The sequence below is a fragment of the Diaphorobacter sp. LI3 genome (assembly GCF_022807955.1).
Taxonomy (GTDB): Bacteria; Pseudomonadota; Gammaproteobacteria; order Burkholderiales; family Burkholderiaceae_C; genus Diaphorobacter; species Diaphorobacter nitroreducens.
This window is the reverse complement of sequence record NZ_CP094346.1, coordinates 614,974-728,648: the sequence shown is the minus strand read 5'-3', so window position 1 is coordinate 728,648 and position 113,675 is coordinate 614,974. Positions and strand designations below refer to the sequence as shown.

Below are 113,675 nucleotides of genomic sequence, written 5' to 3'. Positions count from 1 at the left end.
CCATTGCCTGGTGGCCCTGGCCACCGCCCTGGGCCTGGCCGCGCCCGCGCAGGCCGTGCGCCTGAAGGAAATCGCGGCCGTGCAGGGCGTGCGCAGCAACCAGTTGTCCGGCTACGGCCTGGTGGTGGGCCTGGACGGCACGGGCGACCGGTCCACGCAGATGCCGTTCACCGCGCAGGCCATGTCCAACTACCTGCAGCAGGCGGGCATCAGCCTGCCGCCGGGCACCACGGCGCCGCAGCTCAAGAACGTGGCCACGGTGGTGATCACGGCGCAACTGCCCGCCTTCGCCCAGCCGGGGCAGATGATCGACGTGGCGGTGTCCTCCATCGGCAACGCCAAGTCGCTCAAGGGCGGCACGCTGATCGCCACGCCGCTGCGCGGCGCGGACGGCGAGATCTACGCCCTGGCGCAGGGCAACGTGGTGGTGGGCGGGGCGGGCGCATCGGCCGGCGGCAGCAAGGTGCAGATCAACCACCTGAGCGCTGGACGCATCCCCGATGGCGCCCAGGTCGAGCGCGCCGTGCCCACGCCGCTGCACGACAGCGACACCATCACCCTGGGCCTGAATGCCTCGGACTTCCAGGCCGCGCGCAAGGTGGCGCTGGCCATCAACGCACGCTCGGGCCCGGATACCGCCGTGGCGCTGGACGGGCGCACCGTGCAGGTGCGCGCGCCGCAGGACCCCGGCGCGCGCGTCAACTTCATCGCCGAGCTGGAGGAGCTGCAACTGCCCGACTCCACGCCCGCAGCCAAGGTGGTCATCAACGCGCGCACCGGCTCCATCGTGCTCAACCAGGCGGTGACGCTGGGCCCCTGCGCCATCGCGCACGGCAACCTGTCCATCACCATCAGCACCACACCGGTCATCAGCCAGCCCAGCCCGCTGTCGCGCGGCGTGACCGTGGTGGCGCAAAAGAGCGACATCGCCATCCAGCAGGACGGCGGCAAGGTGATGCAGGTGCCCGCCTCGCCGCAGCTGGCCGACGTGGTGCGCGCGCTCAACACGCTGGGCGCCACACCGCAGGACCTGCTGGCCATCCTGCAGGCCATCAAGGCCGCAGGCGCTCTCAACGCCGAGCTGGAGGTGATCTGATGCCGCTCCTGCGCACCCTTCCCCGCGGCGGCGCCGCTTCCATTCAAGGCCCATGCCGCGTGCGGCGCGACGGGAGGTGGACATGAGCCTTTCGCTCCCCAATGCAGGCGCAACGTCCGCACGCCAGGCGCTGGCCGTGGACGGCCGCGCACTCAACAGCCTCAAGGCGCAAGCCAGCCAGGGCAACGCCCAGGCCACCCAGGACGCCACGCTGGAGGCGGCCAAACAGCTCGAATCCCTGTTCATGCGCGAGCTCATCAAGAGCATGCGCGAGGCCACGATGAAGTCCGGCCTGCTGGAGGGCGCCGAGGGCAACCTGGCCAGCGACCTGTTCGACCAGCAGCTGTCGGTGCAGATGGCAGGCCAGCCCGGTGGGCTGGCCGAGGCCATCCAGCGCCAGCTCTCGCGCCAGTTGGGCGGCGACGGCCAGACCACGCTGGTGCCGGGCTCCACGCTGAGCATGGACGTCGCGCTGCGCAAGGCCGCGCCTGCCGACAATCCGCGTGCCGCGTCGCCCAAGGGGCGTGACGACTTCGTGCAGCACCACCGCGCCGCGGCCGAGCGCGTGGCACGCAGCAGCGGCATCCCCGCCAGCTTCATGCTGGGCCAGGCCGGGCATGAGACGGGCTGGGGCAAGGGCGAGATCCGCCACAAGGACGGCAGCAACTCCTTCAACCTGTTCGGCATCAAGGCCGGCAAGGGCTGGACCGGCAAGGTGGCCGAGGTGACCACCACCGAATACATCAACGGCGCGCCGCGCAAGGTGGTCGCCAAGTTCCGCGCCTACGACTCGTTCGAGGAGTCGTTCCGCGACTACGCACGCCTGATCAACGACAACCCGCGCTACGAGAAGGCGCGCGAGAAGACCCATTCCGCCGTCGCCTACGCCACGGAGCTGCAGAAGGCCGGCTACGCCACCGATCCGCAATACGCCGCCAAGCTCAGCCGCGCCATCCAGAGCACGCTCGGCGTGGCGCGCACCCCCAGCGCGCCCGTGCTGGCCCAGGCATCCGGCACGCAGGCCTGAATCCATAAGAACCAACGCACTGAACCATGAGTCTTCTGAACGTCGGCGCCCGCGCCCTCCTCGCCAATCAGGTCGCCTTGCAGACCACCGGGCACAACATCGCCAACGTCAGCACGGCCGGATATTCGCGCCAGAACGTGGCGATGGAGACCGTGCAGGGCCAGTTCACCGGCTCAGGCTACATCGGCAACGGCGTGCAGGTGGCCACCATCCTGCGCAACCACAGCGAGCTGCTGACGCGCCAGGCCGCGGCCGCCCAGGCGGTACAGGCGGGCGACACGGTGCGCGCCGAGCGCCTGGGGCAACTGCAGGACGTATTCCAGGGGGGCACCAGCGGCCTGGGGGCAGCCATCACCGACATGCTGAACTCGCTGGCCGATGTGGTGGCGTCGCCCACCGACATCACGGCACGCACCGTCACGCTCACCCGCATGGACGAGATGGCCGCTCGCATGCGCAGCAGCGCGGAGCAGCTGCAGGAGATCGCATACTCGGTCAACGAGCAGCTGCAGAACGACGCCACGCGCATCAATTCGCTGGCCAAGAGCATCGCCGACGTGAACGAGCAGATCGCCCGCGTCAAGGGCAACGGCCAGACTCCCAACGACCTGCTGGACAAGCGCGACCAGCTGATTCGCGAACTCAACCAGTTCATCCAGACCACGCAGATCCCAGCCGACGACGGCACGGTGGGCGTGTTCATCGGCGGCAGCCAGGCGCTGGTGCTGGGCGACAAGGCCAGCGAGGTGCTGGTGGCGGAATCCCAGCAGTTCCCGGGGAGCCAGCTCACGCAGCTGTTCTTCAAGCCCGCGGGCGGCGCGCCCGTGGAGTTGAACGAGGGCATGCTGGGCGGCGGCGAAGTGGCCGGCCTGCTGCGCTTTGCCAACCAGGACCTGGCCGAGGGCCGCAACCTGCTGGGGCGCATGGCGCTGGCCATCGGCACCACCTTGAACCACCAGCAGACGCTGGGCCTGACGTTGGAGGGCCAGCCCGGCAAGCCGCTGTTCTCCACGCCCGCATCGGTCGTGGGCCACACCAGCGGCACCGCGGTGGGCAGCATCGACCTGAGCGACAGCACGCAGTTCTCGCCCACCGAGTTCGCCGCGTCGGACTACGAAGTGCGCTTCACGGGCCCGGCCCCCGCAGGCCAGATCATTCGCCTGTCCGACGGCAAGACCACGGCCGTCGCCGACCTGACCGACCCGGCGGGCACGATGGTGGACGGATTGACCTTCAAGTTCACCACCGCGGGCGCCGTGAACGAACGCGTGCTGTTCAAGCCCTTCGCCAGCGCGGCGGCCAACATCCAGTCGCTGGTGTATTCCCCGCGCGACCTGGCCGCCGCCAACCCCATCAATGCGGCCATGGGAACCTCCAACGCGGGGACGCTGCAACTGGCGGAACTCAAGGCCACGGGCCAGCCCAATCCCCCGGGCCTGGTGCTGCCTCCCAACGGCGACACAGCCACGCCGCCCACCTATCCCGGTGGCATCCAGCTGGCCTTCACCGCCGGCCCGCCCGCGACATACGACGTGTACAACCGGGGAACCACGCCCCCCACGGCGGTTGCCACGGGCCAGACGTTCACACCGGGCGTCCCCATCCAGATCAATGGCTGGTCCATCACCCTGCAGGGCACGCCCAAGGATGGCGACACGGTCAACGTGGGCAATGCCCTGGACCCGCAGTACGGCGACATCTACACCCGCAACGCGGGCAACGCCAGCGCCCTCATGGCGCTGCGCGACGTGAAAATGTTCGACGAGTCCTCGCTGGCCGACGGCTATGCGGGCCTCATGGCCCAGGTGGGCACGCGCACGCAAAGCGCGCAGTACGCGGCCAAGCTTTCGGGCTCCATCGCCAGCAACCTGGAAGCCAGCCGCACGGCCGTCTCCGGTGTGAACCTGGACGAGGAGGCCGCGCGGCTCATCCAATACCAACAGGCCTACCAGGCATCCGCCAAGATGCTGCAGATTGCGCAGAACATTTTCGACAACCTGATCCAGACCATGGGCCGCTGAAAGGAACCGCCATGAGCAGCTCTTTCTATCGCGTCAGCACCGCCAACATGTACGACGCCACGCTGCGCAACCTCAGCGCGCGGCAGAAAACCCTGGTGGACCTGCAGGAGAACCTCACCGCGGGCAAGCGCGTGGTGCGTCCCAGCGACGACCCCGTGGCCGCCGCCCAGGCCGAGCGCGCGCTCACGCGCATCAGCCGCATCCAGACCGAGCAACGCGCGCTGGACGTGCAGCGCAACGCCATCGCGCAGGCCGAGTCCACCCTGGGCGACGCCGTGGGACTGGTGCAAGAGATTCGCCAGCTGGTCGTGGCCGCTGGCGGCGGCGCGCTCAAGCCCGAGGACCGCAAGACCTACGCCAACCAGATCCAGAGCCTGCGCGAGCAGCTCACGCAGGTGATCAACCGCAAGGACACCAACGGCGTTCCCCTGCTGGGCGCGCTGGGCAGTGCGCTGGAGCCCTTCACCGGCCCGCTGCTGAGCAACCCCGACTACCTGTTCGCCGGACTGCCGGGGCAGGCAGCCAGCAGTGGCGCGGCGATACCCACCACCGTGGACGGGCATGCCGCGCTGATGTTCGACCCGGTGCGCGACGGCGTGTACACCGCCACCGTCACGCGCGGCGCGGGCAGTTCCCTGGTAACGAGCGCCATCACGACCTCCAACCGCGAGGCACTGGACGGGGCGCAGTATGCGCTGGCCGTGAACACCGTCACGGTGGACCCGGTAGCGGGCACCACCGTCGTCGACTACACGCTGACCAAGACCGCCAAGGACGGCACGGTGACCACCTCGAACGTGACCACCGCGCCCGTCAAGACCGGCCAGCCCATTCCCATCACCATCAACGAGGGCCCGGACACGGTCATGTCGTTCAGCCTGACGGGCACGCCCGCGGCGGGCGACAGCGTTGCCCTGCAGCCCAGCTCCAGCCTGATGGGCACCATCGACAGCGCGATCCGCGGGATCACCGACGCCACCGACAGCGTGGCCGCGTCCCAGGCCGTCGGCCAGGCCCTGGCCAACATCGACGCCGGCATGGAACGCCTGCACAACATGCGCGGCTATGCGGGCGAGCTGCTCAACCGCGCCGACCGCATCACCGGCGACCAGGACAAGCGCTCGATCCAGCTCGAAGCCGACCGCTCGCGCGCGGAGGACCTCGACATGGTGCAGGGTATCTCGGACTTCCAGAACGCCAGCGTGGGCTACGAGGCCGCGCTCAAGTCCTACGCGCAGGTGCAGCGCCTGTCGCTCTTCAATTTCATCAGCTGACGCCGCGCACGCAGGGTTTCGCCACGTGCGCGCCCGCGCGACTGGCGTGACAATGGCCGGCATCCCGCTCTGACCACACTTCTACCCCATGGTCCAATCCGTTCTTGGCAGCCTGGTGCTGGGCTACCGGCCCCTCTGGAATGCCGCGCGCCGGCTGGCCGGCATCCAGCTGTACGTTCACAGCGAGGGCGCCACCCTGGTGGATGCGCCGCACCTGCTGCGCACCATCCAGGAACTGTGGACCTCCAGCTCGCCGCCGCTGCTGCTGTCCGCTCGCTCGCAGCAGCTGCTGGTGGACCTGCTGGAGCACGCCCCTCGCGGCGCGCCCTGGATCGAAGTGCCCCAGGCCTGGCTGGACGTGCCCGCGATCCGCGAGCGCGCGCGCCAGGCCCACGCCCGCGGCCTGCGCCTGGTGTGGCGCGGCGAGCTGGACCACCTGCCCGACGCCGACACCGCGCGGCTGTTCGACAACAGCCTGCTGCACCTGTCCAGCAGCGATGCCGTGCAGGCCCTGCAGGCCGCCGCTGCGGGGCGCAGCGATGCCAGCCCCCGTGCCGCCGGCCAGCGCAGTCCGCTGATCGCCGGACAGGTGTATGACAACGTGGCCAGCCGCGCGCTGCTCACGCACTGCCTGGACGAAGGCGGCGCGCTGGCCGTGGCCGGCTGGCCCGTGGAGGACGTGCTCTACAGCCTGCGCCATCGCCAGCCCCAGCCCGCGCACGAGGTGGTGCTCAAGCTCATGAAGGCCATCGACGACGAGCAGTCCATCGACCGCTTCGAGCAGATCCTGGGCGAGGATCCGCTGCTGGCCTACCGCTTCATGGTCTACACCAACTCCGCTGCGCTCGGCCTGTCCACCGGCGTGGATTCGCTGCGCCGCGGTCTGGTGATGATGGGCTACGGCTCGCTGGGGCGCTGGCTGGCCGACCAGTTGCCGCACGCTGCCACCGAACCCGACCTGCGCCCCATCCGCGCCAGCATGGTGCTGCGCGCGCGCCTGACCGAGCACCTGCTGGACGCTGGCGTGGGCAAAGACCTGCGCCGCGAGGTGTACCTGAGCGGACTGTTCTCGCAGCTGGACGAGGTGCTGCGCGAGCCTCTGGGCACCATCCTGCGCCGCGTGCCGCTGTCCGAGCGGGTGTACGACGCCGCAGTGCTGCGCACCGGCCCCTACGCCCCCAGCCTGGAGATGGCCTGCGCGCTGGAGAGCGACGACGCGGGCGCCATCCGGCAGCTGTGCGAGACGCATGAGCTGGAGCTGGAATACGTCAACCGCGCGCTGCTGCGCGTGCTGTCCGAGCTGGTGGTGGAGCGCCCGCACGCGCACTGATGGCGACTCACGGCCAGTGGTGGTTTTGGGCCGTAGCGCACAATCCAGGCGCGCAGACCACTATCAAATCATGAGCAAATCCGGCCCTTCAAGCACCGACGCCTCCCGCGCCCACGCAGCCACCAGCCGCGGCGCCTTCTCCTCCAGCCTGGGCGTGCTCGCCGCCACGCTGGGTTCCGCCGTCGGGCTGGGCAACATCTGGAAGTTCCCCTCGCTTACCGGGGCCAACGGTGGCGCGGGCTTTCTGCTGATCTACCTGCTCTCGACGCTGTTCATCGGCCTGCCGCTCATGGTGGCCGAGATCGCCATCGGCCGCCAGGCGCGCGCCAATCCCATCTCTGCGCTGCGCCAGTTGCAGCCCCGCGGCGCGCCGTGGTGGCTGATCGGCGTGGCAGGCATGGCGGCGGCGTTCCTGATCATGGCGTTCTATTCCGAGGTCGTCGCCTGGGTGTTTGCCTACGTGGCCAAGGCCCTGTCGGGCAGCCTGCTGTCCAGCGACCCGGTGCAGACGCAGGCCAGCTTCGACGCCCTGGTGCGGGACCCGGTGCAGGCGCTGCTGTGGCAGTGGGTGGTGCTGGCCTTCATCGGCGGCATCCTGCTGCTGGGCGTCACCCGCGGCATCGAGGCGGCCACCAAACGGCTGATGCCGCTGCTGTTCCTGCTGCTGGTGCTGCTGGGCGGCTACAGCCTGACGCTGCCCGGCGCGGGCCAGGCGCTGTCGTTCCTGTTCGCGCCCGAGTGGCACAAGATCACGCCCGCGGTGGTGCTGACCGCCATGGGCCTGGCGTTCTTCAAGCTGTCCATCGGCATGGGCACGATGATGACCTACGGCAGCTACTTCACCGCCGAGCAGAACATCCCGGCCACCGCCACGCGCGTGATGCTGGCCGACCTGTCGGTGTCGCTGCTGGCGGGCATGGCGATCTTCCCCGCGGTGTTCAGCTTCGGCTTCCAGCCGTCGGCGGGGCCATCCCTGGTGTTCATCACGATCCCCGCGGTGTTCGCACAGATGCCGGGTGGCTCGGTGCTGCTGGCGGCGTTCTTCCTCCTCACCGCCATCGCCGCGACCGGCGCCATGCTCTCCCTGATGGAGGTGCCGGTCGTCATCCTGCACGAGCGCTGGGGCCTGAGCCGGCCCCGGGCCACGCTGCTCACGCTGCTGATCCTGGGGCTGCTGGGCGCGGGCTGCGCCCTGAGCCAGAGCACGCTGGCCGCCTTCCAGCCGGGCGGGCGCACCCTGTTCGACTGGGCGGACTACCTCTCGTCCAACCTGCTGCTGCCCGCGGGGGGCATCGCCATCGCGCTCTTCGTCGGCTGGGCCTGGGGCGAGCGCGCATTCGCGGCGCAACTCTCCAACCACGGGCAGTTGGGCAACCAGGGGCTGGCCCGCGTCGTGAGCCTGCTGCTGCGCTGGGTCACGCCGGTGCTGATCCTGCTGGTCATGCTCGCGGGGCTGGGGGTGTTCTCCGGCGCGTGACGGCGCGGCACCTCGGCGTTTTGAGCAAAAACACCGCGCAACCCTTTCCTGGCGAGCGCAAGCAGCTAGTTTTTTCATAGCGCACGCCATCCATGGCGCCGGCATGGCCTTTGCGCCGTGCGTGGCGCAGGACGCATGATGGCCGGCTCTTCCATAGCCGCCAGCCCACAGGAGAACTCCATGCACGACGCCCCGCCCGCCACCCCTCTGTGCCGCCTGCTGGGCTGCCGCCTGCCGCTGATGCTCGCGGGCATGGGCGGCGTGTCGCGCAGCGAACTGGTGGCTGCGGTGACCGAGGCCGGCGGGTTCGGCTTCCTGGGCATGGTGCGCGAGCCGCTGGCGCTGATCGAGCGCGAGGTGGCGCAGGTGCGCCAGCGCACGGCCTTGCCCTTCGGCGTGAACCTGATCCCCGCGGCCACGCCCGCGCCCCTGCTGCGCGCGCAGGTGGACCTGCTGATCGCGCTGCAGGTGCCCGTGGTCAGCCTGTTCTGGGACGTGGATGCCGGCGTGATCGCGCGGCTGCGCGCAGCGGGCATCACCGTGGTGCACCAGATCGGCTCCGCCGCCGAGGCGCTGCAGGCGCAGGAGGCCGGCGCGCAGGCGCTCATCGCGCAGGGCGTGGAGGCCGGCGGCCATGTGCGCGGGCGCCAGCCGCTGGCCGAGCTGTTGTCCGAGGTACTGGCGATGGCCAGCGTCCCCGTGGCCGCCGCGGGCGGCCTGGCCGATGGGCAGGGCGTGGCGCGTGTACTGGCCCAGGGCGCGCAGGCCGCGGTGCTGGGGACCGCCTTGATGGCCACGCACGAGTCCTTCGCCCACGACGCGCACAAGCAGCGGCTGGTGGCCGCGCAGGCCGGCGACACCGTGCTGACCGAGGACTTCCACATCAACTGGCCGCCCCACGCCGCGGTGCGTGTGCTGGCCAACAGCGTCACGCGGCGCGAGCGCGGCGACCCGTTCGCCGCCACAGGCGACATCCCACGCACGGTGATCGGCGACGAGGAAGGCCGGCCCATCTACCTGTTCAGCACCGACTCGCCGCTGCGCTCCATGACCGGCGACTTCGAGGCCATGGCGCTGTACGCCGGCCAGGGTGTGGGGCGCATCACGGCCATCGAACCCGCGGGCGAGCGGCTGCGCCGCATCGCCGCCGAGGCCGCCGCACACCTGCGGCTGCTGAACGACACGCCCGTGGCCGTGGCGTCCCCCGTGTGCTACGCGGGAGATGCGGAGCGCGAGCGCCACGCCCCACTCATCGCGCGGCTGGACGAGCTGCTGGAGGCCGAGCGCGCCGGCGCGCGCGTGGCGCTGCGCAGCCGCACCGAAACCGAGGACGAAGCGCTGCGCGCGCTGATCGACGCCATCCACCGCGACGAAGTGAAGTGGTGCGGCATGCTGATGCGCGCCATCCGCACGCTGGAGGGCACGCCCGGCAGCCGCACGGGCGACTTCTACGACAAGGCCATGGCCGTGCCCGACCTGCGCGAGCGCCTGGCCTTCCTCAACCGCGGCCAGGGCTGGGTGGCCAAGAAGCTGCGCGAGCTGCTGCCGCTGGTGGACGATACGGGCATCCGCGCCGGGCTGCAGGAGATGCTGCAGGCACACGTGGACAACCTGGACAAGGTGAACACCGCCTTGGGGCTCACGCCGCCGCGGCGTTGACGCCAACGCTACGTAAAAGAGAGCTGCTTGCGCTTGCCCATCAAGCGCTTCAGCCCGATTGGACCACTCTCTTCCACGTACGCCAGAACGCCGGGTCCTGCGTGGTGCAGAAGTTGATGCGCATCAGCGTGCAGGGGCGGCGCGTGGCGTGGAACAGCGCGCCCGGCGCGATGAGGTAGCCCTCGTCCAGCATGCGCTGGGCCAGCATGTCGGTGTCCACGCCGGTTTCCACCCAGCCAAACATGCCCGCGGGCTCGGCGGCAAAGCTGCAGCCCGCCTCCAGCGCCAGTTGCACGCTGCGCGCGCGGGCCTGCGCCAGGCGCAGCCGCATGCGGTCGGCATGGCGGCGCAGCTGGCCCTGCTCGATGCACAGCGCGAGGGCCTTTTCCAGCAGCGAGGGCGTGGTCAGCGTGGACAGCAGCTTGGTGTCCAGCAGCCGCTCCACCAGGTCGGGCGGCGCGGCCAGGTAGCCCACGCGCCAGTTGGGCGCCAGGATCTTGGCGAAGCCGCTCACGTAGATGGTGCGGCGCAGCCCGTCCAGCGCCGTGAGGCGCGTGGCGTGGTCGGCGGCGATGTGGCCATAGGTGTCGTCCTCGACCACGTGGAAGTTGTGCTGCTGCGCCAGCTGCAGCACCTGGTGCGCGCTGCCCGGCGACAGGCTGTAGCCCGTGGGGTTGTGCAGCACGCTCACGCTCACGAACAGCTTGGGCGCATGCAGCTCGCAGTAGCGCGCCATGACGGCGAGGTCCGGCCCCTCGGGGCCGCGCGGCACGGGCAGCACGCGCATGCCCAGCGCGTCCAGGCGCGCGAACTCCACCGACCAGCCGGGCTCCTCCACCATCACCGGGTCGCCCGCCTTGAGCAGCGTGCGGCTCACGATGTCCAGCGCCTGCGTGGCGCCCACGGTGGTCATGATCTGATCGGGCTGGGCGTGGATGTTGATGTCGGCCATGCGCCGCGCCAGCGCCTCGCGCAGCGCGGGCTCGCCCATGGGCTCGCCGTAGCTCAGGGAGCCGTCGCGCAGCGCGCTGCTGCCGGTGATCTTGCGCACCGCGGCGCCCATGAAGCGCGCCTCGTCCAGCCAGCCGATGGGCAGCACGCCCGCACCGGGCTGGGGCTTGCTCGACGCCTGGTGGAACATGCCGCGGATCAGCGCCGTGGCGTTGATGTGCGAGCCCGACAGGCGCATGCCGACACCGGTCAGCGGCGACACATTTTTTGCTCCTTTTGTAGGAGCTTCCAGCGCTTGCCCCTCGGGCGTCGGAGCCTGTTTTTGCACAAAATCGCGCACGAAGAAGCCACGCTGGCGCCGGGCCTCCACCAGCCCCTGGGCCAGTAGCTTGTCGTAGGCTGCCACCACGGTGTAGGGGCTCACGCCCTGCTGGCGCGCGCATTCGCGCACCGACGGCAGGCGGGCACCCGCGGGCAGCAGCCGCGCGCGGATGCGCTCGGCAAAGCGCTCGGCGAGCTGTTCGGTCAGGGTGCGGTCGGGGGTGCGGGTCAGCATGGAGGCGTTTCCTGAGCCGGCACTGTGCCAATGCAATTGCCGATACAGTGCATGAAATTGTGGGGTTTGACTGTATTGGTACTGTAATGGACTTTGCCCCTACAGTGCATCGCATAACTTCATTCCCAACGATGGACCCCACCCATGCCCCTGGTTGAATTCACCGCCCTGCTGGTGCTGGCCACTGCCATGAGCTTTACGCCCGGGCCCAACACCACCCTCTCCACCGCGCTGGCCGCCAACCGCGGCCTGCCCGCCGCCATGCGCTTCGTGGTGGCGGTGCCCGTGGGCTGGAGCCTGCTGCTGGTGCTGTGCGCCGCCGGGCTGGGTGCGGTGGTGGTGGCGGTGCCGGCGCTGCGCTGGGCCATCAAGGCCCTGGGCATCGGCTACCTGCTGTGGCTCGCGTTCAAGCTGTCGAACACGGGCCGCCTGTCCGAGGCCGATGCGGCACGCCTGTCGGTGGGCTTCTGGCAGGGCGTGGCGCTGCAGTTCGTGAACATCAAGGCCTGGCTGCTGGCGCTGACCATCGTGGCCGGCTGGGTGATCGGGCGCGACGACAGCCTGCAGCGCATGGCCGTGGTGCTGCCGGCAATGGCCTTCTTCGCACTGACCAGCAACTTCACCTACGCCGCCACGGGTGCGCTGCTGCGCCACTGGCTGGCCCACGGGCAGCGCCTGCTGTGGTTCAACCGCGCCATGGCGGTGGTGCTGCTGGCCACGGCGCTGTGGATGGTGGCCGCATGAGACCGGCGCATCCTCATTGGTCGAAAGGCCGCGGAGCAGGCCAAGCCAGCGGACGCCGTGGAGCTGGCTTGGCCAGGCCACCGGCGGCGTCCCCCTGGAGGGGGAAGGCGCGAAGCGACTCAGGGGGTGATTCGGAATCACGCGGCCTGCTGCTGGGCTTGCTGGGCGTGGCGATCTTCGCGCTCACCCTGCCCATGACGCGCCTGGCCGTCGGCACGCCCGAGGCACCGCTGATGTCCGGCCTGTTCCTGGCCATGGGCCGCGCGGCGGTGGCCGGGCTGCTGTCGGCCGCGCTGCTGCTGTGGCAGCGCGCCCCATTGCCGCAGCGCGGCGACTGGTGGCCGCTGGCCGTGACGGCGCTGGGCGTGGTGTTCGGCTTTCCGCTGCTCACCTCCATCGCCATGCGCTACGTGGGCGCCGTGCACGCGGCCGTGATCATCGGCCTGCTGCCGCTGGCGACCGCCACCGTGGGCGCGCTGCTGCACCGCCAGCGACCGTCTGCCGCGTTCTGGGCCTGCGCGCTGCTGGGCTCGGCGCTGGTGGTGGTGTTCGCGGTGCTGCGCTCGGGCCGGCAGGGCCTGTCGCTGCATCCAGCCGATCTGCTGCTGATGGCCGCCGTGGCCTGCGCCGCCGTGGGCTACGCCTGGGGCGGGCGGCTGGCGCAGCACATGCGCGCCGATGCGGTGATCTGCTGGGCCCTGGTGCTGTCGCTGCCCGTATCGCTGCCGCTGGCCTGGCTGGCATGGCCGCAGGCGGCGGTGCCTGCCGCGGCCTGGGCTGGCTTTGCCTACGTGGCGGTGTTTTCGATGTGGCTGGGCTTCTTCGCCTGGTACCGCGGCCTGGCCCTGGGCGGCACGGTGCGGGTGAGCCAGGTGCAACTGGCCCAGCCGTTCATGAGCATGCTGTTTGCCGTGCCGCTGCTGGGCGAGTCGCTGGACGCGGTGAGCGTGGCGTTTGGCCTGGCGGTGCTGGCCACCGTGGCCCTGGGGCGGCGCATGCCGGTGCGCCGGTGAACCGCCGCCCCGTGAAAACCCTGGACCCGGCGCCGCGCCCCTCGGGCGGTGCGCCGTTGCCGTATGCTGCGCGCGCTGCCCCACCCGCAGGGCCGCACACCGCCGCACAACGGCATTTCTGAGTGGATAGACGGCGCGCAGCAGCGCGCCATTGGAGATAAACGAATGACGAACTGGACCCTGGCCGCACGCGCCGAAAAGATGAACCCCTCGGTGATCCGGGAAATCCTGAAGGTGACCGAGAAGCCCGGCATCATCAGCCTGGCCGGCGGGCTGCCCTCGCCCAAGACCTTCCCGATCGAGTCCTTCGCCGCCGCGGCCGCGTCCGTGCTGGCCACCGACGGCGCATCGGCGCTGCAGTACGCGGCCAGTGAGGGCTATACCCCGCTGCGCGAGGCCATTGCCGCATTCCTGCCCTGGGACGTGCACCCCGACCAAGTGCTGATCACCACCGGATCGCAGCAGGCGCTGGACCTGATCGGCAAGGTGCTCATCGACGCGGGCAGCCGCGTGCTGGTGGAAACGCCCACCTACCTGGGCGCGCTGCAGGCCTTCGCGCCCATGGAACCCCAGGTGGTGTCGGTGGCCAGCGACAGCGAGGGCGTGCTGATCGACGACCTGGCGGCCAAGGCGGGCAGCGGCGCGGACAAGGCGCGCTTCCTGTACGTGCTGCCCAACTTCCAGAACCCCACGGGCCGCACCATGAGCGAAGCCCGCCGCGAGGCCCTGGTGGCCCAGGCCGCCGCGCTGAACCTGCCGCTGGTGGAAGACAACCCCTATGGCGACCTGTGGTTCGACCAGGCGCCCCCCCAACCCCTGACGGCGCGCAACCCCGAGGGCTGCATCTACATGGGTTCGTTCTCCAAGGTGCTGGCCCCCGGCCTGCGCCTGGGCTACGTCGTCGCGCCGCGCCAGATGTACCCCAAGCTGCTGCAGGCCAAGCAGGCGGCCGACCTGCACACGCCCAGCTTCAACCAGCGCCTGGTGTCCGAGGTCATCAAGAACGGCTTCCTGGACCGCCACGTGCCCACCATCCGCCAGCTCTACAAGGAGCAGTGTCAGGCCATGGTGGCCGCGCTGGAGCAGGAGATGCAGGGCCTGGGCGTGACCTGGAACCGCCCCGACGGCGGCATGTTCCTGTGGCTGCGCCTGCCCGAAGGCATGAGCGCGCTGCAACTGCTGCCGCGCGCGGTGGAGCGCAACGTGGCCTTCGTGCCCGGCGCGGCCTTCTACGCCGACCAGCCGGACGACCGCGCGCTTCGCCTGTCCTTCGTCACGGCGTCGCAGGGCCAGATCCGCACCGCGATTGCCGCGCTGGCCGCCGCCATCCGCGAAGCGGCCTGACGCCCTGCACCCTCTGACCTTCCCGCGCGGGAAGGTGGCTGCAGCCCTGCGCACGCGCAGGTGCCGCCGCCGCATGCCCGCCCCATCCTCTATCACCACCACCGGAGCCGTTCCATGCGCCTGCGCCCGTTCCAGCAAGTCGATGTCTTCACCGCCACGCCCTACCTCGGCAACCCGCTGGCCGTGGTGCTGGACGGCGAGGGCCTGTCCACCGAGGAGATGCAGCGGTTCACCAACTGGACCAACCTGTCCGAGGCCACCTTCGTGCTGCCGCCCACGCCTGAAGGGCATGCGGCCGGCGCGGACTACCGCGTGCGCATCTTCTGCCCTGGGCGCGAGCTGCCCTTTGCCGGCCACCCCACGCTGGGCACCTGCCACGCCTGGCTGCAGGCCGGCGGCCAGCCGCGCGCCACGGGGCGCATCGTGCAGGAATGCGGCGTGGGGCTGGTCACACTGCGGCGCGACGGCGAGCAGCTTGCCTTTGCCGCGCCCCCGCTCGTCAAGAGCGGCCCACTGGCCGAGGACGACGTGCAGCTCATCGCACGCGGCCTGGGCGTGGCGCGGGACGACATCGTGGCGCATGCCTGGTGCGACAACGGCCCCAACTGGCGCGGCGTGATGCTGCGCTCGGCCGAGCAGGTACTCGGACTGCGGCCCGACGGCGCGGTACTGGCCGGGTTGGACGTGGGCGTGGTGGGGCCGCGCGGCAAGGTCGGCGTGGTGGGTGCCAGCGATGCCGAGGGCATTGCGTTCGAGGTGCGCGCCTTCTTCCCGGGCAACAACGGTCTGGCGGAAGACCCCGTCACCGGCAGCCTGAACGCGGCGCTGGCGCAATGGCTCATCGGCGCGGGCCTGGCGCCCAGCCGCTATGTGGCCAGCCAGGGCACGGCGCTGGGCCGCGCCGGGCGCGTGCATGTGCAGCAGGACGGCCCGCAGATCTGGGTGGGCGGCCACTCCGTCACCTGCGTGCGCGGCGAGGTGCGGCTGTGACGCGCGCCGCAGCACCGCTGCCCACGCTGGCCGACATCGAAGCCGCGGCACGCACCGTCTACCAGGAGTTCCAGCCCACGCCGCAGTACCGCTGGGGCCTGCTGGGCGAGCGCCTCGGCACGGAGTGCTGGCTCAAGCACGAGAACCACAACCCGGTGGGCGCGTTCAAGATCCGCGGCGGCCTGACGTACTTCGACCAGCTGGCGCAGCGGGGTGAGCTGCCGCACGAGGTCATCAGCGCCACGCGCGGCAACCACGGCCAGAGCATCGGCTGGGCCGCGCGACGCCATGGCGTGGCCTGCACCATCGTCGTGCCGCACGGCAATTCGGTGGAGAAGAACGCGGCCATGCGCGCACTGGGCGTGAACCTGGTGGAACACGGCGACGACTTTCAGGCCGCCCGCGAGCACGCCCTGCGGCTGGCCGCCGAACGCGGCGCCCACATGGTGCCCAGCTACCACCCCGACCTGGTGCGCGGCGTGGCCACCTACTGGTGGGAATTCCTGCGCGCCGTGCCGCACATGGATGTGGCCTATGTGCCCATCGGCCTGGGTTCCGGCGCCTGCGCTGCCGTGGCGGCCAAGCGGGCATTGGGACATGGGGTGCGCCTGGTGGGCGTGGTGAGCTGCCACGCCACCACCTATGCCGACTCGTTCGCCGCGGGCCATGTGGTGGCGTCGCCCGTCAGCACGCAGATCGCCGACGGCCTGGCGGTGCGCATGGCCGACCCGGACGCATTGGCCGTGCTGCTGCCTGAACTGGACGGGGTGGTGCAGGTCAACGATGACGCAGTGGCTGCCGCCATGCGCGCGCTGTTCACGGACACCCACAACGTGGCCGAGGGCGCGGGCGCGGCGGCACTGGCTGCCGCGCTGCAGGAGCGGGAAGCCCTGCGCGGCCAGTGCGTGGGCCTGCCGCTCACGGGCGGGAATGTGGATGCGGCGTTGTTCGCCCGGGTACTGATGGGGCAGTGACTGCGGGTTTCGTCCTGCAAAACACGCCGCACGAGGCCGGCCGGAGAACGCCAGGGTTTTCCCGGCGGGTGATTTCAACCAACAAAACTTTCATCGCGGTGTTTGACGCAGCCCTGCCTGCGCCAACACCATTGCTTCCAAGCCGCACCCATCCGCGGCGCTGGAGACACCAATATGCGATGGAGACAACGCCCCGCCGGCTCCAACTGGGGTGACTTCGGGCCCGACGACCAGTTGGGCCGCACCAACCTGATCGGCCCGGAGCAGGTGCGCAAGGGCGTGCAGGAAGTGCGCGAGGGCATCAGCCTGTGCCTGTCGCTGCCGCTGGACTACCCTGGCGGCAACGTGCTGAACGCGCGCCGCCTGCCGCCCCAACTGCGCCCCACGCGGCGCGAAGGCATTCCGTACGTCAACTTTCCGCTGGGCCATGTGTACCCCGGCGCCACCGACGTGGTCAGCGACGACCAGGTGCTGCTGTCGTTGCAGTACTCCACGCAATGGGACTCGCTGGCGCATGTGGGCGCGCTGTTCGACCCCGACGGCGATGGCCAGCCGCGCACGGTGTACTACAACGGCTACCGCGGCCACGAGCACATCCTGGGTCCGCAGGACCATGGCATCCCCGCGCGCGACGGCGACGGCGCGGCGGCGCGTTACCAGCCCGTGTGCTGCGCCGGCCGCGCGCCGGACGAGAGCGTGGCCCGCGCGCTGGGCGTGGAGCACCTGGCCGTGAAGGGCATGCAGGGGCGCGGCGTGCTGGTGGACCTGGAGCGCGCCTACGGCACCGACTTTCGGGACATCGGCTACGACGAACTCATGCGTGCCATGGAGCGCAGCGGCGCCAGCGTGGAGCCCGGCGACATGCTGCTGCTGCGCACCGGCTTTGCCGAGCTGGTGCTGTCCATGCAGCGCCAGCCCGACGCGCACCGCCTGCACCACAGCTGCGCCGCGCTGGACGGCGGCGACGAAAAGCTGCTGCAGTGGATCACCGACAGCGGCATCGCCGCGCTGATCGCCGACAACTACGCCGTGGAGCGCCACCCGCCACGCCGCGTTCCCGAGGACGGTGCGCCCTACCCCGTGCTGCCGCTGCACGAGCACTGTCTGTTCAAGCTGGGCCTGCCGCTGGGCGAGCTGTGGTACCTGAAAGAACTGGCCGACCACCTGCACGCCCTCGGGCGCACCCGTTTCCTGCTCACCGCGCCACCGCTGCGCCTGCCGGGCGCCGTGGGCTCGCCCGTGACCCCCATTGCCACCCTGTGATTCCCCAAACACACACCAACGAAGGAGACAACCATGAACCGCCCCGTCCACCTCACTCCGCGTCCCCTGACCCGCGCCTGCCGCGCGCTGTGCACGGGCCTTGCCCTGCTGGCCGCCACGGCCACCGTCACCGCCCAGGACACGGCAATTTCTGACGACGTGGTGCGCCTGGGCATCCTCACCGACCTGAACGGCCCGTTCGCCGACATCACCGGCCCAGGCAGCGCCGCCGCCATCCAGATGGCCATCGACGACTTCGGCGGCAAGGTAGCGGGCAAGAAGATCGAACTGGTGGTGGCCGATCACCAGAACAAGGCCGACATCGCCTCCAGCAAGGCGCGCGAGTGGTTCGATACCGGCAAGGTGGACGCCATCATGGACGTGGCCGTCTCCGCGCCCGCACTGGCGGTGCTGGAGGTGGCCAAGCAAAAGCAGAAGGTCGTCATCTTCAACGGCCCCGGCCTGGACCGCCTCACGGGCGACCTGTGCATGCCCAGCACCGTGCACTACGTGTACGACACCTACGCCCTGGCCAACGTAACGGCCAGCGCCATCACCGCACGCGGCGGAAAGGACTGGTTCTTCATCACCGCCGACTACGCCTTCGGCCACAGCCTGCAGGAGCAGGCCAGCGCCGTGGTCACGGCCCAGGGCGGCAAGGTGCTGGGCGCGGCCCGCCACCCGATCGCGGCGACCGACTTCGCCTCGTTCCTGATCAGCGCGCAGAACAGCAAGGCCCAGGTCGTCGGCCTGGCCAACGCGGGGGGCGATACGGTGAACACCATCAAGGCCGCGCGCGAGTTCGGCCTGACCACGGGCAAGAACAAACAGACCCTGGCCGGCCTGCTCATGTACATCAACGACATCCACGCCATCGGCCTGCGCACCGCCGGCGGCCTGATGCTGACCGAGGGCTTCTACTGGGACATGAACGACGAGACGCGCGCCTGGTCCAAGCGCTACTTCGAGAAGATGAAGAAGATGCCCAACATGAGCCAGGCGGGCGCCTATTCCTCGACCATGCATTACCTGAAGGCCGTGCAGGCCGCCAAGACCGACGACACGGCCCAGGTCATGGCCAAGATGAAGGCCACGCCCATCAACGACTTCTTCGCCAAGAACGGCCGCATCCGCGAGGACGGCCGCATGGTGCATGACATGTACCTGTTCGAGGTCAAGTCGCAGGCCGAGTCCAAGTACCCGTGGGACTACTACAAGCTCGTTGCCACCGTGCCCGGCGACAAGGCCTTCCTGCCACTGTCGCAGTCCAAGTGCCCCATGGTGAAGAAATGACGAACACCGTACTCGTCGTGGGCGCCACCGGCGTCGTGGGCCAGGCCTGCCTGCGCCACTTCGCCGCCCTGCCCGGCTGGCGCGCCGTGGGCGTGGCGCGCCGCGCCATCGCCCTGCCCGCGGGCGCCACCGCGCTGCAGCTGGACCTGCAGGACGCAGCGGCCTGCCAGGCTGCGCTGGGCGCGCGGGACGACATCACCCATGTGGTCTATGCCGCCGTGTACGAGCAGCCCGGGGGCCTCGTGGGCGGCTGGCGCGACCAGGAGCAGATGCGCATCAACCTGCAAATGCTGCGCAACGTGGTCGAGCCGCTGGACCGCCCGGACGGTGCGCTGCGCCATGTGACCATCATGCAGGGCGGCAAGGCCTACGGCGTGCACATCCACCCGCAAATCGCCGTGCCCGCACGCGAACGCTGGCCGCGCGACCCCCACGAGAACTTCTACTGGCTGCAGGAGGACTTCCTGCGCGAGCGCCAGGCCAAGGGCCAGTGGCACTTCACCATCATGCGCCCGCGCATCGTGTTCGGCGACGCGGCGGGCAGCAACATGAACCCCATCCCGGCCATCGGCGTCTATGCCTGGCTGCGCCATGAACAGGGCCTGCCCCTGGCCTACCCCGGCGGCCCGGCGCGCGTGAACCAAGCCATCGACGCCGACCTGATCGCCCAGGCCTGCGCCTGGGCTGCCGAGTCGCCCAACGCACGCAACGAAACCTTCAACCTGGAAAACGGCGACGTGTTCGTCTGGCAGAACGTCTGGCCCACCATCGCCGACGCGCTGGGCATGCCCGTGGGCGAGCCCGAGCCCCAGTCGCTGGCCACCGCGCTGGCCGACCAGCAGCCCGCGTGGGAGCGCCTGGTGGACAAGTACCAACTGGCGGCGCCGCGCGATCTGACCGCCTTCATCGGCCAGGGCGCAGCGTATGCCGACTTCCAGATGAACCACGGCAGGGCCGCCCCGCTGCCGCCGGTGATCATGAGCTCGGTGAAGATCCGCCAGGCGGGCTTTCATGCGTGCATGGACACCGAGGACATGTTCCGCAAATGGTTCGGCCAGTTGCAGCAGCGCCGCCTGCTGCCCACGGCGGCGCAGGCGCGGGCGGCGCTTGCCGCCTAGCGCGCCGCCGGTCGCAGCCGCGACAAGCGCGCGGCAGCGGCCTCGCCACAATTCCAGACCATGGGAACCCTCTACCTCGTGCGCCACGGCCAGGCCTCGTTTGGCGCGGACGACTATGACCAGCTCAGCCCGCGCGGCCATGAGCAGGCGGTGCGCCTGGGCGCGTACTGGCGCGAGCGCGGGCTGCAGTTCGATGCGGTGCTGTGCGGCACGCTACGCCGCCATGCGCAGACGCTGCAAGGCATCCAGCAAGGGCTGGAGGGCACGCCCGAGCCCCTGCTGATGCCGGGACTCAACGAATACGACAGCCATGCGCTGATCCACTGCGTGCACCCCATGCCGTTGCCGCGTCCCGACACGCCCGAGTTGTACAAGCAGCACTTTCGCCTGCTGTGCGATGCCATGGCGCAGTGGATGGCGGGCACCATCAGCCCGGCAGGCATGCCCTGCTGGGACGATTTCTCTGGCGGGGTGCGCGCGGCGCTGGACCATGTACGGCGCCAGCACACGGGACACAACGTGCTGCTGGTCTCCAGCGGCGGGCCCATCGCCGCCGCCGTGGGCGAGGTGCTCTGCACCCCGCCCGAGGTCACGATCGCGCTGAACATGCGCATCCGCAACAGCGCGGTCACGGAGTTCAGCATCAGCCCCAAACGCCTGATGCTGCAGACCTTCAACACGCTGCCGCACCTGGACACGCCCGAACACCGCGGCTGGGCAACGCACGCCTGAGAACGTTTGCTATTGAAAAGTGAGCTATTAGCGCTTGATGGAAAAGCGCTAGAGCCGATTTTTGCTTAAATTTTTGCCACCGTCTCGGGCGGCAGCGCATGCAGCTCGCCCAGCAGTTGGGCTAGCCCCCTTGCGGCAGCCTGCACCATGGCCTGTCCCTGGGCGGCAGTGGCGGCCGCGGCATTGCCAACGGCGCCCGCGGGGTTGTAGTCCTCGATGGCCCAGCCCATCTTGGCGCTCTTGCCGTTGCCCAGCAGCCCAAAGCGCGCCGCGCGGTCCTGCGAGGTCGAGGGGAAGTGCTGCGCATGCTCCATGCACACGGTGGCGGGCGCCATGTGCAGCATCATCGACGTCTCGATCTCGCCGCCGTGGATGCCGAAGCGGTGCTCCTGCGCAGTAAAACGTGCGTTGGTGGCCTCGTCCACCAGGTTGAACCAGCTGCTGCCGTACACCAGCAGCCCGTGGCGCTGGCGCAGCTCGCGCGCCACGATGTCCATGGCCGCCACGTTGCCCCCGTGGCCGTTGAGCAGCAGGAGCTTCTTCACCCCCGCGCGCGCGATGCAGGCGCCCAGCTCGGTCCACAGCGCGATCAGCGTGGCGGGCGACAGCGTGAGCGTGCCGGGGTAGGACAGGTGCTCGGTGGACAGGCCCACGTTCTGCGGCGGCAGCAGCAGCACGGGCAGATCGGCGGGCAGCAAGGGCAGCGCAGCGTCGATCACGCCGGCCAGCAGCGTGGCGTCGACCGACAGCGGCAGGTGCGGGCCATGCTGCTCGACGGCGGCCACGGGCAGCACCGCCACGGCCTGCGCGGCCAGGCCCGTGGCCTGCGCCTGGGCAAAGTCGCGGGCGGACAGTTCGGCCCAAAAGCGGGAGGGATATCGCATGCGGGCCATCTTAGAGCGTAACCACGCTCCTGCCCGAGCGAACGCTCTACCATTGCCCACCATGACCCACGACCTTTTCCGCGCCGACAGCTACCTGCGCGAATGCAGCGCCACCGTCACCGCCCTCACGCCCGAAGGTGGCGTGGTGCTGGACCGCACCGTGTTCTACCCGCTGGGCGGCGGCCAGGCGGGCGATGCCGGCGTGTTGCTGCGCCCCGATGGCACGGCACTGGCCATCGCCGACACGCGCAAGGGCAAGGACGCCGAGGGGCGGCCCACCGCGGACATCGTGCATGTGCCCGCGCCGGGCCAGGCGCTCGGCCTGGCGGTGGGCGATGCGGTCACGGCGCGCATCGACTGGGAGCGCCGCCACCGGCTGATGCGCTTTCACACCACCACGCACCTGCTGTGCCACATCGTCGCGCAGCCGGTGAACGGCTGCTCGATCACGCCCGACTACGCGCGCCTGGACTTCCACATGGACGGCGCGCTGGACAAGGACGCGCTCACCGCCGCCATCGCGCGCCTGGTGGCGCAGGACCATGCGGTGACCATCGGCGCGATCAGCGACGCGGCGCTGGACGCCAACCCGCAGCTCGTCAAGAGCATGAGCGTGCAGCCCCCGCGCGGCACCGGCACGGTGCGCACGGTGCGCGTGGGCGGCGCCTGCGACGGCGACGCCGCGCAGATCGACCTGCAGCCCTGCGGCGGCACGCATGTGGCGCGCACCGGCGAGATCGGCGCCGTGGTGGTCACCAAGATCGAGAAAAAGGGCACCATGTCGCGCCGCGTGGTGCTGGGCTTGGGCGCCTGAACGCCAGCCCCCAAGGAACCAAACCCCGTCCCCGCCGCTCCCACCCTGCGCCATGTCCTGCCTTCGCCCCTTGCAGCGCCCCCTGCACACTCTTTTTTTCATAGCTGCTTGCGCTTTATCCACGGGCGCCATCGGCCAAATTCAGCTCAAGACAACCGCCGCCGCGGGCAGCAGCAGCGTCGTCACGCCGCATGTGCGCGCCGAGCTGGTGGCCCAGGCACCCGACGGCGTGGGCCCGGGCAAGCCGCTGTGGCTGGGCCTGTCGATCACGCACCAGCCCGAGTGGCACACCTACTGGAAGAACCCGGGCGACTCCGGCCTGCCCACGCAACTGGAGTGGCAGCTGCCGGCGGGCATCGACGCGGGCGAGGTCGCCTGGCCCGTGCCCAAGAAGATTCCGCTGGGCAACCTGGCCAACTACGGCTACGAGGGCACGGTGCTGTTGCCCGTGCCCATGACTGTCTCCCCAGCATTCAACCCCGGCCCGCTGGCCAAGGAAGCGACCTTCCAGCTCAAGGCCTCGTGGCTGGTGTGCCGCCAGGAGTGCATCCCCGAGGAGGGCAGCTTCACGCTGCAATTGCCCTTGCGCGGCACGACGGCGCTGCATGCCGCCGCGTTCGATGCCGCCGCCGCGGCCCACCCGCGCGATCTGCCGGCTCTAGGCGGCAGCAGCGCGCAGGTCGAGGGCGACGCCGTGCTGCTGCGCGTGGCCGGCCTGCCCCCGGCGCTGCAGGGCCAGACGCTGGAGGTGTTCCCCGAGACCACGGGCGTGGTGGAGACCGCCGCCACGCCCACGCAGCAGTGGGACGGCGCGGTGTGGACCGCGCGCCTGCCGCTGTCGCCCCAGCGCAGCGACGGGCCCGTACCGATGCCGGTGGTGCTGGCCCATGGCGGCCAGGGCTGGCGTGCCGAGCTGCCCGTGCCGGGCGGCTGGCCCGCCGTGGCGGCACTGAAGGGCATGTCGCCCGCGCTGGAGGCCGCGCTGAAAGCCAACGCCGCCAATGCCGCCGCGCCCACGGCCCCCGCCGCTGCGACACCCGCGCCGCTGGGCACCTGGCTGGCCGCTCTGGCCGGCGCGCTGCTGGGCGGGCTGATCCTGAACCTCATGCCCTGCGTGTTCCCGGTGCTGGCGATCAAGGTGGTGGGCTTTGCGCGCCATGCGCAGAACCAGCGCGCCCACCGCATCGGCGGGCTGGCCTACACCGCGGGCGTGGTGCTGTCGTTCCTGCTGCTGGGCGCGCTGATGCTGGGCCTGCGCTCCGCGGGTGAGGCCGTGGGCTGGGGCTTTCAGCTGCAGTCGCCAGCGGTGGTGGCGTCGCTGGCCGCGCTGTTCACGCTGATCGGATTGAACCTGGCGGGCGTCTTCGAGTTCGGGCGCATGCTGCCCTCGTCGCTGGCGGGCCTGCAGGCGCGCCACCCGGTGCTGGATGCCTTCCTCACCGGGGTGCTCGCCGTGGCCGTGGCCTCGCCGTGCACGGCGCCGTTCATGGGCGCGTCGCTGGGCCTCACGGCCACGCTGCCCGCGGGGCAGGCACTGTCCATCTTCGCGGCGCTGGGCCTGGGCCTGGCCCTGCCCTACCTGCTGGCAAGCTGGCTGCCCGCGTTTGCGCGCGCCCTGCCGCGGCCGGGCGCGTGGATGGACACGCTGCGTCGCCTGCTAGCCTTCCCGATGTTCGCCACCGTGGTGTGGCTGGTGTGGGTGCTGGGCCAGCAAAGCGGCATCAACGGCGCGGCGGCGCTGCTGGCGCTGCTGGTGGCGCTCAGCATGGCCGTGTGGGCGCTCACGCTGCGCGGGGCCACGCGGGCTGTTCTCGCTCCTCTTTCAATAGCTGCTTGCGCTTGGCTGGCATGGCTTTGGGGCCCAAAGATCATTGAACTGGAAAGCGCACCCCATGCCGCAGCCTCGGCCACCAGCGGCGTGGCCGGCGTGACCTCCTGGCAGCCCTGGCGCCCTGGTCTGGCCGACGAGCTGGTGGCCCAGGGCCGCCCGGTGTTCGTGGACTACACGGCCGCCTGGTGTGTGACCTGCCAGTACAACAAGAACACCACGCTGGCCAGCGCTGCGGTGCTGCAGGACTTTGCAACGAAGAACGTGGCCCTGCTGCGCGCCGACTGGACACGGCGCGACCCCGCCATCACCGCCGCGCTGGCGCAGCTCGGCCGCAGCGGCGTGCCGGTCTATGTGCTGCATGCGCCGGGCAAGGCGCCAGTGGTGTTCTCCGAGATCCTGGGCGAGTCGGAACTGCGCGCCGCCGTGTCCGCGCTCTGATCACCGCCGCGCGCCGCGTGGCCGTGGCGATTGCGGCGGGTCGATCTCGCGCACCAGACGCACGCCCACCAGGGTGTAGCGCGTCTGGGGCGTGTTCCAGTTGCGGAACCCACAGCGCGCGTACAGCGGCCAGGTGTGCCAGGAGCCGCCGCGGCGCACGCGCACCTGGCCGGTGGCCGGTCCCCGCGGATCGTCCCGCGGGGAGTGCGCATAGCCCTCCTCGGCATACCAGTCCGACACCCATTCCCACACGTTGCCTAGCATGTCGTGCACGCCGAAGGCGTTGGGCGCGTAGCGGCCCACGGGCGCGGTGAACGCATGCCCGTCGTGCCCCGGCGCGGCCTGGGGCCGCCAGCGCGGCCAGTAGGGCGCGGCATCTTCGTCGAACACGTTCGCGTGGCGCGCCAGCGCGGCCGGGTCGTCGCCATGCGGGTAGCGCGTGCGCGTGCCGGCGCGGCAGGCGTATTCCCACTCCGCCTCGGTGGGCAGGCGGTAGCGGTGGCCCTCGGTGGCGCTGAGCCAGGCGGCCAGCGCATGCGCGTCGTGCCAGGTGATGTTGACCACCGGGTGGTCGTCGCCCTGGGCGAAGCCGGGGTTGCGCCAGGAATAGCGCGGGTCGCGCCCCTCGAATGCGTCGCCGCGCGCGCTGGCGGCGGGGTCGTAGGCCAGGTTGTAGCCGTAGCCGCCCGTGCCGTCGGCCTCGGACTCGGGCACGTAGCCGGAGGTCTGCACGAAGCGGCGGAATTGCCCCACCGTCACTTCCGTCTGCCCCAGGTAGAAGGCGCGCGTGATGCGCACGGTATGGGCGGGCGCCTCGTCGGCCAACTGCTCAAACCGCCAGCGCTCCAGCGTCGGATAGGCACGGGCCAACGCGTCGACGGGCTCGCTGCTGCCCATGCGGAAGCTGCCCGGCGCGATGCGCACGAAGGGCATGCCCAGCGCATTCACCCAGAGGGCCGGCGCGGCCGGCTGCGCCTGCGCCGCGCTGGCGGCCAGGGCAAGCGCCAAACAGACGCCTTGCAAAGCGGCAGAGGTGGCTCGGACCATCGCAAACTCCTGGGCATGCGAAAAAAGCCAGTGTAGGGCCGGGGCATTGCGCGGGCACGCTGGGCGCGGCTTCCTATACTGCCCGCGGGTGTCCACCGCATGGGGCGGCAGGGCAGGATTGTTGCAGCGCAGGTCGGGCCGCCTGCGCACCACGGGCCGCAGCATGCGGCCCCGCCTGTCCATGACCGACCGCCTTACCCCGCGGCGCGCTGCGCCGCGCCAGCCCGCCCTGCTTCCCCTGGCCGACCGCTGCACCGCTCTGCTCTCGCGCCTGTCGCATGCCGATGCCGCGGGCGGCATCGTGCTGCTGATCGCGGCCGCCGCCGCGCTGGCCTGGGCCAACTCACCCTGGGCCGCCAGCTACCACGCGCTGTGGCACGTGCCGCTGTCGGTCGCCGTGGGCGGCTGGCAGCTCACGCAGTCGCTGCATTTCTGGGTGAACGATGCGCTGATGACGGTGTTCTTCCTCGTGGTGGGGCTGGAGATCCGGCGCGAACTGCACGAAGGCGCCCTGGCCCGCCCGCGCGATGCGCTGCTGCCCGTGCTGGCCGCGCTGGGCGGCGTGGCCGTGCCGGCGCTGCTGTACCTGGCGCTGGTGCCGCCCGCGTTGCGCAGCGGCTGGGCCGTGCCGACCGCCACCGACATCGCCTTCGCGGTGGGCGTGCTGGCCCTGCTGGGGCGCGGCCTGCCGCCGGTGCTGCGGGTGTTCCTGCTCACGCTGGCCATCATCGACGACCTGGTGGCCGTGCTCATCATCGCGCTGTTCTACTCGGGCGGGCTGCAGTGGCCGATGTTCGGCATCGCCGCGCTGGGCCTGGCGGGCGTGCTGCTGCTGCAGCAGCTGGGTGTGCGCCGCGCCTGGGCCTATGTGCCGGCCGGCGCGGTGCTGTGGTGGGGCATCTGGCAGACGGGCGCCCACCCCACGCTGGCCGGCGTGGTGCTGGGCCTGGTGACGCCGGTGCACGCCCTGGCCGGGCGCGAGCCCGCGCCCCCGGTGCAGCGCGTGCAGGCCAGCCTGCACCCGTGGGTGACCTTTGGCGTGATGCCGCTGTTTGCGCTGGCCAATGCCGGCGTGGCGCTGGGCAGTGCAGGCGGCGCGCAACCGGCGGCGCCGGGCGCCGGCCTGCTCATGGCCGCGGTGGCCGTGGCGCTGGTGGCCGGCAAGCCGCTGGGCGTGCTGCTGGCCTGCTGGCTGGCCGTGCGCCTGCGCCTGTGCGCCCTGCCCGCGGGCATGGGCTGGGGCGGGCTGCTGCTGACCGGGCTGCTGGCGGGCATCGGCTTCACCATGGCGATCTTCATCGCCACCCTGGCGTTCGACAGCGCCGCGCTGCTGGACGCCGCCAAGCGCGGCGTGCTGCTGGCCTCGGGCCTGGCGGCGCTGCTGGGGCTGGCGTGGGGGTGGTGGCTCCAGCGCCGCGCCACGACCGCCTGAGGGGTGGCGCGGATACCCGTGGGCCCACGGCTGTGCATACACTGCCGCCATGCTCCGCACACCCGACACCATCAGCACTTTGCGTGACGTGCTCACACAGTGCCACACCATCGCCGTGGTGGGCCTGTCGCCGCAATGGCACCGGCCCAGCCACTTTGCCGCCAAGTACATGCAGGCGCACGGCTACCGCGTGATTCCCGTGAACCCGCTGGTCGCGCGCGAAGGCGGTCAGATCCTGGGCGAGACCGCCTACGCCAGCGTGCTTGATGCCTCCGCCGCGCTGGCCGCGCAGGGCGCACGCATCGATATGGTGGATTGCTTTCGCAAGAGCGAGGACATCCCGCCGCTGGCGGCTGAAGCCATCGCGGTGGGCGCGCAATGCCTGTGGCTGCAGCTGGGCGTGTTCAACGAGGCCGCCGGCGCGCAGGCCGAGGCCGCGGGCCTGCGCGTGATCCAGAACCGCTGCGTGAAGATCGAGCACGCACGCCTGTTCGGCGGCCTGGGCTGGATGGGCGTGAACACCCAGGTGATCTCGTCCAAGCGCCTGCGCAAGCTCCCATATTGATAGCTGCTAGCGCTTTATGGATAAGCGCTAGAGGCCTATTTGACCCATAACACCATGACCGCATCCACCCCACCCGGCTCTGGAGCCGACCGTGCCTTCGGCTTCGGCACGCGCGCCATCCACGCCGGCGCCCAGCCCGACCCCGTGACCGGCGCGCGCGCCACGCCCATCCACCAGACCACGAGCTTCGTCTTCGACGACGCCGAACACGCCAGCAGCCTGTTCAACCTGCAGACCTTCGGCAACGTCTACAGCCGCATCAGCAACCCCACGGTCGCCGTGTTCGAGGAGCGCATGGCCAGCCTGGAGGGCGGCCGCGCGGCCCTCGCCTGCGCCAGCGGCATGGCTGCGCAGATGGCGGCGCTGCTGGCCATCCGGAAGGCCGGCGACCACATCGTGGCCGCCAGCACGCTCTATGGCGGCACGGTGGGGCAGCTGGGCGTGGGTTTCAGCCGCCTGGGCATCGAGACGACCTTCGTCGACCCGTCCGACCCCGAGAACTTCACCCGCGCCATGCGCCCGAACACGCGCGCCGTGTACGGCGAGACCATCGGCAACCCGCTGGTCAACGTGCTGGACATCGCGGCGATTGCGGAGGTGGCCCACGCCCACGGCGTGCCCTTGGTCATCGACAACACCGTGGCCAGCCCCTACCTGTGCAACCCGCTGCAGTTAGGCGCCGACATCGTGGTGCACAGCGCCACCAAGTACATCGGCGGCCACGGCACGACCATGGGCGGCGTGATCGTGGAAGGGGGCAAATTCCCCTGGGACAACGGCCACTTCCCCGAGATGGTGGAGCCCAGCCGCGCGTACCACGGCGTGAAGTTCTACGAGACCTTTGGCGACTTCGGCTACACCATGAAGGCGCGCATGGAGGTCAACCGCACCTTCGGCGGCGTGCTCTCGCCCCTGAACGCCTGGCTGCTGCTGCAGGGCGCCGAGACGCTGCACCTGCGCATGCGCGAGCACTGCCGCAACGCGCTGGCCGTGGCGCGGTTCCTGCAGCAGCACCCGCAGGTGGCCTGGGTTAACTACCCGGGCCTGCCGGAATCGCCGTACTACGCGCTGGCGCAAAAGCAGTTCCGCGCGGTGGACGGTCAGCCCGGCGCCTCAGGCATCCTGACCTTCGGCGTGAAGGGCGGCGCCGCCGCGGGCGAGCGGTTCATCGACGCCTGCGAGTTCCTGAGCCACCTGGCCAACATCGGCGACGCGAAGACGCTGGTGATCCATCCCGCCTCCACCACGCACCGCCAGCTCAACGAGGAGGAGCTGGCCCGCGCCGGCGTGCGCGCGGACATGGTGCGCCTGAGCGTGGGCATCGAGGAGTTGGACGACATCCTCTGGGACATCGACCAGGCCCTGGCACGCACGCGCTGAACCGGGCCACCCACGGCCGGGGTCACGCCCGACCGGGGGCGCGCGGGGCAGGTCAGCGCTTGCCCGGCAGTGGGGGCACGGGGCGCGCCGCGCTCCCCCCCGAGCCGCGCAGCGACAGCACGATGGAGCCGGCAATCAGCGTCGCCGTGACCAGCAGCGCGTAACCGATGGGAATCTTCACCAGGTCGATCAGCAGCATCTTGGTGCCGATGAACACCAGCACCAGCGCCAGACCGTAGGCCAGCAGGTGGAACCGGTTGGCCAGGTCGGCCAGCAGGAAGTACAGCGCGCGCAGGCCCAGGATGGCGAACACGTTGGCCGTGAGCACGATGAACGGGTCGCTGGTGATGGCGAAGATGGCGGGGATGCTGTCCACCGCGAAGATGATGTCGGTGGTGCCGATCAGCACCAGCACCACGAACAGCGGGGTGTAGTGCTTGACGCCGTCGATCATGGTGGAGAGTTTCTCTCCGTCGAACCGGTCGGTGATGCGCATGCGCTGGCGCAGCAGCTTGAGCACCGGGTTGGTCGCGATGTCGGGCTCCTGCCCCGCGGCCAGCCACATCTTGATGCCGGTGACCACGAGGAACGCGCCAAACACGTACAACAGCCAGTGGAACGTGGCCAGCAGCCACGCACCCGCCAGGATCAGCAGCGTGCGCAGCACGATGGCGCCGATGATGCCGATGATGAGAGCGCGCTTTTGGTACTGCGGCGGCACGGCGAAGTAGCTGAACAGCATCAGGAACACGAAGATGTTGTCCACCGACAGGCTCTTTTCGACGAGGTAGCCGGTGATGAACTGCATCGACACCGTGTTGGCCACGTCGCGGCCCTGGCTGCCGTCCAGGTACCACCACAGCAGTCCCACGAACACGAACGCCAGCGCAAACCACAGCAGGCTCCAGCGCGCGGCCTCGCCCATCGTCACCCGGTGCGCGCCCTGGCGCTCCATCACCAGCAGGTCCACGGCGATCGCCACGACCACAAAGGCGGCGAAGCCTGCCCACATCCACCAGGTTCCTATCGTTTCCATGCGTCCTTCTCCAATGGGGTTGTACTGACGGGCCCACCGCCCGAGGGGTGCAATGTAGGAGTCGCATGGATTCCAAAAAACCTGCCTTATCGGTACTATTACTTCGGTTTTTACGAAGTAACTCCATGAGCCAGAGCTTCAACTACCGCCACCTGTACTACTTCTGGGTCGTCGCCAAGGAGGGCGGCATGGCACGGGCCGCCGAGCGGCTGGACATGGCCGTGCAGACCATCAGCGCACAGGTGCGCGAGCTGGAGAAGTCCCTGGGGGTGAGCCTGCTGCGCGCCGAGGGCCGCAACCTCATGCTGACCGAGGCCGGCGTGGCCGCGCTGCACGAGGCCGACCACATCTTCGCGCTGGGCGAGCAGCTGCCCCAGCGCGTGCGCGAGGCCGCCTCAGGACCCACATTGCGCCTGAACCTGGGTATCTCCGACGGCATTGCCAAACTGGCGGTCCACCGGCTGCTCACTCCCGTGCTGGACGAGCCCCACCTGCGCCTGCTGTGCCACGAGGGGGAATTCCAGCCCCTGCTGGGCGAGCTGGCGCTGCACAAGCTGCACGCGGTACTGGCCGACCGCCCCGCCCCGCCGAACCCGGCGCTGCGCACCACCAGCCAGTTGCTGGGCACCAGCGCCATTGGCTGGTATGCCCCGCCGCTGTGGGCGCAGGCCGCGCGCCACGCATTCCCGCGCAGCCTGGCGGTCGTGCCGGTGCTGCTACCCACCGAGCACGCCGCGCTGCGCGCGCGCATCGACCACTGGCTGGAACGCGAGCGCATCCGCCCGCGCATTGCAGGGGAATTCGAGGACAGCGCCCTGCTCAGCACCTTCGCTGCCACCGGCATGGGCGTGATGCCCGCGCCCGAGACCCTGGGCCCGCACCTGGAGCAGACCCATGGCCTCGTGCCCGTGGGCACCACCCCCGAGGTGCATGAGCAGTTCCACCTGATCTACAGCGCCCGCAAGGTGATGCACCCGCTGCTGACCCGGCTGCTGGAGGCCGGAGCCGATGGGACGCTGTGGAACCCGGACCCCACCCGTTCCCCCGTGTAAGGAGACGGCGCATCGTCCTGCAGCGCCCCTTTCCTTGATCTGAGGCAAGCCCGCGGGGCTTGCCCAAGGCCTGCGGGAGCCGGCCTGCGACAATCGCGCGCATGAGCTTCGCCCCCCTCCAGAACGACACCTTCCTGCGGGCCTGCCGTCGTCAGGCCACCGACTACACGCCCCTGTGGCTGATGCGCCAGGCGGGCCGCTACCTGCCCGAATACAAGGCCACGCGCGCCAAGGCCGGCAGCTTCATGGGCCTGGCCACGAACGTGGAGTACGCCACCGAGGTGACGCTGCAGCCGCTGGAGCGCTTCCCGCTGGACGCGGCCATCCTGTTCAGCGACATCCTCACCGTGCCCGACGCCATGGGCCTGGGCCTGTCGTTCGCCGAGGGCGAAGGCCCGCGCTTTGCCAAGGCGGTGCGCGACGAGGCCGACGTGGCCGCGCTGGCCGTGCCCGACCTGGACAAGCTGCGCTATGTGTTCGACGCCGTCACCAGCATCCGCCGCGCGCTGAACGGCCGCGTGCCGCTGATCGGCTTCTCGGGCAGCCCCTGGACGCTGGCCTGCTACATGGTCGAGGGCAAGGGCAGCGACGACTACCGCCTCGTCAAGACGCTGATGTACAGCCGACCGGACTTGATGCACCGCATCCTGGCGGTGAACGCGGACGCCGTGGCCGCCTACCTGAACGCCCAGATCGACGCCGGCGCCCAGGCCGTGATGGTCTTCGACAGCTGGGGCGGCGTGCTGGCCGACGGGTGCTTTCAGCAGTTCAGCCTGGAATACACCCGGCGCGTGCTGGCGCAGCTCAAGCGCACGGGCGTGGACGGCCAGGACGTGCCGCGCATCGTCTTCACCAAGGGCGGCGGCATCTGGCTCGACGACATGAAGGACATCGACTGCGAGGTGCTCGGCCTGGACTGGACAGCCCACCTGGGCAAGGCGCGCGCCATCGTCGGCGGGCAGGTGGGCGGCCCCGGCAAGGCGCTGCAGGGCAACATCGACCCGAACGTGCTGTTTGCACCTCCCGAGGCCGTGGCAGCCCAGGTGCGCGCCGTGCTCGACAGCTTCGGCACGCCGCACACCGACAAGACCACCACCGGCCCCACGCACATCTTCAACCTGGGCCACGGCATCAGCCAGTTCACCCCGCCCGAACACGTGGCCGCGCTGGTGGAAGCCGTGCATGGCTATTCACGCAGCCTGCGGCAGCGGTGAATGCCTACTTACCAGGGGCCACGGCGCCGGCATGACTTACTCACACTGCGGCAGCCGCATCCGGCTTGCCGCGCGGCCCGCAGCCAGCAGCGCAACAACCGGCAACAAATCACTCAGAACCTCGTAAGTGGTTGATTCATATGAAAGTCCTGCGCCTGCCGATTTTGTGGGCACCCTAAGCAAACCACGGCCAGACAAGGGCTTTCGGGCGGCCCAGCCGGGATATCAACAAAGTTATCCACAGAAAATCTGAACTTCCTGTGTTTCCCTCGCAAAATCAAGCACTTGCCGCACGAAGTGAAGGAAAAGTCCCACAGTGGCTGCAACGCCTACCACATCCGGGGATGCTCTTCCCTATTGACAGCGCCAGTTGTTCACATGCTGGCAACTGCGGCCCCCTGCGCAGAGCGTCGCCCGACAACCGCTGCGGCACTGTTTGCGGCGCAGCAAAGAACGTTGATTCATAAGCTTTTTTTGCACCGCGCCGTCTACAAATCCGCTAGCGCGCAGTCCAGCAGGGGCGCGTCCCGCGGCGTGTTGCGCGCTGCTTTTCAACAAAGTTACCCACAGCATCTCTCATAGCAGTGGGCAAGCTTGTGGAATCATGCGGGGCCGCGCCCCGGTGCCGCCCGCCTTTTCACCCACCGCCCATGCCTGACCGCTCCCTGTCCCCGACCACGCCGCATGACAGCGCCGCCTGCCTGCTCTGCGTGGCCGTGAGCACGCCGGCGCACAGTGGCGTGGGCGAACCGCTGAGCTATGCCAGCCCGCGCCCGCTGCCTCCGGGGACACTGGTGCGCGTGCCGCTGGGCGCGCGCGAGGTGCTGGGCGTGGTCTGGGACGCGCCCGCCGAGCTAGCGGCGCTACCGCCGGGCATGGTGCCGCGCACGGTGGCGGGCGTGCTCGAAGGCGTGGCGCCGCTGGACGCCGCCTGGCGCCGTCTGGTGAGCTTCGCCGCGCGCTACTACCAACGCGCGGTGGGCGAGGTGGCGCTGGCCGCCCTGCCCCCACAGCTGCGCGACCTCACGCCCGAGCAGTTGGCGCGGCGCCTGCGCCGCCCCGCACCGCCGGCGCACCCGTCCGAAGCAGTTGCAAAAACAATAGCACTTACCGCAGAACAGGCAAGCGCTACAGCCCAAATCGATGCAGAGCGCGGCCCCTTCCTGCTGTTCGGCAGCACGGGCAGCGGCAAGACCGAGGTGTACCTGCACTGCGTGCAGCGCGCCCTGGCCTGCCACCCCACCGCACAGGCACTGGTGATGGTGCCCGAGATCAACCTCACCCCGCAGCTGGAGGCGCGCTTTCGCGAGCGCTTCGCGCCCCTGTACGGCGAGGCGGCCGTAGTCAGCATGCACAGCGGGATGACGCCGGCACAGCGCCTGAAGAGCTGGCTCGCCGCGCATACGGGCGCTGCGCGCATCGTGCTCGGCACGCGCATGGCGGTGTTTGCCAGCCTGCCGGGGCTGGCACTGGTCGTGGTGGACGAGGAGCATGACGCCAGCTACAAGCAGCAGGAGGGCGCGCGCTACTCCGCGCGCGACCTGGCGCTGTGGCGCGGACGCGAGCAGGGCGCCAAGGTGATCCTGGGCAGCGCCACCCCGTCGCTGGAGAGCTGGCATGCCAGCACCCCGGCCAGCGAGGGGGGCCCGGGCCGTTACCTGCGCCTGCACATGCCCAGCCGTATCGGCTCCGCAGAAGGCGCCGGCGCAGGCGAGCTGCCGCGCGTGCGCCTGGTGGACATGGGGCAACAGCCGCGCAGTTCGGGGGCGGGTGGCGTGTTCTCGCCCCCGCTGCTGGCCGCCATCACCGAACGGGTGCAGCGCGGGGAGCAATGCCTGGTGCTGCTCAACCGCCGGGGCTTTGCACCCGTGCTGCACTGCCACGACTGCAGCTGGAAGAGCGACTGCCCGCACTGCAGCGCCCACCAGGTGTTCCACAAGAGCGACCGCACGCTGCGCTGCCACCACTGTGGCTTTACGCAACGCGTGCCGCGCGCCTGCCCCAGCTGCGGCAACCCGGACATCCTGCCCCTGGGCCGCGGCACCGAGCAGTTGGAAGAGCAACTGGCCGCCCTGCTGCGCAACGTGATCACCCCGGACCGCCGCGCCGCGCGCGTGGCACGCATCGACGCCGACACCACCCGCGCCAAGGGGGCGCTGGAGGAGCAACTGGCCCAGGTGCACAGCGGCGAGGTGGACGTACTGGTCGGCACGCAGATGGTGGCCAAGGGGCATGACTTTCGGCGCATCACCCTGGTGGCGGCCGTGCAGCCCGACGGAGCGCTCTTCAGCAGCGACTTCCGCGCGCCCGAGCGCATGTTCGCCCTGCTGATGCAGGCCGCGGGCCGCGCGGGGCGCGATGCGCGCTATGTGGCCGCGCAGGGCAGCCCGCCCGAGATGTGGATCCAGACCTGGCACCCCGACCACGCCGTCTATGCCGCGCTGCGCCGCCACGACTACCCGGCCTTCGCCGCGCGCCAGCTGGCCGAGCGCCAGGAAGCCGGCATGCCGCCCTTCGCCTATCAGGCGCTGGTGCGCGCGGACGCCCGCACGCAGGAGGCGGCCCAGGCCTTCCTGCAGGCCGCCAGCGACGCCGCGCGCGCCGCCGGGCTGCCGGGGCTGGACCAGGTCTTCCTGTTCCCGCCGGTGCCGCTCGCCATCCAGCGCGTGGCCAATGTGGAGCGCGCGCAGATGCTGCTGGAAAGTCCCCAGCGCGGTGCGCTGCAGCGCTTTCTGGCCGCATGGCAGCCGCTGCTGCATGCCGAGCGCCAGCGCCACCGCGGCCTGGTGCGCTGGCTGGTGGACGTGGACCCGCAGGCGATCTGAAGGAAATCCCGCGTGGTGCAACCACGGCAAAGGTGCTGCCAGCACTTTTCAACCAGCGCTTACAGCTATCCTCCTAACAGCATTTTTTGCGCCATGCAGGCGCGCATGGCTCGCGGTATCGCCCCGCGCTACCGGGAGTAGCCGCTGGCAGGCTGGGCTGGGAAACCGCTCGCCATACTCGCCCGCGCTGCCCACACTGCGCAGCACCGCCCACCGGCATACTCGGGACAACTCACCGAATGAACCGCTACCAAGACATTCTGCCTCCGCTTTGGAGCACCGTCGCACTGACCGTGGCCACGCTGGTCACCAACTGGGTCTGGGCAGCCTGGTTCGCAGAAACCGACGGCACGGGCCTGATGGCACTGATGATCGCCAGCCTGTTTTTCTGGCCGGTGATGCTGATCCTGATCTACCTTGCGCTGGCGCACACCCTCCGATTTTGCGAAGACTACGGTTTCCTGCGCATGGCGGTCGTTGTGGGCGTTGCCGTAGTGGGTACGGCCATCTTCGGCGTGCCCGGCCCCTGGAACCTGCTGATCTGCGCGGTCACGGCCGTCACGGTGGGGATTCAGATCAGGCGCGCGGCGCAGGACGACGCCGACCTGGAGGACTTGTGAATGGCTTTCAAGGAGAAGCCGCCGCGCGGTCTACTCGAGAGCTTTTCAGACCCGCTCTGGCAACGGCTGGGCCTAGTTGTGGTGGGCCCGCAGTGGATCGTGAAGGGCCGGCATCGAGGATTCGACTGGATGGCCATCGAGCTGCTACATCGCCCCACGGGCTTTCGGCAAACGATCATGACCACCACCGTCTTCTTGGTACGGCTGCCGCGCAAGTCCAAGGACTGGTATTTGCCAGCCGACCGCATCACCCCTGACAAGCAGGTGTGCGTGGACGACGCCTGCGTCTATGCCGCAGCGCTGGGCGAACAGCCCCGCGTGCGCACGTGGCGCCAGTGGCTGGACCTGGCCGTGGACGCTGCCGAAGAGGTGATCCGCACTGAAGGCGCGCGCCGTAAGGAGAACCCACAGCAGAAAGCGGAACGCGCCGATGCCCCGAGTTGGAACGTGGTGGACGGCAACCTGGCCTCTATCTGGTTGGTGGCGATGGCGTTTTTCAGCTTTCTCAACGTGATGGGACTTTGGCAGGCGTACGGCGACTGGCAAGGCCAAGGAGCCATCCTCCTGTGCCACGGGTCGAAGCCCTTCGGCACGTACCTGCAGGGCTGGAAGGCCGCCGTTTACGCCGTATCGCTCGTCGCGCCCCTGCCCATCGTGGCCAAAGCGCTGCATACCGTGACCACGCGGATGTACCGGCAGGCGTTCCGGCTCCAGCTTTGTGTCGAAGGCCTGCTCTGGGCAGGGGCGATGGTCGGGATGCACTACGTGCGGGACGCCCTCGTCCAATCGGTGCGCCAGGCCTGCTGAGAAGATTTTTTGGTTTTTTGCCACTCAGCGCTTATGCCGTAAGCGCATATAGCTATCAAAACAGAAGTAAACAGGTCAAGTCAAAAGCGCCACGGCAGCCGAAAAGCTGACGAATGCCAGCGCCGTACTCACCAGGATGATGCGCGCCACGCGCCCGCCGTGGGCCCCGAAGCGCTCCACCAGCAGCGCCACGTTGCTCGCGCTGGGCAGCGCGGCCAGCAGCACCATCACCGTGAGCGTGAACGGCGACAGATCCACCCCCAGCGCCATCGCCGCACGTCCCACGCACCACACCAGCAGCGGGTGCACGACGAGCTTGGCCAGCGCGATCGGCACGTACTGGCCCGGCGGCACGTATTCTTGCTGGTTCATCTGCGAGCGCGCCAGCACCGCGCCAATGGTGAACAGCGCTACCGGCGATGCCGCGCCCGCCAGCATGGCCAGGGTCTGGTCCACGGGGCCCGGCAGCTGCCACTGCAGGACCGACGCCACGCCGCCCAGCACGATGGACCAGGGCATGGGGTTGGTGGCCATGCCGCGCAGCGCGTTGCGCAGCGCCACGGCCACGCCGTGCGCACCCGCGCCATCCAGGCGCGACAGCGCGATGCACGCCGAGCTGGTGATCACCAGGTCCACCGCCAGCACCACGATCACGGTGCCGGCACTGGCCTCGCCCAGCAACGCCACCAGCAGCGGAACGCCCATGAAGCCGGTGTTGGGAAAGGCAGCCACCAGCGCGCCGAAGGCCGCATCGTTCCACCCCCGGCGCCGCAGCGTGAGGGCCACCGTGCCCCCCACCATGAGCAGCGCACACAGCAGGTACAGCCCGGCGACGGCCGGGTCCAGCAGCTGTGCGATGGGCGTGCTGGCGCCGAAGCGGTACAGCATGCATGGCAGCGCGAAATACAGCACGAAGCTGTTCAGCCCCCCGATGGCGGACACCGGCAGCGCCCCGGCCCGCGTGGCCAGGTAGCCGCACAGCACGAGGGCGAAGAAGGGGAAGGTGATCAGCAGGACGGACAGCACGGGCGCGATTGTCGCAGCGCCGCCGTGCGCTGAAACGCCTTGTCACCGGGCGTGCCACCCCGGGCAATCACCCTGGTGCGCGCACGCCGCTATCATGCACACCCGCTGTTCTCCCTCTCACCCGCCGCCCGCCGCAACCCGCGGCGCAGGCGCGCCCCGTTCCTCCCGCTGCATCCATGTCCGGTCTCAATCTTGCTCAGTTGCAGGCAGTGCACTACACCGAGGGCCCGTGCCTGGTGCTGGCGGGCGCGGGCTCGGGCAAGACGCGGGTGATCACGCACAAGATCGCGCGGCTGATCGAGACGGGCCTGGCGCCCCGGCGCATCGCCGCCATCACCTTCACCAACAAGGCCGCGGCCGAGATGCGCGAGCGCGCCGCCGGCCTGATCGGCCGCCAGGCCAAGGACGTGCTGGTGTGCACCTTCCACGCCCTGGGCGTGCGCATGGTGCGCGAGGACGGCCATGTGCTGGGCCTCAAGCCCTCGTTCAGCATCCTGGACCAGGACGACGTGACGGGCATCCTCAAAGACTGCTCGGGCGGCACCACCGACCTGGCCACCGCGCGCCAGTGGCAATGGACCATCAGCAACTGGAAGAACCAGGGCTGGGATGCGCGCAAGGCGCTGGCCATGGCCCAGGACGACCATGAGCGCAGCATCGCCCTGATCATGCAGCGCTACGAGGAGCGCCTGACGGCCTACCAGAGCGTGGATTTCGACGACCTGATCGGCATGCCCATGCGCCTCTTGCGCCACCACCCCGAGGTGCGCGAAAAGTGGCAGCGCCTCTTAGGCCACGTGCTGGTGGACGAATACCAGGACACCAACGCCACGCAGTACGAGCTGCTGAAATACCTGGTGGGCGAGCGCGCGCGCTTCACCGCCGTGGGCGACGACGACCAGAGCATCTACGGCTGGCGCGGCGCCACGCTGGACAACCTGAAGAAGCTGCCGCAGGACTTCCCGCAGCTCAACGTCATCAAGCTGGAGCAGAACTACCGCTCGACCAGCGCCATCCTGCGCGCGGCCAACCACGTCATCCAGCCCAATCCCAAGCTGTTTCCCAAGACGCTGTTCAGCGAGCTGGGCGAGGGCGAGCCCGTGCGCGTGGTCGATTGCGACAACGAGGAGCACGAGGCCGAGCGCGCCGTGGCCCGCATCCAAAGCCTGCGCGCGGCCAGCAACCCGCCGCCTGCTTGGAAGGACTTCGCCATCCTCTACCGCGCCAACCATCAGGCCAAGCCGTTCGAGAAGGCATTGCGCCGCGCCAACATTCCCTACAAGGTGTCGGGTGGCACCAGCTTCTTCGATCGCGCCGAGATCAAGGACCTGTGCGCATGGTTCCGCCTGTGGATCAACAACGACGACGACCCGGCGTTCCTGCGCGCCGTCACCAGCCCGCGGCGCGGCGTGGGCCACACCACGCTGGCGGCGCTGGGCGAGTTCGCCACGCAGCACAAGCAAAGCATGTTCGGCGCGCTGTTCAACGCCATGCTGCCCGCCGTGATTCCGAAACGCGGCATGGAAGGGCTGCTGGAGTTCGGCCGCACCGTCAACGACCTGGAGCACCGCGCGCGCCACACGCACGGGGCCGAGGCCGCGCGCACCTTCCTCGCCGACTGGCTCAAGGAGATCGGCTACGAGCAGCACCTGTACGACAGCGAGGACAGCGAAAAGGTGGCCGCAGCGCGCTGGAGCAACGTGCTGGAGTTCTGCGACTGGATGGCGCAGCGCGCGGGCGGCCAGATCGACGACACCGCGGGCACGACGGTGCAGGCCGCGACCAAGAGCCTGCTGGAGGTGGCGCAGACCATCGCCCTGCTGTCCACCATCTCCGAGCGCGAACAGGAGCAGGACATGGTGGTGCTGTCCACGCTGCATGCCAGCAAGGGGCTGGAGTGGCCGCACGTGATCCTGGCCGGCGTAACCGAAGGCATGCTGCCCTTCAAGCTGGACGATGACGATGGCCGCCAGCAGAAGGTGAGTGACGACACCCTGCAGCGCCTGCAGGAGGAGCGCCGCCTGATGTACGTGGGCATCACCCGCGCCCAGCGCACGCTGGCCGTGAGCTGGACCAAGAAGCGCAAGAAGGGCCGCGAGATGGTGGCCTGCCAGCCCAGCCGCTTCATTGCCGAGATGAAACTGGACGCCGCCACGGCGCGCGAGAACCCACGCGACAAGTTGCGCCAGTTGCGCGAGGAATTTGCGCGCAAGGCCCAGGCCACCCCCAGCCCCGCCACACCCTGAACCCATGTTGAAAACTATATTTTTGATAGCTGCCAGCGCTTTACTGGTAAGCGCTTGCGCCCAAAAACCCTCTCAACCTCCGCGCCCGGCCTGCCCCACGGCCGCGCAGATGGAGCAGCCCGAACTCGTGGGCCGCTGGCAGGCGCGGCTGGACGGCATGGCCGAGCCCGTGCTGCTGGAACTGGGCCCCCACCCCGAATGGGACGGCACGGTGAAGGGACGCATCCAGTGGCCGGGCTTCACCTCGGTGGTGGTGGGCGACGTGCACCAGGGCCGGCTCACCATGGAAGAGTCGCGCGACGGCACGCGGGTCAGCGGCAACTGGAGCGGCGACGTCGTCGAGGGCAGTTGCGCGCGCGAGATCCGCGGCGAATGGACCGACGAGGCCGACCGGCCCTACACCTTCACCCTGCGCAAGCAGGCCCCTTCCCGGCCCTGACCTGCATGGCAGCCGTCACCGACCACGCGCATCATCCGACCATGACACAGCCTTCACACCCCCTGTCCCGCCTGGGCCTGGCCACCGCGCTGCTGGGCACGGCCCTGCCGCTGGTCAGCCTGGCCGAGACCGCCGCAGCCCCGGCCGTCAACCGCGCGGCCGGCTGGCGCCAGTGCGCCGCACTCACCGGTGACAGCCAGGCACGCCTGGCCTGCTTTGACCAGTGGGCCGGCGAGCAGAGCTGGCAGGCGCCGCCCGCTTCGGCCAGCGCCCAGCCCGCCGCCGCCACGCAGGCGCCGCCCCCGCCGGTGGACGCCACGCTGCCGGCCACGCGCATCATCGACGTGGCGCAGGTGGACGGCTGCCGCGACGGCCAGTACAGCACCCTGTCGCGCTTTTGGGAGCTGGAGACGGGCAGCGACTGCGGGGCGTTCCGCTTTCGCGGCTACCGGCCCATGAGCGTGTCCGTCGTGGGCGCCACCAGCGTCAACCGCCTGCCCACCTCGGGCAGCCCGGACAACAACGCCACCAGCGAGGTGGACTACCGCAAGACCGAGATGCGCGTGCAGCTGTCGGTGCGTACCAAGCTCGCGCAGGGCCTGCTCACGCGCGGCCACCCCACGCTGCGCGACTCGCTGTGGGCGGGCTACACGCAGCAGTCGTACTGGCAGCTGTTCTCGCCGGGCATCTCGCGGCCGTTCCGCAACACGGACCACGAGCCCGAGATCATGTACGTGTACCCCACCGACGCCAAGCTGCCCTTCGGCTGGCGCTGGCGCTACAGCGGCATCGGCCTGGTGCACCAGTCCAACGGCCAGAGCCTGCCTCTGTCGCGCAGCTGGAACCGCGTGTACCTGATGACCGGCATGGAGCTGGACAACCGCTGGACCGTCACCGGCCGCCTGTGGAAGCGCCTGCACGAGAGCGCGGACAGCGACGACAACCCCGGCATCAGCAACTACGTGGGCCGGGCCGAGCTGGGCCTGACCTGGAACGTGGATAAGGACAACACCCTGGCGCTGACCGCACGGCATTCGCTGGGGGCGACCGGGCGCGGCTCGGCACGGCTGGAATGGCTGCAAACCCTCGGAACCAGCCTGGTGGGCAACCGCACCAACCTGCGCCTGCACACCCAGCTGTTCACGGGCTACGGCGACAGCCTGATCGACTACAACCGCAAGCGCACCGTGTTCAGCGTGGGCCTGAGCCTGGTGGATTTCTGAACCCCACAGCGCGAATGGATGGGCGGGCGCGCCACGCGCGCCTGCCGGCCCGATCACAACCGGTTACCCTTTGACCGGGCCGGCGGGTTGAAGGCGCCGCAGTGCGCCGACACAATCGGGCGCACCCCGGCGCCGCCGGGGGCGGGCCCGCGCCCTGCGCAATAAGCGCCTGCTTTCGCGCGGTATTCGCCCCATCACCGGCCAGCGCCGTCCGCACAATGCAGCCCGGAGGACGACGACCATGGACCTGCAATACCAGCTGAAGGCCGGCAGCTACTACCTGTACGACATGCGCGAAACGCCCAGCGCAGTCACGGGCGAGCGTCGCTTCAAGCTCAAGACCGACACCGTGGCCATTGCCTTCGACCTGCACACCGGCGAGGTGCACCAGCACGGCAGCCCGGCACGCATCCAGTCCTGGGCCACGCACACGCGCCGGCGCCTGCGCGCCGCAGGCGCGGCGGACGTGGCCAACGACATCGTCGTCGTCTCCGGCCCGCTGCCCGTGGACGAGCTCAACAAATGCCTTTGGATCAGCGGCTACTGCCGGCGCATGTTCACGCGCCTGGCCAGCCTGCCGCACGGCAAGCTGCAGCGCGCGGCGCAGCAATGGAAAAAAGCGGCCTGAACGCGCTGCCCATCTGCGCCAGCAGCTCTTGATTCAATAGCACAACGGGTCCCGCGGGACCCGTTGTTTCTGGTGTCAGTCCTGCGCACCTACGTCGTCGTCCTGGTCGTCATCCTCGGGCAGTTCCTCCGGCTCCGCATGCTTGACCACGGTGACGGGCACGGGACTTTGCTGCACCAGCGCCTGCGATACCGAGCCCAGCAGCGTGCCGCGCAGCCCGCCCAAGCCGCGCGCGCCGATGATGAGCGCGTCGCAGCCGCAGCGCTCCACCATGTCCACCAGCGTGGCCGCCACGGGGCCCAGACCGATCTCGGTCTCATACGGCACGCCCGCGGCCTCCACCATCGCCACGGCCGACGCCATCAGGTGCTGGCCGGCCTCCACGCTCGCAGCGGCCACGGCGTCCGCTCCCTGCGTGGCCAGCTCGATCAGCGAGGCCTCTTCCTGCACGTGGCCCAGCACCAGCGTGGCCTGCAGGCCGCCGCGGCGCACCAGGGCCACGCCATGGCGCACCGCGTCGAGCGCGAGTTCGGAGCCATCAACGGCGATCAGGATTCGGAACATGGGGGCACCTCCTTGCAATGCTGTGTCGATAGGGTCAGTGTAGGCCGCGCGGGGCGCTGCGGGCACCAATCCCCGCCGGTGCAGTCTGGGACAATCGCGCCCATGCTCAAGTTTGAAATCCTGGCCACCGACACCTCCAGCCACGCGCGCCGCGGCACGCTCACGCTCAACCACGGCGTGGTGCAGACCCCCATCTTCATGCCCGTGGGCACCTACGGCACCGTCAAGGGCGTGATGCCGCGCAGCCTGCGCGAGATGGGCGCGCAAATCATCCTGGGCAACACCTTCCACCTGTGGATGCGGCCCGGCCTGGACGTGATGCAGAGCTTTGGCGGCCTGCACGGCTTCGAGCAGTGGGACAAGCCCATCCTCACGGACTCGGGCGGGTTCCAGGTCTGGAGCCTGGGCAGCATGCGCAAGATCACCGAAGAAGGCGTGCATTTCGCCTCGCCCGTGAACGGCGACAAGCTGTTCATGTCGCCCGAGGTGAGCATGCAGATCCAGACCACGCTCAACAGCGACATCGTGATGCAGCTGGACGAGTGCACGCCCTACGAGACCAACGGCCACAAGACCACCGAGGCCGAGGCGCGCAAGAGCATGGAGATGAGCCGCCGCTGGGCGGTGCGTTCCAAGAATGAATTCGAGCGCCTGGGCAACCCCAACGCGCTGTTCGGCATCGTGCAGGGCGGCATGTACAAGAACCTGCGCCAGGAGTCGCTCGAAGCCCTGGTGGAGATGGACTTCCCCGGTTACGCCGTGGGCGGCGTGAGCGTGGGCGAGCCCAAGGACGAGATGCTGGACATCATGGCGCACACCCCCCACCGCCTGCCCGCGCACAAGCCCCGCTACCTGATGGGTGTGGGCACGCCCGAGGACCTGGTGGAGGGCGTGGCCCAGGGCGTGGACATGTTCGACTGCGTGATGCCCACGCGCAATGCGCGCAACGGCACGCTGTTCACGCGCTATGGCGACCTGAAGATCCGCAACGCCCGCCACAAGACCGACCACCAGCCGCTGGACCCAAGCTGTACCTGCCACGCCTGCGCGGGCACCGAGGGCGTAAGCTGGAACGACGGGGGCCGCGGCGGCTTCTCGCGCGCCTACCTGCACCACCTGGACCGCTGCGGCGAGATGCTGGGGCCCATGCTCACCACCATCCACAACCTGCACTACTACCTGAACCTGATGCGCGAGGTGCGCGAAGCGCTGGATGCCGGCCAGTTCGGCGCATTCCGCGCGCGCTTCAAGGCCGAGCGCGCACGCGGCGTATAGCGCCGCGTAGGCGGCGGCTGACGGCGAGGGCCGGCGCATTCCGCGCGCGGCGCCGCGCCGTCCCTCCTATGCTGGCGCGATGGACACCCGACCGTCGACGGCCGCACCGCTGCACATCGGCACCGCGGGGTGGAACGTGCCGCAGGGCAGCCGGCACCGGTTCCCGGCTGAAGGCTCGCACCTGGAGCGCTACGCCGCCCGGCTGCCCGCCGTGGAGATCAATTCATCGTTCTACCGCCCCCACCAGCGCAGCACTTACGAGCGCTGGGCCGCGTCCACGCCGCCAGCGTTCCGCTTCAGCGTCAAGCTGCCACGCAGCATCACGCACACGGCGCGCCTGGAGGGCACGGACGCGCTGCTGGAGGCTTTCCTGGAACAGGCGCAGGGGCTGGGGGAGCGCCTGGGCTGTCTGCTGGTGCAATTGCCGCCCAGCCTGCGGCTCGACCGGCCCGTCGCCGAGGCGTTCCTGCGCGGCCTGCGCGAACGGCATCCCCACGGCAGCGTTGCCGTGGAGCCGCGCCACGCCAGCTGGTTCACACCGGAGGGCGACGCGCTGCTGCGCGCCTGGCAGGCCGGCCGCGTGCTGGCCGACCCGGTGCTGCACGCGGGCGGCGAGGTGCCCAGCGGCTGGCCCGGCCTGGTCTACTGCCGGCTGCATGGCGCACCGCGCGTGTACTACTCGGCCTATGACGCGGCGCTGGTCGACGCGCTAGCGGTACGGCTGCGCGTCGCCACCCTGGCGGCGCGCAGCGTGTGGTGCATCTTCGACAACACGGCCAGCGGCGCGGCGGCTGCCAACGCGCTGGACCTGCACCAGGCCTGCGCCTAGCGATTCCCTGCCGCGCCGGGCATCGCACCGTGGGGCGGCGTACCGGCGGGGGCCGCGCCGGCGGGCGGCATGCCCGAGGGGACCACACCCGCAGGGGCCACACCGGGCGAGGCCATCCCGGACGGCGCCGCACCGGCCCCGCAGGCATGGCAGAAACGGGCGAAGGCGCTCTTGCGCGTGCCGCAGGCACCGCAGCGGTCGAACAGGCCGATGCCGCAGTGCGGGCAGAAGTCGGTCACCCCGTCCTTCAGGTCCACCAGCCGTTCGCACCCCGGGCACACACCCTTGGCCAGGCGCGCCAGGGCCACGTCGTAGCCCAGCTCCTTGCGGCGCTCCTGCTCGGGCAGGGCCTCGGCCTGTTTCTGGCGCTCCAGGTAGCGGTTGAGCGCAAGGATGGCGTAGCGCCCCACCAGCGCCGTGACCACGATGCCCACCACGTAGCGCACGTAGCCGCCATAGCTGGGCAGGTAGGGCACCAGCTCCACGAAGAACGCGAACACCGCGAAGAAGATGAAGCCCCACACGAACGGCCACCAAGTGCTCTTGCGCTTTTTGGCGAACAGCCAGCCTGCCGCCACCAGCAGCGGCAGCGTGAGCGCCAGGCGGTAGAGGAACACGCGCAGCTCCACCTTGCGCCGCTCGGCGGCCATCTTCTCGTAACCGCCCTGCTCCAGGCGCCCCAGGCGCTGCTGCGCGGCCTGCGCGGTCTGGCGCGCGTCCAGCAGGGCCTGGTCCTGCGCCTGCACGGCCTGCTGGGCCCGGCGCTCCTGGGCCTTGAGGGCGTCCAGCGCCTGGGTGCGCGCGATCACCTCGGGGTCGTGCTCGGCGCGCTGGGTGGCGCGGCGTGCGGCCAGCCAGTTGCTGAAGGTCTCGCGCTCGGCCTGCGTCTCGCTGCGCGCCTTGGCGTGCTGCAGCCGGGCCTGCTCCAGCGCGGTCTGGGCCTCCTGCTCGGCCTGGCGCGCTTCCTTGACCTGGGCGCGCAGCGCCTGGGCGGCGTCGCGGTCCAGCAAGTCGTCCAGCTGCAGGGGCGCCTCCACCTTGGGCAGGTCGCCCACGATGGTGCCGCCCAGCCCGATCAGAAAGCTGGCGAACACCAGCGCCACCAGCCACAGGCCGCGGCGAAACCATTTCTCCGACAGTCGCAATGCCTTGCTCATGTGTGATCCCTCACGAGGTTTGCTATTGGAATAGTAGCTGCTCGCGCTTGATGGATAAGCGCAGGAGCCCATTTTTGCTTAAAACTTCTCCGGGCCCTGCACCAGCACCTGCGGCGCGCCGGCCAGCTGGGCGCGTTGCAGCCAGGCCAGCGCCGAATCCACCGTGACGGTCTCGATGCGGTCGGCGAAGCGCTTGTCGTTGGGATGGTCGTCGAACGCGATGTTGGCCGCCGTCATGCGCCCGCCCAGGCGCGCGAGCGGCCCGATGGCGAGCGCCGTGGGCTCATAGCCCTTGAACCGCAGCCACGCCTGGGCCTGCGCACGGGTGTGCACGCTGGCGGGCTCCATCGCAACGGCCAGCGTCTCCAGCGCCCACTGGTTGGACTGCTGGTAGCGCGTGCCCCAGGCGTAGCTCACCATGCTGTAGGGCCGCTGGTGCAGCACGGTGGTGCGCGCGCGGTCCTGCAGCAGCGGCAGCAGGCGCTGCTGCACCTCGGGCGCAGGCACGGCCCACACGGCTTCGTAGCGCCACAGGTCGTCGAGGAAGAACTCGCCCAGTCCCTGGCGGTAGACCGCGGCCACGGCCGTACCGCATTCGTTGAGCTTGTGCGCCACGCGCCAGGGGCCCTCGGGTGTCCTGTAGGCCCAGCCCAGGTGCGAATAGCGCAGGCCGTACTTCGACAAGTCCTGCCCCGCGCGCGCCAGCAGCACCACGCTGGCACCGCTCGCATCCAGCGCGCGCGCCGTGCGCTCGGCGAGCTGCATGCCGCGCTCGATGGTCTGCACCGTGGGCTTGCGCTGCTCGCACGAGCGGCCCGCGTGCGCCGGAAAGGCCGTGGCCGCCCATACGGCCAACAAGAGAGCGAAGCGGCGCATGGTTCAAAGCCTTTCGTTGTGCAGCAGCGCGCGGCCCAGCGCGTTCGGCACGAAGGCCAGCACCTCGCCCGCCGCCGACAGGATCACCCCCGTGCCGATCACGCTGCAGGCCACCACCGTGCCCACGCCATGCGCGGCGCGGCCGGCCAACCGCACGCTGGCCTGCGCGCCGTCCGACGCGCGCTCCAGCAGGTACACCTTGCCCGTGGCCGAAGCCTCCACGGCCTTCACCGTGAGCACCGCGCCGCCCACCGACAGCGCCACCGGCAGGGCCGCCACGGCCCCCGCCGTGGCCGACGCAGCGCCCGAGGCCCCCGAAGCCACGAAGGCGGACGCCACGGGCATCAGCGACAGCGCGGCCGATGCCTCGCTCTGCGCGCGGGCCGCGCCTACGAGCATGCCCAGCGACAGCAGGGCGCACATCCAAGTCTTGCGGATCATGGCGGTCTCCTTATTCCTGGCCAGCTTTGGCGCGGCCGGCCTCGGCCAGATCGGCTTCATGGCGGTCGCGCAGCATCTTGGCCAGCGTGAAGGCAGTGGTGATGAGGTAGAGCCAGCTCACGCCCAGGAACGCCTTGTACGTGGCGCTGACCGCCATACCCCACAAGCCCCAGCCCGTCAGGCCCATGGCCACGGCGAAACCGCCCCAGACGACGAGCTTCCAGAGGGGTGTGTCACCCGCGCTGCGCCGCGCCTGCTGGCTGTCACGCACAAACTTGGCGAGCACGAACGCGGCCGAGAGGCAGAACACGTAGCCCATGAACATGAAGGCCACCTCCAGCCGCTCGCCCGGTAGCCAGGCCAGCCCCGTGGCACACAGGAAGACGGCGATGCCGAACGAGACCCAGACCTGGAACTGCCAGGCGCGGGTGTCGCGCTGGAGGGGCGTAGAGGAGGCTTGCATGGTGCGTAAGGCCCGGGGGCCGCTGTTGAACATGGCCCGCATGGTGGGGTCGCGCGTTCGCAAAGTCTCGAATGGATCACCCGGGTATCCAACTTCTGGCTCCTGGGTATCCGATTGCGATACCGGCCGGAGAGCATCCAGGCCACCCCAAGATTCTCATTCCTCAACCAAAAAAGAACAACAAAAATACAAACAAACCCTAATTCGGCCCTATTGACGGCAAATTCCAGAAAGACTCCAATCCGTTTCGTACTTTTTTTGTTCTTTTCATGAAAACCATCCTGCTTGGCGGCGGCATGGTGGGACAGTGCTACGCACAAGCCCTCCAGGCCCAGGGCCACCACATCGTGGCGTTCTGCGACCACGCGCCTTCCGATGCCCTGCGCGCGCTGGCCGCGGAGCTTGGCGCATCCATCCATGCGGCGCCCGGCCCCTGGCTGGCGGAGGCCGGGCTCGTCGTGAGCGCGGTCTTCGGCACGGCAGCACTCGACCTGGCGCGCGCCGCCTTCCCGCACCTGCAGGCCGGCACTCTGTACCTGGACATGACCACCGCCGATCCGCAGGCCATGCGCGACGCCGAGGCGCTGGCGCACGAACGCGGCGTGCGCTTCGTGGACGTGGCGATCACCGGCGCCGTCAACCTGAGCGGCGCACGCACACCGCTGCTGTGCGCCGGCGCCGCTGCCGAAGAGGCCGCGCGTCTGTTGGCGGCGTGCGGCGCACCCGTGCAGGTGGTGGGCGAGCGCCCCGGCGACGCCGCCGAGCTGAAGCTGCTGCGCAGCATCTTCACCAAGGGCCTGGAAGCGCTGTCGGTGGAATGCCTGGTGACCGCCGAGCGCAAGGGCCTGCGCGAGACGCTGTTCCGCGTGCTCGCGGACATCGACCAGGGCTCCCTGCGCGAGACGATGGAATCCATGGTCCGCACGCACATCGTCCACGCCGGCCGGCGCCGCAACGAAGTCGTGGAAGCCCAGCGGCAGATGGCGCAGGCGGGCGTGCCCGCCATCGTGCTCGCGGGTGTGCAGCAGCGCTTCGAGCACACGCTGGCGCAGCAGCAGGCCACCCCCTACGCAGGCCAGACGACGGCCGATGCACTCGCCTGGCTCGGCGGCCCCGCGCGGCCCTGACCCGTCCTTTCCTTCCCTTTCCCCTACCGGAGACATCACCCATGCGCATTTCACGCCGCCTCATCCTGGGCGCCAGCCTGCTCGCGGCCTGCACGGCCACCCTGGCGCAGGACTATCCCAACAAGCCGATCCGCTTCATCGTGCCCTTCCCGCCCGGTGGCGGCACCGACAGCCTGACGCGGCTGGTGGCGAACAAGCTCACCGAGACCCTGAAGTGGAATTTCGTCGTCGAGAACAAGCCCGGCGCCGGCGGCAACGTGGCGCTGGACACCACGGCCAAGGCCGCGCCCGACGGCTACACGCTGGTGATGGCACAGACCGACAACGTGGTGCTGAATCCGTTGCTCTACTCCAAGCTCACCTACGACCCGGTCAAGGACCTGGTGCCCGTGGGCCTCGTCGCCAGCGGCCCCGCCGTGCTCGTGGTGCGCGCCGACTCGCCCCACAAGACGCTGGCCGACGTGGTGGCCGCCGCCAAGGCCGAGCCTGGCAAGCTCACCTTCGCCTCGCCCGGCCTGGGCACGGTGTCGCACCTCATCAGCGAGCTGTGGCAGAAAAGCTCGGGCATGAAGCTCACGCACGTACCCTACCGCGGCCTGTCGCAGGCGCTGCCCGACGTGCTGAGCGGCCAGGTGGACATGTACATGGGCTCCATTCCCACGCTGCAGGGCCACATCAAGGGCGGCAAGGTGCGCGCGCTGGCCGTCACCACGGCCAAGCGCTCGCCCGTGCTGCCGCAGGTGCCGACCTATACCGAATCGGGCATCCCCGGCGTGGAGCTGGCGAGCGTGTGGGGCGTGATGGCGCCCGCCGGAACACCGGAGGCCGTGATCCAGCGCATCAACACCGAGCTCAACAAGGCGCTGCAGCAGCCCGACATGCGCGAAAAGATCCTCGCCAGCGGTGCCGGCGTGCTCGGCGGCTCGCCGCAGGAGATGGGCGCCCTCTACGCCAATGACCGCCAGCGCCTGGCGCCCGTGGTGCGCGACTCGGGCACGCGGCTGGATTGAAAAACCGCGGCACCTTCTGAATGGACACAGAACGCAACATGGCCACCTCCATCCACCTTTCCCGCAGGCACATCGCCGCACTCACCCTGTCGATGCTGGCCGGGGCCAGCTGGGCGCAACCCGCGCTACCGCCCGGGCCCATCACCATGATCGTCGGCTGGCCCGCAGGAGGGCCTTCGGACAACGTGGCGCGCCTCATCGCGACGCACATGGCCGAAGCCCTGGGCCAATCCATCGTCATCGACAACAAAGGGGGAGCGGGCGGCAACATCGGAACAGACGCGGCCGCCCGCGCGCGCGCCGACGGCAGCACCATCATGCTCGCCACGGTGGCATCGCACGGCCTGAACTCGGCGCTCTACGGCAAGCTCAACCACGACCCCATCAAGGACTTCGCCCCCATCGGCATGATCACTACCTCCCCGAGCGTGATGCTCGTGCCGACGGATTCGCCCTACCGCTCGGTACGCGATGTGATCGACGCAGCGCGCGCCCAACCAGGCAAGCTGAACTATGGATCGGGCGGCATGGGCTCCAGCCAGCACCTGGCGGGTGCAAACTTCAAGAAGCTCGCGGGCGTGGATGTGGCGCATATCCCCTACAAGGGCACCGCCCCCGCCATGACCGACCTGATGGCGGGACGCGTCGACTTCGTGCTGACCACGGGCGCCATGTCGTTCATCCGCTCGGGCAAGCTGCGCCCGCTGGCCGTCGCGGCACGCGAACGCCTGCCCGCGCTGCCCGACGTGCCGACTTTCGACGAAGCCGGCGTCAAGGGCTTCTACACCGACTCGTGGTACGGCCTGGTCGCCCCGGCCGGTACACCGCGTCCTGCCTTGGAGAAGCTCAACACGGCGCTGGCCACGGCACTGAACAAGCCGGCCGTGCGCCAGCAGTTCATCGACCAGGGTTCACTGCCCGTCACGCCCATGAAGGTGGACGAGTTCTGGGCCTTCGTGCAAAAGCAGATGCCGCTGGCCGCTGAGCAGGTACGCATCTCCGGGGCCAAGGCGGAATAGCGGGCAGCACGCCGCTTCCCGCTTTCCCTGAGTTTTTCTTCATCCATCCCACCAGAACAAAGAGCCCTATCCATGATTGGACTTCGTATCCTCCAGCGCGCCCGTTCCGTAGACCTTGCACTCGCCCGGCAATTCCTCGACGTGCCTGTAGCCAACGTCAGCGACTGCATGTCCCGCATGACCGCCGGCGGCGCGCGCCTGCGGCCCATGCACGGCAGCGGCCGCATGGCCGGCCCCGCCCTCACGGTGAAGACGCGCCCCGGCGACAACCTCATGGTGCACAAGGCGCTGCAGCTCGCGGTGCCCGGCGACGTGATCGTGGTGGACGCGGGCGGCGACCTGACCAACGCCATCATCGGCGAGATCATGGTGGGCGACGCCGTGCTGCGCCGGCTCGGCGGCATCGTCATCAACGGAGCGATCCGCGACGCGGGGGCGCTGCGCGCGGGCGATTTCCCAGTGTTCGCGGCGGGTGTCACGCACCGCGGCCCCTACAAGGATGGGCCGGGCGAGATCAACGTGCCCATAGCCATCGACGGCATGGTGATCGAGCCGGGCGACCTCGTCATCGGCGACGACGACGGCCTGCTCTGCGTGCCCTGTGCGGAAGCCGCGAACCTGCTAGCCGCGGCACAGGCCAAGCAGGAGGTCGAGGCGCGCATGGTGGCCGGCATCGCCGACGGCAGCTACGACCGCGGCTGGGTCGACGCCACGCTCAAGCGCCTGAACTGCCAGATGCCGCAGTAGCCTCGGCCGGGCGCACCCGCTGCATCTCGAAGCGCAGGAACGACGCGCGCAGGTGGAAGGCCGTCGCCTGCTCGGCCATGCGTCGGTCGCGCCGGCGGATGGCCGCCACCACCTGCCGGTGCTGGCTCACGCTGTCGAGCATGTCCTGCTGGCTGTAGAAATAGAACGAGCCGATCATGATCGGCATGTCGAGGAAGTTCTGCAGCAGGCCCGTAAGGCGGCCCGAATGCGCCGCCTCCACCAGCAGGTGGTGGAAGCGGTTGTTCACTGCCTGCACGCGCGCCGCGCGCTCTTCGGCCTCGGCCAGGGCACAGGCTTGCATCTCGTCGTTGAGCGCGTCCATCTCGTCGATCTGCTCGGGCGTGGCGCGCTCGGCGGCGAGCCCGGCCGCGTGCGGCTCCAGCAGGATGCGCAGCTCGAACGCCTCGGCAATATCCCAGTGCGTCCACCCCGCCACCGTGGCGCCGCGCGCGGCGGCGACGAGCAGGCCGTCTTCCACCAGGCGCTGCAGGGCCGCGCGCACCGGCGTACGGCTGACCTGCATTTCGTGCGCGACGGATTCCTCGCGCAGCCGCTCGCCGGGCGCGTAGCGGCCGGACATGATGCGCCGGCGCAGCTCGGCATAGAGGGAATCAGAAATCTTGGCCATGGTGAAGAGGCTGCGATTGTCCCCCAGAAGGACGCACGATCTGCCCAAAGAACACAGCAACTAAAAAGGGCTGCAGCTCCCCGGCTTGCAGCCCTTTTGATTTGGGAATGGTCCTCTCGGCTCAACGTCCGTCACTTGGCTTGGCCGTTGCGGATGCATGCCCGGTGGAGGTGGCCTGTCTCTTGGCTTTCTTTGCTGCGGCTTTGGGTTTGGCTTCCGCTGTGCTGCGCGTACCGGCGCTTCTGCTCTTGGCCCTGCCCTTAGGCGCACCATTGCCTTGCTCACGCGCAGATTCACGGGCATCGCGCGCCTCCAGCTGGGCGACGCGGGCTTCGAAACGCCCCAGCACTTCCTGCAGGATGTCGGCCTTGCGCTGCGTGCGCTCGTTGTCGGAGCCCACAGGAGAGCGGCTTTTGCTATTCGGGGCCGAACGCATGGCCACCGTCTGACGCCGATACAGGTCGCGGTACTTGTCGCGCAGCGTGCGTGCGCGAGTGACCTTGCCGCGCAAGCGGGACAGTGTCAGGGCCTTGATGGGCTCTGTGCGGCTTTGGTCGAACAGCTCCAGTTCTGCAGCGGTGAGAAGGGGGCGGGCCTGGGTGATGGTGTATGCCATGGTCAGTCTCCTTTGCGGTGCGTTGGCAAAGCTGCACCGTAACCCGCCCCAGGGCGCGCGGGTGTGGGACAGAGGGCCGTCCCGCGGTCGGTCCCCTCGTTCCCGCTGCGGTGGACGGCCTCAAGCGGCCAGCAGCGCCTGCACGCGTTCGCGCAGCAACGGGGGCTGCACGTCGTGCGCCGCCACGGGCGAGCCCACGTTCAGCCCCACGCGGTTCCAGATGCCACGCCGGAAGGGCCGCACCATCGCGCCGCCCTGCTCGATGCGGCTGAAGAACGAGCCCCAGAGATTAGTCAGTGCCATCGGCACCACGGGCGCCTCCACGCCGTCGGCGCGGGCGCGCTCGATGATCTTCATGATGCCGCCCTTGAACGGCTGCAGTTGCCCGTCGCGCGTGATGCCGCCCTCGGGGAAGATGGCGAGCAGGTCGCCTTCGCGCAGCACCTGCGCCGCGCGGGCGAACGCAGCCTCGTAGGTGGCGGCGTCGTCCTTCTGCGGCGCGATGGGGATGGCCTTGGCGAGGCGGAACAGCCAGCCCAGCACGGGGATGCGGAAGATGCGGTGGTCCATCACGAAGTAGATGGGACGGGGGCTGGCGGCCATGAGCAGCACGGCATCGACGAAGCTCACATGGTTGCAGGCCAGGATGGCCGCGCCCTCCGTGGGAATGTGCTCGTCGCCGCGCACCTTGAAACGGTAGATGCAGCGCGACAGCACCCAGGCCACGAAGCGCAGCAGGTACTCGGGCACCAGCAGGAAGATGTAGAACGCCACCACCGCATTGGCGATGCCGGTGAACAGGAAGATCTGCGGCACCGTGAAGCCCGCCGACAGCAGCGCCCCCGCGAGCACGGCACTGGCGATCATGAACAGCGCGTTGAGGATGTTGTTGGCGGCGATGATGCGCGCGCGGTGCGTGGGCTGGCTGCGCATCTGGATCAACGCGTACATGGGCACGCTGTACAGGCCCGCGAACAGCGACAGCAGCAGCAGGTCGGCCATCACGCGCCAGTGCGCGGGCTGCGCCGCGAAGGCCGCCAGGGTGAGCACCTCCGACGGCGGCAAGGCCCGCGAGGCGAAGTACAGGTCGATGGCGAAAACGCTCATGCCGATGGCGCCCAGCGGCACCAGGCCGATCTCCACATGCCGGCGCGAGAGCACCTCGCACAGCAGCGAGCCGATGCCGATGCCCACCGAGAACACCACCAGCAGCAGCGACGCCACCTGTTCGTTGCCATGCAGCACGTCCTTGGCGAAGCTGGGGAACTGCGACAGGAACACCGCGCCGAAGAACCACATCCACGAGATGCCCAGCAGCGAGCGGAACACCACGGTGTTGCCGTGCGCCAGCTTCAGGTTGCGCCACGTCTCGCTGACCGGGTTCCAGTTCACCGTCAGGCTGGGGTCGGTGGCCGGGGCCGGCGGAATGAACTGCGCCACCAGGCGGCCCAGCAAAGCCAGCGCCAGACAGGCCAACGCCACCGTGGTGTGGCCGATGCCCGGCAGCGCCACCAGCAGGCCGCCCGCGACGTTGCCCAGCAGGATGGCGACGAAGGTGCCCATCTCCACCATGCCGTTGCCGCCCGTCAGCTCGCGCTCGCTCAAGGCCTGCGGCAGGTAGGCGAACTTCACCGGCCCGAACAGCGTGGAATGCAGCCCCATGAGGAACACGCAGGCCAGCAGCACGGCCGCGCTGCCCGCGATGAAGCCGGCGGCCGCCACCAGCATGATGGCGACCTCCAGGTTCTTCACGAAGCGGATGATGCGCGTCTTCTCGTATTTGTCGGTGAGCTGCCCCGCCGTGGCCGAGAACAGCAGGAACGGCAGGATGAACAGCGCGCCGATCACCAGTCCCGCCAGCGCCGGCGGCATCCACGACACGCTGAGCTGGTAGGTCACCATCACCGTGAAGGCGAACTTGAACAGGTTGTCGTTGGCCGCGCCGGCGAACTGCGTCCAGAAGAACGGCGCGAAGCGGCGCTGACGCAGCAGCGCGAACTGGTTGGGGTGCGCCGCCGCCTCGGCAGGCTGGGCGGTGGGCGACAAGGTCACGGGGTGCTGCGCGCTCATATGCGGTGTGCTGGGGTGTGAAGGTGCCGCGCATTGTGCGCACAAAGCCCGCACAGGCCAGCCGCTTGTGGGCCTTGGTGGCTTGGATCACACTTAGGGTATCGCCATTCGATACTTTTCACCTCCAGCACCCCATGAGCACCACCGCCGACCTCGTCATCGCCCTGAAGAAGGAACTCAAGTCCGCCCAGATGACCTATGCCGGCCTGGCGCAGGCGCTGGGCATGGCCGAGTCCAGCGTCAAGCGCATGCTGGCCAAGGGCGACATGCCGCTGTCGCGCATCGACGCCATCTGCCGCGTGCTGCGGCTGGACTTTGCCGACCTGGCGCGGCGCGTGGCCGACAGCCAGCCGCTGCTGAGCGAGCTGACGCAGGAGCAGGAAAAGGCCGTGGTGGCCGACAAGAAGCTGCTGCTGATGGCGATCTGCGTGCTGAGCCAGTGGACCCTGGAGCAGATCACCACCACCTACCGGCTGAGCGAGGCCGAGGGCATCCAGTACCTGGCGCAGCTCGACCGCATCGGCATCATCGAGTTGCGCCCGCTCAACCGCTACCGCCTGAAGCTTGCCAAGACCTTCCGCTGGCGCCCGCACGGGCCGGTGATGCACTACTTCCGCGACCATGCACTGCTGGACTACTTCAACGGCGGCTTCGACGCGCCGGGCGAGGGCGTGCTGCTGGTGCACGGCTCCATCGCACGCAGCCTGGCGCCCGCTTTCACCGAGCGGCTGCAGCGCGTGGCGCAGGATTTTGCGCAGCAGCACCTGGCCGACCAGCGCCTGCCCGAGCGTGAGCGCGAGGGCTACACCCTGCTGCTGGCCATGCGCAGCTGGGAGTTCGAGGCCTTTGCCCAGATGCGCCGCACCGCAAGGCCGTGATGCTCCTATATTAATAGCTTATGGCGCTTGATGGACGGGTGCCAGCGCCTTAAAACACCCAAAACCCGACGCAGTCCGCCTGCCATTGACTTCCCCCTTCGCGGCGCCCACACTGGACCATCCGTCGCCCCCACACGCCTGCACGCACAGGTTCTCGCGCCCACTGGTGCAGAACCGGCAGTGCCCACAGGTCCACCCCAGCCAAGGAACGCCTACCCGCTGTCCCTGCCGCCAGCCCCGCACGCCCGGCCCCAGGCCGGCGACACGGGCCACGATCTCATGCCCCGGCACGAGGGGCCACACCGCATCCGGCAGCTCGCCGTCACGCAGATGGAGGTCCGTGCGGCACACGCCGCAGGCTTGCACCGCCAGCAGCAACTGGCCTGCCTGCGGGACGGGGCACGGCAACTCCGCCAGCCGCAGCGGCTGGCCGGGTCCGTCCAGCACCATGGCGCGCATGGTCGGTCCTCACACCGGGGCCGTGTCAGCCGCCGCGTTCTGCCTGCAAGTGCCGCGCCAACTCCTGCAAGCTCAGGTGCGTCAGATCCTGTGCATGGCTGGCCACCAGCCGCTGATGGGTGACACCATCCAGCTGTTCCATCAGCTCGCCGAGGAAGGGGTTGGACGCGAACACGGCCACGCGGCTGCGCTCGGCCGTGCCCACGGCCTCGCGCAGCGCGTGGGCCACCTCGCGCGCGAAGGTGCGCCGCTCCTGCGCGGCGGCCTCGCTGCGCGGTGCCAGACCGCTGCGTCCTGCGATCGAATGTCCGGGCGGCTCATGCCCCGCCGCACTGCCATGCAGGCGGGTGGCCGGATGCATCAGGCATTGCCTTTCCGTCCAGTGCGTGGCTGCCGCAGGGTCAAGCTCCAGCAGGCGCGCCATCGAGCCATTGGCCACCAGGGCCCAGTTGGGTGTGTCCATGCAAGCCCCCAGTTCTCCAAGCCGTGTGCGGTGTTTGATCTTGGGGGGCGGCCCCAGAGGGGTCAATCCCACGGTACATGCAAGCAATCGTGGCGTGGCGGGCGGTGCGCCAAGCACCGCGGCGCCTCGCCGCGCACTGGTCGCGCCTCTCTCACTATTGAAAAAGGAGCTTGTGGCGCTTCTCTGACAAGGGCTTCAGCCCTACCAGCACCTGAGTCCTGCCCGCCGAAAGGCCGCCGTCACACCTGCTCACAAACCTTTGCCGGGGATGCAACAACGCGGCCGAAACGTTGACATGCGGCCCGCAGCATGGAGTCTCCCGCAGCGCCCCGCGCCGCATCCCACAACACAGGAGAACGCCATGGTCCGCACCACCACCCTTGCCGCAGCCGGCAGCCTCGTCGCCCTGCTGTCATTGGCAGGCGCCGCGCATGCGGCCACCAACGCCACCGTCGTGATCCAGGCCGGCACGCCCCACTACTCGGCACCGCCCGCCTATGCGGTGCAATACCACGCGCCACCGCCTCCACGCTACGAGCGCGTGCCTGCACCGCGCCGCGGCATGGTCTGGTCGCAGGGCCACTGGGAATGGCGCGGCCACCGCCATGTGTGGGTGCCCGGCCAGTGGATGCAGGTGCGCCACGGCCACCATTACCGCCAGCCGCGTTGGGTGCAGCGCAGTGACCAATGGCGCTTCGTGCGCGGCGGCTGGGACCGCGATGGCGACGGCGTGCCCAACCGCCACGACCGCCGGCCCGACAACCCCTACCGGAGATGAACGGCCGAGCGCCGGTCGTCCGCGCGCAGCATGGCCCGGGACGGCGACGGGCCGTCCATATGCATATAGCGCGTGCGCATGTGAATTTCTCCACAATGGGCGTGTTTCGGCTGTGCCTACACGATAGGGCGCCGCCTTGCACTGACCCATCACAAGGAAATTCGCCATGCCCCTCCTGCGCCACGCCACCGCCGCCCTGGCCACGCTGCTGACCGTCACATCCGCCCTCGCCCAGGCCACGGACTGGCCCAAGCAGCCCGTCACCCTGATCATGGGCTTTCCGGCCGGATCGGGCGTGGACGTGGTGGCGCGCGCGGTGCAGGAGCCGCTGGGCCAGAAACTCGGCCAGCCCGTGGTGATCGACTACAAGTCCGGCGCGGCCGGCAACATCGCCAGTGAGTACGTGGCCCGCGCCAAGGCCGACGGCTACACCCTGGCCTTCGGCACGGCCGCCACGCACGGCAGCAATGCAGCGCTCTACAAGAACCTGCCGTTCGACGTGGAGGCCGACTTCGTGCCCGTCGCCCCGCTGATCGACGTGTCCAACGTGCTCACCATCAACCCCGCGGTGATCGACGCCAAGAACCTCAAGGAGTTCGTCGAGGCCGTGCGCGCCAACCCGGGCAAGTACAACTTCGCATCCACCGGCAACGGCACGGGCACGCACATGGCCTTTGCCGAGCTGAATGCGCGCCTGGGCCTGAACATGGTGCACGTGCCCTACAAGGGCGGGCCCGAGGCCATCACCTCGGTGCTGCGCGGAGAGACCTGCTGCATCATGAACCAGGTGCAGACCGTGCTGCCGCACTACAAGACCGGGAAGGTGCGCCTGCTGGGGGTGACCACGGCCAAGCCCGTGGCGGCCGTGAAGGAGGTGCCGCCCATCGGCGCCAGCGGCCTGCCCGGCACCAAGGGCTTTGACAGCTCGATCTGGTTCGGCATCTTCGCCCCCAAGGGCACCGACCCGGCCGTGGTCCAGAAGCTGAACACCGCCTTGCGCGAGGTGCTGGAGCAGCCCGACGTGCGCCAGCGCTTCGAGTCGCAGGGCAACACGGTGCGCATCGAAACGCCCGAGCAGTTCCGCCAGACGGTCCACAAGGACCGCGCGAAGTGGGCGCAGGTGGTGAAGGACGCCAAAATCAGCATCGACTGATTTCGCCCTCCACGCTTTCTTCGACATCCTCCATGTCTTTTTCGCTTCCCCTGGGGGTGGCCGGCCTGGCCGCCCTCGAAGACCGCCTGCGGCACGACCTGCTCACCCTCAACTGGCGTGCCCGCGCATGGCTGCCTCCACGCACCCATGAAGGGCAGCCCGTCACCGACGTGCTCATCATCGGCGCCGGCCAGGCAGGCCTGGCGGCCAGCATGGCGCTGGCGCAGCAGGGCATTGCCGCCGTGCTGCTGGACCGCGCGCCCGCCGACTACGAGGGCCCCTGGGCCACCACGGCGCGCATGGACACGCTGCGCTCGCCCAAGGAGCTCACCGGCCCCGCGCTCGGCGTGCCCTCGCTCACCTTCCGCGCCTGGTTCGAGGCCCAGTGGGGCCGCGAGGCCTGGGCCGCGCTCGACAAGATCCCGCGCCTGCAGTGGATGGACTACCTGCGCTGGTACCGCCGCGTGACGCAGGCCGACGTGCGCAATGAACACACCGTCACTGCCGTGCACCCACGCGCCGACGGCCTGGTGGCGGTGGACGTGCAGGCCCCCACCGGCCACGCCACCTGGCTGGCGCGCCGCGTGGTGCTGGCCACGGGCCGCGACGGCCTGGGCGGCCCGCAGGTCCCTGCCTTCATGCGGGGCGTGGCCCACGCCGCACAGGGTGGCCTGTGGGCGCATTCGTCCGACGTGCTGGACTACGCCACGCTCAAGGGCAAGCGCGTGGGCGTGATCGGCATGGGCTCGTCCGCGATGGACAGCGCCGGCACGGCGCTGGAATGCGGCGCCGCCAGCGTGGACCTGATCGCGCGCCGCGCGGTGATGCCCACGGTGAACAAGTCCAAGGGCTCGGGCGTGCCCGGCCTCACGCAAGGGCACCACGACCTGCCCGACGCATGGAAGTGGCGCATCCGCCATTACATCAACGTGCAGCAGGTGCCGCCGCCGCACGGCAGCACGCTGCGCGTGTCCGGCCACGCCAACGCCTTCTTCCACTTCGGTTGCGCGGTGCAGGGCGTTACGCAGGTGGGCCACGCGCTGCACGTGGCGACGGCCAAGGGTACGTTCGCATTCGACTTCCTGGTTCTCGCCACGGGCTTCGTGATCGACTGGGCACAAAAGCCCGAATTCGCGCCGTTTGCGCGCCATGTGCGCACCTGGGGCGAGCGCTACCAGCCGCCCGCCGGCGATGAAGACCGCGAACTGTCCGACTCGCCCGACCTCGGCCCGGTGTTCGAATTCCGCGAGAAAGCCGCCGGCGCCTGCCCCGGCCTGGACCGCATCCACTGCTTCTGCTACCCGGCGGCGCTGTCGCACGGCACGGTGTCGGGCGACATTCCCGCCATCAGCGACGGTGCACGGCGCCTGGCCAGCGGCATCGCCGGCCTGCTGTACCGCGAGGACGTGGAGCACCACTTCGCCGCGCTGCAGGCCTATGCCGAGCCGGAACTGCTGGGCGACGAATGGACGCCCGCCGACACCTCCCAACGCATCCTGCCTTCGCCATGACCGACACCATCGACCAACTCGCCCGCCTGGGCCATGCCCCCCATGCCCAGGCCGCGCGCCAACAGCGCGCCAAGGCCATCACCGCCACCCAGGCCTGCGAAGACCTGCTGCTCGCGCCAGCACTGCCCGGGGGCCTGGCGCTGGCCGAGCGCCTGTCCGTGGCCCAGGCCGTGGCGGCCGCCAGCGGCGTGGCAACGCTGGCCGACTATTACGGCGCGCGCCTGGCCGGCCTGCCCGCCCCCGCGGCGGATGCCCGCTGGCAAGCCATCACGCATTTCACGCAGCTGCTGGCCACGCAGCCCGCTGCGGCCGACCGCGCGGCCCTGCTCGCCCTGCCCCAGGCGGGCCTCGCCACGCCGGACGTGGTGCTGCTCGCGCAACTCATCGGCTTCGTGGCCTACCAGGCGCGGTTGGTGGCCGGCGTGGCGGCGCTGGCCGCCCTCGGCCCCGCGGGCACCGCAGCCACGGCGGTCGCTCCCACCACGCCGGACGCGCCCTTCGTGCACCCTGCCAACCTGCCCCCGCCCGGCGAGCCGCTGCGCCTGGCCGGCTACACCAGCGAGACGCTGGACTGGAAGGCCTGGCTGCCCGTGGTGGACCCCGCCACCGCCAGCGCCGAGCAGAACGCCGTGCTGGACGCAAGCCACCCCAAGGCACGCACGTCGGACTTCTACCTCGTGCTGGCGCACCAGCCCCGCGTGCTCGCCGAGCGCTCGGAGGCGTTCAACGCCATCATGTATGCGCCTGGCGGCCTGCCGCGCGCCGAGCGCGAGGTGGCCACCACCGTGGTCTCGCGCATCAACGGCTGCGTGTACTGCGCGTCGGTGCATGCGCAGCGCTTCGAGCAACTGGCCAAGCGCAACGACGTGATCGCGCAGATCTTCACCGACCCCGACAGCGCCGGCACCAACGCCCGCGAACGCGCGCTGGCGCAGGCCAGCGCCGCGCTCACGCGCGCGCCCGGTGCATTCGGGCCGCAGCACCTCGCGCCGCTGCGCGCCGCGGGCCTGAGCGACCTGGAAATCCTGGACACGGTGCACGCCGCCTCGCTGTTCGCCTGGGCCAACCGCCTCATGCTCAACCTGGGCGAAGCGGTCTACCCCTGAGCATGCGCCCAGCGCTGCGTCCTGAGGGTTAGCCCGCTGGGGCCGCCGCGCCCGGGCCGCTACGATGGCTGGCGCAGGAGAGCAAACGGCCATGTGCCGTTTCACCGAAGGCGCAAACTCCCATACACGCTCAGGTTCCGTACTGCACACCCACACAGCCGTCTGGAGAGCCGCCACGCCCGCCGTGGCGCACCGAAGGAGCAAGTGCCGCGCACGGTCCCGCGCGGCATGAATCTCTCAGGTACCAAGGACAGGGGGAGCGGCAGCCAGGCCATGTCGCGCCCGCTGTTCGCTATTCATTCAATAGCTGCTCGCGCGCGCCCTGCCTGCGCAAACCTTGAAAAAGGCTTGTAAACAATGCGCGTGATCGTTCTGGGCGCCGGCGTCGTCGGCACCACCTCTGCGTACTTCCTCCAGCAACTCGGCCACGAGGTCACCGTCATCGACCGGCAGGCTTGGCCCGGCGCGGAAACCAGCTTCGCCAACGGCGGCCAGATCTCGGTCAGCCACGCCGAGCCCTGGGCCAACCCCGGCGCGCCGCTCAAGGTGCTGCAGTGGCTGGGCAAAGAGGATGCGCCGCTCTTGTTTCGCTTGCGCGCGGACATGCGCCAGTGGCTTTGGGGCCTGCAATTCCTGCGCGAATGCACGCCCGCGCGCACGCGCCACAACATCGAGCAGATCGTGAGCCTGGGCAGCTACAGCCGCAGCACGCTGCAGCAGCTGCGCGCCGACACGGGCCTGCAGTACGACCAGCGCACGCAGGGCATCCTGCACTTCTACACCAGCACCCAGGAGTTCGACGCCGCGCTAGCGCCCGCCGAGCAGATGCGTGCGCTGGGCTGCCACCGCCGCGTGGTGGACGCAGACGAGGCCGTGCGCATCGAGCCAGCCCTGGCCCACGTCCGCCCGCAGCTGGCGGGCGCCACCTACACGGCGGAGGACGAGTCCGGCGACGCCCACCTGTTCACGCGCGCGCTGGCCGGCGTGGCCCAGGCCGCGGGCGTGCAATTCCGCCTGGGCTGCCACATCACCGCGCTGCACCCGGCGGGCGGCGCCATCGACCATGTGGAGATCACCAACGAGGCCGGCGGCTACGAGCGCGTGCGCGGCGACGCCTACGTGCTGGCGCTGGGCGCATTCAGCCCGCTGCTGGCCCAGCCCCTGGGCCTGCGCCTGCCGATCTACCCGGCCAAGGGCTATTCGGTGACGCTGCCGGTGCGCGACGCGGCCGCCGCCTACCAGGTGAGCTTGACGGACGATGAGTACAAGCTGGTCTTCTCGCGCTACACCAGCGCGCAGGGCGACCGGCTGCGCATCGCGGGGACGGCCGAGCTCAACGGCTACGAGCGCGCACTGAACGCCGTGCGCTGCGAAGCCATCGTGCGGCGCGTGGAGCAGCTCTTTCCCGGCGCGGGCGATGCGAGCCAGGCGCAGTTCTGGAGCGGCCTGCGCCCCGCCACGCCGAGCAACGTGCCGCTGATCGGCAAGACGCGCTACGGCAACCTGTTCCTGAACACCGGCCACGGAACGCTGGGCTGGACCCACGCCTGCGGCTCGGGCAAGTCCATCGCGCGCATCGTGAGCGGGCTGGAGCCGGAGCTGGACTTCGCGTTCTGCGGCCTGCCGCGCCCTGCTGCGGCGCCCCGCCCCGCCGTCATCGGCGTTTGAGCAAGCGCCACGGCGCTATGCATTGCATAGCTGTTCGCGCTTGATGGACGGGCGCTAGAGGCCAAAAAGGCTTATAAAGCCCCGTCCGGCGCGACGAACACCGTCAGCACGCCCGTGTAGCCATAGAGCCGGTGCGCGGCGATTTCGCCGCCGGCGAAGAAGCCCGCCAGGGGCACGTCGCCCAGCGCATGGCGCACGATCTGCAGCTCGGCGCTGGGCCCACCGAAGTGCGGCCCGCCGCGGCCCGAACAACTCACATACAGCGCACCGCAAATGCGCCGGCCGCCCGCCGGCTCGGCATGCGGCGCGCTGCCTGCGGCGGGCAGCGCCTGCGCCTCTTCGAGTTGGGGCGACAGCTCCTCACGGATCTCGGCGCAGATGCGCATCAGGTCGGCACGGGCCGCGCCGACGTTGCGCTGGCAGAAGGCCAGGCGCATGCCCACCTCGACATGGTCACCCAGCGCCACGCCGCTGCGCGTCGCGTCCAGCCCGACGATGTGGCGCACGCGCGTGTCGGCGCCGAAATGGCCCGTGCGCTGGCGCTGCGGTGCGTCCGCGTCCTCCAGCCCTGCCAGCGTGGCGCGCACGGCGCGCAGGGCGGCCTGGGCGTCGCCCTGCAGCGTCACCCCTAGCGTGTCCAGCAGCACGTCCAGCGCGGGCTCGCCGTCCAGCTCCAGCACCACGTTGTCCTGCGCGGCGGTGATGGCCGCCTGCGCGCCGATGGGCTGGCAGCCCTGCGTGACGCGCGAGACCAGTTCCACCTGCGCATCAAAGGCCACGCCCGACAGGCCGCCGTGCAGCACGCCGTCGCCCTCGCCGCCGGCGGGCAGCGCCAGTTGCACCTGCGCCCCGCGGCTGGCCACCACGCCGCCAAACAGGTAGCCGCTGCTGGTGCGGCCCGCCATCTCGGCCACCAGGTCCGCCAGTTCGGGTGTCTGCCCGTCCGCATGCACCAGCGCCGTGTGGGCCGCAAAGCCCACCCCGGCCGCATCGCCGTGCGCCAGCGGCGCCACGCCCGAGAACACGCGGTAGTGCGCGCGCGGCAGGTCGCACAGCATCAGCGAGAGCGCGGGTTCATCGAAATATTCGACGTTGTTGCCCGCCACGCCCACGCCGACCGCGCCTGCCCAGTCGGTGACCGTCGGCAGTTCGCGCCGCAGCAGGTCCAGCAGGGCCGCGGCATCGTCCGCGTAGTGGTCGGTGATGTAGAGCAGCCCCAGCGTGGGTGCACTGGCGTACTGGGGCAGCGCCATCTGCGCCCGCAGTTGCGCCAGCACCAGCACCGCGGCCATGTGCCACTGCGGATGGGTGGCGTGTGCGTTGGGAAAGAGTCTCATGTGTCAGCCCTGCGGTGGGGTACAGGCGCCGCCGCGCAGCTCAGCCTGCCGGCCGCCGCGTGCGGGACGCGGCAGCCTTTTGGGTGGGTGATGGTGCGGGGGCACGCTTGGCGGCCGGACGTGCCTTGTCGTTGGCCTTGTCGTTGGCCTTGCAGCCCGGTTGGGTCGCCGGCCGGGCGGCCGCCTTTGTGGAAGGCTTGCCGGCGGCAGGGGCGGGCGTTGCCGCAGGCGCCGCACCGGCGGCCTGCGCCGCCGCGCGCATGCCGTGCATGCCCTGCGCGGCCATCTGCGCCGCCATGCTGGAAGCGGTCTTGAGTGCGCCGCCGGCCATCTCGCGCGTGGCGTCGAAGGCCGCCTGGTGCGTGCCCGCATCCCGCAGGGCATGCGCCGCGATCTGCTGGAACTGGCTGGTCAGCGCACCCCACCATTGCATCGGGTCGGCCGCGCGCTTGGTCTGCTCGGGCGCGGCCTCATCGTCCGGTGGTGTTCGCGCGCTGCGCGCCGCCGAAGCGTCATTGGCCGGGGACGGCGCCTCCGGTGCAGGTGCAGGTGCAGGTGCAGGTGTGGGTGGAGAAGTGAACGGGAACGCGGACGGTGGCTCGGCGGCTCGTGCGGCGGGCCGCTCCTTGTCCTGGCCTGCGGCGGCGCCGAAGCTCGCGGCCAGGTCGCCCATCGCCACGTTCATATCCTGCAGCGTGGCCAGCGTCATCTTCTGCACCTCCAGCGCCTGCACGGTGGCGGCCAGGGCGCGCGCGTTCTGCTCCAGCCAGAACTGCACGGCCTTGAGGTCCTGGATGCGCTTGTCCAGCTCGTCCACACTCACCGTGGGCGCCACCCAGCCCGACAGCCCCGGCATGGTTGGCATACCCGCCGCAGCGCCCTTCGCCAGGTTCTGCAGGAAATCAAATCCCGGGACGAAACGCCCGAAGCCGAAAGGGGTGCTATCGCTCATGGCCTGCTCCTGGTGCATCAGGGAATGGTTGCACAGCTTACCCGCATGCGCGCCACCCGTGCGGCATGTGCGTGCCCTGTGCCGTCCACAGGCCCGCGATAGCGTGGTTTTCTCGCGCAAACCCGCATGAATAGGGCACCCCACGCGCACAGACAGCGCCTAGAATCCGATCACCAGCCTGGCTGGCCTGCTTCTATACACCTTACAACGATCCGACATCATGGCAACTGCAAAGAAGACCACCGCTCCGGTGAAAAAGACCGCCGCCAAAAAGGCTGCGGCACCTGCCAAGAAGGCAGCCGCCCCCGCAGCTCCTGCTGCCATCAAGCCCGTGAAGGAAGCCTTCACCAAGACCGCGCTGATCGCCCACCTCGCCACGCAGGCGGGTGTCGAGCCCAAGGCCGCTAAGGCCGTGCTCGCCGCGTTGGAGACGGCCATCCTGGCTTCCGTGCACAAGAAGGGCTCCGGCGAGTTCACGCTGCCCGGCCTGCTCAAGATCGGCCTGCAGCAAGTGCCCGCCAAGAAGAAGCGCTTCGGCAAGGACCCGTTCACCGGCGAAGAGCGCTGGTTCCCCGCCAAGCCCGCATCGGTCAAGATCAAGACCCGCGCACTGAAGAAACTCAAGGACGCCACGCTCTGACACCGTGGCGCGGGTTTCGCAAAAAAAGCAGCCTCCGGGCTCTAGCCGTTCCGTTAAGGTGTTGCTAAGCCCTTGATTCAAGCCCCTCTGCTTCGGCACGAGGGGCTTCGTTTCTTTGGTCGCTATAAGGGACATGCTGAATTTCAAGCCCCTTTCCCTAGGCGTCGCGCTCGTGTGTGCCGCCAGCTTCCTCACTGCCTGCAACGACGAGCCCGCTCCGGACTTCAGGGGCAGCACTCCCGTGGCATACGGCAATCGGACTGTCTCTCTGAGCGTTGAGGCTTGGCGAGACAATGGCAGCCAGCCTTGTCGTGTCCTTATCAGAGGCGCTGAAGTAACAAATTGGGTCAAACCAACCGGTATTCTGCCGCGGATGACCCTAGCCCCGGCAGTAGTGCTGGCCTGCACAGGGCGGAGCCCGTACCTTTCCTCGGTGAGCGGCGAGGGTGAAGGGGGTGTAGCCGAATGGGAAGAGTCCTCGGGGCCTGAATCGGGAGCCCCCCTCTCTGTCTACCAAGTGCGAGTGAGCTCCCTGACTGCGGACCAAGCTCACCTCGAACTACGGGTCCTACGCGGCAAGTGACTCGCTTGCGTGAGCCACGGGGCCGGAGGGCTTGAGCGACCGAGCGGCAGGCGCGCGGCGTCTTTCGGGCGGTTCGGGAGTGAAATAGATGATGTCTTCGGGCGCTATGGGTCCGCGCGCCAGCCCCAGCCGCATTGCCGGCGTTTTCCCGTCCCGGCCAACCTCGCAGTAGTTGAAGTACGTCCGGAAGATGCCGAGCACCTTCACCAGGACTTCGGGGTTGTAGGCGCTCTTCCCGAACCAGAGACGTCGGTCGGTGTTGGCGCTGGCCACCGCGCGTTCTGCCAGCGTGAGGCCTCGCCGGACCTGCATAAAGAAGCGGTCGACAGCGGTAAGGGTGGCTTTCAGGTGCAGTAGCGCCTGGTGGCTAAGCTGGAGCCGACGCTTGTCCGGTTCGGTTTCGACCGGGTCGATATCGGTCAGCCAGCAAACGGATTTCTCAGGCTCACGCATCTCCGATATGGGATGGCGGAACCAGCGGTCCCCCCACTTGCCGATGGCAACCATGCGCGCCAGTTCTTCCTCGGCAGCCAGAAGTTCTGCAGCCTCAGGGGTTACCCCGTATTTCTCCGCTAAGCGCGCCAGACGCCGCTTGGTTGCACCAACCAGCGCGCGCTTCATGTCCACTGACATATCTTTGAGCACCTTGACATAGAAAGCGTCAGCCGTCCGGTCCAGAACCCTTTTCGGCACGGCCGTCAGAATGGCCGCACGTATGCCCGACTCCTGGTCTGTGAAGAAGCGAATCTTCTTGGCACGGCAGAGCAGTCGAGTGACAAGCTGGATGTGGGCGTACATCACCACTTGCTCATGCAGCAGCATGCCCTTTACGGGGGCACGGGATGAGTTCGCGGGGCCTTCACCATCTTCTATATCGGGGCGACCTAAGGCTGCGTCGTACGTCTCTTCGATGACCGATTCCATAGGCTTTCGGGAGGTACCTCCGCGAGGCGCCGCCCTCTCAGCCGCAGCATTCCAATCAGCCGGTAGCCAGACTCTCGCGTAGCGGCGAAACGCTCTGGCAAGTGCATGGTCGCCAAAGCGAACCATGTCCTTCTCTACGTCAGCAGAGTCCAGCGCAGGGTCAAAGTTGACGTTGACCCCGAACACATAGCCCGTAGCCTGGTCGGCCGTTGCAATGGACAGCAAAAGTGTGTTCTTTCGCACCTTCTTAGAGTGCCAGTTCACCACCAGCTTTTGCCGGTCAACCGACAGATATCTTGAGCCTAGGTCGTCGCGTCCCATGAGGGTTCGCTCACGCTCGCCGGCGAACATCTGGGCCTGCTCATAGAGGAAGTCGATGCGGTCGTATAGCTGGCTGGGGGAGATATCGAGGACCTTGATGATGCGCCGCAGCGGCATGGCGTTCATCAGATGCACCAAGATATCGCGATTGGAGTGACTGCGACGTTGGCGCTTGGTTGACCGGCCGCCGAAGGAGAACGCCTTCTTGCAGCCGACACACTTGAACCGGGGAGTTCCGTGGGCGTTGGTGCCGAAGCGAGTCACATTCTCAAGGGATGGCGCCCCCTCCGATAGAGAGCAGGCCTCGTTCGGACACTGCGGGAGTACTGGTTCAAGGTACTCCGACATGCGCATAAGCTCCTCGGCAATCGCCAAGTTGCTCTGCATAGGGGTGATTTCCTCGCACAGGCGGCACTTCAGTGCCGGCTGGTCCTTACCGGTAGCGACCACGGTGTAGTCGCCTGGGCCAACGGAAGAAGCTGGAGTACCGGCCCCGCCTCGGGCAACCGCAAGCTTGGGCGGTACGCCGAAGTTACCGCACTTGGGGTTCTTGCAGTGATTGACTTGAATACCCGCCGCGGCCGGCGGAAATCTAGGCGGCCACTTAGTCGGCTTTACTGAAGTTGGATGAGATTTTTCCTTGGACAAAGAAACGCCCTAGTCGTTGACTAGGGCGGAATTTTGAGCCATTACAGCTTTCTTAGCAACACTTTAACAGAACGGCTAGCCTCCGGGCTGCTTTTTTTATGCCCGAGCGGCCCAGGGCGCACGGCCGCGGCGCCTCACTCCGGCGACGGCTGCAGGTACAGCTGCGCCAGGCGGTTACGTGCAGCATCGTCCACGCCCAGGCGACGCTCCAGGTAACGCTGCACGCCGCCGTGGTCCTGGTCAACGGCTTGCAATGCGGCCTCCAGGAAGTCCTCCTGCACGCGCCAGATCACGTTCAGCACCTCCTGCGGCGCAGAGCTGACCAGCCCCGCGGGCCGACGATACAGAGCGTTAGTCAACAGGTAGTCCTGCATGACCACCTCGCGCGACACGCCGAGCGCCAGCAGAATCAGGGCCGCGGCGAAACCGGTGCGGTCCTTGCCCGCAGTGCAGTGAAAGACCAGGGGAGAATCCTCTGCCAGCAACTGCTCGAACAAGCCCGCAAACTGCTGCGCGTTGTCGGAAACAAAGGCGCGGTAGGTGTCCTGCATCAGCCCTACCGCAACGGGTGCCGTGATCTGTTGGCCCGCTACCGCCAGTTCCTTGGCGCGCTGCACGACGGTCGGCTCGATCGGCAGCGCGTGATAGCGCACCTGCGGCAACGCATACGACTGGGCCGCGCTCTCCACCAGCCCGCGAAAGTCCACCGAGCGGGTCAGCCCCAAACCGGCCAGCACCTGCGCGTCCTGCGGTGTCAGGGCCGCCAGATGATCGGAGCGGAACAACCGGCGCCAGCGTACCGTGCGTCCATCCAGCCCCGTATAGCCTCCCAAATCACGGAAGTTGGACGCCCCCGTCAGCGAAAGCGTGCGTGAAAAGTCTTGCATCCGGTCACTGTAGTTCAAAGCCGTCACGCGCTCATGACACATGGGCGTACATGTAGCCCGAAGCGTGATCTTTGGGGGAATGGAGAGTGCGTGGCTTCTGTACCCCCCCGCGCCCGTGCCTGCAGGTACTGGCTCCCAAAGAAAGGACTACCGTCCCGCGAAGAAACAAGGCCCCGAATCACGGAGAGGTCCTGTGCAGCGCTGGAGGATGAGGGTACGCAACCACTGCGTCGTTCCACGCAGCATGGCAGCGCAGAAACAAAAACGCCCAACCGAGTGGTTGGGCGTTGTATGTGGTGGCCTGGGACGGAATCGAACCGCCGACACAAGGATTTTCAATCTAACGAGATTTCTTTAAAAATCATCGCGCAAGCTGGAAACCGGCTCTACAAAATGCACCCGCAGTGCATCGCTGCAAGCCACGTGTATGCTTGAGCACACCTGAGTTTGTAGAAGCCCCGTGACCAAAGATACTGACGTGCGCCAGTCTGCAAGCCGCGACGATGGCGATGCTCTTTTTAGCGCCCGCCTGAAAGAGGCTAGGGAAAACTGCGGCTTGGCACAAAACGCCGTAGCCCACCGTACCAAGCTTGCTGACCCTGATGGCAAGGGAATTTCGCGGACTGCGCTGATTGGATATGAGCAAGGATCCTCGCGACCAGGCCTCCGCGAGATTCGACTCTTGTGTGAAGTACTGAAGGTCAGCCCAAACTGGTTGATCTTCGGGATGGAGTCCCCGGCCACTGCCCTCCAAGCAAGCATGGACTTTTTCCCCGCAGTTTCAAAATCGGAGATCGTTAACGTGGCACACGCCGCATTGGCGTTGACTGCGGTGAAGGGGCATGAACGCGACGCAATATTGAGCCTCCTGCTCTCACTTGCGGGCCGTCAACTTGGTGACCTACGCCTATCCGCTTTGCTCACGTTAGGACCGATGTTTGCAAGAGGCCTTTTGAAAGAGTTGAAGGAGTTCAGCCCAGGCCTCACGGCGGAAACAACACTGCAAGATCTCGCTGAGGCTCTTTCTAGAGATGGTGGAACGACCCTTGGGAACCGTCTTCGCTTTGATGAAGAGTTCAATGTTGACGGTGGAAGTTGGCTCTACCCCGACCCAGCACCAATCGAGAGCACTGAAAAGTCAAAAGAAAAGTCGTAAAACTCGACATTCAGTTGAACGGATAGTTGACATCCAAATATCGGGCGCATAGACTCCGCAGTGTCGAAATTCACGACACTATGGAGTTCAAATGATCGACTTTTCCGAATTGGCGCTGTCCCCAAACGAGTCTCGCGCCGCTCGTAACTTCCTCGGGATGAGCCAGGCACAGGCCGCCGAGAAATCTAGCCTCCCCGCCCACAAACTCAAGCGCTTCGAGACGGGCAACTACGTCCCCGACGCACAGTTCCTCGAAGACCTGCGCGAATTCTTCGAGGGCGAGGGCTACAACTTCCACGACGAAGATGTGGTGCAGCCCCTTGATAGTGAACTGGTTGGCGGCCCAGAACTCGTTGCGCGACACATTCGACCAATCGACCAGGCGGACAAAATCCCCCACGGTTTGGCCGTCCTTTTGGTACTCCACGGGCACGCCGCCTACTAGCAACTTGTGAAACGCCCGGTTGGCCGGCAGCAAGGCCAGAACGCCCAAATCCATCACCTGTTGCAGGGCGTCCTCACGGGCGGCGGTAGGTACGTTGGGGTTCAGGCGCTGGATGGCCTCGCGCAGGCGGAACGGCAGCACTACCTGGCGGTAGCTGGCCCGCTGGGGGTTCCCGCCATCGTGAGCGATGTCGGGACCGCTGTGGACCTCGTAGCCCAACTCGGCCAGCCAAGCCAGGGTTTCTTGTTCGAGCTGGTCTTCGGTCATCGGCTGCCCTCTCTTGTGTTCACGCCATCGACATGAATTTATATTGTGTTTATTTTTCGCATAAAAATCGACACATTCTGGGAACGTGTCGATTCCGTCATCACTTCACCAGTTCAGCAAACAAGGCCTCGTTGATGTAGTACATCTCCCGGCCATGCTTGCTGGGCCGCAGCAGCCCCAGTCCGGCCAAGGTCTGCAGATAGGTGGATGCCGTTTGGCGTTTGGCGATGCCCGCGTCCACCAGGAACTGAATCTTCGTGTAGGGGTGGCGGAAGATGACTTCAATCAAGTCCTTGCTGTAAATGCCGGGGGCCTCTTTCTGCACCCGCTCACGCACCTGCTCCATCAGCACACGGATAAGCCAGTCCCACGCACTTTCTTGGGCCGAGTCAGACCGTTGCGCTGTGGCTCAAGAAACAGGTCGCCAAAACGGGCACTGTCAGAACTCATACCCCAGCCCCCCCAGCTTCGCCCGAATCACCGCATCCAGCTCCGCACCCTTGGCCATTTGCTCGCCCAGTTTTTCGGTGAGCTTTTGCATCTTGTCGGCAAAGGCTTCGTCGTCGTCTTCCACCTCTTCCGCACCCACGTAGCGGCCAGGGGTGAGCACATGGCCGTGCTGCGCAATCTCGGCCAGGGGCACGCTGCGGCAAAAGCCCTTCACGTCTTCATAGCTGCCCGCGCCCGGCTCGCTGCGCCAAGCAGCCACCACGGCTTCGATGCGGGCAATGGTGTCGTCAGTCAACTCGGCCTGCACTCGGCTGATCATCCGGCCCTGCTTGCGGGCGTCGATGAACAACACTTCACCCTTGCGCTTTTTCTGCTTAGCCAAAAACCACAGGCAGGCAGGGATCTGGGTATTGAAGAACAACTGCCCCGGCAGGGCCACCATTACCTCCACCACGTCGGCATCCACCATCGCAGCGCGGATCACGCCTTCGTTGTTCTGGCTGCTGCTCATGCTGCCATTGGCCAGCACAATACCTGCACGCCCCGTGGGCTTTAACAGGCCGTTGAAAAATCCCCCGCCGACGCCCGCGTTGGCCGCTACGATCTGAAGCCATCGGTGAACGACCCAGACGAGGACGATGAGAGGCAGTCAAGATTTCCAGGGGGCGATGTTCAGCTACATCAGCCTTGAAGAGCGCGTGCCGCAGGCACACCCGCTGCGCAAGTTGCGCGCGGTGGTTGATGCGCTGCTGGCAACCATGAACCGCGAGTTCGAAGCGGTGTACGCCCGCCGTGGCCGCCCATCGGTGCCACCGGAGATGCTGCTCAAGGCCTTGCTGCTGCAGATCCTGTTCTCCATCCGCAGCGAGCGCCAGTTGGTCGAAGCGATCAACTACAACCTGCTGTACCGCTGGTTCGTGGGCCTGAACATCGAAGACAAGGTCTGGGACCACTCCACTTTCAGCGCCAACCGCGAACGTCTGTTCAACGAAGACCTCGCCCGCGCCTTCTTCGAGCGCGTCAAGCTCAGTGCCCAGTGGGGCAAGCTCGCCAGCGACGAGCACTTCAGCGTGGACGGCACGCTCATTGACGCCTGGGCCTCGCACAAGAGCTTCAAGCGCAAAGACGACGACAGCGGCACGCCGCCTGGGCGCAACCCCGAGGTGGACTTCAAGGGGCAGGAGCGCTGCAACGACACCCACGAGAGCACCACGGACGCCGATGCCCGGCTGTTCAAGAAGAGCCAGGGCGACAAATCCCGCCTGTGCCACATGGGGCACATCCTCATGGAGAACCGCAACGGGCTGATCGTGGATGTCGAGATCACCCACGCCAGCGGCACGGCCGAGCGCGAGGCGGCGCTGGCCATGTTGGAGCGTCGGGGCAACAGGAACAAACGGGCCACGGTCGGTGCCGACAAGGGCTACGACAGCAAGGCCTTCATCAAAGGCTGCAGAAAGCTCAAAGTCACGCCCCACGTGGCGGCCAAGGACAAACACTCGGCGGTGGATGCGCGAGTGACACGGCACGAGGGCTACAAGACCAGCCTGAAGGTGCGCAAGCGCATCGAAGAGGCCTTTGGCTGGATCAAGACCGTCGGTGGTCTGGCAAAGACCAAGCTGATCGGTCAGGCCAAGCTCACGGGCCAGGCGCTGCTGTGCTTTGCCACCTACAACCTTGTGCGAATGGGCAGCATCGGCGGCTGGTGGGACGCGCATCATGCGTGAGCCCAGGGATACGTGCGCCCGAAATGGGCGGGAGGGCCTGCAAACCGGCCAGATGGGCCGTTGCAATCGCTGCGCAGACGCGTCTGGGCAGCTCGTGTCTTCGCACTCAGCGTCCCTGATGCGTTCGAAAAGCACTTTTTCAACGGCCTGTTAAGTGGTGCAGCATGTGCTGCAACCAGGCGTAGTTGGCGTTGCCGTGGGGTGGGTCGCCAAACTCCCAGCGGGGGTCGCCTTCCAGGCTGCCGTGCCACCAGTCAGAGATGTTGAAAGGCGGGTTGGCCAGGATGTAGTCGGCCCGCAGATCGGGGTGCTGATTGCGGGTAAAGGTGTCGGCAGGTTCGCGGCCCAGGTTGTAGTCAATGCCGCGAATGGCCAGGTTCATGGCGGCCAGGCGCCAGGTGGTGGGGTTGGCCTCTTGGCCGTAGATGCTCACGTCGCCCAGCTTGCCGCCGTGCGCTTCGATGAATTTTTCGGACTGCACGAACATGCCACCGGAGCCGCAGCACGGGTCGTACACCTTGCCCTGGTGCGGGGCCAGCACGGCGACCAGTGTTTTGACGATGCTGGCCGGGGTGTAGAACTGGCCACCCTTCTTGCCCTCTGCGCTGGCGAACTGGCCCAGGAAATATTCGTACACCTGGCCCAGCACATCGCGGGCCACGGCCGGGTCGTCGCCAAAGCCGATGGTGGAGACCAGGTCCACCAACTCGCCGAGCTTGCCGTCGGGCAGCTGCGCGCGGGCATAGCGCTTGTCCAGAATGCCCTTGAGCTTGGGGTTCTCGGCCTCGATCAGCGTGAGGGCGTCGTCGATGAACTTGCCAATCGCCACATTCTTGGCCGTGGAGCGGATGGTTTCCCAGCGCGCCCCCTCGGGCACCCAGAAGACGTTGGCGCTCTTGTAGTAGTCCCGGTCTTCCAGCTCAGCGTCGATGTCTTCAGGGCTTGCTTCGCCGTAGTAAAACTCGTCGGCAGGGTCTTGCAGGCGGGCTTCGATCTCAGACCGACGGGCGGTGAAGGTGTCGGAGATGTACTTCAGGAAGATGAGGCCAAGCACCAGGTGCTTGTATTCGGCGGCGTCCATGTTGGCACGCAGTTTGTCGGCTGTGGCCCAGAGTATTTTTTTGATGTCGTCGAGCATGTGTCAGAACAAGGGGGCAATGCCTCCCATTATTGATTCTGGCCACGTGATCAGACATCAATCACACATTGGGTGCGGATGACGCGAGAAGCTGCAGCCTGCAGACCTATGCAAAAGCCGCCCGGCCACCTGGCGATCAGGTCAACCGAGCGGGCAAAAAACCAGACGCGGGCTGGTCCCGCGGCGCGCTGGGCCATCGCCCAAATTGGAGGCGATGACTGTAAGAGTTGGTCGGAGCGGTACCAGCCCTAGCCGCCCCCAAGCGCCAGCTTCTGGCGCCATTCCCTCGTTCTTTCCCTTTGGCCTGCGCACCTGTCTAAACCAGTGCTCTGGTTGAGCCAGCCGTAATTTATGGTCGGCAAGCAGCGTGGCTTATGGGAACAATATGTCCCTAAAGCTGTATAGCTCGGTCGAGTAGTGGATGAGACTGTTTTGTTGAGCAAGCGACCAGCCAGCCGCCTCAAGATCGCGTTGCAGCTTGGCCTGGAAGGCCTGGGTGCAAATGAAGATCACGCGCTCCAAGACAACCTCTGAACCGAGCTGCACGCCGTCTTGGGACCGCTTTTGTAGCTCAAGAATTCTCCCAAGCCAACGAAGGAGTCCTTGGTATTCAGACGCTCGTTTTCGTGATTTTTCCACTTCCCCGAAGATGACCCGTTTGCCGTCGCGCAGGACGACATCAGGTCGTTTTCCGAAAATTCCTGCCTCACCGCCCAGCCATCTGCCTTGGGAGATTTCGCGCTCTGTGGAGACGCGGAAGCCTTGTGTGATCCCTGCAATCGCAATTTCATTGGCGATGCAGCGATGCCGAAAGTAAGCCGAGCTGAAACCCCGCACCAAGTCTTTGCCGCTTGCTGCGTCAATGCCCGCTTCTTTGAGCATCCGCGCGCCAGCCTCGGAGAGTGTGTAGACAATGCTGCCATCCGGCGCCTGTGCGGATATGACGCATCGCATTGTCCGCAGTCGCTTGAGCGTACGCTGGGCCATGCGCAATGCAGAGGCCGTTGAATGAACGGGTGCCAGGCTGAGTGGCGCCACAGGCTTTGGGAGCCATCGCGTCCAGCAAATCCGAGCCAAATCACGGGTTCTCAAAAATCCGAATCGCTGAAGAGTTCGAAGTATGCGGAATTCTCTTGCGCGAGCGATTACTCGTCCATCTTTGTGTGCCATTACGTCTCCTGTTGAGGTTCCAGATGTAGACGTATAGGCAAAACACCCTGTTCTTCCCCCCATACGATGGGGGATGTACAGGGTGGCCGTACAGCTGCTGGGCAGCTGGAGTTCACCATTCTCTTTCCCCGCCTGGACGGCGGGCCGTTCATTTGCGCGGGCTGGACGCCCGCACATGCCCTCCGAAATACCGGCGCCCCCATCCCTGCGGGAGCCCGCCAGCGGGCCGCTCAACGCGTGGGCAAGTGTCTCACCACGGCACGCTGGACGCGTTTGTGCTGACTCACTTGCCCACGCCTTTGGCGAGGGGGCGCGGGGTTCCCCCCCACGACGAACCGCAGCACTTGGGTGCTGCTATTGCTGGCGCGACGATCTTTGATCTGCTGGCAATTTCGACGCGGCTCCCCCCGGCGTCACTACGACCGCCATGGGTGGCGGTGCTGCGTGCCGGGCCGCGGCTGAACGCCTGGCCCCACTGTGCTGCGCTGCACAGCGGCCCCAACTTCGCCACCTTGTCTGAGCAAAGTGGCTGCGCGCCTGGCGGCTTGCAGGACAGCCGCCAGGCGCTGACAGCCAACGGCAGACAGCGCCCGGCCAAGGCGGCCGATGGCCACCTGTGGGCTTGTCGCCAAGCCCTACACGTCATCACCGTCGTTTCCTGAGTTCGTCGCTGTACCTGCGAGCTTGTCTCAATCCCATCCACGCGGCTCAAGCCCTCGCGGGCACTTCGTGCGCTTCTGCACCCGGTTCCTTCGGGACTGCGGCTTTGACAGCGCTTGCACCTTGTGGCCGTTCTTGGACCGCAATTTCGCAGGCGACGGAACTCAGGAAAAGACGGTGGCAGCAATGCCGACGAGCTTCATGCAACAACCCCGGATAACGCATGAACCAGGCTCGGGAATCTAGGGAATCCGGTAGCAAATGGAGTCAGACATGCAAACAGAGCAATCCTTGGGAGGCATCTTTGGAGCCCCAATTCACACATATACCCGCGCTCAAGCACTGGAGGATGGGTGCGTATTCCACGCGATGGCGGACACGATTCCATGCTGATGGCGGACAGTGTTCCAGCGTGATGGCGGACAGTGTTCCACGCTGAAGGCGGACAGCATTCCAAACTGATGGCGGACACCTGCGGGGTGTTCTGAGTGACCCGAACGCGGCATACGCTGCCCGGTTTTTTGACCGGAACCAGCGATGCCCACACCCAGGGTCACCATGAGCAAACTACGACACACACTGCAACTGCTGCACCGCGGGGCCTTGAGCACCCGTCAAATCGGTGCCGCCCTCGGCATCTCCAAATCCACTGTCAGCGAGATAGCCAGCTACGCGCGCGTGGCCGGCGTGGACTGGGCACTGGCCCAGAGCCTGAACGACGACGAACTCCAGGCCCGGCTCTACAAGCCACCCGTGGCGCGCGAGTCCCGGCACCTTGAACCCGACCACGCCCACATCCACCGCGAACTGCGCCGACCTGGCGTGACGCTGCAGTTGCTTTGGGAGGAATACCAGCAACAGCACAGCGGGCAGGCGTACAAGTACAGCGCCTTCTGCGAGAAGTACAAGGCCTGGGCCCGGCGCCTGCAGCGCTCCATGCGCCAGACCCACACGGGCGGTGACAAGCTCTTTGTGGACTACGCCGGCCAGACCGTTCCCGTGGTGGATGCCGACACTGGCGAGATACGCCAGGCCCAGGTCTTCGTGGCCGTGCTGGGCGCATCGAACTACACCTACGCCTGCGCCACCGCCAGCCAGAAGACCACCGACTGGGTGGCCAGCATCATTAGCGCGCTGGAGTTCATCGGCGGCGTGCCCCGCCTGCTGGTGCCTGACCAGCCGCGCGCCCTCATGGCCCGACCCGACCGTTACGAGCCCACCGCGCACCGCCTGCTCGAAGAGCTCTGTGCGCACTACAGCCTGGCCGTGATGCCCGCGCGCCCGGCCAAGCCACGCGACAAACCCAAGGTGGAGGTCGCTGTGCAGGTGGTCGAGCGCTGGATTCTGGCCAGGCTGCGCCACCAGACCTTCTTCAGCCTGGCCGAGCTCAACCGGGCGATTGCCGCCTTGCTGGTGGACTTGAACCAGCGCGCGTTCAAGAAGCTGCCGGGCAACCGCACTAGCGCCTTCGCCGAACTCGACCGGCCAGCCCTGCGCCCCCTGCCGCCGGTGCGCATGCCCATCGCGCGCTTCAAACCCGCCCGCGTCAACATCGATTACCACGTTGAGCTCGATGGCCACTACTACTCGGTGCCCCACGCCCTGGTGGGTGAGCCGGTGGAGTTGCGCATCACGGCCGGCACGCTCGAAGTCCTGCACGGCAGCAAACGCGTGGCCGCCCACGCCCTCAATCCCCGACGGGGTGCACACACCACCACGCCCGAGCACATGCCGGCCTCGCACCGGGCGCACCTGCAGTGGACGCCGGCCAAGCTCATCGCCTGGGGTGAGCGCGTGGGCGCGGCCACCGCCGCCGTGGTGCGCTGGCAGATGGAGCACCGCCAGCATCCCGAGCAGGGTTACCGCTCCTGTCTGGGCCTCATGCGCCTGGGCCGTGAGTACGGGGCTGACCGGCTGGAGGCCGCCTGTGCGCGGGCGCAGTCGATTCGCTCACCGTCCTACAAGAGCATCGCCTCCATCCTGGGCTGCGGCCTGGACCAGCGGCCGCTGGATGCGCCGATGGCCGCACAGGCGAGCCTGCCGCTGCACGAGAACGTGCGCGGGCCGGGCTACTACCACTGAACTCCAACGTGCAAGCAAACCTAACAAGGAAGAACCATGCTCAACGAACAGACCTTGAACCAACTGCGCGCCCTGCGCCTGGACGGCATGGTGGCCGCCCTCAGCGACGCGGCCACCCACATCACGGCCAGCGAGCTGCCCTTTGAACAACGCCTGGCGCTGCTGGTGCAGCGCGAGGTGGACTGGCGTGACAGCAAGCGCCTGGAGCGCCTGTTGAAGGCGGCCCGCCTGAAGGTCTCCAGTGCCTGCCTGGAGGACATCGACTGGCGCGCCAGCCGGGGCCTGAGCCGAGAGGTCATCACCAGCCTGGCCGGCGGGGACTGGCTGCGCCATGGCCACAACGTGCTGCTCACCGGCGCCACCGGGTGCGGCAAGACGTGGCTCGCCTGCGCACTGGGGCAGCAGGCCGCGCGCCTGGGCTTCTCGGTGCTCTACACCCGCGCGCCACGGCTGCTGCAGGAGCTGCACGTGGCCCACGGCGATGGCAGCCTGGGCAAACGGCTGGCGCAACTGGCGCGGCTGGACCTGCTCATCCTGGACGACTTCGGCATCGCGCCGATTGCCGCGCACGAGCGAAACGACCTGCTGGAATTGCTGGACGACCGGGTGGGCACGCGCTCGACGCTCATCACCAGCCAGTTGCCGGTGACGGCCTGGCACGCCTGGCTGGACGAGCCCACGCTGGCCGACGCCATCCTGGACCGCATCGTGCACGGCTCGCACAAGATAGCCCTCAAGGGCGAGTCGATGCGCAAGCTCACCAAGGCCGTCTGAGCCGGCCGCGCCGACCGCCATTCCACGCTGATGGCGGACACTTCGGCTACGATTTGAGCGTCACTCAGGACACCCGCGCAACGTGTCCGCCATCGCCTGGAACGCTGTCCGCGATGGGAATGGAATCACTGTCCGCCATCAGTGGAATGCGCACCCAGCCCATCGAGAAACCCCTGGGCACGTTCACTGCCGCGTAGGCAGCTCAGAAAAACCACTCCGCCAAGAGGTCCATCTGTGATCGGTTCACTGCCGCGTAGGCAGCTCAGAAATCCAGCATCAACGCACCATTCAAGCGCACGAAGTTCACTGCCGCGTAGGCAGCTCAGAAAGAACCCGATCACCTGGGACAACCTGACGAACGGTTCACTGCCGCGTAGGCAGCTCAGAAATAAACATCATCTGCACCGCCTTTACCGGCAGAGTTCACTGCCGCGTAGGCAGCTCAGAAATGTCTATGGGCGCGCACTCGCGCTTTCACGCAGTTCACTGCCGCGTAGGCAGCTCAGAAATACCCATGTCCCAGTTGGGACAGAGCGGTGGAGTTCACTGCCGCGTAGGCAGCTCAGAAAGTTCGGTGCGCGCGGCACGGGGAAAACCGCGTGGTTCACTGCCGCGTAGGCAGCTCAGAAAATAGGCCCCCAGGCCCGCGCCCAGCGCCGACAGTTCACTGCCGCGTAGGCAGCTCAGAAAAGTGGTGAAAGCCAAGCCTTAGGCGGGCCGCCGTTCACTGCCGCGTAGGCAGCTCAGAAACAGGGCAACACGCGCCTTATTCCTTTCCGGGCGTTCACTGCCGCGTAGGCAGCTCAGAAATACCGCCAGCTGGTGCACCACTGCGACTTGGTGTTCACTGCCGCGTAGGCAGCTCAGAAAGGGCTGGCCATGTCGCCGGTGATGGCTTCGTGGTTCACTGCCGCGTAGGCAGCTCAGAAACAGGACTGCACTGCCGCGCTGGCGGGCTGCCAGTTCACTGCCGCGTAGGCAGCTCAGAAATCATGCGGCACCGCCTTCCTTGGCCTGGGTGCGTTCACTGCCGCGTAGGCAGCTCAGAAATCATGGATCTGCACGAGCATGTCGCGCGGCACGTTCACTGCCGCGTAGGCAGCTCAGAAAAGCATGGCCGGCGTGACGGCGATGGGCTTCACGTTCACTGCCGCGTAGGCAGCTCAGAAACAGCGCCGAGTGCGAGATGGCAAGCGACCTGAGTTCACTGCCGCGTAGGCAGCTCAGAAATGGCTAGTCCTCTCCAACGGCGCCGAGCAGCAGTTCACTGCCGCGTAGGCAGCTCAGAAAACAGCGGCAGGCGCTGCCTGTGCAGGCTCCGCGTTCACTGCCGCGTAGGCAGCTCAGAAAAGCAACGGCACGCCCACCATGCACCAGCCGGAGGTCACTGCCGCGTAGGCAGCTCAGAAAGAACTGCGCGCGCGGTCAGTCTCCATCGAAATGTTCACTGCCGCGTAGGCAGCTCAGAAATCCGGAGCCGTATGGGTACGGAGATGGCCCGTGTTCACTGCCGCGTAGGCAGCTCAGAAAAGCGCGCTGATGCTGTCACCCCATGCCGTTCCGTTCACTGCCGCGTAGGCAGCTCAGAAAACGAGGACGGCGAATAGATGGATGGAAGAAATGTTCACTGCCGCGTAGGCAGCTCAGAAACAGCGAATACCGACCGGCCCAGGCCGGTTTTTGTTCACTGCCGCGTAGGCAGCTCAGAAAGAAGACGCCGCAGACTCGGTGTTCAAGATTGAGTTCACTGCCGCGTAGGCAGCTCAGAAAACCAGGAACGATGGTGGCACCCGGTAGCTGGCGTTCACTGCCGCGTAGGCAGCTCAGAAATCCTCGCGCAGCGCACGCATTTCGGCGACCAGGTTCACTGCCGCGTAGGCAGCTCAGAAAACTTCACTGCCTCGTCTGCTGGGAGCATGACGGTTCACTGCCGCGTAGGCAGCTCAGAAATATGCGTCTGCGCACCGCATGGCCTTCAACGCCGTTCACTGCCGCGTAGGCAGCTCAGAAAACACACATCACATGCCATCACGCACCTCCTTCGTTCACTGCCGCGTAGGCAGCTCAGAAAGTCATCGGCCACGTCGGCGGCGCGCTGCATCCGTTCACTGCCGCGTAGGCAGCTTAGAAACCCCCGCGTCGATCAGCTGCACCGCTCCCAGGTGCACTGGGCATAAGCAGCTCCCAAACTATACATCACACAATTTAATGGCTAAATATTTAATTTTTAACTATTAAACTGCTAATAATAAGAAATAATGCGAGCCATGCCCTCCCGCAACACCGCCACGCCGCCCAGCCCGCCCGAACTGCTGCTGGACAACCAACTGTGCTTCGCGCTGTATTCCGCGTCGTTGGCCATGACCAAGCTCTACAAGCCGCTGCTCGACGCCCTGGGCCTGACCTATCCGCAGTACCTGGTGATGCTGGCGCTGTGGGAGCGTGACGGGCTCACCGTCTCCGAGCTGGGCGAGCGCCTGTTCCTCGACTCGGGCACGCTCACGCCGCTGCTCAAGCGCCTGGAAGCCGCAGGCCTGCTGGTGCGGCTGCGCGACGTGCAGGACGAGCGCCGCGTGCGCATCACGCTCACCGGCCAGGGGCGTGCGCTGCGTGATGGCGCCCAGCCCATCCCGCACTGCGTGCTGGCCCGCACGCAGTGCACACCCGCCGACATTGGCGCCCTGACCGCGCAGCTCCATGCGCTGCGCGACCGGCTCGTGCAGCCGCAGGCCTGACACCGTTTTCCCTCATGCCCCGTTGGCGGGGCCTTTGTTCCACTCTGAAAGGATGCACCCATGACCACGCTCGACAAGGTTCTCTACACCGCCCGCGCCCACACCACCGGCGGGCGCGACGGCGCATCGCGCAGCGATGACGGACGGCTGCAGGTCCAGCTGTCCTCGCCCGGCGGCAGCGGCACGGGCACCAACCCCGAGCAGCTTTTCGCCGCCGGCTACTCGGCCTGCTTCATCGGCGCCATCAAGGCCGTCGCCGCGAAGCAAAAGCTGACCCTGCCCCAGGACTTGGCCATCGACGCCGAGGTGGACCTGGGCACGATCCCCAATGCCTACGGCATCGCCGCACGCCTGAAGGTGCACCTGCCCGGCATGGACCGCGCCCAGGCGCAGCAGTTGGTCAACGACGCGCACCAGGTCTGCCCCTACTCCAACGCCACACGCGGCAACATCGACGTGACGCTGACCCTGGCCTGAGGCACCGTAGCGGGCGGCGCAGTTCTCCGCGTTTTCCCTAGTCTGGCGGGATACCCATTGCAAGCGAGCGCTCAGCTTCCGGGTTCATCATGCGCGGTCTGTCCCCCGCTTCGCCTGCATTGCCCGCGCCATGAAGATCGCCCTGCTGTCCGACATCCACGCCAACCTGCCCGCCTTCGACGCTTGCCTGGAGCATGCGCGAGCGCACGGTGCACAGCAGTTCGCGCTGCTGGGCGACCTGGTGGGCTATGGCGCGGACCCCGGCCCGGTGCTCGACCGGGCCATGCAACTGGCCGCCGCGGGCGCACTGTGCGTGCGCGGCAACCATGACGCGGCCGCCCTCGCCCCGCCCGCCGTTGCCCAGAACCTGGGCGACCAGAGCGCGCAGTGGACCCATCCGCACCTGGACGAGCGCCAGCGTGGCTTCCTGGCCGGCCTGCCGCTGACCGAGCGCCTGGGGCCCGACGCGCTGCTGGTGCACGCCAGCGCCGACGTCCCCGAGCGCTGGCACTACATCACCGACAGCAACGCCGCCGAGCGCTGCATGACAGCCGCCACGCGCATCGACCCGGCCATCCGCTACGTCTTCTGCGGCCACGTGCATGAGCAGGCGCTGTACTTCCTCACGCCCACGGCCAAGTTGATGCGCTTCTCGCCCCAGCCGGGCGTGCCCGTGCCCGTGCCGCCGCACCGCCAGTGGCTGGCCATCGCCGGCTCGTGCGGCCAGCCGCGCGATGGCGACACGCGCGCCATGTATGCCCTGTTCGACCCGGACGCCGCCACCATCACCTTCCAGCGCGTGGCCTACAACCATGCCGCCGCCGCGGCCGCCGTGCGCGCCAGCGGCCTGCCCACGTTCTTTGCCAACCGGCTGGAGCGCGGGCGCTGAGCCCGCCTTTTCCACCCTTCAGAACCAGACGCACCACCGCCCCATGAAGCTGCTCACGCCCGGCACCGAGATCGACGGCTTCGTGGTGCATGAGTGCATCCACGCCGGCGGCATGGCGCACATCTACCGCGTGGGCTATGCCAATGCGTCGCGCGACCCGGGATTTCCCATGGCCATGAAGATCCCGCGCATGACGGCAGGCGACGGGGCCGAGAACATCGTAGGTTTCGAGGTCGAGCTGACCATTCTGCCCACGCTGTCGGGCCACCACGCGCCGCGCTTCGTGGCGGCGGGTGACCTGATGCGGCTGCCCTACCTGGTCATGGAATACGTGCAGGGCGATACGCTGCAGCATTGGCTGGACGATCGCCCGCCGGGCGACACCGCTGCGCGCAGCGCGGAAACCATCGCCCGCATCGGCGGCGCCATGGCGCTGGCCGCGCACAGCATCCACCAGCAGAATGTCTGCCACCTGGACCTGAAGCCCGCCAACGTGCTGCTGCGCCCCGACGGCAGCGTGGTGCTGCTGGACTTCGGCCTGTCCTGCCACGCGCACTACCCCGACCTGCTGGCCGAGGAAATGCGCCAGGCCGTGGGTTCGCCCACCTGGATCGCGCCCGAGCAGGTGGTGGGCGTGCGCGGCGACCTGCGCAGCGACATCTTCGCGATCGGCGTCATGCTCTACGAGATGGCCACGGGCGAACTGCCTTTCGGCTCGCCCACCACACAGGGCGGCATGCGCCAGCGCCTGTGGATGACACCTGCGCCGCCGCGCCAGTACCGCCCCGACCTGCCCGAGTGGCTGCAGGAGGTGATCCTGCGCTGTCTGGAACCCGAAGCCGCGCAGCGCTACCCTTCGGCCGCGCACTTGGCCTTTGACTTGGCCAACCCCGACCAGGTGCCCATCACCGAGCGCGGCCGGCGCCTGCGCGGGCCCGGCGTGGGCGCGCACTTCAAGCGTTGGATCAAGGCTGCGGGCATGCACTACCAGCCCAGCCCGCTGCCGGCGCGCCAGATCGCCGAGGTGCCCATCCTCATGGTGGCAGTGCCGCACGACGACGTGACGGACGCCACGCTGTACTCCTTGCGCGAAGCGGTTGCCCGTTCGCTGGGCATACGCCCCGGCGCGCGGCTGGCCTGCGTGACGGTGATTTCCCCCTCGGCCAGCAGCACGTCCGACAGCACGCGCAGCGAGACCATGCTGCACCGCACGCACCTGGCGCGGCTCAAGCAGTGGGCAGCGGGGCTGGACCTGTCGCGCCACAGCGCCAGCTACCACGTGCTGGAGGCCAGCGACGTGGCCCAGGCCCTGGTCCGCTATGCCGAGGGCAACCGCGTGAGCATGATGATCCTGGGGGCGGCGACGCACGGGCTGCAGTTGCAGCGCTTCATCGACACCGTGCCCATCCGCGTGGCGCGGGATGCCCCCTGCACCGTCATCCTGGTCAAGCAGCAACTGCCTTTCGACGCGCTGGGCCAGTGACCCCGCGGGGCTGCCGCAAGCGTGACAATCACGCCATGACCGCGCCCCACACCGATGACACGCTCCACCCCTACGCCAGCCTCACGCCCGACCTGGTGCTGGACGCGCTGGCCAGCGTCGGCTTGTATGGCGACGGCCGGCTGATGGCCCTGGGCTCCTACGAGAACCGCGTGTACCAGGCCACGCTGGAAGACGGCAGTCGCGTGGTGGCCAAGTTCTACCGCCCGGGGCGCTGGAGCGAGGCGCAGATCCTGGAGGAACACGCCTTCTCCCAGGAGCTGGCCGATGCCGAGGTGCCCGTGGTCGCGCCCCTGCTGCTGCACGGCCGCAGCCTGCACCGGCATGCGGGCTTCGACTTTGCCGTCAGTCCCTGGCGCGGCGGGCGCACGCCCGAGCTGGACGACTTCGAGGTGCTGGAGTGGCTGGGCCGCTACCTCGCACGCATCCACAACGTGGGCGCAGCCCGGCCCTTCGCGCAGCGCCCGGCGCTGGACCTTCAGACGTTGGGCCAGGAGCCGCGCAACTGGCTGCTGGGCGCACAGATCATTCCCCTGGACCAACAGACGGCATGGCGCGATGCCTGCGAACAAGCTCTCGAATTAATAGCTGCTGGCGCTTGTCTATCGGGCGCTACAGGCCAATTTGGCTTGAAATACGCGAGCAACATCCGCCTGCACGGTGACTGCCACCCCGGCAACGTGCTGTGGACGCCCGTGGACGACGCCGGCCACGGCGGCCCGCATTTCGTGGACCTGGACGACGCGCGCATGGGCCCGGCCGTGCAGGATCTGTGGATGCTGTTGTCGGGCGAGCGCCGCCAGCGCACAGTACAGCTATCGGCACTGCTGGACGGCTACGAGCAGCTGCGCCCCTTCGACCGGCGCGAGCTCGCGCTCATCGAGCCGCTGCGCACACTGCGCCTGATCCACTACAGCGCGTGGCTGGCGCGGCGCTGGAGCGATCCGATCTTTCCGATCAACTTTCCCTGGTTCGGCAGCAGCGACTACTGGCGCGGCCAAGTGGACATGCTGCATGAGCAGATCGAGGCCATGCAGGAGCCACCCCTGGTCGCCTGAGGACGGTCAGCCAGCCGGTCGCTGCGGGGCCGGCGAGGCAGCCAGGGACTGCTTCCAGCCCCGCACGATCACGTCGGTAAAAAACTGACGGTCCAGCCAGAGCCAGACCAGCACCGGCACCAGCGTGGGCAGTACCAGCACGCCCACCTGGTAGCCGTAGACGATGGCCTCCAGCTGCCACTGGTCCACGCGCAGCACCCGCACATCGAACTGCGCCGCGCCCGCCAGTTGCATGAGCAGGTACATCACCAGGCTGAAGGCCTGCGCCGGCAACAGCAAGACATAGCCCAGCGCCGCGCGGGAGGCCCGCCCCGGCGCACGCGCGGCACCCCAAGCCGCCACCAGCAGGGCGGCAAAGATCGGCAGGCCATAGGCGTAGCGGCCCGGGTCGGCCTCCAGCGTGACTTCGGCCCGGCGCCCGCCGGAGTTGGGTACGGCGATCTCCACCGCGGTGTCCACCTCCATGCGGCCCAGCTGCTGGTGTACGCCGCGCACCCACATGGGTGCCGCCTGTTCCAGCGCCACATGGGAGAGCCATGCCACAGGATAGGAGAGCCATGGCGAGGCTTTGGTCCACAGCAGCGTGAGCACAATCATGGCGCCAAAGGCATACAGGACAAAGCGCGTGAGCACGGAGGGTCGGCGCGCAGGGGCTCCGGTTTGCACGGGTTTTGTCACGGGGAAATCCTCCTGTGCCTGAGGGCTCAGCGCGGCGACAGGTCGAGCGAGGTGCTCACCTGCCCATGGCCCTTGTCCAGGCGTGGCATCGCCAGCGGCATTGGCGGGGCGGGCGGCTCATCGGGTGGCGGCGTTTCCTGGGGCGGCTGCGCCTTGGCACCGGCACGGACCCAAAGCAGCCAGACGATCAGCACATCCAGCATGATGAGCCCCTGCCACAGGAATTCGTGCGCAAAGTTGAACACCGCCGTGTTCCACTGGCCCAGGTAGAAGAGGCTGATCACCCGCACCACGTTCAGTGCCTGCACCGCAGCAAAGCCTGCGACCAGGCCGAACAGTTTGTGGCGCAAGGAGGAAGGAAAGGCGATCACGGCCGCGAACAGGACGATGCAGGCCTCGATCCCGTTGCACCCCGGTTCGATGGACACGCCAAAACCCGTGAGGGTGTTCTACAGCACCTTGCCCTGCGCAGCGGCCGTGGTATCAAACCAGGTGACCAGCCCTGCGCAGATGCGGGCCAACAGCGCCGTCCAGGGCAACACCAGATGCTGTTGCACCCAGTTCAGCATGTTGATGCCAAACAGCGATAACTGGATGGCGAGAAAGAGAAGAAAGAAGCGCAGCATGGTGTGAGGGCCCAGGAGGCCACGGGGCGATAGGCTTTGCGCAAGGCGCCTGCATTATCCGTGGCTGCCTGGACACCGCCAGCGCTATCGACCCGACCTGGCTGCCATCGGGTGCGGCAGGGGCTCAGCAGGCTCAGCCCTCACGCTGCAGAGCCCTCTTTGGACCTGCCTAGCCCACCCTGCAACGAACTGCGCGAGGACCGTGCGCCCCCATCAGTCCTGCTTGGCGCCGGATATTTTCACCAGCTTATCGATGATGGGGTTGGACGCCTCAAAGTCCTTGCGGAACTGTGCGGCCCCGCCTTCCACCCCTTCCAGGCCGAAGACCTGCAGGCGGGCCTTCATCGCGGTGGAGTGGATGATCTGCACCGCCTCCTTCTCCAGGCGGGCCAGGATGGGCTTGGGCGTGCCCGCCGGCGCCAGCATGGTGAACCAGGCGATGGTCTTGAACTCCGGGTCGGGAAAGCCCGCCTCGGCCATCGTGGGCACGTCGGGCAAATCGGCCAGTCGCCGGGGGCCCAGGATCGCCAGCGGGCGCAGGCGCTCGGCCTTGATCTGCGGCTGCGCGGCGGCCAGCGTGCCCATACCCCAGGAGACCACGCCCGCAGACAGGTCCTGGATGTGCGGCGCCTCGCTCTTGTAGGCCACGTGCGTCATCTCCAGCTTGCGCGAGTCGCTGAGGTAGGCGCTCATCAGGTGGCCGGGCGAGCCGGTCCCGTACGAGCCGTAGTTGATCTTGCCCTTGTTCTGTTGCGCCCAGGCCATGAATTCCTTCATGTTCTTGACGGGCACGTTGGCGTTGACCATCAGCACCAGGCTGGTCGCAGCGATCTGGGTGATGAACTCGAAGTCCTTGCGGATGTCGTACGGCACCTTGGAAAACATGTGGTGCGCGTAGAACACGGGCGTGGAGTACGACACCAGCACCGTGTAGCCATCAGGCGCCGCACGCGCGACCGCATTGGCGCCCAGCATGCCCGAAGCCCCGCTCTTGTTGTCCACCACCACCGGCTGGCCCAGGCGCTTACCGAGTTCGTCGGCCAGCACGCGGCCCACCACGTCGGTGCCGCCCCCGGCTGCGGCCGGGATCACCATGGTGATGGGCCGGCGCGGATAGTCCTGCGGCGCGGCCGCATTCTGGGCCAGGGCCAGCCCCGAACAGCCCCACACCAGGGCAGAAAAAACCAGCGATGTCTTGATTCCCATGTCACAACCCTTTTTGATCGGAACGCAGGTTTCGATATTCACCATCTGAGGTCCAGACAACCATTAGGGATAGCCTTGATGGGGACCGGGACACGCGGAACCGCCGTGGCGCAAAAAAACCCGGCCTGCTCGCGCAGGACCGGGTGTGGTCGGTCTGTAGAGACGGCCCGGCACAGGCCGGGCGCGAGGGTGGCAAGCCCGCCTCAGGCCAGCAGCGCGTTCACGCGCTTCACGTACGCGGCCGGGTCCTCAGGCAGGCCGCCCTCAGCGAGCAGCGCCTGGTCGAACAGGATGTGCGCCAGGTCGTGAAAGTGCACGCTGCCGTCCAGCTTCTTGACCAGCGCATGCTCGGGGTTCACTTCCAGCACGGGCTTGGCGTCAGGCGCGCTCTGGCCGGCCTGCTTGAGCAGGCGCGCGAGCTGCGTGCTCATGCCGCCGTCCTGCACCACCAGGCAAGCGGGCGAATCAACCAGGCGCGTGGTCACGCGCACGTCCTCGGCCTTGTCCTTGAGCGCTTCCTTGAGCTTGGCGAGCACGGGCTTGAAGGCCTCGGCGGCCTCCTCGGCGGCCTTCTTCTCGGCCTCGTCCTGCAGCTTGCCCAGGTCCACCGCGCCCTTGGCCACGGACTGCAGCGGCGTGCCATCGAAGTCCTGCAGGTAGTTCAGCGCCCACTCGTCGACGCGGTCGGTCATGAGCAGCACCTCGATGCCCTTCTTCTTGAAGACTTCGAGCTGCGGGCTGTTCTTGGCGGCGGCCAGCGTGTCGGCAGTGATGTAGTAGATGGCCTCCTGGCCCTCCTTCATGCGCGCCTTGTAGTCGGTAAAGGAAACGCTCGGCGTATCCGATGTGGTGGAGGCAAAGCGCAGCAGCTTGGCCAGACGTTCGCGGTTGGCGAAATCCTCGCCCAGGCCTTCCTTGAGCACGGCGCCGAACTCGGTGTAGAACTGGGTGTACTTGCCTTCCTTGGCCTTGTCCTCGGCGCTGACCACGTCCTGCACGCCATCGACGCCTTCCGCCGCTGCCTCATGCTTGTCGTGCTTGGCCAGGTCCTCGAGCATGGACAGCACGCGCTTGACCGAGCCGTCGCGGATCAGGCGCACGTCGCGGCTTTCCTGCAGCAGCTCGCGGCTCACGTTCAGCGGCAGGTCGGCGGAGTCGATCACGCCCTTGACGAAGCGCAGGTAGCTGGGCATGAGCGACTCGGCGTCGTCCATGATGAACACGCGCTTGACGTACAGCTTCACGCCGGCCTTCTTGTCGCGGTTCCACAGGTCGAACGGCGCCTTGGCAGGGATGTACAGCAGCTGCGTGTACTCGGTGTTGCCCTCGACGCGGTTGTGGCTCCAGGTGAGCGGATTCTCGAAGTCGTGGCTGATGGACTTGTAGAAGTCCTGGTACTGCTCGTCGGTGATGTCCTTCTTGGGCCGCGTCCACAGGGCGCTGGCCTTGTTCACGGTTTCCCACTCGCCGGTCTTCACCATCTGGCCCGGCTCGCCTTCCTTCTCGCTCTCCTTCCACTCCTCCTTTTCCATGAGGATGGGCAGGCTGATGTGGTCGGAATACTTGCCGATCACCTGCTTGATCTTCCAGGCGTTGAGGAACTCCTCGGCATCCTCGCGCAGGTGCAGGATCACGCTGGTGCCGCGCGCCGCACGCTCGATGGCCTCCACCTCGAAGTCACCCGCGCCGCCGCTGGCCCAGCGCACGCCTTCGCTGGCGGGCAGGCCCGCGCGGCGGCTCTCGACCGTGATGCGGTCGGCCACGATGAAGCCCGAGTAGAAGCCCACGCCGAACTGGCCGATCAGCTGCGCGTCGGCCTTCTGGTCGCCCGACAGGCGGTTCATGAAGTCGCGCGTACCGCTCTTGGCGATCGTGCCCAGGTGGTCAATGGCCTCGTGCTCGCTCATGCCGATGCCGTTGTCGGTGATGGTCAGCGTGCGCGCTTCTTTGTCGAAGGACACGCGCACCTCCAGGTTGGGCGCATCCTCGTACAGCGCTGCATTGTTCAGCGCTTCAAAGCGCAGCTTGTCACAGGCGTCCGAGGCGTTAGAGACCAGCTCGCGCAGGAAGATCTCTTTGTTGGAATACAGCGAATGCGTGACCAGGTGCAGCAGTTGCGCCACTTCGGCCTGGAAGGAATGGGTGTGCTTGCTCATAGGTGTTTTTCAAACAAAGGCAACGGGAAAGAAATCACAGGGGATTCAACCATGTTCTCCGGCGCGGCCGGAACGCATGCGCAGGTGGGGGCGCCGCGACCGGCTTCAAGGGGCGCTGCACGGCGATTTGCCACCAACCGATGCCACGCTGGCCGCATGCCCCAGCGTCGGCGCGATCCTGGGCGCGGTGATCTACAACGCACCGCTGTCGAGCGGCAGCAGCGACTGAACGCCTACCGCAGCCATCAAAAAAGAGAGCGGCTTGCGCTCTCCTTTTCTGCATTTCAAAGGGTTTTGAACTGCAAACGCCCTTTTGGCGAGCGCTAGCAGCTCCTGATTTAATAGCTTAAAAGCGCTCACCCGGCGCCAGGTAGCGCCACTGGCCCGGCGGCAGCTTGCCCAGCAGCACCTGGCCGATGCGGATGCGCTTGAGGCCCACCACCTTGAGGCCCACCAGCTCGCACATGCGGCGGATCTGGCGCTTTTTGCCCTCGCGCAGCACGAAGCGCAACTGCTCGGGGTTCTGCCACTCCACCACCGCCGGCTTGAGCTGCTGGCCGTCCAGCGCCAGGCCATGGTTCAGCAGCGCCAGCTTGTCGGCGGGGAAGACGGCGCGCACATCCTGCGCGCGATCGCCGTACTGCACGCGCACCAGGTACTCCTTGTCCACCGTCGAGTCCTCGCCGATGAGCTGGCGCGCCACGCGGCCGTCCTGCGTCAGCACCAGCAGGCCCACGGAGTCGATGTCCAGCCGCCCGCAGGGTGCCAGGCCCTTGAGTTGCGCCGGCGCGAAGCGCGTGCGGCTCTCATCGTCCTTCCAGTGCGTACGTGGGTTGATCAGCGCCACGGCCGGCGTGTGGCCGTCCTCGGCCTGGCCGCTCACATAGCCCATGGGCTTGTGCAGCAGGATGGTCACCTGCTGGCGCTGGTGGCCCTGGGCCGCGCGGTCCACGTCGATGCGATCGTGCGGCCCCACCTGCAGCCCCATGGCCGCCACCTGCCCGTTGACGCGCACCCAGCCCTGGGCGATCCAGTCGTCGGCCTCGCGGCGCGAACACAGCCCCAGATCGGCCATGCGCTTGTTCAGGCGCATGCGGCCGTCTGCAGGCGCCTGCGCAGCGCCAGCGGGCGCACGGGTGGCAGGAGGGCGCGGCGCGGCCGGCGCGTGCCGGCTCGCCGTACGGGGGGCGCCTGCCGCGCCGCTGGGTGCGGCCGTGCCGGCCGTCCGGCCTGCGGACCGGCCCGGCGCCTTGCCGGTGGCCACAGGTGCTGCGGGCGCGGTCGGCTTGCGCAGCACCAGCCGCGGGCGCAGCGGAGTGGGGGAAGCAGAAGCGGACGGTGCGGGGGGGCGTTCGGGCGTTTCGGGCATGGCGCTATTGTCTCGCGCCGTGGAGCGCGCCGCGCCCCGCCCCATCTACCGCGCCTTCAGATCATGGCGGCGGGCTCGTTCTCGTCGGCCGGCGCCCTGCGCGGTGAAGCGCGGCGCCGGGGCCCGGGGCGGCCCGCGTCCGCGGGCTCCATCCGCCTGAACAGGCTGGTGCGCAGCGCCTGCAGGTCCAGCACGCGCAGGCCGCCGTACTCCACGCGGATCGCCCCCTGCGCTTCCAGGGTCGCCAGGGCCTCGTTCACACGTTGGCGCGACAGGCCAACCAAGTAGGCCAGCTCCTGCTGGGTGATGCGCAGCACTTCCCCGACGCCCGGGTAGAGCACGGGGTTGAACAGCGCCGCCAGGCTGCGCGCCACGCGCAGGTCGGGGTTGGTGAGGCGGTCGATTTCCCGCGCGGCGATGAACTGCGCCAGGCGCTCGTTGAGCTGGTTCATCACGAAGCGGTTGAAGCCGATGGAATGGTCCAGCAGCCAATGGAAGGTGTCGATGGGCAGGCCCGCCACCACGCTCTTGCGCAGGGCCTGGATGTTGTAGCGGTAGGGCTCGCGCTTGACCGCCGTGCCTTCGCCGAACCAGCCGCCGGGGGGCACGCCGGTGAAGGTCATCGTCAGCCCGTCGGCGTTGTCCGCGCTCATCTTGAGCAGGCCCTCGACCACCCCAAACCAGTACGTCACCGGCCGGCCCACACGGCACACGTAGTCGCCCGGCTGGGCATCGCCGACGGCCAGCGCGGCCACCGCCCGTTCGCGCTCGGCGGGCTGCAGCAACGCCATCCAGGGAATGCCGCTGAGTTCTTGGGCCGTGGGCGGGCGGCGCCGCTGGTGCAGGGAGGCGTCTTGGCTCATGCGCGCAAGCATGCGGTCAAAGCGCGCAGCGGGGCAGCGGGAATACCACGAACCAACGCCTGGCCGGTCCGAGGTATCGACACACTCAAATGCTATTTATTTAATAGCTGTTAGCGCTTACTGATTCTGGGATCAAGCCCTGTTTGACTAGAAACCCATCACTGCGTCGGCAAGGCATAGCGGTAGCCGCGGAACGCCCACACGGTACGCGCCGGCTCGATGCGCTCCAGCACCAGGCCGGGGGCGGCGGTATCCCCCTCGTGCAGCACCTGGCCGTTGACGATCACCATGCGGTACACGGGATTGGACGAGTAGGTCACGCCCGCGAGCTGCAGGGTGGGCAGTTGCTCACGCACGCTCGCCGGCAGGTCGGCCAGGGCAAAGACGGTTCCCGTCGATTCCTGCGGCGCGGGAGCCGGCGGCGCAGCGCGCGGGGCCGGTGCGCGGGCAGGCGCCGCGGGGGCCGGCGCGCTGCGCTCGGGCCGGGGGGCAGGCGCTTCGGCGCGGGCAGAGCGCTCGGGCGTGGGTTTGGATGCTGGTGCAGATGCCGATGCCGGTGCTCGCGCTGGTGTTGGCGCTGGTGTTGGTGTTGGCGCTGGTGTGGTTGCGGGCGCAGTTTCGGGCAACGGCGCTGCCCCTTGGGCCGGCACGGCGGAGGCCGGAGCGGCAGGTGCCGGTATTGCGGGTGCAGGCGCCGGCACCACCGCGGCCACCGTCGCACTGGGCGCACGCACCAGCCACCAGGCGCCGGCTGCCGCCCCAACGCCCGCCAGCGCTGCAAGCACCATCCAGGGCAGCCCCCGCGCCGGTGCGGCGCGCTGCACGGTGGGCACCGCCACGGGCGACGCGGGGGTATGCAGGCCGGGCACGCTGCCACGGCCGCGCTCGGCCTGGGCGCGCCGCAGCGCATCAAGAATGTAGGACATGGGTTCAGGCTCCGCTGAGCAAACGCGGCTCCGGCACGCCTGCGGCGCGGTTGAGCAACATCAGGGTCAAGGGACCAGCGCGGCCATCGGGCGTGAGGCCCTGGCCCAGCTGAAATTGGTGGATGCGCGCGCGGCGCGCGGCGGGCGTTGCGGTACGGGCTGCGGCGGTGCCCGCGCCGGCGGCCGCCAGTTGCTGGTCCAGCCAGGCGGCGCCCGCGGCAGTGGCGGTGACGTCGCCCGAATCGGCCAGCTCGGCAGGGGCCTTCCACAGCGTGGCAACCTCGCCGCGCCACAGCGGCGCAAGCTCCGTCACACGCACCTGCAGCGTCTGGCCCTGCACGCCTTCCAGCGTGGCGGTGCCGTCATCCAGCCGGCGCAGCAAGACCGCCACCTCAGGCGCCAGGGCCTCGCCCTGCGCATCGCCCTCGGCAGGCCGCAGCATCAGCAGCACGGGCCGATCAAGCTGGCGCAGCAGGTTCAGGCTGGCGCGGCGGCTGCGGTAGCAGCGCAGGCCCTCGGGCGCCAGCGCGGCGCAGGGGTCCGTGGCGCCGTCGGGCACGCTCGCCTGCCACTGCCGGGCCAGCGCCTGCCAGGCCGCCGGCGCCTGCGCCACGGGCTGGATGGCCAGGAACTGCGCCAATGTCGGCGGGGGCGCTGGCGCGTCGGGCGCAGAAGCGGCCGAGGCGGGGGATGACGCGGGCACGGCCGCAGCCGACGCGGCCATGGCCGGCACCTGCGCCTGTGTCTGTGCCTGCGTGGAGCCGGCGCCACCGTCTGCAAGCGGCCACCAGCCCAGCGCCCAGGCCAGCCCGCCCAGCGCCGCCGCGCCCACCAGCCCGCCGGTTCCAGCGGCGAGCCAGCGCCCTGCCGCGTCGGGGCGCACCGTGGCGGGCGCATCGAACACCTCGCGCGCGGCGCGGCGCACCATGGCATCGGTCACCTCGCGCACACCCGCGCCGTAAGCACCCAGCAGGGCACGGTCGCACAGCAGGTTGATGCGCCGCGGCACGCCACCCGTGAGCGCGTGCACGCGTGCCAGCGCCCGCTGCTGGAAAGGCAGCGGCCCTTGCAACCCGGCCACGGCCAGGCGGTGGGCGATGTACTGGCGTGTTTCGTCGGCGCTCAAGGCGTCCAGGTGGTAGCGCGCGATCACGCGCTGCGCGAGCTGCTCCAGCTCCGGCGCCGCCACCATCGCACGCAGCTCGGGCTGGCCGATGAGGATGATCTGCAGCAGCTTGCGCTCGCTGGTCTCGAGGTTGGTGAGCAGGCGCAGTTGTTCCAGCACATCCGGCGCGAGGTTCTGCGCCTCGTCGATGATGAGCACGTTGTTGCGCCCCGCCGCGTGCTGCTGCAGCAAGAAGTCGTTGAGCGGGTCCAGGCAGTCCTTCACGGTCTCCGCCCCCGGTATGGCGGGGCGGTGCGCCACGCCGAATTCGTCGCAGATGGAGCGCAGCAGCTCAGGCACCGTGAGCTTCGGGTTGAAGATGTAAGCAACGTTGCACTGCGGCGGAATCTGTTCCAGGAAGCAGCGGCACACCGTGGTCTTGCCGGTGCCGATCTCGCCCGTGAGCAGCACGAAGCCGCCGCCCGCATCCAGGCCGTACAGCAGGTGGGCCAGGGCTTCGCGATGGCGCTCGCTCATGAAGAGGTAGCGCGGGTCGGGCGCGATGGAAAAAGGCGGGTGTTCGAGTCCGAAGAACGGGGCGTACATGGCGGCGAGCATAGCGCCCTCGCCTGTCGCGCCCATGAACCCCTCAGCTCCCCGCGATCACCACCTGTCGAGGGCGGTCAGGGTTAGACCCCTGAGGACTAACCCTTGAATTGTCATCGTAAAGACAAGATAACGTCAAAGTCGTTCCTACCATTGGTTGCAAACCGGCAGCGGACTTCTAGTTTCCCGTGCGCTGCCCTCCACAGACCCTGATAGGAACCGGAATGAAGACCACATTCCCCCATCTACTGCTGCAGCACGCCGCCCAGCGCCCCGACGCTGCAGCACTGCGCGAGAAAGAATATGGCATCTGGCAGACCTGGAGCTGGAAGGACGCCGCGGCCGAGGTGCGCCACATGGCCTGCGGCCTGCTGTCGCTGGGCTTTGCCAAGGGCCAGAACCTGGCGCTGATCAGCGACAACCGGCCACACCTGTACATGGGCTTCGTGGCCGTGCAAAGCGTGGGGGGCGTGCCGATTCCGCTGTACCAGGACGCCGTGGCCGCCGAGATGACCTTCGTCATCCAGGACGCGGAGATTGCCTTCGCGTTTGCCGAAAACCAGGAACAGGTGGACAAGCTGCTGGAGGTGCGCGAATCGGTATCCGGCATCCAGCACATCATCTATGACGACCCGCGCGGCCTGCGCCACTACGACCAGCCGGGCCTCATCAGCACCGCGCAGTTGGTGGCGCGCGGCGCCGAGTGGGACAAGGCCCACCCCGGCGCATGGGATGCACTGGTGGAGCAGATCGACCCGCAGGACGTGTCGGTGATCCTCTACACCTCGGGCACCACGGGCAAGCCCAAGGGCGTGTGCCAGACGCATGCCAGCTTCATCGCCTCTGCGCAAGGCGCGGTGGAGGTGGACCGCCTGGGCCCGCAGGACAACGTGATTTCCTACCTGCCCCCGGCGTGGGTGGGGGACCACCTGTTCTCGCTCGCGCAGTGGATGGTGGCCGGCTTCACCATCAACTGCCCCGAGTCGGCCAGCACCGTCTCCATCGACCTGCGCGAGATCGGCCCCACCTACTACTTCGCCCCGCCGCGCGTGTTCGAAGGCATGCTGACGTCGGTCTCCATCCGCATGGAGGACGCCGCTGCGCCCAAGCGCTGGCTGTTCGAGAAATGCATGCAGCTGGCGCGCCGCGTGGGCTCCGACCTTCTGGACGGCAAGCCCGTGGGCGCAATTGACCGCCTCAAGTACCGCCTGGCCGACCTCGCCATCTACGGACCGCTGCGCAACGTGATGGGCCTGTCGCGCATCCGCGTGGCCTACACGGCAGGCGCGGCCATCGGGCCCGACCTGTTCCGCTTCTTCCGCTCCATCGGCATCAACCTCAAGCAGCTCTACGGTCAGACGGAAACCTGCGCCTACGTCTGCCTGCAACGCGATGGCCAGGTGGACCTGAACACCGTGGGCCAGGCGGCCCCCGGCATCGAGCTGAAGATCGCCGACAACGGCGAGGTGCTGGTCAAGGGCGTGTCGGTGCTCAAGGAGTACTACAAGCGGCCCGACGCCACCGCCGAGGTGATCGACGCCGAAGGCTACTTCCACACCGGCGATGCCGGCGTGATCGACGCCAACGGCCAGCTGCGCATCATCGACCGTGCCAAGGACGTGGGCAAGACGGCCAGCGGGGCCATGTTCGCGCCCAACTACATCGAAAACAAGCTCAAGTTCTTCCCGCACATCAAGGAAGCCGTCTGCTTCGGCAACCAGCGCGATCAGGTCTGCGCCTTCATCAACATCGACTACGAGGCCGTGGGCAACTGGGCCGAGCGCCAGGGCATCCCTTACGGCGGCTATGTGGACCTGGCCTCCAAGCCCAAGGTGATCGAGCTGATCGCCGACTGCATCTCGCAGGTGAACGCCGATCTGGCCGCCGAAGCCGGCATGGCCGACACGCAGGTCGCGCGCTTCCTGGTGCTGCACAAGGAGCTGGACCCCGACGACGACGAACTGACCCGCACGCGCAAGGTGCGCCGCAATTTCATCGCCGAGAAGTACGGCGTGCTGGTGGATGCGCTGTACACGGGCAAGGCCGAGCAGTTCATCGAAACGCAGGTGAAGTTCGAGGACGGGCGCAAGGGCAGCGTGAGCGCCACGCTGAAGATCACCGACGCCAAGACCTTCCCCGCCACCCGGGCGGCCGCCTGACACGCAACGAGGCAGCAGACACATGACCAGCAAGAAGATTGGCGACGTCATCCTCGACGTCAAGAACATCAGCCTGCGGTTCGGCGGCGTCAAGGCGCTCACCGACATTTCGTTCAACGTGCGCGAGCACGAGATCCGCTCGATCATCGGCCCCAATGGCGCGGGCAAGAGCTCCATGCTCAACTGCATCAACGGGGTGTACACGCCGTCCGAGGGCTCCATCACGTTCCGCGGACAGACCTTTGGCCACATGAACAGCCGCCAGGTCGCCGAGGTGGGCATCGCGCGCACCTTCCAGAACCTGGCGTTGTTCAAGGGCATGAGCGTGATCGACAACATCATGACCGGGCGCAACCTCAAGATCAAAAGCAACCTGCTCCTGCAGGCACTGCGCATCGGACCGGCCGAGCGCGAGGAGATCGCCCACCGCGAGAAGGTCGAACACATCATCGACTTCCTGGAGATCCAGGCGCACCGCAAGACCCCCGTCGGCCAGCTGCCCTACGGCCTGCAAAAGCGCGTGGACTTGGGCCGGGCCCTTGCCATGGAACCCCAGGTGCTGCTGCTGGACGAGCCCATGGCCGGCATGAACGTGGAGGAGAAGCAGGACATGTGCCGCTTCATCCTGGATGTGAACGACGAGTTCGGCACCACCATCGTCCTCATCGAACACGACATGGGCGTGGTGATGGACATCAGCGACCGCGTCGTGGTGCTGGACTACGGCAAAAAGATCGGCGACGGCGCGCCGGACGAAGTGCGCAACAACGAAGACGTGATTCGCGCCTACCTGGGCACCAGCCACTGAGGGCAAGCAAATGGCATTCTTTCTCGAAACCCTGATCGGCGGCCTGATGGCCGGCATGCTCTACGCGCTGGTGGCACTCGGCTTCGTGCTGATCTTCAAGGCCTCGGGCGTCTTCAACTTCGCGCAGGGTGCCATGGTGCTGTTCGCGGCCCTGGCCATGGCGCGCTTTGCCGAGTGGATCCCGGAGTGGACCGGCATCAGCAACCCGATCGTGGCCAATCTGGCCGCGTTCCTGATCGCAGGTCTGTGCATGTTCGCAGTGGCCTGGTTCATCGAGCGCCTGGTGCTGCGCCACCTCGTGAACCAGGAAGGCGCCACGCTGCTCATGGCCACGCTGGGCATCACCTACTTCCTGGAAGGCCTGGGCCAGACCTTCTTCGGCAGCGACATCTACAAGATCGACATCGGCATGCCCAAGGACCCGGTGTTCCTGCTGGACACCGTGTTCGAGGGCGGCGTGCTCGTGAACAAGGAAGACGTGATTGCCGCAGGCATTGCCGCCGCCCTGGTGGTGGTGCTGAGCATCTTCTTTCAAAAGACCAAGACCGGCCGCGCATTGCGCGCCGTGGCCGACGACCACCAGGCGGCGCAGTCCATCGGCATCCCGCTCAACCACATCTGGGTCATCGTGTGGTGTGTCGCCGGTGTCGTGGCACTGGTGGCCGGGATGATCTGGGGCTCCAAGCTGGGCGTGCAGTTCTCGCTGACCACGGTGGCGCTGCGCGCGCTGCCGGTGGTGATCTTGGGAGGCCTGACCTCGGTGCCGGGCGCCATCATCGGCGGGCTGATCATCGGCGTGGGCGAGAAGCTCTCCGAGGTGTACCTGGGGCCCTTCGTGGGCGGCGGCATCGAGATCTGGTTTGCCTACGTGCTGGCCCTCGTGTTCCTGCTGTTCCGGCCCCAAGGGTTGTTCGGCGAGAAGATCATCGATCGCGTATGACATACGCGATCAACCCGCAGGGTTCTTCGCCGCAGGCGAAGGATGGTCTTCCGGCGAGGGCACGCAGTGCCCGCAGCCAAAAGATCATCGCCCTTGGTTGAAAGATTTGGAGTAAATAATGTTCTACCGCGAAAACGGCCAGTTCAAGACCACCTACAAGGCCGACCAGCAGATCTTTCCCATCACCCAGGACCGCATCGCCGTCCTGCTGCTGTTGGCCGTGGCCTTCGTGGCGGTGCCCGCGATGGCGTCGGACTACTTCTACCGCGCCATCCTGATCCCGCTGGTGATCATGTCCATGGCCGCGCTGGGCGTGAACATCCTCGTGGGCTACTGCGGGCAGATCTCGCTGGGCTCGGGCGCCTTCATGGCGGTAGGCGCCTACGGGGCCTTCAACTTCTTCGTGCGCTTCCCTGGGATGCCGCTGGTCCCGGCCCTGATCCTGGGCGGGCTGTGCGCCACGTTCTTCGGCATCCTGTTCGGGCTGCCCAGCCTGCGCGTGAAAGGGCTGTACCTGGCCGTGGCCACGCTGGCGGCGCAGTTCTTCAGCGACTGGATGTTCCTGCGCATCAAGTGGTTCACCAACAATTCCGACTCCGGCTCGGTCTCGGTCAGCAACCTGCAGGTCTTCGGCATGCCGCTGGACAGCGCCATGGCCAAGTACCTGTTCTGCCTGACGCTCCTGGTGGTCGTGGCCCTGCTGGCCAAGAACCTGGTGCGCGGCGCCATCGGCCGCGAATGGATGGCCATCCGCGACATGGACGTGGCCGCCGCGGTGATCGGCATCCGCCCGATGTACGCCAAGCTCAGCGCCTTCGCTGTCAGCTCCTTCATCGTCGGCATGGCGGGCGCGCTGTGGGCCTTCGTGCACCTGGGTTCGTGGGAGCCGGCGGCGTTCTCGGTCGAGGTGTCGTTCCGCCTGCTGTTCATGGTCATCATCGGCGGCATGGGTTCCATCATGGGCGCGTTTTTCGGCGCGGCCTTCATCGTGGTGCTGCCCATCTTCCTGAACCAGTTCCTGCCCGCGGTGGCCGGCCTGTTCGGCGTGGACATCTCCACCGCAGCCGTGTCGCATGCGGAACTGATGATCTTCGGCGCGCTGATCGTGTGGTTCCTCATCGTGGAGCCCCACGGCCTGGCCAAGCTGTGGTCCATCGGCAAGCAGAAGATGCGTGTGTGGCCCTTCCCCCATTGATGCCATTGCAAGGTGTGTTCCGCGCCGACCGGCGCAATTCAGGCGACGTTCCATCCAACCACAAGGAGACAAGACCATGAAATTCACCCGACTCGCTGCGGCCGCCACGGTGGCCTGCACCCTGGCCGGCTTTGCAGGCGGCGCCGCCGCCCAGGCCAAGGAACAGTTCTTCCCCCTGCTGTCGTACCGCACGGGCCCCTACGCCCCGAACGGCGTGCCATGGGCCAACGGCAAGCAGGACTACATCAAGATGATCAACGCGCGCGACGGCGGCGTGAACGGCGTGAAGCTGACCTGGGAAGAGTGCGAGACCGGCTACGCCACCGACCGCGGCGTGGAGTGCTACGAGCGTCTGAAGAGCCGCCCCGGCGTGACGCTGTTCGACCCGCAGGCCACCGGCATCACCTTCGCGCTGACCGAGAAGGCGCCCGTGGACAAGATCCCGCTGATGACGCTGGGCTATGGCCTGTCGGTCGCGCAGGACGGCATGGCCTTCAAGTGGAACTTCCCCTACATGGGCAGCTACTGGACCGGCGCCGACATCCTGATCCAGCACATCGGCAAGAACGCCGGCGGCCTGGACAAGCTCAAGGGCAAGAAGATCGCACTGGTCTACCACGACAGCCCCTTCGGCAAGGAGCCGATCCCGCTGCTGCAGGAGCGCTCCAAGATGCACGGCTTCGAGCTGCAGATGCTGCCCGTGACCGCGCCCGGCGTGGAGCAGAAGGCCACCTGGCTGCAGGTGCGCCAGAGCCGCCCCGACTACGTGCTGCTGTGGGGCTGGGGCGTGATGAACTCCACCGCCCTGAAGGAAGCCCAGGCCACGGGCTACCCGCGCGACAAGATGTACGGCGTGTGGTGGGCCGGAGCCGAGCCGGACGTGCGCGACGTGGGCGATGGCGCCAAGGGCTACCACGCACTGGCGCTCAACGGCCATGGCACGCAGTCCAAGGTCATGCAGGACATCCTCAAGCACGTGCACGGCGCCAACCAGGGCACGGGCCCCAAGGACGAAGTGGGCTCGGTGCTGTACACGCGCGGCGTGATCATCCAGATGCTGGGCGTGGAGGCCGTGCGCCGCGCGCAGGAGCGCTTCGGCAAGGGCAAGGTCATGACCGCCGAGCAGGTGCGTTGGGGCATGGAAAACCTGGCGCTGGACCAGAAAAAACTGGACGCGCTGGGCTTCACCGACCTGATGCGCCCGCTGTCCACCAGCTGCGCGGACCACATGGGTTCTACCTGGGCCCGCGTGCACACCTGGGACGGCAAGCAGTGGAAGTTCTCGTCCGACTGGTACCAGGCCGATGAGCAGGTCATCAAGCCTATGGTCAAGGCCGGCGCGGACAAGTACCTCGCCGACAAGAAGATGTCCCGCCGCGAAGCGGGCGACTGCCAGTCCTAAGGACGTCCCCTGAGGCGCTGCGCGCCCTCGCCCTTCTGCTCGGGAAGGGGGTGGCGCCGGTGGTCGGGCAAGACCCGTTCCACGGCGCCCGCTGGCGCGGGTTGCGCCAGGTTCAAGCGGCTGCGCAGGGCAGCCGCCAATCGAGAGGGCTGTGGCGACAGCCCTGCCGATTGGCACCACTACAAGGGCAAGGCTATGGAGTCCAGAAACATCGTTCTCAGCGTCAATGGCATCGAGGTCATCTACAACCATGTGATCCTGGTGCTCAAGGGCGTGTCGCTGCAACTGCCCGAGAAGGGCATCGTCGCACTGCTGGGCGGCAACGGCGCGGGCAAGACGACCACGCTGCGCGCGATCTCCAACCTGCTCAAGGGCGAGCGCGGCGAGGTCACCAAGGGCAGCATCGAGCTGCGCGGCGAGCAGATCCAGAACCTCTCGCCCGCCGACCTGGTCAAGCGCGGCGTGGTGCAGGTCATGGAGGGGCGCCACTGCTTCGCCCACCTGACCATCGAGGAGAACCTGCTCACCGGCAGCTACACGCGCACCGACAAGGGCGAGATCGCCGCCAACCTGGAGAAGGTCTACAACTACTTCCCGCGCCTGAAGACGCGCCGCACCAGCCAGGCCGCCTACACCTCGGGCGGCGAGCAGCAGATGTGCGCGATTGGCCGGGCCATCATGAGCAACCCCAGCATCGTGCTGCTGGACGAGCCCTCGATGGGCCTGGCGCCGCAGATCGTGGAAGAGGTGTTCAACATCGTGAAGGATCTCAACGCCAAGGAAGGCACCACCTTCCTGCTGGCCGAGCAGAACACCAACATGGCCCTGAAGTACGCCGACTACGGCTACATCATGGAAAGCGGCCGCATCGTCATGGACGGGCCCGCGCAGGAGCTGGCCAGCAACGAGGACGTCAAGGAGTTCTACCTGGGCGTCGGCGGTGGCGAGCGCAAGAGCTTCAAGGACGTCAAGAGCTACAAGCGCCGCAAGCGCTGGCTGGCCTAATTACTCTCAAATTAATAGCTGCTAGCGCTTGACAGGCAAGCGCTGGAGGCCGATTTCACCCTAAACCCCTCCCAACGACAGGAGACCCAGGCATGAGCATGTTCTACGACGCCCTGGAAACCCGCGCCCCCGCCGAGCGTGAAGCCGCCCTCATGGCGGCCCTGCCCCGGCAGATCGCCCACGCCCAGCAGGCCAGCCCGGCCTTCGCCGGCATCCTGGAGGGCGTGGACGCCACCACCATCACCGACCGCGCCGCGCTGGCCCGCCTGCCCGTCACGCGCAAGTACGAACTGCTGGAGCGCCAGCAGGCGCAGCGCGGCCAGAATGCGTTCGGCGGCTTCAGCGCCCTGGCATTCGGGCGCCACATGCCCCGCGTGTTCGCCAGCCCCGGCACCATCTATGAGCCCGAGGGCGCGCGGCCGGACTACTGGCGCATGGCACGCGCCATGTATGCCGCGGGGTTTCGCACCGGCGAGCTGATCCACAACAGCTTCAGCTACCACTTCGTGCCTGCCGGCTCGATGATGGAGACTGGCGCCCACGCACTGGGCTGCACGGTCTTTCCGGGCGGCACGGGGCAGACCGAGCAGCAGGTGCAGGCCATGGCCGAGCTGCGCCCGGCCGGCTACATCGGCACGCCCAGCTTCCTGAAGATCATCCTCGACAAGGCCCACGAACACGGCGTGGCGCTGCCCAGCGTGACCAAGGCGCTGGTCTCGGGCGAGGCCTTCCCGCCCTCGCTGCGCGACTGGCTGGCCGCGCGCGGCGTGACGGGCTACCAGTGCTACGCCACGGCAGACCTGGGCCTGATCGCCTATGAGACCAGCGCGCGCGAAGGCCTGGTGCTGGACGAGGGCGTGATCGTCGAGATCGTGCGCCCGGGCACCGGCGACCCGGTGCCCGAGGGCGAAGTGGGCGAGCTGGTCATCACCACGCTGAACCCCGACTACCCGCTGATCCGCTTCGGCACCGGCGACCTGTCGGCCGTACTGCCGGGCCAGTGCCCCACGGGCCGCACCAATACCCGCATCAAGGGCTGGATGGGCCGCGCGGACCAGACCACCAAAGTGCGCGGCATGTTCGTGCACCCCGGCCAGATTGCCAGCGTGGTCAAGCGCTTCCCCCAGGTGCAGCGCGCGCGGCTGGTGGTCAGCGGCGAGATGGCCAACGACCAGATGGTGCTGCAGGTGGAGACCACGGAAACCGCCGCAGGCATGGCCCAGCAACTGGCGGAAGCGCTGCGCGAAGTGACCAAGCTGCGCGGCGACGTGCAGATGGTGCCCCCCGGCAGCCTGCCCAACGACGGCAAGGTCATCGAAGACGCGCGCAGCTACCGCTGATCACCCGCGGGGCGGCCGGCCGGCGCCGTCCGGCGCCATAGCGTCGTGCGCAGCACACAAGCCGCCAGCAGCCGCGTCAACCCCCCGGGGTCAAACGTCGCCCATTTGTCAGGCGGAGCGGACTCGGGGGTTTCCTTGATGTCCGGCACGCCGTTCCTCTCTATGATTGCGCCTCTTTTCCAAGGAGCATCATGAGAACGACATTCAAGATCGCCGTGGGAGCGGCCGCCATCCTGGCTGCATTCGGCGCATCCGCCCAGGCCTATCCGGTCAAGGACAAGAACATCACCATCGTCGTGCCCTTCTCGGCCGGCGGCCCCACCGACCGCGTGGCCCGTGACCTGGCAGAGGCCCTGCGCAAGCCCCTGGGCGGTGCCACGGTCGTCGTCGAAAACGCCGCCGGTGCAGGCAGCACCATTGGCGCAGCCAAGGTGGCCCGTGCACAGCCGGACGGCTACACCCTGCTGCTGAACCACATCGGCATGGCCACCATCCCCACGCTGTACCGCAAGCTGTCGTTCAACGTGTTGAACGACTTCGAGTTCCTGGGCATCGTCAACGACGTGCCCATGACCATCATCTCGCGCCCGACGCTGGAGGCCAAGAACTACAAGGAATTGGCCACCTGGATTGCGCAGAACAAGGAAAAGGTGAACCTGGGCCACTCCGGCCTGGGCTCGGCCGGCCATCTGTGCGGCCTGATGTTCCAGCACGCGCTGCAGTCGCACATGACGCCCGTGGCCTACAAGGGCGCGGCGCCCGCCATCACCGACCTGATTGGCGGCCAGATCGACCTGATGTGCGACCAGACCACCAACACCACGACGCAGATCGAGGGCAAGAAGGTCAAGGCCTTTGCCGTGACCACCAACCAGCGCCTGACGATGCCGTCGCTCAAGGACTTGCCGACGCTGCAGGAAAGCGGCCTGAAAGACTTCAACGTCTCCGTCTGGCATGGCCTGTATGCCCCCAAGGGCACGCCCGCCGCCGTGCTGACGCGCATCAACGAAGCGCTGCAAGTGGCCGTGAAGGATCCTGACTTCATCAAGAAGCAGGAAGGCCTGGGCGCCGTGGTGGTGGCCGACAAGCGCGTGCTGCCGGCCGAACACAAGAAGTTCGTGCAGTCTGAAATCGAAAAGTGGGGCATGGTGATCAAGGCAGCCGGCACTTACGCCGACTGATCTGCGCCAGCGCGGCGGGCGCGTCCGTCTGCCCGCCTTTCCTGCCAACGCCCGGTGCCCGCGCACCGGGCGTTTTTTCATGGGAACTGCGGGTAATCCTGCTGCCCCTGCGCGGCTGCGGCGCCTACAACCGAAGCCTTCTTTCACGCTTTTTGGAAAGACCGCATGCCGCACACCTCCATCCCACGCCGCACCCCACCACGCCGCCAGGCCCTGCACGCCATCGCGGCGCTTCTTGCATTGGGCCTGGGCGCCACGTGCGCCGCGTATGCCCAAGCCAGCCCCTGGCCGGCCAAGCCGGTCCGCATCGTGGTGCCGTTCGCCGCCGGGGGTACCACCGATATCCTGGCGCGCGCCATTGCGCCCGAGCTGGGCAAGGCCTTTGGCCAGCAGTTCATCGTGGACAACCGCGGCGGCGCGGGGGGCAACATCGGTGCCGAACTGGTGGCCAGGTCCGCCCCTGACGGCTACACGCTGCTGATGGGCACCGTGGGCACGCATGGCATCAACCGCGCGCTGTACAAGCAGTTGCCCTACGACCCGATCAAGGACTTCGCGCCCGTCACGCTTGTCGCGTCGGTGCCCAACGTGATGGTCATGAACACCGAGAAGGCGCGCAGCCTGGGCATCAACACCGTGCAGGACTTCATCCGCTATGCCCAAGCCAACCCGGGCAAGCTCAACATGGCGTCCAGCGGCAACGGCACCTCGATCCACCTGGCCGGCGAGCTGTTCAAGAGCATGACCGGCACCTACATGCTGCACATGCCCTACCGCGGATCTGCGCCCGCGCTGCTGGACATGGTGGGCGGCAACATGGACGTGATGTTCGACAACCTGCCCTCCTCCATGGCCCATATCAAGGGCGGCAAGCTCAAGGCGCTGGCGGTCACCAGCGCGAAACGCTCCACCGCCCTGCCCGACGTCCCCACGGTGGAAGAGGCCGGCGGCCCCGCGCTCAAGGGCTTCGAAGCCAGTTCATGGTTCGGACTGCTGGCGCCCGCGGGCACGCCGGCCGACATCGTCCAGCGCGTCCAGCAGGAAGTGGCCAAGGCGCTGGCCACCCCTGCCGTCAAGGAGCGGCTGCTGTCCCAGGGAGCGATTCCCGGCGGCAATACGAGCGCCGAATTTGCCAGCCTGATCGACCGCGAGCACCGCAAGTGGGCGCAGGTGGTGAAGGCGTCCGGCGCGAAGGTGGATTGAAGAGCGGATGCGCGCGCCCGCCGGGGCGCGCTGCGCGTCACCAGACCACGTCGCAATCCTCGGCGGCGCTGCGGCGCAGCATGTCGATGAAAGGCGCCGCGCGCTGGCGCAGGCGCACGCCGTCGCCGCGAGGGGCCTCTTCCTCGGTCTGATCGTCCTCGTCCGGGGCGGTGGCCGCTGCAGCGGCCTCTTCAACCGCTACCGCCTCTTCCAACGCGCGGATGGCGGCAGGAATCTGCGCGGAGGTGATGATGCCGTGCGGCTCATTCGGCGACTTGCCGATGATCTCCAGCAGCTGTTTGCCATTGGGCTCCAGCATGATGACGTCGGCGGTGGCGCGGGATTTGAATTTGAAAAGCATCGAAGTTCCAGGACAAAGGATCAGTGGGTGGCCGCAGGGCCTTCGTACATGTAGGCGCGGCTGAAAGGATAGTCGGACTGCGCACCCTTGAGCACGCCATCTTCCACGTGGCCCGTGGGCCGCACGGCCAGCATCTGGTGCAGCGCGGTCCAGCCGCGCTCGAAGGCCAGGGCGCAGCCCGCCAGGTACAGCCGGTAGGCGCGCAGGGCCTTCTCGCCGCGTTCCTTGCCGTGCTGCGCGACCAGCACGCTGCGCGCCTCGTCCTGACGGGCCTCCAGCGCATCCGACCAGGCCCACAGCGTGCGGGCGTAGTGCGGACGCAGGTTCTCGGTGTCCACCATCTCCAGCCCGGCCCGGGCCATGTCGTGCAGCACCGTGCTCACATGCAGAAGTTCGCCGCCGGGGAAGATGTAGCGCTCGATGAAATCGCCCAAGCCGGCGCCCAGCCGGGGGTTGTCCAGCCCGCCCGACGTGATGCCGTGGTTGAGCAGCAGGCCGCCCGGGCGCAGCAGACGGTGCACGGTGGCGAAGTACCGCTCCATCTGCGAACGGCCCACATGTTCGAACATGCCGACCGAGGCAATCTTGTCGAACGGCTGCTCCACCTGCAGTTCACGGTAATCCAGCAACTGCATGCGCACCCGACCCTGCAGGCCGCGCTCCTCGATGAGCCGCTGCACATGCGCATGCTGGTTGCGCGACAGCGTGATGCCCGTGGCGTCCACACCATACTCCTGCGCTGCCCACAGCAGCAGCCCGCCCCAGCCGGCGCCAATGTCCAGGAAGCGGTCGCCGGGACGCAGCAGGAGCTTGCGGCAGATGTGGTCCAGCTTGGCCTCCTGTGCCTGTGCCAAGCTCATGTCAGGCGTGCGGTAATAGGCGCAGGAATAGACGCGCCGCGGGTCCAGCCACAGGGCGTAGAAGTCGTCGGACAGGTCGTAGTGGAACTGGATATTGCGTGCGTCATGGGACAGGGTGTGCGCCGCCATCGAACGCGCACGCAGCAACACGCGCTGCCACCCAGTCGCCGGTCCCTCGTGCGTGGGGTTCAGCTTGAGCAGCGCCGCGGCCGCCGTCATCAACTGGCGCATGCTGCCTTCCAACGCCACGCGGCCTTCGACGATGGCCGCGCCCACGTTGCCGATCTCACCCATGGCCAGGGCCACCACGGCCATGCGGTCGCGAAAACGCAACCGCAGGTCGGCATTGGCGTCACCCAGGCGCGCGCCGTCGGGCAGTTCGACAGCCACCCCTACAGGGGAAAGCGCCAGGCTGGCCTCCAGGGAGTGGAGCAGATGCTTCATGGCATGTCCCTCGGTCTCCATGACAACTGCCATTCTTGAAGGGCGCGGGCAGGCCCGTCAATGGGCGCTGGCCGACATGCCGGCAAGGTGCTGTCTGACAGGTGCCGCGCGCACCGCCACCGCCAATTCCGCGGCAAAATTGCGGTGGATGTCCCGCCATACATGCGCCACCAGCTCATTGATTAATAGCATATTTGGTGTCGCGCCTGGCGCACCCCTCGGCCTTGGAAGGGCGCTCGCGGCTATGGCCTAATAGGGAGTTTTCACCGTTTTCATTTCAGGAGCCATCATGGGCAACAAAATCATCACCGAAGCCGACCGCAAGCGCACTCCCCGTCCCACCCCCATGCCCGGCATGGCAGTGACCACCCACGGCCGCGGCCAGCGCGTGAGCCTGGAGCGCGGCGTGGCCACGCGCAGCAAGAAAAACCCCGGCAAGCGCAGCAACAAGGGCGGCTGATCGCCCCTTTTTGCCCGGCTTAGCCTGCAAGCCCTCTTCGGAGGGCTTTTTCATGGGCGGGGCTGCACGCCGCCCGTGCCGCACAATCGCCGCATTCCCGCTACCGGAAGGCCCCATGCCCCAGACGCCCGCGCCACTGTCTCCCGAAGATGCCGCTGCGCTGTACCAGGCCCTGCGCGCCGAGGGCATGGCCGACGCCCTCACCACGCTGCACATCGGTGGCGCGCACACGCGGCTGCTGAGCGGCGCCGCAGACGCGCCCGCGCTGCTGCGCACGCTGGACATCGGTGCGCGCGTGACGGCCACCACCTGCTTTGCCCACCAGCCGCCCACGGAGGCCGAGATGGAGCACGCGATCATGCTGGTGGAAGATGCGGTGATGCCGGTGCGCGACCTGCTGGCGCCCGGCTCCACGCTCTACACAGCCGACGGCGGCATACGCCAGATCGCGCTGGCTGCGGGCCTGCCGGCGCAGCCGGAGTTGCGCCTGCCGCTGGAAGCGGTGGAGCACACCTTCAACCGCCTGGCCGCCCTCAGCCTGGGGCGCCCCGCCACGCAGGACACCCTTGCGCAGGACAACGCCTTCGCGGCCACGCTGCTGATCCTGCGCGAGTGCCTGCACCATCTGGGGTTTGACCACATCGTGGTCCGGTCCGACGCGGTGGTTTAGGGCCTGTTCACACTATTTTTGCCAGTGCGAATAGCGTGAGCAGGCCTTAAGCCGGCTTTGGGGCGCGCATCACCCCGCAGCGGGGGGTGTGAACGCGGCGCGCGCGGCCTCTGCCGCAGCGCGTGCGCCGCAGCCCTCCAGGTGGTCGTTGACCAGCCCCATGGCCTGCATGAAGGCATACATGGTGGTCGGACCCACGAAGCTGAACCCACGCTTCTTCAAATCCTTGGACAGCGCCACCGACGCCGCCGAGGTGGTCATCGCACGCACCGCAGGCAGCGTCATGCGCTCGGGCCGCTGCTGCGCGGCCAGGGGCGCATAGCGCCACACATAGTGCGCCAGCGACCCGAACTCGCGGCGCAGCTCCAGCACGCGGCGCGCATTGTTGATGGCCGACTCGATCTTGCCGCGGTGGCGCACGATACCGGCGTTGCCCATCAGCTGGTCCACCTCGGCAGCGCCGAAGTCCGCCAGCGGCTCGGCCTCGAACTGCGCCAGCGCCGCGCGGAAGGCCTCGCGCTTGTTCAGGATGGTGAGCCACGACAAGCCGGCCTGGAACCCCTCCAGGCAGAGCTTCTCGAACAGGCGGCGCTCGTCCGTCACCGGGAAGCCCCATTCGTGGTCGTGGTAGTGCCGGTACAGCGGGCTGGCGCGGCACCAGAAGCAGCGCGCATGGCCGCCCTCGTCGGTGAACAGGCCACTGGCCTCGTCTGGGGGGGAGGGTTCGGTGGTTTCGAGCATGGGGGCATTGTGGGGGTTGGGTCGAATGGCGCAAGAACGTCTTGCTATGCTTGGCCGCACCCGCCTCCGCCACCATGAGCACATCCACCCCATCGCCCCGGCGCCCGTGGCCGCTGCTGGCAGCCGCGCTGCTGCTGGGCGGCTGCGCCCAGTCGGGCGGCACGTTGGGCTACTACTGGCAGTCCCTGCGCGGGCACCTGGAGATCATGAACGCCGCGCGCCCGGTGCAGGAGTGGATCACCCACCCCGACACCTCCGCGCCGCTGCGCGAGCGGCTGCAGCTGGCCCAGCGCGCCCGGGCGTTCGCGGTGGACGAGCTGGCCCTGCCCGACAATGCCAGCTACCGCCGCTATGCGCGCCTGGACCGCACGGCTGCCGTGTGGAACGTGGTGGCGGCGGGCCCTTATTCGCTCACGCTGCACCGCTGGTGCTTTCCGATCACCGGCTGCATCGGCTACCGCGGCTACTTCGACGAGCCCGGCGCACGGGCCGAGGCCGCGCGCCTGGCGGCCACCGGACTGGAGGTCAGCGTGTACGGCGTACCCGCGTATTCCACGCTGGGCTACAGCAACTGGATGGGAGGCGACCCGCTGCTGTCCACCTTCATCGGCTGGCCCGAGGGCGACTTCGTGCGGCTGCTGCTGCACGAATTGGCGCACCAGGTGGCGTATGCCGAGGGCGATACCGCGTTCAACGAATCCTACGCCACGGCAGTGGAGCGGCTGGGCGTGCAGCGCTGGCTGCAGCAGCACGCCACCCCGGCCACCCGCGCCCAGTTCGCGGCCAGCGAGGAGCGCCGCGCGCAATGGCGCGCGCTGACCCAGGCAACGCGCCGGCGGCTGGCCGAGATTTATGCATCAAATGGGGCTGTAGCGCCCGACCATCAAGCGCTATCAGCTATGAAAAAAGAAGCAATGCAGGACTTCCGCGCGGCCTATGCCACGCTGCGCGCGCGCTGGCTGGCCGTACACGTCCCCGAGGCACAGCTGGCGGCGCTGGACCGTTGGGTGCGCGATGCCAATAACGCCAGCTTCGCCGCGCAGGCGGCTTATGACGAAGGGGTGCCCGCATTCATGGCGCTGTTCGAGCGCGAGGGGCGCGACTGGCGGCGCTTTCATGCAGCCGTGCGGGCGCTGGCCCAGGCGCCGCAGGCCGAGCGCACCGCCGCGCTGCAGGCGCTGGCGCCACAGCCGCCCCGGGTGGCCCACGGCGGAGGCTGACGCCGCGTTGCCCCCGCCCCCGCGTGCCTGCTGCGGCTTCGCGGCCTGGGGGACGGTTGGCCCGCACGCTGGCGGGCCCACAGCGCTCAGCCGCGCAGGGATTCGATCAAGTCGATGTACTGCTGCTTGGCCTCGTCGCCGGACGTGCCCTTGAGCTTTTCCCAAGCGTCCCACTTGGCGCGCCCCACGATGTCAGAGAAGCTCGGCTTCTTCTCGGCGTTGTCGCCGGCGGTGGCCTGCTTGTACAACGCATAGATCTTCAGCAGCGTCGGGTTGTCGGGGCGCTCGCTGAGGTTCTTGGAATTGGCCACGGCGGCCTCGAAGGTGGCGTTCAGATCGGACATGGAGTGTCTCCGGTTCAGGGTTGGTATCGCCGCACAGTGTAGTCAAAACACGAACGACCGTTCTTTTTTAAAGCCTCCCCAGGATCACGCCATGCACAGCCCATCCACGGCCTGGAACAGCACCTGCCGCGCCTGGCTGATCACCTGACCCTTCCAGGCGTCGGTGTCGGTGTAGAAGGCCTCGCGCATCTGGGCATGGACCCGCGCGGCCAGGGCGGGCGATGCCTCAGGATGCCGGTGCAGCCAATGGTCCGCCCGCAGCGCCTGCAGCACGGCGGGCGCGGGCTGCGTGCCGAACTCCAGCGTGAGGGCCGTGACCTCCGCCTGCGGGCACTCGTCATAGGCGCTGTGGCACATCAGCCCCGTGAGCGGCGCAGAGGTGGAGGAGCCGTCTTCGGTGGACGTGACCGGCGTGGCGCCACCCCCGTCCCACCAGCGGCGCGCACGCGCCAGGGCCTGCGCCTCGTCGCGCCCCGCATGGATGCGCTCGCCATGGCCGCTCGGCCCCAGGCCCGTGTGCAGGTCCACCCAGGCGATGCGTTCGGCGCGCGCGCCCTCGCGGCGCAGCACGGCGCGCAACGTGCGGTTGCTCCAGGTGGGCGCCGTGCCGCCGAAGTACAGGCCGTCGGGGTGCTGGTACTGCCCGCGGGTGATCGCCGCCTGCAGCGCCTGCAAGCCGTACGCATTCAGCAGACCGAGCAAGGCCTGCGTATTGGCCTCGCTGGGCGGCCATTCGGGCGGCAACAAAACGGGGTGCAGCGCACTGTAGGCGGGGTTGGCCGGCAACGGCTGGCTGAAGTCCACGAAGTTGCGATTCAGGTCCACGTTTTCGTGTGTCACGCGGCGCAGGTGGGCGAAGCCGTACGGGTTGAGCGCATGCAGGTAGAGCACGGCCACACGCTGCGCCCGTGCCTTGGCGCGCCACTCGCCATCCTGCAGCGCGAACACCTGCACGCCGCTGCCGCACAGGCCCTCCACGCCGTGGCAGCCGCTGCTCACGATGAGCAGACGGGGCGCGTCAAGCGGCCCCTCCCGCACCACGTCCAGCGCCAGCGTCTCGCCATTGGGGCCGCACAGCGGATGCACCTGCGGCTGCAGCGTCAGGCCGGCCACCGCCGCGGCGCCAACAAATTGGGCCCGCGCCTGTGCGTAACTTGCGGCGAACGCCTGCGGGATACCGATCATCGAAACCCCCTTTGGACATGTAAAAAAGGCCCCACCGCGCAACGGTGGAGCCTGGGCATGTCAGCCGTGTGAAGCCGCCTCACGGGAACCCGGAACCTCTCAGGCCGTGGGCTGTGCCAGCCACTGGCGCGCCAGTTCCACCCAGTAGGTGCCGCCCAGCGGAATCAGCGCATCGTTGAAGTCGTAGCTGGGGTTGTGCAGCGTGCAGGGACCGCCGCCGTGGCCCATGGCGCGGTGGTCACCGTCGCCGTTGGCGATGAACACGTAGGCGCCCGGCTTGGCCTGCAGCATGAAGGAAAAATCCTCCGCGCCGCCGGTGGGCTCCTGCGCCAGCACCTTGTCTTCACCCACGATGCCCACCATCACCTGGCGCGCGAACTCGGCCTCGGCCGGCGAGTTGATGGTGGGGGGGTAATTGCGCACGAACTCGAATTCGCAGCGCGCCTCGAACGCGGCGCAGGTGTGCTCGGCCACCTGCCGCATGCGGCGCTCGATCATGTCCAGCAGCTCGGTGGAGAAGGTGCGCACCGTGCCCTGCAGCTCGCAGCTGTCGGGCACTACGTTGGTGGCCTC

At 68.2% G+C, this 113,675-nt stretch carries 97 protein-coding genes, 5 pseudogenes, 1 CRISPR repeat array and 1 riboswitch (2 of these 104 only partly in view); of the genes and pseudogenes, 64 read left to right on the top strand and 38 right to left on the bottom strand.

Annotated features, from left to right (window positions below):
* The 7 genes from MRB47_RS03400 to MRB47_RS03370 all read left to right on the top strand — a co-directional run.
* Positions 1 to 1,096 carry the 3' portion of a flagellar basal body P-ring protein FlgI gene (locus MRB47_RS03400; protein ID WP_015914369.1) on the top strand. Its footprint begins 29 nt before the window's first position, so the window shows 1,096 of its 1,125 coding nt (coding positions 30-1,125); the start codon falls outside the window, past its left edge; it ends in the stop codon at positions 1,094 to 1,096.
* An 82-nt stretch (positions 1,097 to 1,178) separates the two neighbouring features.
* Positions 1,179 to 2,123, top strand: a complete 945-nt coding sequence (flgJ, locus tag MRB47_RS03395; RefSeq protein ID WP_252101910.1) for a flagellar assembly peptidoglycan hydrolase FlgJ — start codon at positions 1,179 to 1,181, stop codon at positions 2,121 to 2,123.
* A gap of 26 nt (positions 2,124 to 2,149) precedes the next feature.
* Positions 2,150 to 4,144 carry a flagellar hook-associated protein FlgK gene (flgK, locus tag MRB47_RS03390; protein ID WP_252101909.1) on the top strand — a complete coding sequence of 665 codons (1,995 nt, stop codon included), beginning with the start codon at positions 2,150 to 2,152 and terminating at the stop codon, positions 4,142 to 4,144.
* Between the two features lie 11 nt (positions 4,145 to 4,155).
* Entirely contained in the window at positions 4,156 to 5,418 is a 1,263-nt protein-coding gene (flgL, locus tag MRB47_RS03385; RefSeq protein WP_123676777.1) for a flagellar hook-associated protein FlgL, read from the top strand.
* Between the two features lie 88 nt (positions 5,419 to 5,506).
* The gene (locus MRB47_RS03380; RefSeq protein ID WP_103738062.1) at positions 5,507 to 6,748 is read left to right on the top strand and encodes an HDOD domain-containing protein; all 1,242 of its coding nucleotides are present in this window, start codon (positions 5,507 to 5,509) and stop codon (positions 6,746 to 6,748) included.
* A 70-nt stretch (positions 6,749 to 6,818) separates the two neighbouring features.
* A complete protein-coding gene (locus MRB47_RS03375) occupies positions 6,819 to 8,225 on the top strand; it encodes a sodium-dependent transporter (RefSeq protein ID WP_172208735.1) in 1,407 nt (468 codons plus the stop codon).
* A 180-nt stretch (positions 8,226 to 8,405) separates the two neighbouring features.
* Positions 8,406 to 9,884: a nitronate monooxygenase gene (locus MRB47_RS03370; protein WP_252101908.1), complete on the top strand. Its 1,479-nt coding sequence runs from the start codon at positions 8,406 to 8,408 to the stop codon at positions 9,882 to 9,884.
* A gap of 49 nt (positions 9,885 to 9,933) precedes the next feature.
* On the opposite strand, the gene MRB47_RS03365 is transcribed toward MRB47_RS03370, so the two are convergent.
* Entirely contained in the window at positions 9,934 to 11,391 is a 1,458-nt protein-coding gene (locus MRB47_RS03365; protein ID WP_252101907.1) for a PLP-dependent aminotransferase family protein, read from the bottom strand.
* A gap of 144 nt (positions 11,392 to 11,535) precedes the next feature.
* Here MRB47_RS03365 and MRB47_RS03360 point away from each other — a divergent pair, with 144 nt between their 5' ends.
* From MRB47_RS03360 to MRB47_RS03320, 9 genes are all read left to right on the top strand, one after another.
* A complete protein-coding gene (locus MRB47_RS03360; RefSeq protein WP_011806930.1) occupies positions 11,536 to 12,135 on the top strand; it encodes a LysE family translocator in 600 nt (199 codons plus the stop codon).
* A gap of 68 nt (positions 12,136 to 12,203) precedes the next feature.
* Positions 12,204 to 13,148 carry a DMT family transporter gene (locus tag MRB47_RS03355; RefSeq protein ID WP_103738065.1) on the top strand — a complete coding sequence of 315 codons (945 nt, stop codon included), beginning with the start codon at positions 12,204 to 12,206 and terminating at the stop codon, positions 13,146 to 13,148.
* Positions 13,149 to 13,313: 165 nt separating this feature from the next.
* A complete protein-coding gene (locus MRB47_RS03350; RefSeq protein WP_252101906.1) occupies positions 13,314 to 14,492 on the top strand; it encodes a PLP-dependent aminotransferase family protein in 1,179 nt (392 codons plus the stop codon).
* Positions 14,493 to 14,606: 114 nt separating this feature from the next.
* Positions 14,607 to 15,482 (top strand): PhzF family phenazine biosynthesis protein, encoded by an 876-nt coding sequence (locus MRB47_RS03345; protein WP_015914380.1) that lies wholly within the window; start codon positions 14,607 to 14,609, stop codon positions 15,480 to 15,482.
* The gene (locus tag MRB47_RS03340; protein ID WP_252101905.1) at positions 15,479 to 16,456 is read left to right on the top strand and encodes a threonine dehydratase; all 978 of its coding nucleotides are present in this window, start codon (positions 15,479 to 15,481) and stop codon (positions 16,454 to 16,456) included. The genes MRB47_RS03345 and MRB47_RS03340 overlap by 4 nt, the downstream gene beginning before the upstream one ends.
* Positions 16,457 to 16,630: 174 nt before the next feature.
* The gene (locus MRB47_RS03335) at positions 16,631 to 17,719 is read left to right on the top strand and encodes a cyclase family protein (protein WP_011806935.1); all 1,089 of its coding nucleotides are present in this window, start codon (positions 16,631 to 16,633) and stop codon (positions 17,717 to 17,719) included.
* Positions 17,720 to 17,752: 33 nt separating this feature from the next.
* Positions 17,753 to 19,012, top strand: a complete 1,260-nt coding sequence (locus MRB47_RS03330) for an ABC transporter substrate-binding protein (protein ID WP_088888256.1) — start codon at positions 17,753 to 17,755, stop codon at positions 19,010 to 19,012.
* A complete protein-coding gene (locus MRB47_RS03325; RefSeq protein ID WP_252101904.1) occupies positions 19,009 to 20,130 on the top strand; it encodes an SDR family oxidoreductase in 1,122 nt (373 codons plus the stop codon). The genes MRB47_RS03330 and MRB47_RS03325 overlap by 4 nt, the downstream gene beginning before the upstream one ends.
* Positions 20,131 to 20,190: 60 nt before the next feature.
* Entirely contained in the window at positions 20,191 to 20,862 is a 672-nt protein-coding gene (locus MRB47_RS03320) for a histidine phosphatase family protein (RefSeq protein WP_011806938.1), read from the top strand.
* Between the two features lie 65 nt (positions 20,863 to 20,927).
* On the opposite strand, the gene MRB47_RS03315 is transcribed toward MRB47_RS03320, so the two are convergent.
* The gene (locus tag MRB47_RS03315; protein ID WP_252101903.1) at positions 20,928 to 21,755 is read right to left on the bottom strand and encodes a creatininase family protein; all 828 of its coding nucleotides are present in this window, start codon (positions 21,753 to 21,755) and stop codon (positions 20,928 to 20,930) included.
* A gap of 52 nt (positions 21,756 to 21,807) precedes the next feature.
* On the opposite strand from MRB47_RS03315, the gene MRB47_RS03310 reads away from it, so the two are divergent.
* On the top strand, positions 21,808 to 22,560 hold the full coding sequence (locus MRB47_RS03310) for an alanyl-tRNA editing protein (protein ID WP_252101902.1): 753 nt from the start codon (positions 21,808 to 21,810) through the stop codon (positions 22,558 to 22,560).
* 52 nt (positions 22,561 to 22,612) lie between these two features.
* Positions 22,613 to 24,829, top strand: coding sequence for a protein-disulfide reductase DsbD family protein (locus tag MRB47_RS03305; protein WP_252101901.1), 2,217 nt, complete (start codon positions 22,613 to 22,615; stop codon positions 24,827 to 24,829).
* Here MRB47_RS03305 and MRB47_RS03300 read toward each other — a convergent pair whose 3' ends face one another.
* Positions 24,830 to 25,876, bottom strand: a complete 1,047-nt coding sequence (locus tag MRB47_RS03300) for a formylglycine-generating enzyme family protein (RefSeq protein WP_252101900.1) — start codon at positions 25,874 to 25,876, stop codon at positions 24,830 to 24,832. It abuts the gene before it with no gap.
* 181 nt (positions 25,877 to 26,057) lie between these two features.
* On the opposite strand from MRB47_RS03300, the gene nhaA reads away from it, so the two are divergent.
* Genes nhaA through MRB47_RS03285 form a run of 3 tightly spaced genes read left to right on the top strand, consistent with a single transcriptional unit; the run spans position 26,058 to position 29,253 of the window.
* Positions 26,058 to 27,308 (top strand): Na+/H+ antiporter NhaA, encoded by a 1,251-nt coding sequence (gene nhaA, locus MRB47_RS03295; RefSeq protein WP_252101899.1) that lies wholly within the window; start codon positions 26,058 to 26,060, stop codon positions 27,306 to 27,308.
* 49 nt (positions 27,309 to 27,357) lie between these two features.
* A complete protein-coding gene (locus tag MRB47_RS03290) occupies positions 27,358 to 27,873 on the top strand; it encodes a CoA-binding protein (RefSeq protein ID WP_252101898.1) in 516 nt (171 codons plus the stop codon).
* A gap of 54 nt (positions 27,874 to 27,927) precedes the next feature.
* The gene (locus MRB47_RS03285; protein WP_252101897.1) at positions 27,928 to 29,253 is read left to right on the top strand and encodes an O-acetylhomoserine aminocarboxypropyltransferase/cysteine synthase family protein; all 1,326 of its coding nucleotides are present in this window, start codon (positions 27,928 to 27,930) and stop codon (positions 29,251 to 29,253) included.
* A gap of 52 nt (positions 29,254 to 29,305) precedes the next feature.
* Here the strand turns inward: MRB47_RS03285 and MRB47_RS03280 are convergent, their stop codons facing one another.
* On the bottom strand, positions 29,306 to 30,289 hold the full coding sequence (locus MRB47_RS03280; protein ID WP_252101896.1) for a TerC family protein: 984 nt from the start codon (positions 30,287 to 30,289) through the stop codon (positions 29,306 to 29,308).
* A 125-nt stretch (positions 30,290 to 30,414) separates the two neighbouring features.
* On the opposite strand from MRB47_RS03280, the gene MRB47_RS03275 reads away from it, so the two are divergent.
* From MRB47_RS03275 to MRB47_RS03255, 5 genes are all read left to right on the top strand, one after another.
* Positions 30,415 to 31,341, top strand: coding sequence for a LysR family transcriptional regulator (locus tag MRB47_RS03275; protein WP_252101895.1), 927 nt, complete (start codon positions 30,415 to 30,417; stop codon positions 31,339 to 31,341).
* A gap of 101 nt (positions 31,342 to 31,442) precedes the next feature.
* On the top strand, positions 31,443 to 32,555 hold the full coding sequence (gene hemE, locus MRB47_RS03270; RefSeq protein WP_011806948.1) for a uroporphyrinogen decarboxylase: 1,113 nt from the start codon (positions 31,443 to 31,445) through the stop codon (positions 32,553 to 32,555).
* 650 nt (positions 32,556 to 33,205) lie between these two features.
* Entirely contained in the window at positions 33,206 to 35,380 is a 2,175-nt protein-coding gene (gene priA / locus MRB47_RS03265; protein WP_252101894.1) for a primosomal protein N', read from the top strand.
* A gap of 239 nt (positions 35,381 to 35,619) precedes the next feature.
* Positions 35,620 to 36,000, top strand: coding sequence for a hypothetical protein (locus MRB47_RS03260; protein WP_123676796.1), 381 nt, complete (start codon positions 35,620 to 35,622; stop codon positions 35,998 to 36,000).
* Positions 36,001 to 36,807, top strand: coding sequence for a hypothetical protein (locus MRB47_RS03255; RefSeq protein ID WP_252101893.1), 807 nt, complete (start codon positions 36,001 to 36,003; stop codon positions 36,805 to 36,807).
* 75 nt (positions 36,808 to 36,882) lie between these two features.
* On the opposite strand, the gene MRB47_RS03250 is transcribed toward MRB47_RS03255, so the two are convergent.
* A complete protein-coding gene (locus tag MRB47_RS03250) occupies positions 36,883 to 37,833 on the bottom strand; it encodes an AEC family transporter (protein WP_252101892.1) in 951 nt (316 codons plus the stop codon).
* A 176-nt stretch (positions 37,834 to 38,009) separates the two neighbouring features.
* Here MRB47_RS03250 and MRB47_RS03245 point away from each other — a divergent pair, with 176 nt between their 5' ends.
* The 4 genes from MRB47_RS03245 to MRB47_RS03230 all read left to right on the top strand — a co-directional run bounded on the left by MRB47_RS03245 (position 38,010) and on the right by MRB47_RS03230 (position 42,369).
* Complete coding sequence (locus MRB47_RS03245; RefSeq protein ID WP_252101891.1) at positions 38,010 to 40,079, top strand: ATP-dependent helicase; 2,070 nt, start codon at positions 38,010 to 38,012, stop codon at positions 40,077 to 40,079.
* 109 nt (positions 40,080 to 40,188) lie between these two features.
* A complete protein-coding gene (locus MRB47_RS03240) occupies positions 40,189 to 40,518 on the top strand; it encodes a hypothetical protein (protein WP_238526544.1) in 330 nt (109 codons plus the stop codon).
* A 41-nt stretch (positions 40,519 to 40,559) separates the two neighbouring features.
* Positions 40,560 to 41,741, top strand: coding sequence for a phospholipase A (locus MRB47_RS03235; protein ID WP_252101890.1), 1,182 nt, complete (start codon positions 40,560 to 40,562; stop codon positions 41,739 to 41,741).
* A gap of 241 nt (positions 41,742 to 41,982) precedes the next feature.
* Positions 41,983 to 42,369, top strand: coding sequence for a hypothetical protein (locus MRB47_RS03230; RefSeq protein ID WP_011806955.1), 387 nt, complete (start codon positions 41,983 to 41,985; stop codon positions 42,367 to 42,369).
* Positions 42,370 to 42,444: 75 nt separating this feature from the next.
* Here MRB47_RS03230 and MRB47_RS03225 read toward each other — a convergent pair whose 3' ends face one another.
* Entirely contained in the window at positions 42,445 to 42,933 is a 489-nt protein-coding gene (locus tag MRB47_RS03225) for a universal stress protein (RefSeq protein WP_011806956.1), read from the bottom strand.
* A gap of 102 nt (positions 42,934 to 43,035) precedes the next feature.
* On the opposite strand from MRB47_RS03225, the gene tgt reads away from it, so the two are divergent.
* Together tgt and MRB47_RS03215 are read left to right on the top strand one after the other, a co-directional pair.
* Complete coding sequence (gene tgt / locus MRB47_RS03220) at positions 43,036 to 44,208, top strand: tRNA guanosine(34) transglycosylase Tgt (RefSeq protein ID WP_015914401.1); 1,173 nt, start codon at positions 43,036 to 43,038, stop codon at positions 44,206 to 44,208.
* Between the two features lie 79 nt (positions 44,209 to 44,287).
* Positions 44,288 to 45,037: a DUF72 domain-containing protein gene (locus MRB47_RS03215; RefSeq protein ID WP_252101889.1), complete on the top strand. Its 750-nt coding sequence runs from the start codon at positions 44,288 to 44,290 to the stop codon at positions 45,035 to 45,037.
* On the opposite strand, the gene MRB47_RS03210 is transcribed toward MRB47_RS03215, so the two are convergent.
* The 4 genes from MRB47_RS03210 to MRB47_RS03195 all read right to left on the bottom strand — a co-directional run bounded on the left by MRB47_RS03210 (position 45,034) and on the right by MRB47_RS03195 (position 47,974).
* Positions 45,034 to 46,194 (bottom strand): serine endopeptidase, encoded by a 1,161-nt coding sequence (locus tag MRB47_RS03210; protein WP_252101888.1) that lies wholly within the window; start codon positions 46,192 to 46,194, stop codon positions 45,034 to 45,036. The two genes, MRB47_RS03215 and MRB47_RS03210, sit on opposite strands and share 4 nt — an antisense overlap.
* A 78-nt stretch (positions 46,195 to 46,272) precedes the next feature.
* A complete protein-coding gene (locus tag MRB47_RS03205) occupies positions 46,273 to 47,070 on the bottom strand; it encodes a DUF2145 domain-containing protein (protein WP_252101887.1) in 798 nt (265 codons plus the stop codon).
* A 3-nt stretch (positions 47,071 to 47,073) separates the two neighbouring features.
* On the bottom strand, positions 47,074 to 47,511 hold the full coding sequence (locus MRB47_RS03200) for a hypothetical protein (protein ID WP_252101886.1): 438 nt from the start codon (positions 47,509 to 47,511) through the stop codon (positions 47,074 to 47,076).
* Between the two features lie 10 nt (positions 47,512 to 47,521).
* Entirely contained in the window at positions 47,522 to 47,974 is a 453-nt protein-coding gene (locus MRB47_RS03195) for a YiaA/YiaB family inner membrane protein (protein ID WP_034691287.1), read from the bottom strand.
* A gap of 269 nt (positions 47,975 to 48,243) precedes the next feature.
* On the opposite strand from MRB47_RS03195, the gene MRB47_RS03190 reads away from it, so the two are divergent.
* The 4 genes from MRB47_RS03190 to MRB47_RS03175 all read left to right on the top strand — a co-directional run bounded on the left by MRB47_RS03190 (position 48,244) and on the right by MRB47_RS03175 (position 51,877).
* Positions 48,244 to 49,101, top strand: a complete 858-nt coding sequence (locus MRB47_RS03190) for an NAD(P)-binding domain-containing protein (RefSeq protein WP_411275728.1) — start codon at positions 48,244 to 48,246, stop codon at positions 49,099 to 49,101.
* 41 nt (positions 49,102 to 49,142) lie between these two features.
* Positions 49,143 to 50,111, top strand: a complete 969-nt coding sequence (locus MRB47_RS03185; RefSeq protein WP_252101885.1) for a Bug family tripartite tricarboxylate transporter substrate binding protein — start codon at positions 49,143 to 49,145, stop codon at positions 50,109 to 50,111.
* A gap of 38 nt (positions 50,112 to 50,149) precedes the next feature.
* Positions 50,150 to 51,130, top strand: a complete 981-nt coding sequence (locus tag MRB47_RS03180; RefSeq protein WP_411275746.1) for a Bug family tripartite tricarboxylate transporter substrate binding protein — start codon at positions 50,150 to 50,152, stop codon at positions 51,128 to 51,130.
* A gap of 72 nt (positions 51,131 to 51,202) precedes the next feature.
* A complete protein-coding gene (locus MRB47_RS03175; RefSeq protein WP_252101883.1) occupies positions 51,203 to 51,877 on the top strand; it encodes an RraA family protein in 675 nt (224 codons plus the stop codon).
* On the opposite strand, the gene MRB47_RS03170 is transcribed toward MRB47_RS03175, so the two are convergent.
* The 3 genes from MRB47_RS03170 to MRB47_RS03160 all read right to left on the bottom strand — a co-directional run bounded on the left by MRB47_RS03170 (position 51,846) and on the right by MRB47_RS03160 (position 55,212).
* Positions 51,846 to 52,526 carry a GntR family transcriptional regulator gene (locus tag MRB47_RS03170; protein WP_252101882.1) on the bottom strand — a complete coding sequence of 227 codons (681 nt, stop codon included), beginning with the start codon at positions 52,524 to 52,526 and terminating at the stop codon, positions 51,846 to 51,848. The genes MRB47_RS03175 and MRB47_RS03170 overlap by 32 nt on opposite strands.
* Before the next feature lie 121 nt (positions 52,527 to 52,647).
* A complete protein-coding gene (locus tag MRB47_RS03165) occupies positions 52,648 to 53,142 on the bottom strand; it encodes a hypothetical protein (RefSeq protein WP_252101881.1) in 495 nt (164 codons plus the stop codon).
* A gap of 120 nt (positions 53,143 to 53,262) precedes the next feature.
* The gene (locus tag MRB47_RS03160; RefSeq protein WP_252101880.1) at positions 53,263 to 55,212 is read right to left on the bottom strand and encodes an MFS transporter; all 1,950 of its coding nucleotides are present in this window, start codon (positions 55,210 to 55,212) and stop codon (positions 53,263 to 53,265) included.
* A gap of 134 nt (positions 55,213 to 55,346) precedes the next feature.
* On the opposite strand from MRB47_RS03160, the gene MRB47_RS03155 reads away from it, so the two are divergent.
* Positions 55,347 to 56,090 (top strand): helix-turn-helix domain-containing protein, encoded by a 744-nt coding sequence (locus tag MRB47_RS03155; protein ID WP_011806966.1) that lies wholly within the window; start codon positions 55,347 to 55,349, stop codon positions 56,088 to 56,090.
* A 105-nt stretch (positions 56,091 to 56,195) separates the two neighbouring features.
* Here MRB47_RS03155 and MRB47_RS03150 read toward each other — a convergent pair.
* Positions 56,196 to 56,549 (bottom strand): annotated as a pseudogene (locus MRB47_RS03150) (alcohol dehydrogenase catalytic domain-containing protein); the annotation flags it as partial.
* A 25-nt stretch (positions 56,550 to 56,574) separates the two neighbouring features.
* Entirely contained in the window at positions 56,575 to 57,012 is a 438-nt protein-coding gene (locus tag MRB47_RS03145; protein WP_252101879.1) for a host attachment protein, read from the bottom strand.
* A 361-nt stretch (positions 57,013 to 57,373) separates the two neighbouring features.
* Here MRB47_RS03145 and MRB47_RS03140 point away from each other — a divergent pair, with 361 nt between their 5' ends.
* From MRB47_RS03140 to MRB47_RS03120, 5 genes are all read left to right on the top strand, one after another.
* Positions 57,374 to 57,790 (top strand): YXWGXW repeat-containing protein, encoded by a 417-nt coding sequence (locus MRB47_RS03140; RefSeq protein ID WP_011806969.1) that lies wholly within the window; start codon positions 57,374 to 57,376, stop codon positions 57,788 to 57,790.
* 166 nt (positions 57,791 to 57,956) lie between these two features.
* Positions 57,957 to 58,943 (top strand): Bug family tripartite tricarboxylate transporter substrate binding protein, encoded by a 987-nt coding sequence (locus tag MRB47_RS03135; protein ID WP_252101878.1) that lies wholly within the window; start codon positions 57,957 to 57,959, stop codon positions 58,941 to 58,943.
* Positions 58,944 to 58,975: 32 nt separating this feature from the next.
* Positions 58,976 to 60,454: an NAD(P)-binding domain-containing protein gene (locus MRB47_RS03130; protein WP_252101877.1), complete on the top strand. Its 1,479-nt coding sequence runs from the start codon at positions 58,976 to 58,978 to the stop codon at positions 60,452 to 60,454.
* Complete coding sequence (locus MRB47_RS03125) at positions 60,451 to 61,560, top strand: peroxidase-related enzyme (RefSeq protein ID WP_123676807.1); 1,110 nt, start codon at positions 60,451 to 60,453, stop codon at positions 61,558 to 61,560. Before MRB47_RS03130 ends, MRB47_RS03125 begins: the two co-directional genes overlap by 4 nt.
* Before the next feature lie 152 nt (positions 61,561 to 61,712).
* A riboswitch (glycine riboswitch) is annotated at positions 61,713 to 61,824 on the top strand.
* Between the two features lie 93 nt (positions 61,825 to 61,917).
* Complete coding sequence (locus MRB47_RS03120; RefSeq protein WP_252101876.1) at positions 61,918 to 63,228, top strand: D-amino acid dehydrogenase; 1,311 nt, start codon at positions 61,918 to 61,920, stop codon at positions 63,226 to 63,228.
* A gap of 71 nt (positions 63,229 to 63,299) precedes the next feature.
* Here MRB47_RS03120 and MRB47_RS03115 read toward each other — a convergent pair whose 3' ends face one another.
* Positions 63,300 to 64,565 carry an FIST N-terminal domain-containing protein gene (locus MRB47_RS03115; RefSeq protein WP_123676808.1) on the bottom strand — a complete coding sequence of 422 codons (1,266 nt, stop codon included), beginning with the start codon at positions 64,563 to 64,565 and terminating at the stop codon, positions 63,300 to 63,302.
* Between the two features lie 40 nt (positions 64,566 to 64,605).
* Entirely contained in the window at positions 64,606 to 65,517 is a 912-nt protein-coding gene (locus MRB47_RS03110) for a PhaM family polyhydroxyalkanoate granule multifunctional regulatory protein (RefSeq protein ID WP_252101875.1), read from the bottom strand.
* A gap of 220 nt (positions 65,518 to 65,737) precedes the next feature.
* Between MRB47_RS03110 and MRB47_RS03105 the strand changes: the two genes are divergently transcribed.
* The gene (locus tag MRB47_RS03105; RefSeq protein WP_011806976.1) at positions 65,738 to 66,157 is read left to right on the top strand and encodes an HU family DNA-binding protein; all 420 of its coding nucleotides are present in this window, start codon (positions 65,738 to 65,740) and stop codon (positions 66,155 to 66,157) included.
* Positions 66,158 to 66,725: 568 nt separating this feature from the next.
* On the opposite strand, the gene MRB47_RS03100 is transcribed toward MRB47_RS03105, so the two are convergent.
* On the bottom strand, positions 66,726 to 68,633 hold the full coding sequence (locus MRB47_RS03100; RefSeq protein ID WP_252100595.1) for a hypothetical protein: 1,908 nt from the start codon (positions 68,631 to 68,633) through the stop codon (positions 66,726 to 66,728).
* 134 nt (positions 68,634 to 68,767) lie between these two features.
* On the bottom strand, positions 68,768 to 69,520 hold the full coding sequence (locus tag MRB47_RS03095; protein ID WP_252101874.1) for a tyrosine-protein phosphatase: 753 nt from the start codon (positions 69,518 to 69,520) through the stop codon (positions 68,768 to 68,770).
* A gap of 460 nt (positions 69,521 to 69,980) precedes the next feature.
* Here MRB47_RS03095 and MRB47_RS03090 point away from each other — a divergent pair, with 460 nt between their 5' ends.
* The gene (locus tag MRB47_RS03090; protein WP_252101873.1) at positions 69,981 to 70,676 is read left to right on the top strand and encodes a helix-turn-helix domain-containing protein; all 696 of its coding nucleotides are present in this window, start codon (positions 69,981 to 69,983) and stop codon (positions 70,674 to 70,676) included.
* A 307-nt stretch (positions 70,677 to 70,983) separates the two neighbouring features.
* Here MRB47_RS03090 and MRB47_RS03085 read toward each other — a convergent pair.
* The 3 genes and pseudogenes from MRB47_RS03085 to MRB47_RS03075 all read right to left on the bottom strand — a co-directional run.
* A pseudogene (locus tag MRB47_RS03085) lies at positions 70,984 to 71,388 on the bottom strand (type I restriction endonuclease); the annotation flags it as partial.
* A gap of 100 nt (positions 71,389 to 71,488) precedes the next feature.
* Positions 71,489 to 71,734, bottom strand: coding sequence for a hypothetical protein (locus MRB47_RS03080; protein ID WP_252101872.1), 246 nt, complete (start codon positions 71,732 to 71,734; stop codon positions 71,489 to 71,491).
* A 93-nt stretch (positions 71,735 to 71,827) separates the two neighbouring features.
* A pseudogene (locus MRB47_RS03075) lies at positions 71,828 to 72,394 on the bottom strand (N-6 DNA methylase); the annotation flags it as partial.
* Between the two features lie 82 nt (positions 72,395 to 72,476).
* On the opposite strand from MRB47_RS03075, the gene MRB47_RS03070 reads away from it, so the two are divergent.
* Positions 72,477 to 73,565: an IS5-like element ISDisp1 family transposase gene (locus MRB47_RS03070; protein ID WP_011803559.1), complete on the top strand. Its 1,089-nt coding sequence runs from the start codon at positions 72,477 to 72,479 to the stop codon at positions 73,563 to 73,565.
* Positions 73,566 to 73,707: 142 nt separating this feature from the next.
* Here MRB47_RS03070 and MRB47_RS03065 read toward each other — a convergent pair.
* Together MRB47_RS03065 and MRB47_RS03060 are read right to left on the bottom strand one after the other, a co-directional pair.
* Positions 73,708 to 74,703: pseudogene (locus MRB47_RS03065) on the bottom strand (N-6 DNA methylase); the annotation flags it as partial.
* A 372-nt stretch (positions 74,704 to 75,075) separates the two neighbouring features.
* A complete protein-coding gene (locus tag MRB47_RS03060) occupies positions 75,076 to 75,690 on the bottom strand; it encodes a hypothetical protein (RefSeq protein ID WP_252101871.1) in 615 nt (204 codons plus the stop codon).
* 1,380 nt (positions 75,691 to 77,070) lie between these two features.
* Between MRB47_RS03060 and istA the strand changes: the two genes are divergently transcribed.
* The 7 genes from istA to MRB47_RS03025 all read left to right on the top strand — a co-directional run bounded on the left by istA (position 77,071) and on the right by MRB47_RS03025 (position 86,049).
* Positions 77,071 to 78,615 (top strand): IS21 family transposase, encoded by a 1,545-nt coding sequence (gene istA, locus MRB47_RS03055; RefSeq protein WP_252100662.1) that lies wholly within the window; start codon positions 77,071 to 77,073, stop codon positions 78,613 to 78,615.
* A 36-nt stretch (positions 78,616 to 78,651) separates the two neighbouring features.
* A complete protein-coding gene (istB, locus tag MRB47_RS03050) occupies positions 78,652 to 79,389 on the top strand; it encodes an IS21-like element helper ATPase IstB (protein ID WP_011805003.1) in 738 nt (245 codons plus the stop codon).
* Positions 79,390 to 79,570: 181 nt separating this feature from the next.
* Positions 79,571 to 81,520: a CRISPR direct-repeat array (repeat unit 28 nt; unit sequence GTTCACTGCCGCGTAGGCAGCTCAGAAA).
* 136 nt (positions 81,521 to 81,656) lie between these two features.
* Positions 81,657 to 82,124 (top strand): MarR family winged helix-turn-helix transcriptional regulator, encoded by a 468-nt coding sequence (locus MRB47_RS03045; protein WP_252101870.1) that lies wholly within the window; start codon positions 81,657 to 81,659, stop codon positions 82,122 to 82,124.
* A 60-nt stretch (positions 82,125 to 82,184) separates the two neighbouring features.
* Entirely contained in the window at positions 82,185 to 82,601 is a 417-nt protein-coding gene (locus MRB47_RS03040; protein WP_011803942.1) for an organic hydroperoxide resistance protein, read from the top strand.
* Positions 82,602 to 82,731: 130 nt separating this feature from the next.
* Positions 82,732 to 83,490, top strand: coding sequence for a metallophosphoesterase family protein (locus tag MRB47_RS03035; protein WP_252101869.1), 759 nt, complete (start codon positions 82,732 to 82,734; stop codon positions 83,488 to 83,490).
* 43 nt (positions 83,491 to 83,533) lie between these two features.
* Positions 83,534 to 84,973: a bifunctional serine/threonine-protein kinase/universal stress protein gene (locus tag MRB47_RS03030; protein WP_012655509.1), complete on the top strand. Its 1,440-nt coding sequence runs from the start codon at positions 83,534 to 83,536 to the stop codon at positions 84,971 to 84,973.
* Between the two features lie 35 nt (positions 84,974 to 85,008).
* On the top strand, positions 85,009 to 86,049 hold the full coding sequence (locus tag MRB47_RS03025) for a serine/threonine protein kinase (protein ID WP_252101868.1): 1,041 nt from the start codon (positions 85,009 to 85,011) through the stop codon (positions 86,047 to 86,049).
* Between the two features lie 6 nt (positions 86,050 to 86,055).
* Here MRB47_RS03025 and MRB47_RS03020 read toward each other — a convergent pair whose 3' ends face one another.
* The 8 genes and pseudogenes from MRB47_RS03020 to MRB47_RS02985 all read right to left on the bottom strand — a co-directional run bounded on the left by MRB47_RS03020 (position 86,056) and on the right by MRB47_RS02985 (position 95,584).
* Positions 86,056 to 86,727 (bottom strand): exosortase H-associated membrane protein, encoded by a 672-nt coding sequence (locus MRB47_RS03020; RefSeq protein WP_252101867.1) that lies wholly within the window; start codon positions 86,725 to 86,727, stop codon positions 86,056 to 86,058.
* A 26-nt stretch (positions 86,728 to 86,753) separates the two neighbouring features.
* A pseudogene (gene xrtH, locus MRB47_RS03015) lies at positions 86,754 to 87,353 on the bottom strand (exosortase H).
* Positions 87,354 to 87,566: 213 nt separating this feature from the next.
* Positions 87,567 to 88,559, bottom strand: coding sequence for a Bug family tripartite tricarboxylate transporter substrate binding protein (locus MRB47_RS03010; RefSeq protein WP_011803936.1), 993 nt, complete (start codon positions 88,557 to 88,559; stop codon positions 87,567 to 87,569).
* Positions 88,560 to 88,762: 203 nt separating this feature from the next.
* Entirely contained in the window at positions 88,763 to 90,715 is a 1,953-nt protein-coding gene (gene htpG / locus MRB47_RS03005; protein WP_252101866.1) for a molecular chaperone HtpG, read from the bottom strand.
* 346 nt (positions 90,716 to 91,061) lie between these two features.
* On the bottom strand, positions 91,062 to 92,084 hold the full coding sequence (locus MRB47_RS03000) for a pseudouridine synthase (protein WP_411275727.1): 1,023 nt from the start codon (positions 92,082 to 92,084) through the stop codon (positions 91,062 to 91,064).
* A 56-nt stretch (positions 92,085 to 92,140) separates the two neighbouring features.
* Positions 92,141 to 92,947: a Crp/Fnr family transcriptional regulator gene (locus MRB47_RS02995; RefSeq protein WP_220638441.1), complete on the bottom strand. Its 807-nt coding sequence runs from the start codon at positions 92,945 to 92,947 to the stop codon at positions 92,141 to 92,143.
* A gap of 158 nt (positions 92,948 to 93,105) precedes the next feature.
* A complete protein-coding gene (locus MRB47_RS02990) occupies positions 93,106 to 93,873 on the bottom strand; it encodes a general secretion pathway protein GspB (RefSeq protein ID WP_123674890.1) in 768 nt (255 codons plus the stop codon).
* Between the two features lie 4 nt (positions 93,874 to 93,877).
* A complete protein-coding gene (locus tag MRB47_RS02985; RefSeq protein ID WP_252102579.1) occupies positions 93,878 to 95,584 on the bottom strand; it encodes an ExeA family protein in 1,707 nt (568 codons plus the stop codon).
* 224 nt (positions 95,585 to 95,808) lie between these two features.
* Here MRB47_RS02985 and MRB47_RS02980 point away from each other — a divergent pair, with 224 nt between their 5' ends.
* From MRB47_RS02980 to MRB47_RS02940, 9 genes are all read left to right on the top strand, one after another.
* Positions 95,809 to 97,743, top strand: a complete 1,935-nt coding sequence (locus MRB47_RS02980; protein ID WP_041835859.1) for an AMP-dependent synthetase/ligase — start codon at positions 95,809 to 95,811, stop codon at positions 97,741 to 97,743.
* 22 nt (positions 97,744 to 97,765) lie between these two features.
* On the top strand, positions 97,766 to 98,551 hold the full coding sequence (locus MRB47_RS02975; RefSeq protein WP_252101865.1) for an ABC transporter ATP-binding protein: 786 nt from the start codon (positions 97,766 to 97,768) through the stop codon (positions 98,549 to 98,551).
* Positions 98,552 to 98,561: 10 nt separating this feature from the next.
* Positions 98,562 to 99,491: a branched-chain amino acid ABC transporter permease gene (locus MRB47_RS02970; RefSeq protein ID WP_012655498.1), complete on the top strand. Its 930-nt coding sequence runs from the start codon at positions 98,562 to 98,564 to the stop codon at positions 99,489 to 99,491.
* Between the two features lie 118 nt (positions 99,492 to 99,609).
* The gene (locus tag MRB47_RS02965) at positions 99,610 to 100,686 is read left to right on the top strand and encodes a branched-chain amino acid ABC transporter permease (RefSeq protein WP_252101864.1); all 1,077 of its coding nucleotides are present in this window, start codon (positions 99,610 to 99,612) and stop codon (positions 100,684 to 100,686) included.
* A 76-nt stretch (positions 100,687 to 100,762) separates the two neighbouring features.
* A complete protein-coding gene (locus MRB47_RS02960) occupies positions 100,763 to 102,088 on the top strand; it encodes an ABC transporter substrate-binding protein (protein ID WP_252101863.1) in 1,326 nt (441 codons plus the stop codon).
* Between the two features lie 195 nt (positions 102,089 to 102,283).
* The gene (locus tag MRB47_RS02955) at positions 102,284 to 103,093 is read left to right on the top strand and encodes an ABC transporter ATP-binding protein (protein WP_103738184.1); all 810 of its coding nucleotides are present in this window, start codon (positions 102,284 to 102,286) and stop codon (positions 103,091 to 103,093) included.
* Between the two features lie 92 nt (positions 103,094 to 103,185).
* On the top strand, positions 103,186 to 104,433 hold the full coding sequence (locus MRB47_RS02950) for a phenylacetate--CoA ligase family protein (protein WP_252101862.1): 1,248 nt from the start codon (positions 103,186 to 103,188) through the stop codon (positions 104,431 to 104,433).
* A gap of 191 nt (positions 104,434 to 104,624) precedes the next feature.
* On the top strand, positions 104,625 to 105,614 hold the full coding sequence (locus MRB47_RS02945; RefSeq protein ID WP_011803923.1) for a tripartite tricarboxylate transporter substrate-binding protein: 990 nt from the start codon (positions 104,625 to 104,627) through the stop codon (positions 105,612 to 105,614).
* 165 nt (positions 105,615 to 105,779) lie between these two features.
* A complete protein-coding gene (locus MRB47_RS02940; RefSeq protein WP_252101861.1) occupies positions 105,780 to 106,817 on the top strand; it encodes a Bug family tripartite tricarboxylate transporter substrate binding protein in 1,038 nt (345 codons plus the stop codon).
* A 37-nt stretch (positions 106,818 to 106,854) separates the two neighbouring features.
* Here MRB47_RS02940 and MRB47_RS02935 read toward each other — a convergent pair whose 3' ends face one another.
* Together MRB47_RS02935 and MRB47_RS02930 are read right to left on the bottom strand one after the other, a co-directional pair.
* Entirely contained in the window at positions 106,855 to 107,178 is a 324-nt protein-coding gene (locus MRB47_RS02935) for a DUF1840 domain-containing protein (RefSeq protein WP_252101860.1), read from the bottom strand.
* A gap of 20 nt (positions 107,179 to 107,198) precedes the next feature.
* Complete coding sequence (locus tag MRB47_RS02930; protein WP_252101859.1) at positions 107,199 to 108,482, bottom strand: class I SAM-dependent methyltransferase; 1,284 nt, start codon at positions 108,480 to 108,482, stop codon at positions 107,199 to 107,201.
* A 289-nt stretch (positions 108,483 to 108,771) separates the two neighbouring features.
* On the opposite strand from MRB47_RS02930, the gene MRB47_RS02925 reads away from it, so the two are divergent.
* Both MRB47_RS02925 and MRB47_RS02920 read left to right on the top strand, forming a co-directional pair.
* On the top strand, positions 108,772 to 108,942 hold the full coding sequence (locus MRB47_RS02925) for a hypothetical protein (RefSeq protein ID WP_252101858.1): 171 nt from the start codon (positions 108,772 to 108,774) through the stop codon (positions 108,940 to 108,942).
* A 115-nt stretch (positions 108,943 to 109,057) separates the two neighbouring features.
* Positions 109,058 to 109,612 carry a hypothetical protein gene (locus tag MRB47_RS02920; RefSeq protein WP_252101857.1) on the top strand — a complete coding sequence of 185 codons (555 nt, stop codon included), beginning with the start codon at positions 109,058 to 109,060 and terminating at the stop codon, positions 109,610 to 109,612.
* 69 nt (positions 109,613 to 109,681) lie between these two features.
* Here MRB47_RS02920 and MRB47_RS02915 read toward each other — a convergent pair whose 3' ends face one another.
* Positions 109,682 to 110,353 (bottom strand): DNA-3-methyladenine glycosylase I, encoded by a 672-nt coding sequence (locus MRB47_RS02915; protein ID WP_252101856.1) that lies wholly within the window; start codon positions 110,351 to 110,353, stop codon positions 109,682 to 109,684.
* A 74-nt stretch (positions 110,354 to 110,427) separates the two neighbouring features.
* Here MRB47_RS02915 and MRB47_RS02910 point away from each other — a divergent pair, with 74 nt between their 5' ends.
* Positions 110,428 to 111,573 (top strand): aminopeptidase, encoded by a 1,146-nt coding sequence (locus tag MRB47_RS02910; protein WP_252101855.1) that lies wholly within the window; start codon positions 110,428 to 110,430, stop codon positions 111,571 to 111,573.
* A gap of 86 nt (positions 111,574 to 111,659) precedes the next feature.
* Here the strand turns inward: MRB47_RS02910 and MRB47_RS02905 are convergent, their stop codons facing one another.
* The 3 genes from MRB47_RS02905 to MRB47_RS02895 all read right to left on the bottom strand — a co-directional run.
* Entirely contained in the window at positions 111,660 to 111,917 is a 258-nt protein-coding gene (locus MRB47_RS02905) for an acyl-CoA-binding protein (protein ID WP_220638432.1), read from the bottom strand.
* Between the two features lie 84 nt (positions 111,918 to 112,001).
* On the bottom strand, positions 112,002 to 113,102 hold the full coding sequence (locus tag MRB47_RS02900; protein ID WP_252101854.1) for a M14 family metallopeptidase: 1,101 nt from the start codon (positions 113,100 to 113,102) through the stop codon (positions 112,002 to 112,004).
* 99 nt (positions 113,103 to 113,201) lie between these two features.
* A protein-coding gene (locus MRB47_RS02895) for a M20 aminoacylase family protein (protein WP_012655485.1) crosses the window boundary here: on the bottom strand, positions 113,202 to 113,675 show its 3' end. 732 nt of this gene lie beyond the right edge of the window; only the last 474 of its 1,206 coding nucleotides appear in the window; its start codon lies beyond the right edge, outside the window — the gene reads right to left on this strand; it ends in the stop codon at positions 113,202 to 113,204.

Coding starts and splice junctions, on each gene's coding strand:
- tgt (WP_015914401.1), top strand. CDS start 43,036: ATGCTCAAGTTTGAAATCCTGGCCACCGACACCTCCAGCCACGCGCGC.
- MRB47_RS03165 (WP_252101881.1), bottom strand. CDS start 53,142: ATGGCATACACCATCACCCAGGCCCGCCCCCTTCTCACCGCTGCAGAA.
- MRB47_RS03255 (WP_252101893.1), top strand. CDS start 36,001: ATGGCTTTCAAGGAGAAGCCGCCGCGCGGTCTACTCGAGAGCTTTTCA.
- MRB47_RS03095 (WP_252101874.1), bottom strand. CDS start 69,520: ATGCAAGACTTTTCACGCACGCTTTCGCTGACGGGGGCGTCCAACTTC.
- MRB47_RS03240 (WP_238526544.1), top strand. CDS start 40,189: ATGGAGCAGCCCGAACTCGTGGGCCGCTGGCAGGCGCGGCTGGACGGC.
- MRB47_RS03030 (WP_012655509.1), top strand. CDS start 83,534: ATGAAGCTGCTCACGCCCGGCACCGAGATCGACGGCTTCGTGGTGCAT.
- priA (WP_252101894.1), top strand. CDS start 33,206: ATGCCTGACCGCTCCCTGTCCCCGACCACGCCGCATGACAGCGCCGCC.
- MRB47_RS02995 (WP_220638441.1), bottom strand. CDS start 92,947: ATGAGCCAAGACGCCTCCCTGCACCAGCGGCGCCGCCCGCCCACGGCC.
- MRB47_RS03320 (WP_011806938.1), top strand. CDS start 20,191: ATGGGAACCCTCTACCTCGTGCGCCACGGCCAGGCCTCGTTTGGCGCG.
- MRB47_RS03305 (WP_252101901.1), top strand. CDS start 22,613: ATGTCCTGCCTTCGCCCCTTGCAGCGCCCCCTGCACACTCTTTTTTTC.
- MRB47_RS03105 (WP_011806976.1), top strand. CDS start 65,738: ATGGCAACTGCAAAGAAGACCACCGCTCCGGTGAAAAAGACCGCCGCC.
- MRB47_RS03155 (WP_011806966.1), top strand. CDS start 55,347: ATGAGCACCACCGCCGACCTCGTCATCGCCCTGAAGAAGGAACTCAAG.
- MRB47_RS02945 (WP_011803923.1), top strand. CDS start 104,625: ATGAGAACGACATTCAAGATCGCCGTGGGAGCGGCCGCCATCCTGGCT.
- MRB47_RS03190 (WP_411275728.1), top strand. CDS start 48,244: ATGAAAACCATCCTGCTTGGCGGCGGCATGGTGGGACAGTGCTACGCA.
- MRB47_RS03360 (WP_011806930.1), top strand. CDS start 11,536: ATGCCCCTGGTTGAATTCACCGCCCTGCTGGTGCTGGCCACTGCCATG.
- MRB47_RS02940 (WP_252101861.1), top strand. CDS start 105,780: ATGCCGCACACCTCCATCCCACGCCGCACCCCACCACGCCGCCAGGCC.
- MRB47_RS02905 (WP_220638432.1), bottom strand. CDS start 111,917: ATGTCCGATCTGAACGCCACCTTCGAGGCCGCCGTGGCCAATTCCAAG.
- MRB47_RS03215 (WP_252101889.1), top strand. CDS start 44,288: ATGGACACCCGACCGTCGACGGCCGCACCGCTGCACATCGGCACCGCG.
- MRB47_RS02955 (WP_103738184.1), top strand. CDS start 102,284: ATGGAGTCCAGAAACATCGTTCTCAGCGTCAATGGCATCGAGGTCATC.
- nhaA (WP_252101899.1), top strand. CDS start 26,058: ATGACCGACCGCCTTACCCCGCGGCGCGCTGCGCCGCGCCAGCCCGCC.
- MRB47_RS03260 (WP_123676796.1), top strand. CDS start 35,620: ATGAACCGCTACCAAGACATTCTGCCTCCGCTTTGGAGCACCGTCGCA.
- istA (WP_252100662.1), top strand. CDS start 77,071: ATGCCCACACCCAGGGTCACCATGAGCAAACTACGACACACACTGCAA.
- MRB47_RS03245 (WP_252101891.1), top strand. CDS start 38,010: ATGTCCGGTCTCAATCTTGCTCAGTTGCAGGCAGTGCACTACACCGAG.
- MRB47_RS03280 (WP_252101896.1), bottom strand. CDS start 30,289: ATGGAAACGATAGGAACCTGGTGGATGTGGGCAGGCTTCGCCGCCTTT.
- MRB47_RS03335 (WP_011806935.1), top strand. CDS start 16,631: ATGCGATGGAGACAACGCCCCGCCGGCTCCAACTGGGGTGACTTCGGG.
- MRB47_RS02915 (WP_252101856.1), bottom strand. CDS start 110,353: ATGCTCGAAACCACCGAACCCTCCCCCCCAGACGAGGCCAGTGGCCTG.
- MRB47_RS02950 (WP_252101862.1), top strand. CDS start 103,186: ATGAGCATGTTCTACGACGCCCTGGAAACCCGCGCCCCCGCCGAGCGT.
- MRB47_RS02985 (WP_252102579.1), bottom strand. CDS start 95,584: ATGTACGCCCCGTTCTTCGGACTCGAACACCCGCCTTTTTCCATCGCG.
- MRB47_RS02920 (WP_252101857.1), top strand. CDS start 109,058: ATGCCCCAGACGCCCGCGCCACTGTCTCCCGAAGATGCCGCTGCGCTG.
- MRB47_RS02970 (WP_012655498.1), top strand. CDS start 98,562: ATGGCATTCTTTCTCGAAACCCTGATCGGCGGCCTGATGGCCGGCATG.
- MRB47_RS03290 (WP_252101898.1), top strand. CDS start 27,358: ATGCTCCGCACACCCGACACCATCAGCACTTTGCGTGACGTGCTCACA.
- MRB47_RS03235 (WP_252101890.1), top strand. CDS start 40,560: ATGACACAGCCTTCACACCCCCTGTCCCGCCTGGGCCTGGCCACCGCG.
- MRB47_RS03375 (WP_172208735.1), top strand. CDS start 6,819: ATGAGCAAATCCGGCCCTTCAAGCACCGACGCCTCCCGCGCCCACGCA.
- MRB47_RS03200 (WP_252101886.1), bottom strand. CDS start 47,511: ATGATCCGCAAGACTTGGATGTGCGCCCTGCTGTCGCTGGGCATGCTC.
- MRB47_RS03025 (WP_252101868.1), top strand. CDS start 85,009: ATGACCGCGCCCCACACCGATGACACGCTCCACCCCTACGCCAGCCTC.
- MRB47_RS02980 (WP_041835859.1), top strand. CDS start 95,809: ATGAAGACCACATTCCCCCATCTACTGCTGCAGCACGCCGCCCAGCGC.
- MRB47_RS03310 (WP_252101902.1), top strand. CDS start 21,808: ATGACCCACGACCTTTTCCGCGCCGACAGCTACCTGCGCGAATGCAGC.
- MRB47_RS03300 (WP_252101900.1), bottom strand. CDS start 25,876: ATGGTCCGAGCCACCTCTGCCGCTTTGCAAGGCGTCTGTTTGGCGCTT.
- MRB47_RS03120 (WP_252101876.1), top strand. CDS start 61,918: ATGCGCGTGATCGTTCTGGGCGCCGGCGTCGTCGGCACCACCTCTGCG.
- MRB47_RS03330 (WP_088888256.1), top strand. CDS start 17,753: ATGAACCGCCCCGTCCACCTCACTCCGCGTCCCCTGACCCGCGCCTGC.
- MRB47_RS03365 (WP_252101907.1), bottom strand. CDS start 11,391: ATGCTGACCCGCACCCCCGACCGCACCCTGACCGAACAGCTCGCCGAG.
- MRB47_RS02900 (WP_252101854.1), bottom strand. CDS start 113,102: ATGATCGGTATCCCGCAGGCGTTCGCCGCAAGTTACGCACAGGCGCGG.
- MRB47_RS03145 (WP_252101879.1), bottom strand. CDS start 57,012: ATGGACACACCCAACTGGGCCCTGGTGGCCAATGGCTCGATGGCGCGC.
- MRB47_RS02975 (WP_252101865.1), top strand. CDS start 97,766: ATGACCAGCAAGAAGATTGGCGACGTCATCCTCGACGTCAAGAACATC.
- MRB47_RS03175 (WP_252101883.1), top strand. CDS start 51,203: ATGATTGGACTTCGTATCCTCCAGCGCGCCCGTTCCGTAGACCTTGCA.
- MRB47_RS03350 (WP_252101906.1), top strand. CDS start 13,314: ATGACGAACTGGACCCTGGCCGCACGCGCCGAAAAGATGAACCCCTCG.
- MRB47_RS02965 (WP_252101864.1), top strand. CDS start 99,610: ATGTTCTACCGCGAAAACGGCCAGTTCAAGACCACCTACAAGGCCGAC.
- MRB47_RS03380 (WP_103738062.1), top strand. CDS start 5,507: ATGGTCCAATCCGTTCTTGGCAGCCTGGTGCTGGGCTACCGGCCCCTC.
- MRB47_RS02910 (WP_252101855.1), top strand. CDS start 110,428: ATGAGCACATCCACCCCATCGCCCCGGCGCCCGTGGCCGCTGCTGGCA.
- MRB47_RS02935 (WP_252101860.1), bottom strand. CDS start 107,178: ATGCTTTTCAAATTCAAATCCCGCGCCACCGCCGACGTCATCATGCTG.
- MRB47_RS03230 (WP_011806955.1), top strand. CDS start 41,983: ATGGACCTGCAATACCAGCTGAAGGCCGGCAGCTACTACCTGTACGAC.
- MRB47_RS03125 (WP_123676807.1), top strand. CDS start 60,451: ATGACCGACACCATCGACCAACTCGCCCGCCTGGGCCATGCCCCCCAT.
- flgK (WP_252101909.1), top strand. CDS start 2,150: ATGAGTCTTCTGAACGTCGGCGCCCGCGCCCTCCTCGCCAATCAGGTC.
- MRB47_RS02960 (WP_252101863.1), top strand. CDS start 100,763: ATGAAATTCACCCGACTCGCTGCGGCCGCCACGGTGGCCTGCACCCTG.
- MRB47_RS03080 (WP_252101872.1), bottom strand. CDS start 71,734: ATGGAGCAGGTGCGTGAGCGGGTGCAGAAAGAGGCCCCCGGCATTTAC.
- htpG (WP_252101866.1), bottom strand. CDS start 90,715: ATGAGCAAGCACACCCATTCCTTCCAGGCCGAAGTGGCGCAACTGCTG.
- MRB47_RS03160 (WP_252101880.1), bottom strand. CDS start 55,212: ATGAGCGCGCAGCACCCCGTGACCTTGTCGCCCACCGCCCAGCCTGCC.
- hemE (WP_011806948.1), top strand. CDS start 31,443: ATGAGCTTCGCCCCCCTCCAGAACGACACCTTCCTGCGGGCCTGCCGT.
- MRB47_RS03180 (WP_411275746.1), top strand. CDS start 50,150: ATGGCCACCTCCATCCACCTTTCCCGCAGGCACATCGCCGCACTCACC.
- MRB47_RS02930 (WP_252101859.1), bottom strand. CDS start 108,482: ATGAAGCATCTGCTCCACTCCCTGGAGGCCAGCCTGGCGCTTTCCCCT.
- MRB47_RS03275 (WP_252101895.1), top strand. CDS start 30,415: ATGAGCCAGAGCTTCAACTACCGCCACCTGTACTACTTCTGGGTCGTC.
- MRB47_RS03185 (WP_252101885.1), top strand. CDS start 49,143: ATGCGCATTTCACGCCGCCTCATCCTGGGCGCCAGCCTGCTCGCGGCC.
- MRB47_RS03060 (WP_252101871.1), bottom strand. CDS start 75,690: ATGGCCCAGCGTACGCTCAAGCGACTGCGGACAATGCGATGCGTCATA.
- MRB47_RS03070 (WP_011803559.1), top strand. CDS start 72,477: ATGAGAGGCAGTCAAGATTTCCAGGGGGCGATGTTCAGCTACATCAGC.
- MRB47_RS03285 (WP_252101897.1), top strand. CDS start 27,928: ATGACCGCATCCACCCCACCCGGCTCTGGAGCCGACCGTGCCTTCGGC.
- MRB47_RS03140 (WP_011806969.1), top strand. CDS start 57,374: ATGGTCCGCACCACCACCCTTGCCGCAGCCGGCAGCCTCGTCGCCCTG.
- istB (WP_011805003.1), top strand. CDS start 78,652: ATGCTCAACGAACAGACCTTGAACCAACTGCGCGCCCTGCGCCTGGAC.
- MRB47_RS03325 (WP_252101904.1), top strand. CDS start 19,009: ATGACGAACACCGTACTCGTCGTGGGCGCCACCGGCGTCGTGGGCCAG.
- MRB47_RS03110 (WP_252101875.1), bottom strand. CDS start 65,517: ATGAGCGATAGCACCCCTTTCGGCTTCGGGCGTTTCGTCCCGGGATTT.
- MRB47_RS03210 (WP_252101888.1), bottom strand. CDS start 46,194: ATGAGCAAGGCATTGCGACTGTCGGAGAAATGGTTTCGCCGCGGCCTG.
- MRB47_RS02925 (WP_252101858.1), top strand. CDS start 108,772: ATGGGCAACAAAATCATCACCGAAGCCGACCGCAAGCGCACTCCCCGT.
- MRB47_RS02990 (WP_123674890.1), bottom strand. CDS start 93,873: ATGTCCTACATTCTTGATGCGCTGCGGCGCGCCCAGGCCGAGCGCGGC.
- MRB47_RS03205 (WP_252101887.1), bottom strand. CDS start 47,070: ATGCGCCGCTTCGCTCTCTTGTTGGCCGTATGGGCGGCCACGGCCTTT.
- MRB47_RS03370 (WP_252101908.1), top strand. CDS start 8,406: ATGCACGACGCCCCGCCCGCCACCCCTCTGTGCCGCCTGCTGGGCTGC.
- MRB47_RS03035 (WP_252101869.1), top strand. CDS start 82,732: ATGAAGATCGCCCTGCTGTCCGACATCCACGCCAACCTGCCCGCCTTC.
- MRB47_RS03315 (WP_252101903.1), bottom strand. CDS start 21,755: ATGGCCCGCATGCGATATCCCTCCCGCTTTTGGGCCGAACTGTCCGCC.
- MRB47_RS03130 (WP_252101877.1), top strand. CDS start 58,976: ATGTCTTTTTCGCTTCCCCTGGGGGTGGCCGGCCTGGCCGCCCTCGAA.
- MRB47_RS03000 (WP_411275727.1), bottom strand. CDS start 92,084: ATGCCCGAAACGCCCGAACGCCCCCCCGCACCGTCCGCTTCTGCTTCC.
- MRB47_RS03225 (WP_011806956.1), bottom strand. CDS start 42,933: ATGTTCCGAATCCTGATCGCCGTTGATGGCTCCGAACTCGCGCTCGAC.
- MRB47_RS03045 (WP_252101870.1), top strand. CDS start 81,657: ATGCCCTCCCGCAACACCGCCACGCCGCCCAGCCCGCCCGAACTGCTG.
- MRB47_RS03115 (WP_123676808.1), bottom strand. CDS start 64,565: ATGAGACTCTTTCCCAACGCACACGCCACCCATCCGCAGTGGCACATG.
- MRB47_RS03135 (WP_252101878.1), top strand. CDS start 57,957: ATGCCCCTCCTGCGCCACGCCACCGCCGCCCTGGCCACGCTGCTGACC.
- MRB47_RS03010 (WP_011803936.1), bottom strand. CDS start 88,559: ATGGGAATCAAGACATCGCTGGTTTTTTCTGCCCTGGTGTGGGGCTGT.
- flgL (WP_123676777.1), top strand. CDS start 4,156: ATGAGCAGCTCTTTCTATCGCGTCAGCACCGCCAACATGTACGACGCC.
- MRB47_RS03345 (WP_015914380.1), top strand. CDS start 14,607: ATGCGCCTGCGCCCGTTCCAGCAAGTCGATGTCTTCACCGCCACGCCC.
- MRB47_RS03040 (WP_011803942.1), top strand. CDS start 82,185: ATGACCACGCTCGACAAGGTTCTCTACACCGCCCGCGCCCACACCACC.
- MRB47_RS03195 (WP_034691287.1), bottom strand. CDS start 47,974: ATGCAAGCCTCCTCTACGCCCCTCCAGCGCGACACCCGCGCCTGGCAG.
- flgJ (WP_252101910.1), top strand. CDS start 1,179: ATGAGCCTTTCGCTCCCCAATGCAGGCGCAACGTCCGCACGCCAGGCG.
- MRB47_RS03170 (WP_252101882.1), bottom strand. CDS start 52,526: ATGGCCAAGATTTCTGATTCCCTCTATGCCGAGCTGCGCCGGCGCATC.